This is a genomic window from Streptomyces sp. NPDC040432, from assembly GCF_055595445.1.
In genome coordinates this window covers 281,541-394,358 of record NZ_JBVIVP010000001.1, presented here as the reverse complement: position 1 = coordinate 394,358, position 112,818 = coordinate 281,541, and the positions used below count along the sequence as shown (strand labels likewise).

The 112,818-nt window shown below is 74.0% G+C and carries 102 protein-coding genes and 2 pseudogenes (2 of these 104 running past the window's edge); 48 read left to right on the top strand and 56 right to left on the bottom strand.

The genetic code is table 11. From position 1 onward, the window contains the following. Both ACZ58N_RS01830 and ACZ58N_RS01825 read left to right on the top strand, forming a co-directional pair. On the top strand, window positions 1-2,641 hold the 3' portion of the coding sequence (locus ACZ58N_RS01830; RefSeq protein WP_471154352.1) for a bifunctional glycosyltransferase/CDP-glycerol:glycerophosphate glycerophosphotransferase. The gene continues 935 nt to the left of window position 1, outside the view; only the last 2,641 of its 3,576 coding nucleotides appear in the window; its start codon lies off the left edge, out of view; it ends in the stop codon at window positions 2,639-2,641. 114 nt (window positions 2,642-2,755) lie between these two features. Then, a complete protein-coding gene (locus ACZ58N_RS01825) occupies window positions 2,756-3,238 on the top strand; it encodes a VOC family protein (RefSeq protein WP_471154351.1) in 483 nt (160 codons plus the stop codon). Between the two features lie 94 nt (window positions 3,239-3,332). Here the strand turns inward: ACZ58N_RS01825 and ACZ58N_RS01820 are convergent, their stop codons facing one another. Further along, window positions 3,333-4,067, bottom strand: coding sequence for an SIR2 family NAD-dependent protein deacylase (locus tag ACZ58N_RS01820; protein ID WP_471154349.1), 735 nt, complete (start codon window positions 4,065-4,067; stop codon window positions 3,333-3,335). A gap of 119 nt (window positions 4,068-4,186) precedes the next feature. On the opposite strand from ACZ58N_RS01820, the gene ACZ58N_RS01815 reads away from it, so the two are divergent. After that, entirely contained in the window at window positions 4,187-5,041 is an 855-nt protein-coding gene (locus ACZ58N_RS01815; RefSeq protein WP_471154348.1) for a GNAT family N-acetyltransferase, read from the top strand. A gap of 44 nt (window positions 5,042-5,085) precedes the next feature. Here ACZ58N_RS01815 and ACZ58N_RS01810 read toward each other — a convergent pair whose 3' ends face one another. From ACZ58N_RS01810 to ACZ58N_RS01800, 3 genes are all read right to left on the bottom strand, one after another. After that, window positions 5,086-5,529 (bottom strand): subtilase-type protease inhibitor, encoded by a 444-nt coding sequence (locus ACZ58N_RS01810; protein WP_471154345.1) that lies wholly within the window; start codon window positions 5,527-5,529, stop codon window positions 5,086-5,088. A 214-nt stretch (window positions 5,530-5,743) separates the two neighbouring features. Next, window positions 5,744-6,205: a Crp/Fnr family transcriptional regulator gene (locus ACZ58N_RS01805; RefSeq protein WP_471154343.1), complete on the bottom strand. Its 462-nt coding sequence runs from the start codon at window positions 6,203-6,205 to the stop codon at window positions 5,744-5,746. Window positions 6,206-6,367: 162 nt separating this feature from the next. Beyond that, entirely contained in the window at window positions 6,368-6,670 is a 303-nt protein-coding gene (locus ACZ58N_RS01800) for a hypothetical protein (RefSeq protein ID WP_281211262.1), read from the bottom strand. A gap of 435 nt (window positions 6,671-7,105) precedes the next feature. Between ACZ58N_RS01800 and ACZ58N_RS01795 the strand changes: the two genes are divergently transcribed. Beyond that, window positions 7,106-9,838, top strand: coding sequence for a LamG-like jellyroll fold domain-containing protein (locus ACZ58N_RS01795; protein ID WP_471154340.1), 2,733 nt, complete (start codon window positions 7,106-7,108; stop codon window positions 9,836-9,838). A 90-nt stretch (window positions 9,839-9,928) separates the two neighbouring features. Here the strand turns inward: ACZ58N_RS01795 and ACZ58N_RS01790 are convergent, their stop codons facing one another. Continuing rightward, the gene (locus ACZ58N_RS01790) at window positions 9,929-10,261 is read right to left on the bottom strand and encodes an ArsR/SmtB family transcription factor (RefSeq protein ID WP_471154337.1); all 333 of its coding nucleotides are present in this window, start codon (window positions 10,259-10,261) and stop codon (window positions 9,929-9,931) included. Between the two features lie 73 nt (window positions 10,262-10,334). Here ACZ58N_RS01790 and ACZ58N_RS01785 point away from each other — a divergent pair, with 73 nt between their 5' ends. Next, window positions 10,335-12,323, top strand: coding sequence for a heavy metal translocating P-type ATPase (locus tag ACZ58N_RS01785; RefSeq protein ID WP_471154334.1), 1,989 nt, complete (start codon window positions 10,335-10,337; stop codon window positions 12,321-12,323). A 69-nt stretch (window positions 12,324-12,392) separates the two neighbouring features. Here the strand turns inward: ACZ58N_RS01785 and ACZ58N_RS01780 are convergent, their stop codons facing one another. Further along, on the bottom strand, window positions 12,393-12,881 hold the full coding sequence (locus ACZ58N_RS01780) for a hypothetical protein (RefSeq protein WP_471154331.1): 489 nt from the start codon (window positions 12,879-12,881) through the stop codon (window positions 12,393-12,395). A gap of 101 nt (window positions 12,882-12,982) precedes the next feature. Between ACZ58N_RS01780 and ACZ58N_RS01775 the strand changes: the two genes are divergently transcribed. Next, window positions 12,983-13,321: a hypothetical protein gene (locus tag ACZ58N_RS01775; protein ID WP_471154329.1), complete on the top strand. Its 339-nt coding sequence runs from the start codon at window positions 12,983-12,985 to the stop codon at window positions 13,319-13,321. On the opposite strand, the pseudogene ACZ58N_RS01770 reads toward ACZ58N_RS01775, so the two are convergent. Both ACZ58N_RS01770 and ACZ58N_RS01765 read right to left on the bottom strand, forming a co-directional pair. After that, window positions 13,290-14,122, bottom strand: a pseudogene (locus ACZ58N_RS01770) (MerR family transcriptional regulator). The gene ACZ58N_RS01775 and the pseudogene ACZ58N_RS01770 overlap by 32 nt on opposite strands. A gap of 145 nt (window positions 14,123-14,267) precedes the next feature. Further along, entirely contained in the window at window positions 14,268-14,780 is a 513-nt protein-coding gene (locus ACZ58N_RS01765; protein WP_471154326.1) for a hypothetical protein, read from the bottom strand. Window positions 14,781-15,044: 264 nt separating this feature from the next. Between ACZ58N_RS01765 and ACZ58N_RS01760 the strand changes: the two genes are divergently transcribed. The 3 genes from ACZ58N_RS01760 (at window position 15,045) to ACZ58N_RS01750 (ending at window position 17,894) form a co-directional block, all read left to right on the top strand. Continuing rightward, a complete protein-coding gene (locus ACZ58N_RS01760) occupies window positions 15,045-16,562 on the top strand; it encodes an MFS transporter (protein ID WP_471154324.1) in 1,518 nt (505 codons plus the stop codon). Between the two features lie 112 nt (window positions 16,563-16,674). Continuing rightward, entirely contained in the window at window positions 16,675-16,995 is a 321-nt protein-coding gene (locus ACZ58N_RS01755; RefSeq protein ID WP_471154321.1) for a hypothetical protein, read from the top strand. A 161-nt stretch (window positions 16,996-17,156) separates the two neighbouring features. Beyond that, on the top strand, window positions 17,157-17,894 hold the full coding sequence (locus tag ACZ58N_RS01750) for a peptidoglycan-binding domain-containing protein (protein ID WP_471154319.1): 738 nt from the start codon (window positions 17,157-17,159) through the stop codon (window positions 17,892-17,894). Between the two features lie 25 nt (window positions 17,895-17,919). Here the strand turns inward: ACZ58N_RS01750 and ACZ58N_RS01745 are convergent, their stop codons facing one another. From ACZ58N_RS01745 to ACZ58N_RS01730, 4 genes are all read right to left on the bottom strand, one after another. After that, entirely contained in the window at window positions 17,920-19,152 is a 1,233-nt protein-coding gene (locus tag ACZ58N_RS01745) for a serine hydrolase domain-containing protein (protein WP_471154316.1), read from the bottom strand. Window positions 19,153-19,339: 187 nt separating this feature from the next. After that, window positions 19,340-20,236 (bottom strand): alpha/beta hydrolase, encoded by an 897-nt coding sequence (locus tag ACZ58N_RS01740; protein ID WP_471154314.1) that lies wholly within the window; start codon window positions 20,234-20,236, stop codon window positions 19,340-19,342. A gap of 157 nt (window positions 20,237-20,393) precedes the next feature. After that, window positions 20,394-21,044, bottom strand: coding sequence for an HAD family hydrolase (locus ACZ58N_RS01735; protein WP_471154312.1), 651 nt, complete (start codon window positions 21,042-21,044; stop codon window positions 20,394-20,396). Window positions 21,045-21,281: 237 nt separating this feature from the next. Next, window positions 21,282-22,025 (bottom strand): SDR family NAD(P)-dependent oxidoreductase, encoded by a 744-nt coding sequence (locus tag ACZ58N_RS01730; protein ID WP_471154310.1) that lies wholly within the window; start codon window positions 22,023-22,025, stop codon window positions 21,282-21,284. A 256-nt stretch (window positions 22,026-22,281) separates the two neighbouring features. Between ACZ58N_RS01730 and ACZ58N_RS01725 the strand changes: the two genes are divergently transcribed. Then, entirely contained in the window at window positions 22,282-23,358 is a 1,077-nt protein-coding gene (locus ACZ58N_RS01725) for an RNA ligase (ATP) (RefSeq protein ID WP_471154308.1), read from the top strand. Window positions 23,359-23,515: 157 nt separating this feature from the next. On the opposite strand, the gene ACZ58N_RS01720 is transcribed toward ACZ58N_RS01725, so the two are convergent. Then, entirely contained in the window at window positions 23,516-24,376 is an 861-nt protein-coding gene (locus ACZ58N_RS01720; protein WP_471154306.1) for an SDR family oxidoreductase, read from the bottom strand. Window positions 24,377-24,763: 387 nt separating this feature from the next. On the opposite strand from ACZ58N_RS01720, the gene ACZ58N_RS01715 reads away from it, so the two are divergent. Beyond that, window positions 24,764-26,701, top strand: a complete 1,938-nt coding sequence (locus tag ACZ58N_RS01715; RefSeq protein WP_471154303.1) for an ATP-binding cassette domain-containing protein — start codon at window positions 24,764-24,766, stop codon at window positions 26,699-26,701. Window positions 26,702-26,787: 86 nt separating this feature from the next. Here the strand turns inward: ACZ58N_RS01715 and ACZ58N_RS01710 are convergent, their stop codons facing one another. Beyond that, complete coding sequence (locus ACZ58N_RS01710) at window positions 26,788-27,576, bottom strand: SDR family NAD(P)-dependent oxidoreductase (protein WP_471154300.1); 789 nt, start codon at window positions 27,574-27,576, stop codon at window positions 26,788-26,790. A gap of 147 nt (window positions 27,577-27,723) precedes the next feature. Next, complete coding sequence (locus ACZ58N_RS01705; protein WP_471154297.1) at window positions 27,724-28,326, bottom strand: TetR/AcrR family transcriptional regulator; 603 nt, start codon at window positions 28,324-28,326, stop codon at window positions 27,724-27,726. A gap of 110 nt (window positions 28,327-28,436) precedes the next feature. Between ACZ58N_RS01705 and ACZ58N_RS01700 the strand changes: the two genes are divergently transcribed. After that, entirely contained in the window at window positions 28,437-29,225 is a 789-nt protein-coding gene (locus tag ACZ58N_RS01700; protein WP_471154295.1) for an SDR family NAD(P)-dependent oxidoreductase, read from the top strand. Between the two features lie 161 nt (window positions 29,226-29,386). Further along, complete coding sequence (locus ACZ58N_RS01695; RefSeq protein ID WP_471154292.1) at window positions 29,387-31,627, top strand: SpoIIE family protein phosphatase; 2,241 nt, start codon at window positions 29,387-29,389, stop codon at window positions 31,625-31,627. Between the two features lie 72 nt (window positions 31,628-31,699). Here the strand turns inward: ACZ58N_RS01695 and ACZ58N_RS01690 are convergent, their stop codons facing one another. Beyond that, on the bottom strand, window positions 31,700-32,191 hold the full coding sequence (locus ACZ58N_RS01690; protein WP_471154290.1) for an RrF2 family transcriptional regulator: 492 nt from the start codon (window positions 32,189-32,191) through the stop codon (window positions 31,700-31,702). Window positions 32,192-32,314: 123 nt separating this feature from the next. Between ACZ58N_RS01690 and ACZ58N_RS01685 the strand changes: the two genes are divergently transcribed. Next, window positions 32,315-33,052, top strand: coding sequence for an SDR family oxidoreductase (locus ACZ58N_RS01685; RefSeq protein ID WP_471155193.1), 738 nt, complete (start codon window positions 32,315-32,317; stop codon window positions 33,050-33,052). Window positions 33,053-33,069: 17 nt separating this feature from the next. On the opposite strand, the gene ACZ58N_RS01680 is transcribed toward ACZ58N_RS01685, so the two are convergent. Next, on the bottom strand, window positions 33,070-34,416 hold the full coding sequence (locus tag ACZ58N_RS01680) for an ROK family transcriptional regulator (protein WP_471154288.1): 1,347 nt from the start codon (window positions 34,414-34,416) through the stop codon (window positions 33,070-33,072). Between the two features lie 418 nt (window positions 34,417-34,834). On the opposite strand from ACZ58N_RS01680, the gene ACZ58N_RS01675 reads away from it, so the two are divergent. Then, a complete protein-coding gene (locus ACZ58N_RS01675; RefSeq protein ID WP_471155191.1) occupies window positions 34,835-35,752 on the top strand; it encodes an NADP-dependent oxidoreductase in 918 nt (305 codons plus the stop codon). 159 nt (window positions 35,753-35,911) lie between these two features. Here ACZ58N_RS01675 and ACZ58N_RS01670 read toward each other — a convergent pair whose 3' ends face one another. The 4 genes from ACZ58N_RS01670 to ACZ58N_RS01655 form a co-directional block, all read right to left on the bottom strand. Continuing rightward, entirely contained in the window at window positions 35,912-38,068 is a 2,157-nt protein-coding gene (locus tag ACZ58N_RS01670) for a discoidin domain-containing protein (RefSeq protein WP_471154286.1), read from the bottom strand. Window positions 38,069-38,417: 349 nt separating this feature from the next. Beyond that, the gene (locus ACZ58N_RS01665; protein WP_471154284.1) at window positions 38,418-41,504 is read right to left on the bottom strand and encodes a poly(A) polymerase; all 3,087 of its coding nucleotides are present in this window, start codon (window positions 41,502-41,504) and stop codon (window positions 38,418-38,420) included. Further along, entirely contained in the window at window positions 41,504-43,351 is a 1,848-nt protein-coding gene (locus ACZ58N_RS01660; RefSeq protein WP_471155189.1) for an RNA ligase family protein, read from the bottom strand. Before ACZ58N_RS01660 ends, ACZ58N_RS01665 begins: the two co-directional genes overlap by 1 nt. Before the next feature lie 534 nt (window positions 43,352-43,885). After that, window positions 43,886-44,152, bottom strand: coding sequence for a hypothetical protein (locus tag ACZ58N_RS01655; RefSeq protein ID WP_471154282.1), 267 nt, complete (start codon window positions 44,150-44,152; stop codon window positions 43,886-43,888). Window positions 44,153-44,376: 224 nt separating this feature from the next. Between ACZ58N_RS01655 and ACZ58N_RS01650 the strand changes: the two genes are divergently transcribed. Next, entirely contained in the window at window positions 44,377-44,670 is a 294-nt protein-coding gene (locus tag ACZ58N_RS01650) for a hypothetical protein (RefSeq protein ID WP_471154280.1), read from the top strand. A gap of 15 nt (window positions 44,671-44,685) precedes the next feature. Here ACZ58N_RS01650 and ACZ58N_RS01645 read toward each other — a convergent pair whose 3' ends face one another. Then, window positions 44,686-45,270, bottom strand: coding sequence for a hypothetical protein (locus tag ACZ58N_RS01645; protein ID WP_471154277.1), 585 nt, complete (start codon window positions 45,268-45,270; stop codon window positions 44,686-44,688). Window positions 45,271-45,348: 78 nt separating this feature from the next. Then, window positions 45,349-47,100 carry a VanW family protein gene (locus ACZ58N_RS01640; RefSeq protein ID WP_471154274.1) on the bottom strand — a complete coding sequence of 584 codons (1,752 nt, stop codon included), beginning with the start codon at window positions 47,098-47,100 and terminating at the stop codon, window positions 45,349-45,351. A gap of 220 nt (window positions 47,101-47,320) precedes the next feature. Here ACZ58N_RS01640 and ACZ58N_RS01635 point away from each other — a divergent pair, with 220 nt between their 5' ends. The 5 genes from ACZ58N_RS01635 (at window position 47,321) to ACZ58N_RS01615 (ending at window position 51,937) form a co-directional block, all read left to right on the top strand. Beyond that, entirely contained in the window at window positions 47,321-48,328 is a 1,008-nt protein-coding gene (locus ACZ58N_RS01635; RefSeq protein ID WP_471154272.1) for an NUDIX domain-containing protein, read from the top strand. 61 nt (window positions 48,329-48,389) lie between these two features. Next, the gene (locus ACZ58N_RS01630) at window positions 48,390-48,920 is read left to right on the top strand and encodes an SRPBCC domain-containing protein (RefSeq protein ID WP_471154269.1); all 531 of its coding nucleotides are present in this window, start codon (window positions 48,390-48,392) and stop codon (window positions 48,918-48,920) included. Window positions 48,921-49,105: 185 nt separating this feature from the next. Next, a complete protein-coding gene (locus ACZ58N_RS01625; protein ID WP_471154266.1) occupies window positions 49,106-49,678 on the top strand; it encodes a hypothetical protein in 573 nt (190 codons plus the stop codon). A gap of 160 nt (window positions 49,679-49,838) precedes the next feature. Beyond that, a complete protein-coding gene (locus ACZ58N_RS01620; RefSeq protein ID WP_471154263.1) occupies window positions 49,839-50,834 on the top strand; it encodes a TIGR04222 domain-containing membrane protein in 996 nt (331 codons plus the stop codon). A gap of 158 nt (window positions 50,835-50,992) precedes the next feature. Beyond that, on the top strand, window positions 50,993-51,937 hold the full coding sequence (locus ACZ58N_RS01615) for a class I SAM-dependent methyltransferase (protein ID WP_471154260.1): 945 nt from the start codon (window positions 50,993-50,995) through the stop codon (window positions 51,935-51,937). A gap of 67 nt (window positions 51,938-52,004) precedes the next feature. On the opposite strand, the gene ACZ58N_RS01610 is transcribed toward ACZ58N_RS01615, so the two are convergent. Continuing rightward, a complete protein-coding gene (locus ACZ58N_RS01610; protein WP_471154259.1) occupies window positions 52,005-53,504 on the bottom strand; it encodes a DEAD/DEAH box helicase in 1,500 nt (499 codons plus the stop codon). A gap of 165 nt (window positions 53,505-53,669) precedes the next feature. Then, complete coding sequence (locus ACZ58N_RS01605; protein WP_471154257.1) at window positions 53,670-54,167, bottom strand: MarR family winged helix-turn-helix transcriptional regulator; 498 nt, start codon at window positions 54,165-54,167, stop codon at window positions 53,670-53,672. Window positions 54,168-54,257: 90 nt separating this feature from the next. On the opposite strand from ACZ58N_RS01605, the gene ACZ58N_RS01600 reads away from it, so the two are divergent. Both ACZ58N_RS01600 and ACZ58N_RS01595 read left to right on the top strand, forming a co-directional pair. Beyond that, the gene (locus ACZ58N_RS01600) at window positions 54,258-54,623 is read left to right on the top strand and encodes an HGxxPAAW family protein (protein ID WP_471154255.1); all 366 of its coding nucleotides are present in this window, start codon (window positions 54,258-54,260) and stop codon (window positions 54,621-54,623) included. A 134-nt stretch (window positions 54,624-54,757) separates the two neighbouring features. Then, window positions 54,758-54,961 carry a cold-shock protein gene (locus tag ACZ58N_RS01595; protein WP_383996267.1) on the top strand — a complete coding sequence of 68 codons (204 nt, stop codon included), beginning with the start codon at window positions 54,758-54,760 and terminating at the stop codon, window positions 54,959-54,961. Between the two features lie 88 nt (window positions 54,962-55,049). On the opposite strand, the gene ACZ58N_RS01590 is transcribed toward ACZ58N_RS01595, so the two are convergent. The 5 genes from ACZ58N_RS01590 to ACZ58N_RS01570 form a co-directional block, all read right to left on the bottom strand. Further along, entirely contained in the window at window positions 55,050-55,661 is a 612-nt protein-coding gene (locus ACZ58N_RS01590; RefSeq protein WP_471154252.1) for a TetR/AcrR family transcriptional regulator, read from the bottom strand. Beyond that, window positions 55,658-56,011, bottom strand: coding sequence for a DUF1304 domain-containing protein (locus ACZ58N_RS01585; RefSeq protein ID WP_471154250.1), 354 nt, complete (start codon window positions 56,009-56,011; stop codon window positions 55,658-55,660). The genes ACZ58N_RS01590 and ACZ58N_RS01585 overlap by 4 nt, the downstream gene beginning before the upstream one ends. 110 nt (window positions 56,012-56,121) lie before the next feature. Further along, window positions 56,122-56,325: a ferredoxin gene (locus tag ACZ58N_RS01580; protein ID WP_471154249.1), complete on the bottom strand. Its 204-nt coding sequence runs from the start codon at window positions 56,323-56,325 to the stop codon at window positions 56,122-56,124. A 5-nt stretch (window positions 56,326-56,330) separates the two neighbouring features. Then, window positions 56,331-57,566, bottom strand: a complete 1,236-nt coding sequence (locus tag ACZ58N_RS01575; RefSeq protein ID WP_471154247.1) for a cytochrome P450 — start codon at window positions 57,564-57,566, stop codon at window positions 56,331-56,333. Window positions 57,567-57,718: 152 nt separating this feature from the next. Further along, a complete protein-coding gene (locus ACZ58N_RS01570) occupies window positions 57,719-58,057 on the bottom strand; it encodes a thioredoxin family protein (RefSeq protein WP_471154246.1) in 339 nt (112 codons plus the stop codon). 102 nt (window positions 58,058-58,159) lie between these two features. Between ACZ58N_RS01570 and ACZ58N_RS01565 the strand changes: the two genes are divergently transcribed. Then, window positions 58,160-58,429 carry a hypothetical protein gene (locus ACZ58N_RS01565; RefSeq protein WP_469377807.1) on the top strand — a complete coding sequence of 90 codons (270 nt, stop codon included), beginning with the start codon at window positions 58,160-58,162 and terminating at the stop codon, window positions 58,427-58,429. A gap of 42 nt (window positions 58,430-58,471) precedes the next feature. Continuing rightward, window positions 58,472-58,609 (top strand): hypothetical protein, encoded by a 138-nt coding sequence (locus ACZ58N_RS01560; RefSeq protein WP_471154243.1) that lies wholly within the window; start codon window positions 58,472-58,474, stop codon window positions 58,607-58,609. A 160-nt stretch (window positions 58,610-58,769) separates the two neighbouring features. Here the strand turns inward: ACZ58N_RS01560 and ACZ58N_RS01555 are convergent, their stop codons facing one another. Further along, complete coding sequence (locus tag ACZ58N_RS01555; protein ID WP_471154240.1) at window positions 58,770-59,147, bottom strand: DoxX family protein; 378 nt, start codon at window positions 59,145-59,147, stop codon at window positions 58,770-58,772. Window positions 59,148-59,360: 213 nt separating this feature from the next. On the opposite strand from ACZ58N_RS01555, the gene ACZ58N_RS01550 reads away from it, so the two are divergent. Continuing rightward, window positions 59,361-59,717 (top strand): YciI family protein, encoded by a 357-nt coding sequence (locus ACZ58N_RS01550; RefSeq protein ID WP_362877831.1) that lies wholly within the window; start codon window positions 59,361-59,363, stop codon window positions 59,715-59,717. Window positions 59,718-59,770: 53 nt separating this feature from the next. After that, on the top strand, window positions 59,771-61,006 hold the full coding sequence (locus ACZ58N_RS01545) for an RNA polymerase sigma factor (protein WP_471154238.1): 1,236 nt from the start codon (window positions 59,771-59,773) through the stop codon (window positions 61,004-61,006). 94 nt (window positions 61,007-61,100) lie between these two features. Here ACZ58N_RS01545 and ACZ58N_RS01540 read toward each other — a convergent pair whose 3' ends face one another. From ACZ58N_RS01540 to ACZ58N_RS01525, 4 genes are all read right to left on the bottom strand, one after another. Continuing rightward, complete coding sequence (locus ACZ58N_RS01540; protein ID WP_471154235.1) at window positions 61,101-62,558, bottom strand: condensation domain-containing protein; 1,458 nt, start codon at window positions 62,556-62,558, stop codon at window positions 61,101-61,103. Window positions 62,559-62,666: 108 nt separating this feature from the next. Then, on the bottom strand, window positions 62,667-63,701 hold the full coding sequence (locus tag ACZ58N_RS01535; RefSeq protein WP_471154233.1) for an ABC transporter ATP-binding protein: 1,035 nt from the start codon (window positions 63,699-63,701) through the stop codon (window positions 62,667-62,669). Beyond that, the gene (locus ACZ58N_RS01530; RefSeq protein ID WP_471154231.1) at window positions 63,698-66,475 is read right to left on the bottom strand and encodes a hypothetical protein; all 2,778 of its coding nucleotides are present in this window, start codon (window positions 66,473-66,475) and stop codon (window positions 63,698-63,700) included. Before ACZ58N_RS01530 ends, ACZ58N_RS01535 begins: the two co-directional genes overlap by 4 nt. Continuing rightward, window positions 66,472-69,717, bottom strand: a complete 3,246-nt coding sequence (locus ACZ58N_RS01525) for an FtsX-like permease family protein (protein ID WP_471154228.1) — start codon at window positions 69,715-69,717, stop codon at window positions 66,472-66,474. The genes ACZ58N_RS01530 and ACZ58N_RS01525 overlap by 4 nt, the downstream gene beginning before the upstream one ends. Window positions 69,718-69,875: 158 nt before the next feature. On the opposite strand from ACZ58N_RS01525, the gene ACZ58N_RS01520 reads away from it, so the two are divergent. Further along, window positions 69,876-70,589 carry an ABC transporter ATP-binding protein gene (locus ACZ58N_RS01520; RefSeq protein WP_471155187.1) on the top strand — a complete coding sequence of 238 codons (714 nt, stop codon included), beginning with the start codon at window positions 69,876-69,878 and terminating at the stop codon, window positions 70,587-70,589. A 117-nt stretch (window positions 70,590-70,706) separates the two neighbouring features. On the opposite strand, the gene ACZ58N_RS01515 is transcribed toward ACZ58N_RS01520, so the two are convergent. Continuing rightward, a complete protein-coding gene (locus ACZ58N_RS01515; protein ID WP_471154226.1) occupies window positions 70,707-71,198 on the bottom strand; it encodes an STAS domain-containing protein in 492 nt (163 codons plus the stop codon). A 187-nt stretch (window positions 71,199-71,385) separates the two neighbouring features. On the opposite strand from ACZ58N_RS01515, the gene ACZ58N_RS01510 reads away from it, so the two are divergent. Next, window positions 71,386-72,294 carry a hypothetical protein gene (locus ACZ58N_RS01510; protein ID WP_471154223.1) on the top strand — a complete coding sequence of 303 codons (909 nt, stop codon included), beginning with the start codon at window positions 71,386-71,388 and terminating at the stop codon, window positions 72,292-72,294. A gap of 26 nt (window positions 72,295-72,320) precedes the next feature. Here the strand turns inward: ACZ58N_RS01510 and ACZ58N_RS01505 are convergent, their stop codons facing one another. Both ACZ58N_RS01505 and ACZ58N_RS01500 read right to left on the bottom strand, forming a co-directional pair. After that, window positions 72,321-74,627, bottom strand: coding sequence for an FtsX-like permease family protein (locus ACZ58N_RS01505; protein WP_471154221.1), 2,307 nt, complete (start codon window positions 74,625-74,627; stop codon window positions 72,321-72,323). After that, window positions 74,624-75,379, bottom strand: coding sequence for an ABC transporter ATP-binding protein (locus tag ACZ58N_RS01500; RefSeq protein ID WP_471154218.1), 756 nt, complete (start codon window positions 75,377-75,379; stop codon window positions 74,624-74,626). The genes ACZ58N_RS01505 and ACZ58N_RS01500 overlap by 4 nt, the downstream gene beginning before the upstream one ends. A gap of 313 nt (window positions 75,380-75,692) precedes the next feature. On the opposite strand from ACZ58N_RS01500, the gene ACZ58N_RS01495 reads away from it, so the two are divergent. Continuing rightward, entirely contained in the window at window positions 75,693-76,583 is an 891-nt protein-coding gene (locus ACZ58N_RS01495; protein WP_471154215.1) for a sensor histidine kinase, read from the top strand. 200 nt (window positions 76,584-76,783) lie between these two features. Then, window positions 76,784-77,491, top strand: coding sequence for a response regulator (locus ACZ58N_RS01490; protein ID WP_471154212.1), 708 nt, complete (start codon window positions 76,784-76,786; stop codon window positions 77,489-77,491). A gap of 292 nt (window positions 77,492-77,783) precedes the next feature. On the opposite strand, the gene ACZ58N_RS01485 is transcribed toward ACZ58N_RS01490, so the two are convergent. Then, on the bottom strand, window positions 77,784-78,761 hold the full coding sequence (locus ACZ58N_RS01485) for a LysR family transcriptional regulator (RefSeq protein WP_471154210.1): 978 nt from the start codon (window positions 78,759-78,761) through the stop codon (window positions 77,784-77,786). Between the two features lie 71 nt (window positions 78,762-78,832). On the opposite strand from ACZ58N_RS01485, the gene ACZ58N_RS01480 reads away from it, so the two are divergent. Further along, window positions 78,833-79,858: an NAD-dependent epimerase/dehydratase family protein gene (locus ACZ58N_RS01480; protein WP_471154209.1), complete on the top strand. Its 1,026-nt coding sequence runs from the start codon at window positions 78,833-78,835 to the stop codon at window positions 79,856-79,858. A gap of 55 nt (window positions 79,859-79,913) precedes the next feature. On the opposite strand, the gene ACZ58N_RS01475 is transcribed toward ACZ58N_RS01480, so the two are convergent. Further along, window positions 79,914-80,723 carry a GntR family transcriptional regulator gene (locus tag ACZ58N_RS01475; RefSeq protein WP_471154206.1) on the bottom strand — a complete coding sequence of 270 codons (810 nt, stop codon included), beginning with the start codon at window positions 80,721-80,723 and terminating at the stop codon, window positions 79,914-79,916. 229 nt (window positions 80,724-80,952) lie between these two features. On the opposite strand from ACZ58N_RS01475, the gene ACZ58N_RS01470 reads away from it, so the two are divergent. Genes ACZ58N_RS01470 through ACZ58N_RS01450 form a run of 5 tightly spaced genes read left to right on the top strand, consistent with a single transcriptional unit; the run spans window position 80,953 to window position 85,858 of the window. Next, window positions 80,953-82,125: an ABC transporter substrate-binding protein gene (locus tag ACZ58N_RS01470; protein ID WP_471154204.1), complete on the top strand. Its 1,173-nt coding sequence runs from the start codon at window positions 80,953-80,955 to the stop codon at window positions 82,123-82,125. Continuing rightward, a complete protein-coding gene (locus ACZ58N_RS01465; protein ID WP_471154201.1) occupies window positions 82,125-83,033 on the top strand; it encodes an ABC transporter permease in 909 nt (302 codons plus the stop codon). The genes ACZ58N_RS01470 and ACZ58N_RS01465 overlap by 1 nt, the downstream gene beginning before the upstream one ends. Beyond that, window positions 83,021-83,938 carry an ABC transporter permease gene (locus tag ACZ58N_RS01460; protein ID WP_471154199.1) on the top strand — a complete coding sequence of 306 codons (918 nt, stop codon included), beginning with the start codon at window positions 83,021-83,023 and terminating at the stop codon, window positions 83,936-83,938. Before ACZ58N_RS01465 ends, ACZ58N_RS01460 begins: the two co-directional genes overlap by 13 nt. A gap of 4 nt (window positions 83,939-83,942) precedes the next feature. Beyond that, on the top strand, window positions 83,943-85,037 hold the full coding sequence (locus ACZ58N_RS01455; protein WP_471154198.1) for an ABC transporter ATP-binding protein: 1,095 nt from the start codon (window positions 83,943-83,945) through the stop codon (window positions 85,035-85,037). A gap of 44 nt (window positions 85,038-85,081) precedes the next feature. Then, window positions 85,082-85,858 (top strand): HAD family hydrolase, encoded by a 777-nt coding sequence (locus tag ACZ58N_RS01450; protein WP_471154195.1) that lies wholly within the window; start codon window positions 85,082-85,084, stop codon window positions 85,856-85,858. On the opposite strand, the gene ACZ58N_RS01445 is transcribed toward ACZ58N_RS01450, so the two are convergent. Beyond that, complete coding sequence (locus tag ACZ58N_RS01445; protein ID WP_471154191.1) at window positions 85,816-86,295, bottom strand: hypothetical protein; 480 nt, start codon at window positions 86,293-86,295, stop codon at window positions 85,816-85,818. The genes ACZ58N_RS01450 and ACZ58N_RS01445 overlap by 43 nt on opposite strands. 423 nt (window positions 86,296-86,718) lie before the next feature. Here ACZ58N_RS01445 and ACZ58N_RS01440 point away from each other — a divergent pair, with 423 nt between their 5' ends. Then, window positions 86,719-87,225, top strand: coding sequence for a GNAT family N-acetyltransferase (locus ACZ58N_RS01440; protein WP_471154189.1), 507 nt, complete (start codon window positions 86,719-86,721; stop codon window positions 87,223-87,225). 42 nt (window positions 87,226-87,267) lie between these two features. Here the strand turns inward: ACZ58N_RS01440 and ACZ58N_RS01435 are convergent, their stop codons facing one another. The 6 genes and pseudogenes from ACZ58N_RS01435 to ACZ58N_RS01410 form a co-directional block, all read right to left on the bottom strand. Next, entirely contained in the window at window positions 87,268-88,347 is a 1,080-nt protein-coding gene (locus ACZ58N_RS01435) for a LacI family DNA-binding transcriptional regulator (protein ID WP_471154186.1), read from the bottom strand. A gap of 97 nt (window positions 88,348-88,444) precedes the next feature. Continuing rightward, a complete protein-coding gene (locus ACZ58N_RS01430) occupies window positions 88,445-88,642 on the bottom strand; it encodes a hypothetical protein (protein WP_471154184.1) in 198 nt (65 codons plus the stop codon). After that, window positions 88,639-89,001: pseudogene (locus tag ACZ58N_RS01425) on the bottom strand (carbohydrate-binding protein); the annotation flags it as partial. The gene ACZ58N_RS01430 and the pseudogene ACZ58N_RS01425, both read right to left, overlap by 4 nt. A gap of 400 nt (window positions 89,002-89,401) precedes the next feature. Next, on the bottom strand, window positions 89,402-90,454 hold the full coding sequence (locus tag ACZ58N_RS01420; RefSeq protein ID WP_471154181.1) for a zinc-dependent alcohol dehydrogenase family protein: 1,053 nt from the start codon (window positions 90,452-90,454) through the stop codon (window positions 89,402-89,404). 255 nt (window positions 90,455-90,709) lie between these two features. Then, complete coding sequence (locus ACZ58N_RS01415; protein WP_471154179.1) at window positions 90,710-91,510, bottom strand: ATP-grasp domain-containing protein; 801 nt, start codon at window positions 91,508-91,510, stop codon at window positions 90,710-90,712. After that, a complete protein-coding gene (locus ACZ58N_RS01410; protein WP_471154176.1) occupies window positions 91,507-92,562 on the bottom strand; it encodes an ATP-grasp domain-containing protein in 1,056 nt (351 codons plus the stop codon). Before ACZ58N_RS01410 ends, ACZ58N_RS01415 begins: the two co-directional genes overlap by 4 nt. Window positions 92,563-92,794: 232 nt before the next feature. Here ACZ58N_RS01410 and ACZ58N_RS01405 point away from each other — a divergent pair, with 232 nt between their 5' ends. The 7 genes from ACZ58N_RS01405 to ACZ58N_RS01375 all read left to right on the top strand — a co-directional run bounded on the left by ACZ58N_RS01405 (window position 92,795) and on the right by ACZ58N_RS01375 (window position 99,072). Then, window positions 92,795-94,390, top strand: a complete 1,596-nt coding sequence (locus ACZ58N_RS01405; RefSeq protein ID WP_471154173.1) for a sensor histidine kinase — start codon at window positions 92,795-92,797, stop codon at window positions 94,388-94,390. Next, on the top strand, window positions 94,387-94,788 hold the full coding sequence (locus ACZ58N_RS01400; protein WP_281210250.1) for a roadblock/LC7 domain-containing protein: 402 nt from the start codon (window positions 94,387-94,389) through the stop codon (window positions 94,786-94,788). The genes ACZ58N_RS01405 and ACZ58N_RS01400 overlap by 4 nt, the downstream gene beginning before the upstream one ends. Next, the gene (locus ACZ58N_RS01395) at window positions 94,785-95,138 is read left to right on the top strand and encodes a DUF742 domain-containing protein (protein ID WP_471154169.1); all 354 of its coding nucleotides are present in this window, start codon (window positions 94,785-94,787) and stop codon (window positions 95,136-95,138) included. Before ACZ58N_RS01400 ends, ACZ58N_RS01395 begins: the two co-directional genes overlap by 4 nt. After that, window positions 95,119-95,754: a GTP-binding protein gene (locus ACZ58N_RS01390; protein ID WP_471154168.1), complete on the top strand. Its 636-nt coding sequence runs from the start codon at window positions 95,119-95,121 to the stop codon at window positions 95,752-95,754. The genes ACZ58N_RS01395 and ACZ58N_RS01390 overlap by 20 nt, the downstream gene beginning before the upstream one ends. Then, window positions 95,751-96,980: a cytochrome P450 gene (locus ACZ58N_RS01385; RefSeq protein WP_471154165.1), complete on the top strand. Its 1,230-nt coding sequence runs from the start codon at window positions 95,751-95,753 to the stop codon at window positions 96,978-96,980. The genes ACZ58N_RS01390 and ACZ58N_RS01385 overlap by 4 nt, the downstream gene beginning before the upstream one ends. Then, window positions 96,977-98,215, top strand: coding sequence for a cytochrome P450 family protein (locus ACZ58N_RS01380; RefSeq protein WP_471154162.1), 1,239 nt, complete (start codon window positions 96,977-96,979; stop codon window positions 98,213-98,215). The genes ACZ58N_RS01385 and ACZ58N_RS01380 overlap by 4 nt, the downstream gene beginning before the upstream one ends. A 125-nt stretch (window positions 98,216-98,340) precedes the next feature. Beyond that, complete coding sequence (locus ACZ58N_RS01375) at window positions 98,341-99,072, top strand: DUF7873 family protein (RefSeq protein WP_471154159.1); 732 nt, start codon at window positions 98,341-98,343, stop codon at window positions 99,070-99,072. Between the two features lie 426 nt (window positions 99,073-99,498). Here the strand turns inward: ACZ58N_RS01375 and ACZ58N_RS01370 are convergent, their stop codons facing one another. From ACZ58N_RS01370 to ACZ58N_RS01360, 3 genes are all read right to left on the bottom strand, one after another. Further along, window positions 99,499-100,236 (bottom strand): anti-sigma factor, encoded by a 738-nt coding sequence (locus tag ACZ58N_RS01370; protein WP_471154157.1) that lies wholly within the window; start codon window positions 100,234-100,236, stop codon window positions 99,499-99,501. After that, complete coding sequence (locus tag ACZ58N_RS01365; protein ID WP_471154155.1) at window positions 100,233-100,835, bottom strand: sigma-70 family RNA polymerase sigma factor; 603 nt, start codon at window positions 100,833-100,835, stop codon at window positions 100,233-100,235. Before ACZ58N_RS01365 ends, ACZ58N_RS01370 begins: the two co-directional genes overlap by 4 nt. A gap of 109 nt (window positions 100,836-100,944) precedes the next feature. Continuing rightward, window positions 100,945-101,928, bottom strand: coding sequence for a DUF1996 domain-containing protein (locus ACZ58N_RS01360; protein ID WP_471154153.1), 984 nt, complete (start codon window positions 101,926-101,928; stop codon window positions 100,945-100,947). A 279-nt stretch (window positions 101,929-102,207) separates the two neighbouring features. Between ACZ58N_RS01360 and ACZ58N_RS01355 the strand changes: the two genes are divergently transcribed. From ACZ58N_RS01355 to ACZ58N_RS01345, 3 genes are all read left to right on the top strand, one after another. Further along, complete coding sequence (locus ACZ58N_RS01355; protein WP_471154150.1) at window positions 102,208-102,957, top strand: DUF1838 family protein; 750 nt, start codon at window positions 102,208-102,210, stop codon at window positions 102,955-102,957. Window positions 102,958-103,396: 439 nt separating this feature from the next. Further along, the gene (locus ACZ58N_RS01350) at window positions 103,397-105,178 is read left to right on the top strand and encodes a S8 family peptidase (RefSeq protein ID WP_471155184.1); all 1,782 of its coding nucleotides are present in this window, start codon (window positions 103,397-103,399) and stop codon (window positions 105,176-105,178) included. A 241-nt stretch (window positions 105,179-105,419) separates the two neighbouring features. Then, window positions 105,420-108,179 carry a helix-turn-helix transcriptional regulator gene (locus tag ACZ58N_RS01345; protein WP_471154148.1) on the top strand — a complete coding sequence of 920 codons (2,760 nt, stop codon included), beginning with the start codon at window positions 105,420-105,422 and terminating at the stop codon, window positions 108,177-108,179. A gap of 27 nt (window positions 108,180-108,206) precedes the next feature. Here ACZ58N_RS01345 and ACZ58N_RS01340 read toward each other — a convergent pair whose 3' ends face one another. The 6 genes from ACZ58N_RS01340 to ACZ58N_RS01315 form a co-directional block, all read right to left on the bottom strand. Further along, the gene (locus ACZ58N_RS01340) at window positions 108,207-109,115 is read right to left on the bottom strand and encodes a glycoside hydrolase family 19 protein (RefSeq protein WP_471154145.1); all 909 of its coding nucleotides are present in this window, start codon (window positions 109,113-109,115) and stop codon (window positions 108,207-108,209) included. Between the two features lie 205 nt (window positions 109,116-109,320). Then, complete coding sequence (locus ACZ58N_RS01335; protein ID WP_388892623.1) at window positions 109,321-109,734, bottom strand: rodlin; 414 nt, start codon at window positions 109,732-109,734, stop codon at window positions 109,321-109,323. Window positions 109,735-109,841: 107 nt separating this feature from the next. Further along, window positions 109,842-110,063 carry a DUF5302 domain-containing protein gene (locus tag ACZ58N_RS01330; protein ID WP_389701927.1) on the bottom strand — a complete coding sequence of 74 codons (222 nt, stop codon included), beginning with the start codon at window positions 110,061-110,063 and terminating at the stop codon, window positions 109,842-109,844. Window positions 110,064-110,114: 51 nt separating this feature from the next. After that, complete coding sequence (locus tag ACZ58N_RS01325; RefSeq protein WP_471154143.1) at window positions 110,115-110,459, bottom strand: hypothetical protein; 345 nt, start codon at window positions 110,457-110,459, stop codon at window positions 110,115-110,117. Then, complete coding sequence (locus ACZ58N_RS01320; RefSeq protein WP_471154142.1) at window positions 110,456-111,226, bottom strand: GmrSD restriction endonuclease domain-containing protein; 771 nt, start codon at window positions 111,224-111,226, stop codon at window positions 110,456-110,458. Before ACZ58N_RS01320 ends, ACZ58N_RS01325 begins: the two co-directional genes overlap by 4 nt. A 183-nt stretch (window positions 111,227-111,409) precedes the next feature. Beyond that, on the bottom strand, window positions 111,410-112,818 hold the 3' portion of the coding sequence (locus tag ACZ58N_RS01315) for a hypothetical protein (RefSeq protein WP_471154138.1). Its footprint extends 571 nt past the window's final position; the window shows 1,409 of its 1,980 coding nt (coding positions 572-1,980); its start codon lies off the right edge, out of view; it ends in the stop codon at window positions 111,410-111,412.

The window sequence follows — 112,818 nt, the reverse complement described above, 5'->3', positions numbered from 1 at the left end:
CTACCTGGCCCGCGAAGGCCGCGTCGACGAGTTCATCGGACTCCTCCACCACCAGCGGGACTACAGCTACAGCGTGCCCGTGAAGGGACTGGCCCGCCCGCAGGCCGACTACCCCTTCCTCAAGGCTCCCGTCCCGCCCAAGCTGCTCACCCTCGGCCCGCGCGAGCGCCGCGTGGTCAGCCGGCTGGAGCACGCCTCCTGGGCCGAGGGGAAGCTCCTGCTCCGGGGTTACGCCGTCCCCGGCCACCTGGGCGCCGAGAGCCGACTCGGCACCCGCAAGATGCTGATCTTCCGGGAGAGCGGCAAGCGCCGTCGAAGCGTCGTCAGCACCCGCACCGTCGCCTCCCCGATGGCCTCCGTCAACGCGCCGCACCTGGCCCTGCGTCACGCCGACTGGGCCGGCTTCACCGCCGTCGTCGACCCCTCGGTCTTCCAGTCGGGCGGTACGTGGCGCGAGGGCATATGGTCCACCTCCATCGCCGTCACCGGCGCCGGAGGCCTGCACCGGGCCCGCCTCAAGGGCGGCGAGCACGACAGCGGACACACCCCGCCCGCGCACTGGGTCACCCCCGACGTGCGCATCCTGCCGATCATCGCCGGCTCCCTGACCGTCCAGGTCGAGATCGTCCGCGCCCGCGCCCTGGACGTGCGCCTGCTCGACGACAAGACCCTGGAACTGACCGGCGAACTGGCCGCCGAGGTCGGCGCGGGTGCCACCCTGCACGCCGAGCACACCGTGAGCGGCACCGTCCTCACCGTCCCGCTGACCACCCCCGAGGGCACCGCCGCCCGTCCCGGCGGCCGGATCCCCTTCACCGCGGCCGTCCCGCTGGACGGACTGAGCGCCGTGCCGGCCCCCGACCGCCGGCCCGGCGAATGGACGCCCGAGCCCTGGAACCTGACCGTGGTCCGCGCCGACGGGACCCGCCACCCGCTGGCGCACGACGAGCGCGGCGGCTTCACCGCCCTGGTCGCCACGCTGCCGGGGGACTCCGAGGGTCGCGCCGTCCTCGCCAAGCGCGCGATCAACGGCAACCTCATCCTCTCCGTGCAGGTCCCGCCGCCGCTGGTCGAGTCCGTCAGCGCCAAGAACGGCACCCTGACGCTGCGCGGCACCTTCAAGCTGCCCGCGTCAGCCGCCGACGAGCCGTACGAACTCGTCCTGCACAACCACAACGGCGTCGAGTTCAGCTACCCCGTCACCCGCGACGGCGACCGCTTCGAGGCCTCCTTCGAACCGGTGCTGCCGACCGCCTACGCGGGCCGCACCACCATCCCCCACGGCCGCTGGTGGCCCACCCTGCGTCCGGTGAGCGAGGGCGGAACCACCGCCGGCCTCCTCGGAGTCGAGCGCGGCGCTCCCGTACAGCTGGCGCCGCCCGCGCTGCTCTCCGGACCGCACCCGATCACCGTCGACGGCCGCCGGATGCGCGTCGAGGCCCGCTTCCACGACCGCATGGTGCTCGTCGCCGACCAACTGCTCAGCCCGCACGACCGCTCCCGGTACGCCCACCGGGTCGCCCGCGACGTGACCTACCCCGCGCAGCGGAACCTGCCGGTCAAGGACATGGTCGTCTACGACGTCTTCCAGGGGAACGGCGCCGGCGACGCGCCGCGCGCCATCCACGAGGAACTGCTGCGCCGCGGCGAGAAGCTGGAGCACGTCTGGCTGGTCCGCGACGGCCGCGTCGAGGTCCCCTCGACCGCGCGCGCCGTCCAGTACGACAGCCTGGAGTCCTGGGACGTCCTGGCCCGCGCCCGCTACTACGTCACCAACGACAGCGTTCCGAAGAGCTTCCGGCGCCGTCCCGGCCAGACCGTCGTCCAGACGTGGCACGGAACCCCGCTGAAGAAGATCGGCTACGACTTCACGCACGACTACTACACCAGCCCCGACGTGCTGGAGGGCCTGCGGCACGACAGCGCCCAGTGGTCGCTGCTCGCCTCGCCGAGTTCCTACGCCACCCCCGTCCTCAAGCGGGCCCTCGGCTTCGACGGTGAGGTCATCGAGACCGGTAGCCCCCGCACGGACGCCCTCGTGCGGCCCGACGCGGAGCGGGCGGCCGCGGTCCGGCGCCGGCTCGGCCTGCCCGAGGACAAGAAGGTCGTCCTCTACCTCCCCACCTGGCGTGAGAACCAGGAGGGGTGGAGCGGCGGCTACAAGCTCGACCTGCGGATCGACCTCGAAGCGGCCCGGCGCGAACTCGGCGAGGACCACGTCCTGCTCGTCCGCAGCCACTACCGGGTGACGGAGCAGGTCCGCGACGGCGTCCGCGACGGGTTCGTCGTCGACGTGTCCAACTGGCCCGACACCACGGACCTGCTGCTCATCGCCGACGTGCTGATCTCGGACTACTCCTCCGCGATCTGCGACTTCGCGCTCACGGACCGGCCGATCCTGATGTTCGCCTACGACCTGGAGCACTACCGCACCACGCTCCGCGGCTTCACCTTCGACCTGGAGAAGAAGGCGCCGGGCCCGCTGCTCCGGGACTCCGCGAGCCTGATCGAGGCCGTGCGGAACGCCGACGCGCTGGGCGTCGAGTACGCCCCGGCGCGGCAGGCCTTCCGCGAGGAGTTCTGCGACCTCGACGAGGGCCGTGCGGCCGAGCGGGTCGTCGACCGCATGCTGGAGATGTAGCCCGCAGGAGTGGTCCTGTGGACCGGCCCCGCGCCCACCGATGACTTTCGGGCGCGGGGCCGGTCTGTTGGTCGTGGGACGTGAGGTCCCGTCCACTTCCGACCGGAGGCAGTCATGGTCACCAAGGGTTTCACCACGTGTCTGTGGTTCGACGGCAGGGCCGAGGAGGCCGCCGACTTCTACCTGTCCGTCTTCAAGGACGGCAAGCGGGGTCGGATCGGCCGCTACACCGACGCGGGACCCGGCACGGCCGGCGAGGTGATGGTCGTCGAGTTCGAGATCAACGGGCAGCGGTTCATCGGCCTCAACGGAGGCCCGCAGTTCACCTTCAGCGAGGCCGTCTCCTTCCAGATCCACTGCGCGGACCAGGACGAGACGGACCACTACTGGGCGGAGCTGACCAGGGACGGCGGCGAGGAGGGCCCCTGCGGGTGGCTCAAGGACAAGTTCGGGGTGTCCTGGCAGGTCACGCCGATCGAGGCCCTCGACCTGGTCGCCGACCCGGATCCGGAGCGTGCCTCGCGGGCCATGAACGCCATGTACAAAATGAAGAAGCTCGACGTCGCCGTGATGCGCCGGGCCGCCGACGGCGCATGACCGGGGCACACTGACGCAGGGCGGCCGTCCGAGGGCGACGCGTCGACGGCCCGTGACCGACGACGCACGGGGGACGGCCCCGGCGCCCGCCGGCTCAGGCGCCCCGGGCGGCGATCCGGCTCAGCAGGGCCGGCAGCGCGGTCCCGATCGGCTCGTGGACGACCTCGTCGGCCAGCGCGTCGTACGGGGTCTCCTCCGCGTTCACGATGATCAGCCGGGCCCCGGCCTCGGCCGCCATCCCGGCCAGTGAGGCGGCGGGCTGGACCTGGAGGCTGGTGCCGACCGCGATGAAGACATGGCTTCCCTTGGCCACGGCCATCGCCCGACCCAGCACCTCAGGGTCGAGCCGCTGTCCGAACATCACGGTGGCCGTCTTCAGGATCCCGCCGCAGGCCGAACAGGGTGGGTCGGGCTCCCCGGCGGCCACCCGGGCCAGCACCTCGGCCGCCCCGAACCGGGCACCGCAGCCGGTGCACACCACCGACCGGGCCGTCCCGTGCAGTTCGAACACCTTGCGCGCGGGCATCCCCGCCAACTGGTGCAGCCCGTCGACGTTCTGCGTGATCACCCGCACCGGAGTGCCGCCGCGCTCCAGCTCCGCCACCGCGAGGTGCGCCGCGTTGGGCTGCGGTGCGGCGGCCCACAACTCGGCGCGCATCAGCCAGGACCGGCGGCGGATCTCCGGATCCGCCATGTAGTGCTCGTACGTCACGAGCTTCTCGGCGTCGGGGTCGCGCCGCCACAACCCCTGCGGCCCCCGATAGTCCGGAATACCGGAATCCGTGGACATTCCTGCCCCACTGAACACTGCGACGAGCGGCTTCCCCATGCCGCGACCCTACGCAGCCCACGCCCGCCGTCGCGACCCCATTAGCCGCGGCCCGTATCCGTCGGCCCCGGCCCGCCGGTTCGCGTTCCGGACCGGTCGGCTCTGGTACAACACCGGGCATGACGGGATTCGAGATCACCGGCGCGGGCGCCGCCGACATGGAACTGATGCGCTCCTGGGCCGCCGCGGAGGGCTGGGACCCGGGGGACTCCGACCGGTTCGCCTTCGCGGCGGCCGACCCGGAAGGCTTCCTGGTGGGTCGGCTCGACGGCGAACCGGCGGCCTGCGTCTCGGCCGTCCGCTACGGCACCGGCTTCGGCTTCATCGGCTTCTACATCACCCGCCCCGACCTGCGTGGACAGGGCTACGGGATCCAGGTGTGGCGGGCCGCGACGGCCCGGCTCGCCGGTCGGCTGGTCGGGCTGGACGGGGTCGTCGAGCAGCAGGACAACTACCGTGCGTCCGGGTTCCGTTCGGCCTGGACGAACATGCGCCACCAGGGGGTTCCCGGCGGCGACCCCGGGGAGGACGCCGCCGGCGTCGAGATCGTCGACGCGGCGGCCCTGCCCTTCGCCCGGCTCGCCGCCTACGACCGCCGTTTCTTCCCCGAAGCCCGCGACGCCTTCCTCTCCCTCTGGACGGCGCTTCCCGGTCACACCGCCCGCGCGGCCGTCCGCGACGGGCGGATCGAGGGCCTCGGCGTGATCCGCCCGTGCGGCTCCGGAGCCCCCCGGATCGGACCGCTCTACGCCGAGACCCCGGAGGTCGCCGCCACCCTGCTGCGGCGCCTCGCCGGGTACGCCCCGGGCGGGGAGGTCGTCCTGGACGTACCCGACGTGAACCCCGCGGCGACCGCCCTGGCCGCCGGCCTGGGTCTGGCCCCGGTCTTCGAGACCGCCCGCATGTACACGGGACCGGTGCCGGAACTGGACCTGGCCCGGCTGTACGGGATCACCAGCCTGGAACTGGGCTGACCGGAAGGCGGTGTTGCCGCCGGGCAGCCCGACCGTGCCCGGCCTCAGATCCCGAACAGCACGCCGTTGCTGGCGCGCAGGCCGCACGGGTTGCCGAAGGTGTAGGTGTAGCTGAGCTTGCGGCCCTCCCACACCCCGACCGCGGTGACCGTCATCGGGTCCCACTCCCGGGTGCACGCCGCGTCCGGGCGGGGTTCGGCGAGGGCGTCCAACACCGGTCCGTTCGCGCGCAGTTCGGCGCACGCGGCAGCCGGGTCGGGGTGCGTTCCGCCGGGCGTCGGAGAGCAGGTCAGCGTTGCCGCGCGCAGCACCGTGCCGCTGTCGACGTCCTCGCCCGCCGTCAGGCTGACCACGAGCGCGGACGGCGCGAACAGGCTCTGCGTCCCGGCCGGCGCCGCGCCGGCGGCGCCCGTTCCGGCGAGCGCGGTGACGGCGGTGAGCGCCATGGCGCCGGAGGCCAGCCCCAGATTCCTGGTGATGGACCGCATTTCGAACACTCCTCGGGTCGGCGTTTCGGATAACGGACGGGAGTCTTGCCCATCCGCGACCGGAAAGCCCGTTCGTACCCCCATTTCTCGTCACTGATCGTAAGCGCATGTGTGCAGTCCGCAGCGGTGGCGGCGCGCGTGACCTGTGGGGGAGCGGACCCGCGAATCGGCCGAACACCCACCCCGAAACCTTTCTTCAGCGGGTTCCGGGGGCTCAGCGGGTCGCACCGGTGCGCGGGGCGTAGAGGTCCATGAGCCGGGTGCGCGTCTGCTGGAGGCGGACGGCGAGGACCCGCCCGACCCAGTGCCCGACGGCGGACCCGAAGGCGGGATCGGCGTCCATGAGCAGGCGGACGGTCGGTCCGTCGAACTCGTACGCCCGCACCGGTGTCATCGCCTCGGCGCTCAACTGCCACACGTACGGCGGGAACAGCCAGGACCAGCCGACGAGTTCACCCGGTCCGAGGCTCTCCACGGGAGCGGACCGGTGGCCCGGCACGGGTATTTCGAGGGTCACCGTGCCCGAGCGCACGATCCAGAACGAATCGGCCCTGCCGCCCTCGTCGAAGATCCGCGAGCCCTCACGGAAATTGACCTCCCGGGCGTGGGACATCAATCGTCCCCGGTACTCGGTGGACAGGACGGCGGCGATCCGGATAGGGGAAGGTGTGCTCACGACGGCCTCCGATCACGACCCCCCACAGCCTGCTGCTCATCCCAGTGTCGCCGACGCGGGCCAGGATGGCTCCGACGCGTCGGCGCGGGTGTGCGCGGGCCCGCGGCGGCCCCCGCCACCAGGGGCTCGGGACGCCGCGGGCGGCGGGCCGCCGGACCCCGGCTACTCCTCCGCGGCGGCCTCCAGACAGGCCAGCTCCATGGCGTCGAGCACCGCCTCGTGGCTGCGCCGGCTCAGCTCGGCGACGTTCTCGATCTGTGCCGTCGCCCAGGCCGCCAGGGTCATCGCCAGCACCCGCAGGCCGTCGGTGCCGTGATCGGCGAGGATCCCGTCCGCGACGATCATGGCGTCCTCGGGCACCTGCTCCGGCGGCTCCAGCCCGGCGAGGCCGCGCAGCATCGTGAGGGTGCGCCGGGAGATCTCCGGAGTCATCCTCGCCAGCCGCATGTCTTCTTCTTCGTCCATCCGCCCCGCCCTTCGGTGCCATGGCCCGTCCCCCGCCTTGAGGGCACCGTAGAGGGGCACGGCGCCGGGCGGGGCTGTTTTCGGCGGGTGACCCTGTGCGAAGGGGTGGCCCGGGATCCGCGCGGTTGACGTGCCTCGGCGCCCACGCCCGGCCGTGCCCGGTGGTGGCCCGGCCGGGTCCGTCGCCGTGGCGTGGCCGTTCCGCGGCGCGATCGTTCCGGCGCGCCGAGGCCGTCCGAGACGGGTCGCGGATGCGAATTTTCGACCGGTTCTGCGCCTGACAGGTCAATTTTGCTGACCGGGCCGCCGATTCGCCCTAGGGTGCGCCCGTACGTATGTCCGTTCACCCGTTCACGGCCACGCGGACGTACGGTCGTGCGCCGTGCGCCCGGCGCGGCGCACGCGCAGTACCACGCACAACGAACTGGGGGGTTCATGCGCAGATCCAGAGGGCCGGCGGCCGCTCTCGCCCTGTCCCTGGCCGGTACCGGGGCGCTCGTCGGCCTCGGGTTCGCCCCGCAGGCCGCGGCCGTCACCCCACCCGTGGCCTTCACCGCCGACGCACTGCCGACCTGGCAGCCCAACGGCGTGGTCTGGGCCCTCGCGGAAGCGGGCGGCACGGTCTTCGTCGGAGGCACCTTCTCCGCCGTACGCCCGCCCGCGGGCACCGGCGGCAGCGAGAAGCCGGTGGTGAACTTCGCGGCGCTCGACGCCGCGACCGGCGCCCCGACGGCCTGCAACCTGTCCTTCACGGTCGGATCGGGGACGGCCACCGTCCGCGCGCTCACCGTCTCGCCCGACAAGAAGACCTTGTACGCGGGCGGCTACTTCGGCGCCGTCAACGGCACGCCGGTCTCCAGCATGGCCGCGATCGACGTGGCGACCTGCACCGTGAAGCAGTCCTTCCGACCCGCGTTCGCGGCCACCGTACGGGCCGTCGCCGTCACCGGCGACACGGTCTACGCGGGCGGCGACTTCCTCACCGTCGCCGGCCAGTCGCGGCAGCGCTTCGCGGCCGTCGCCACCGCCGACGGCTCACTGCGTCCCTTCACGGCCAACGCCGACGACCCGGGGCGCGCCGTCGAGGTCACCCCGGACGGCGAGAACGTCCTGCTGGGCGGGGACTTCTTCACCGTGAACGGAACGAACACGCACGCCCTGGCCGTCGTCGACGCCACGACCGGCGCCCTCACCAAGTCCTACGCGGGCTTCATCGAGACGAACTCGGTCGTCAAGGACATCGCCACCGACGCGACGGGCTTCTACACCGCCAACGAGGGCACCGGCGGAGGGGTCTTCGACGGCCGCATCGCCCTCGACCTCGCGGGCTTCGGCCAGCGCTGGCGCGACACCTGCCTGGGTGCCACCCAGGCCGTACTGCCGTACCAGAGCGTGCTCTACAGCGCCTCGCACGCCCACGACTGCGCGAGCGTCGGCGAGTTCCCCGACGGGCAGCGGCACCACCTGCTGGCCCAGCCGACCACCGGTGTCGGCAAATTGGGTTGGGCCCCGGACACCAACGACGGCATCGGCGAGGGCATCGGTCCGCGCGTGATGACGGTCGGTTCCAAGGGCGGGGCGCAGTACCTGTGGGTCGGAGGTGAGTTCACCACCGTCAACGGGGCGGCGCAGCAGGGCCTGACGCGCTTCTCGTCCACCGGTGACACCGGCGCGCCGACCGTGCCCGTCGCGAGCGCCTCCGCGTTCGGGCCGGGGGGTGTCCAGGTGCGCTGGCGCACCAGCCTCGACCTCGACGACAGCGCCCTGAGCTACCGGATCTTCCGCAACGGTGCGGCCTCGCCCATCGCGACGGTGACCGCCGACTCGCTGTTCTTCCGTCGGCCGCAGGCCTCCTGGACGGACACCACCGCCCAGGCCGGGCAGTCGTACACCTACCGGGTGACGGCCACCGACGCGGCGGGCAACACCAGTGCCCCGTCGGCGACGGCGGCCGTGACCGTCCCGACGTCGGCGGAGGCGTACCCGAGCAGGGTCCGCGCGGACGGCGCCCAGTTGTTCTGGCGCTACGACGAATCCGCCGCGCCCTACGTCGCGGACTCCTCGGACGGCGGCAACCAGGCGGGCGTGCACCTGAACGGGCCGGCCCTGCGCCAGACGCCCGCCGCGGTGACCGGCGCGAGCACGGCGATCGGTTTCAACGGGACGAACGCCCACGTCTACGGCGACCAGCGGCAGTCGGTCGGCGGCGCCTACAGCGTCGAGACCTGGTTCCGGACGAACACCACCCGGGGCGGCAAGCTCGTCGGCTTCGGCAACCAGCAGATCAACTCCAGCAGCCAGTACGACAAGCACGTCTACATGACCAACGACGGCCGGCTGGTCTTCGGCGTGTACACGGGCGCCACCCGCACCATCACCACTCCCGGCGCCTACAACGACAACCAGTGGCACCACGTCGTCGCCACCCAGGGGCCGGGCGGCATGACCCTGTACGTCGACGGCGTCCAGCGGGGCACCCTCGGCGTCACCACGCACGAGAACTTCTCGGGTTTCTGGCGCGTCGGCGGAGACGGGCTCGGCGGCTGGCCGGACCGTCCCACCAGCGAGCACTGGGCGGGCCAACTGGACGAGACCGCCGTGTACCCGACCGTTCTGAGCGCGGCGCAGGTGCAGAACCACCACGCCCTCGCCTCCGCCCCGGCCGACTCCGTCGTCCGGGTCACCGCCGCCGAGGACACGTACTCCAACGCGGGCGCCCCGGGCACCAACTACGGGGCCTCGGGCTCCCTGGCCGTCCGCGGTACCTCGGCGTACACGAGCCACCTGCGGTTCAACCTGCCCGCCGCACCTGCGGGCACGGTGCTCAAGTCGGCCACGCTCGGCGTGAAGACCAGCACGATGGCCGGCGCGGGCACCGTCGACACCGTCTCGGTCGTCCCGATCACCGGGGCGTGGACGGAGGACGGGACCACGCACAACAACCGTCCGGCGCTCGGTTCGCCGGCGCTCGGCTCCTTCGCCGGGATCCCGGACGGCTCCGCCGTGCACACCACGGGGCTGAACACGGCCGCCGTCGCGGGCGCGCTGGGCGGCGGCTACGGTCTGGCGCTGACCGGCGCGGGCACCGACGCCCTGTGGCTGTGGTCCTCGGAGGCGGCGGCCAACGAGGGGACGCCACAGCTGACGCTGACCTTCGTCGCTCCGTAGTCGGAGGGCGGTGAGGGGAGGGGCGCGGACCGGACGGCCGGTCCGCGCCCCTTCGCGTACGCCCGGCCCCCCTGTGTCCGGCCTCCGCGGCTATGCCCCGGGGGCGTGGTGGACGTGTGCCAGAACCTGCCGGAGCAGGTCTCCGACGTGCGCGTCGTGCAGTTCGTAGACCACGCTGCGGCCGTCGCGCCGGCCCGTGACGAGGTCGAGGTGGCGCAGCAGGCGCAGGTGGTTGGAGACGGTGGGCTGGCCGAGGCCGAGGTCGTCGGCGAGTTCCCCCACGGAACACGGCGCGTGCAGGAGGCGGGCCAGGATGCGGATCCTGGCGGGCGAGGCGAGGCCCTGCATGACCTCCGCGGCCGCTGAGGCGGCCGGCTCGGTGAGCAGGTGGGGCGCTGCGGCGGGGTCCATGGCCGGTTCCATGGCCGTCACCCTAGATCAGAAGATCAGGACGTGCACAGGTTCACATATTTAGAAGTGTTGATATATTGATGTCATGAAGACCGAGATGCGGAACGCCATGCGGAACGTCGCGCGGAACGCGATGCGGGAGGCCGGCGAGCGCGCCGAGCTGATCAGCGCCCTGCTCGCCCTCACCGTCTACCTCACCGGACTGACCCTCCAGCTGACCGGCAACGGAGGCCCCGCGTCCCGGGCCCTCTTCGTCGCCGCCTACGTCTTCGGCGGGTTCTTCACCCTCCGCGAAGCCATCGGCACCCTGCGCCGCGGCAGGTTCCAGGTCGACTTCCTCATGCTCGTCGCCGCCGCCGGCGCCGCCGTCATCGGCCGCTGGGAGGAGGGCGCCGTCCTCCTCGTGCTCTTCAGCCTCGGCCACGCCCTGGAGGAGTACGCGATGGGCCGTGCCCGGCGCTCCATCGAAGCCCTCGCCGAACTCGTCCCCCGCACCGCCCTCGTCCGCCGCACCGGGGGCGAGCCCGCCGAGGTGTCCGTCGAGGAACTCGCCGTCGGCGACACCGTCCTGGTCCGCCCGCACACCCGGGTGCCCGCCGACGGGTTCGTCGCCGCGGGCCGCAGCAGCGTCGACCAGTCACCCATCACCGGCGAGAGCGTGCCCGTCGACAAGGAGCCCGTCCCCGACCCCGCCGCCGCCCTCGCCGACCCGACCGCAGTCGACCCCGCAGCCCGCGTCCACGCGGGCACCGTCAACGGCTCCGGCACCCTCGACGTGATCGTCACCCACCTCAACCGCGACAACACCCTGGCCCGGGTCGTACGGATGGTCCAGGACGCCGAGGAGCGCACCTCACCCACCCAACGCTTCACCGACCGCTTCCAGAAGGTGTTCGTCCCGGTCGTCCTCGCACTCGTCTCGGCCCTGCTGGCCTACGGGGCCCTCAGCGGCGAGCCCTTCGCCGACAGCCTCTACCGGGCGATGGCCGTACTGGTCGCCGCCAGCCCCTGCGCGCTCGCCATCGCCACTCCCGCCGCCGTTCTCAGCGCCGTCGGCCGCGCCGCCCGTGGGGGAGTCCTCGTCAAGGGCGGCGCACCCCTGGAGGAGTTCGGCCGGCTGCGCACCATCGCCTTCGACAAGACCGGCACCCTCACCGAGGGCCGCCCCCACCTCACCGAGGTGGAGACCGCCGACGGCGCGGCCCGCGAGGACCTCCTGCGCACCGCCATCGCCGCCCAGCGGCTCAGCGACCACCCGCTCGCCCAAGCCGTCGTCCGCGACGCACCCGCTCTCCTGACCGGCACCGCCCCGGCCGCCGAGGCCGGCAACCTGCGCGCCGTCATCGGTCGCGGCGTCTTCGCCGAGGTCGACGGCGAGAGCGTCCACATCGGCAGCCTCTCCTACGCCGACACCCTCACCGGCGCCCCCGTCCCCGCCGCCCTGCGCGAGCGTACGGAGGCCCTCGCCCGCACCGGCCGCACCACGATGGTCGTGCGCCGCGGGGACCGCTGGCTCGGCACCCTCGGCCTGATGGACGCGCCCCGCGCCGAGGCCGCCGAGACGGTGGCCGCCCTACGGGCCCTCGGCATCACCCGCACCGTGATGCTCTCCGGCGACGACCAGCGGGTCGCCGACGCCGTCGGTCGGGACCTCGGCCTGGACGAGGTCCGCGGCGGCCTGATGCCGCAGGACAAGGTCACCGAGGTGACCCGGCTGCGCCGCACCGCCCGTACGGCCATGATCGGCGACGGGGTGAACGACGCCCCGGCCATGGCCGGAGCAACCGTGGGGGTCGCCATGGGCGCCGCCGGCTCCGCGGTGGCCCTGGAGACCGCGGACATCGCCCTGATGTCCGACGACCTGCGGCGACTGCCGTTCATCACCGGACTCAGCCGCCGCGCCGCCCGGGTCATCCGGCAGAACCTGTGGCTGAGCCTCGGTATCGTCGCCGTCCTCGTACCGGCCACGGCCCTGGGCATGGGCATCGGACCCGCCGTCCTCGTCCACGAGGGCTCCACGCTCGTCGTCGTCGCCAACGCCCTGCGGCTCCTGCGCCACCGCGACGACGCCTGAGGTCGGGGACGACCGAGGGCACCGCCCGGGGTGGGCGCGGGTGGCGGGACGAGGACGGAGGGAGCCCGGTCAGCGGGGCGGTTCGACCTCAAGGAAGCGCCGCCCCCGCGGCCCCCGGTACAGCAGGCACTCCCATCCGTGCCGCTCCAGTTCCGCGGCGCAGGCCGACAACCGCTCCCGTTCCTCCTCGGCGGCGCCCGAACCGGGGGGACCGGGCCAGGTCACCGTCACCGGGGCGGGGGTCCGCCCGACGGTGGCGCCGCCGTCCGTGCCGCTGACGTCCGCGCCGCCGGTCACCCGGTAGCCGGTCCGGCTGCGCCGGCCCCCGGCGTCCAGCGCCGACGGGGGGAAGCCCGCCGCCTCCAGGACCAGGGCCACCGCCCGCGGCACGGCCCGCAGCTCCCACGGGGCGGGGGCGTCCGTACCGTCGCCCAGGAGCCGGCGGATCTGCAACAGCCCCTCGTACGCGGTCCGCAACTCGCCCGCCCGCGCCTGCGGATCCGTCGGCGGACCGTCGCCGTCCGCCGGTTCGAAGCCCTCCCCGTGCCCACCGGCCATCGCGCACCCCTCTCCACCCGCGTCCGACTGAGTACCTCACCGGCAACGGCCTGAGTATCCGCCCCGATTCCCCGGAGCGCCGCCGTTGATGGAATGACGTCATGACCTCAGCACCCCCTTCGTACGCCGCGACCGCCGCGCGGGGTCCCCGCATGCGGTACGTGACCACCGCCGGCTCGGCCCTGGCCGTGGCGTTGGTGCCGCTCGTGGTGGGCGTGCTCGTCGCCAAGGGGGTGGCCGCCGATCCGCACGCCCCGGTCAATGCCCTGATCAGCGGCGGCGGCCAGCGCGCCGGACTGCCGGGTGTCGAATGGCGGCGGCGCGGGCACGGGGCGCTGCGCCGGCTGCGGACCGCCCGTGCGGGCACGGCCCGGCGCTGCGCGTCCGTTCGCGACCGCCGCCGTCCGGTCAGGAGGCCAGCGGTTCCTGAAGCTCGGTGACCCACTGCTCCGGGTCGTCGGGGCAGGCCAGGGTCAGCTCGCGGGCGTACCCGGCGGAGCGGTGGCCGTGCGCGTCGATCCACCGGGCGAGGGCCTGCGCGGTCGGTAGGACGCCGTCCATCGAGCCCCGGTGCACCACCGTCGCCGCCCGCTCCACCCCGGGCAACTCAACGATCCGTACCCCGGACCCGAGGTCCTCGACGCGCACGCCCGTCGCCACGGGCAGTCCGGCGCGCACCAGGACGGAGCCGGGCTCGGTGTCCGGAGCATCCTCGTAGCGGGCGAGGCCCGGCCCCGTCGGGGAGAGCCCGGCGGCCTCCAGGCGGCGGCACAGTTCTTCGAAGAGGGGGCCGATGACCGGCCCGATGTCCTGGGGGCGTAGCTCGCCGAGACGCCGCTCAGTTCGGCCAGCCGGACGGCCGGGAGGCTCTTGACGACGATTTCGTCCGTGGGCATGGTTCCCTCGTTCTCGATGGTCCGGAGCCTCGTCCCGACCCGGTTGAGGCGGGCGGTCGCCTCGGCCACGGCGCTCTCCAGTTCCGCCCGGCGCAGCCGCAGCATGCCGCGGAGTTGCTCCGGGGTCACCTTCTCGTCGAGGACCGCCCCCACCTGTTCCAGGGTGAAGCCGAGGTCCTTGAGCGCGATGACGCGGTTGAGGCGGGCCAGTTGGGCCGCCTCGTAGAAGCGGTAGCCGCTGGACGGGTCGACACGCGCCGGGCGCAGCAGTCCGAGGGCGTCGTAGTGACGCAGCATGCGGACCGACACCCGGCCGTGCTTGGCGAAGTCTCCGATGGTGAACATGACGTCTCCCAGTGCACGGCCTGACACGGTGTGAGGGTCAAGTCTGTCGGGTGCGGCGCACAGGTGTCGGAGTGGGGGCGGGGCCGCGACGGTCGGGCGGGCGACCGGCGAATGTCCGAGGAAGCCCGGGCGTCGCGACGGTCGGTCAGCGGCCGTACTGGCGCACGCACAGGTCGACGACCGACGGTGGGACGGTGCCCTCGGCGGCGGCGCACAGTTCCTCGCCCCGGGGCAGCCGCGGGGCTGCCGGGCGGGGAACACGCGGCGGCGTGGGCTGCGCCGGCCGAGCGCGCCGGGGCGCCGTCGGCTTCGCGTGCCGGCGGGCGGGTGGGTCCGCCTTGCGGGTGCGCGGAGCGGCGGCCGGGGCGTCGCGGGCGTCCTCCCGTACGTCGTCCCGCACTTCCCCTCGCGGCCGGTCGTCCGGCCCGGCTCCGGGGTCCGGGGCGGCGGGCTCCGGGTCGGGCAGCGGGCTCAGGGGCAGCGATGCGGGCGGGCCGTCATCGGGGCGACGCCCCTCGGGAGCGTCCTGCCGGCCGAGCGGCGGCGTGGAACCGCGTACCGGGCCGGCGGCGCCGGACTCCTGGCCGACGGAGACGCAGCCGGCGCTCGCGAGGAGAGCCAGCAGGGAGAGGGGCAGGGTGGCCCGGCGTAACTGCATCCGACCACCATGCCGCAGTCCGGGGCCCGCCGAGGGCGAACCTCACGCGTCCGGGTGACGGTGGGTCGGGTACGGGGTGGGCCCGCAGGGGGTGCCGGTCGGGTCCCGGGGGACCGGGGTGTCCGATGCGGGCCGTTGCTGAATCGACTCCGCACGGCGGGACCGAACCGGTGGCCACCGCCGCAGAATGGGCCCGACCGCCGGCGGCACCACACGGCGGCGCTGGTGACGGGGGAGGCGCGACCCCCGGAGCCCGGCGCCACCGTGCCGCGTGCACTCCGCCGGACCGCCCACCCGTACGGAGCCCCGCACATGCCCTTCGCCGCCGCGCCCAACACCCCCGATCCCGAGCCCCGTTCCGTGGCCGATCCCGAAACGGGGCCCGAGCCCGAAACGGGGCCCGAGCCCGAAACCGGTTCTGATCCCGGCGCCGGCTCCGCTTCCGGCTCGGGCATCGGCTCCGACGTCGGAACCGACGGCGGCGCGGACGGAGGCCCCGGCCGCGCCACCGGCCCGGACCGTGAATCCGCCGGGGGGTCGGCCGCCGGGGCGGGGGCCGTGAAGGGGTGGGCGGCCGTGGCGGCCGTGTCGCTGGGAATCTTCGGCCTGATCACCTCAGAACTGCTGCCCGTCGGGCTCCTGACGCCCGTCGGGGCCGCGCTCGGGGTGTCCGACGGGACCGCCGGGCTGATGGTCACCGTCCCCGGACTCGTCGCCGGCTTCTGCGCCCCGCTCGTCACCGTCGGCGCCGCCCGCGTCGACCGGCGTCACGTCCTGTGCTTGCTGATCGCGCTGATGGCCGTCGCCAACCTGGTCGCCGCCGTCGCGCCGTCCTTCGCCGTCGTGTTGGCCGCCCGGCTGCTGGTCGGCATCAGCGTCGGCGGGTTCTGGGCCGTGGCGGGCGGGCTCGCCGTCCGGCTGGTCCCCGCCCGACACGTCGGACGGGCCACCGCCGTGATCTTCGGCGGCGTTCCCACCGCCTCCGTGCTCGGCGTGCCCGCGGGAACGCTGCTCGGAGAATTCGGCGGCTGGCGAGCGGCGTTCGGTGCCGTCGGCGCCCTCGGCGTCGTCACCCTGGCCGCCCTGCTCCTCCTGCTGCCCGCGCTCCCCCCGACCAGGCCCGTCGCCCTCGCCGAACTGCCCGCCCTGCTGCGCCACAACCGCGGCGTCCGCGCCGGGGTCGTCGTCACGTTCCTGGTGGTGACGGGGCAGTTCGCCGCCTACACCTTCGTCACCCCGGTCCTGCGGGAGGTCTCCGGGGTCGCGCCGGGCTCGATCAGCACTCTCCTCCTCGGCTACGGGGTCGCCGGTGTCGCCGGGAACTTCGTGGCCGGGCCGCGCGACCCGCGTCGTACGCTGCTCGCGGTCGGCGCCACCCTGGCCGTAGTCCTCACGCTGATCGCCGTGTTGCCCGGAGCCCCCGTCGGAACCGCCCTGTTGCTCGTCTGGGGGCTCGTGTACGGCGGGGTCTCCGTCAGCCTGCAGAGCTGGATGATCAAGGCTGCACCGCAGGCGACCGAAGCGGCCTCCTCCCTGATGGTGGCCATGTTCAACCTCGCCATCGCGGCGGGCGCGCTCACCGGCGGCCTCGTGGTGGACCGGGTCTCCGTGGCCGCCGCCCCGCTGACGGGCGCCGCCCTCATGCTGCTCGCGGCGCTCACGGTGGCCGCCGCCCGCCGGTACCCGGCGACGCCCGTCACCGAAGTCCCCGACCACCGGCACGGCGGGCAGGTCGAGCCGGTGCGCGAGCGCCCCGGAAACGCGTCCCCGGCCGACCACTGACGCACCCGGGGATGAATGGGGCGGATCGGGCATCCGGCTTGACCGGAGTGGTCCCGGAGGGAAAGAGTCCGATCAAGAACCGCCGTAAGGGCTGCCCTCGGAGATACCCCACATGTCGATGTCCGTCCGTCCCCTGCCCGCCCCCGCCCTGAGGCTCCTCGGTACCGGCCGTTCCCGCGGGGATGTCGTCGAGGGCGACGCCCGGCGGGCCCGGGGCTCGAACGGCGTCGTCGCGGTCGGTGGGAACGCGGACTTCGGTGGCGGGCCCCGGGCCGCCGGCACCCACCGCGGGGTCCCCGGTGGTGGACGGGCCGCGGGGCGCTCGCCGGCGCCGACCGGCCGGGACGCGGCGGCCCCGCTCCCCGGCGGCGGGACCCCGGTGCCGTCCGGCGGATCGGACACGGTCCCGGTCGCCCGGCGGCGCGGGGCCTGACCGGCCGGCCGGGGGTCGGTACCGCACCGCCGGCTGATCCCGTCCTCTCTTCCTCCGCTGCCGGGCAGCCGCCCGCCAGTGCCCCCGACCGGCCCCCGGGCGGCTCCCTCCCGGCGCCCCCGTCGGCCCGTCCGCATGACGCCCCCAGTCCGGAGACCAGCGTGTCGCACCACACCGAGCAGCGCGGAACCGTTCCCGACGACCGCCTGCTCGTCCGCCCGTACGTCACCCCGCCCGCGGACCCGGCCCCCGCCACGACCCCCGCCTGGCCGCTCGGCCCGTCGACGGCACCGGTACGGGTACCCGCCCCGGTGGGTGCCCCGGAGGGTCAGGCGTCCACCGCCGAGGGGCGGCGCGGCAACCGGCGGCCCCTGATGGTGCTCGCGCTGCTCGCGCTCGCCGCCGCGGGCACCCTCGTGGTGCTGCTCCGTTCCCCCGAACCGGAGCCCGCCCGGGCCGTCCCGCCGCCGGACCTGTCCGTTCCCGTCCTGCCCGCCCGCAGCCCGGGCGCCGACGGCACCACCGACCCGCACACCCCGGTCGGGACCACACCCTCCCGATCCGCGTCCGGCACCCCCGCCACCACCCCGGCCGGTCCCGCGGCGGGGGCGCTCCCCACGTCGCCGCCCACCCCCACCCCGGCACCGCCCCGGACGCCGCCCCCGACCGCCGCGAAGCCGTCGCCCGCGACCCCCGGCACCCTCCGCCCCGGAGACCGGGGCGCCCAGGTGCGCGATCTTCAGGAACGGCTCCACGGACAGGGGTTCACCTACGTTTCGACGACCGGGGTCTACGACGCGCAGACCGAGCGCGGCGTGGCCCAGTTGCAGCGGGACCGCAGCATCAAGGGCGATCCGCACGGTGTCTACGGACCGGCGACCCGCGCCGCCTTCGGGTGATCCCCGTGGCCCGGCCGAGCAGGCCCTACGGCGCCGGTGTCGAAGCCGCGGTGCCGCACAGCGCCCGTCGGCGCAAGGTCGACAGGGCGTCGTCGATGGGGTGGGGCTGGGGGACCCCCGCTGAGTCACGTTCGTTCCAGCGCTCCAGGTTGACCGCGACCGACAGCTGACGTGCGCCGTCGGACCGGGTCAGCGACACGGTCCTCGCTCCCCAGACCGAGCCGTCGTGCCCCCAGAACGTGCCGCAACCCTCGATGTCGACCTTGTGCAGGCCGAGGCCGTACTCGATCGTCGAACCGTCCAGGGCGCGCACCGGAACCGTGCGCTGCATCTGCTCCAACGATGACCGGCTGACGATCCTGCCGTCGAGCAGCTTGCCGTAGAAACGGTTGAGGTCCTCCATGGTGGAGACGAGGGCGGCGCCCGTTCCCAACCAGGACGCGTCGTAGACGCTGTAGTCGCGGGGCGGGTCGATCAGGCCGTACATGGCCTCGTACATGCGCGGGTGGGGCCCGTCGAGGCGCGGCCCGGTCGGGAAACCGGTGTGCCGAAGGCCGGCGCGTTCGATGACGTTGCGGGTGATGTACCGCTCGGCGGTGGTGCCGGTCACCCGTTCCAGGAGCTCGCCGAGGAGCAGGTAGTTGGTGTTGGAGTACACGCCGACGCGGTCCCCGGGCTCACCCGAGGGCGGCGCAGCCAAGCCCATCGCGATCAGTTCGGCCGGTCGGAACTGCCGGAACCGGTTGTCGTCCAGGCTCGTGGGCGCGTTCTGTTGGAGGGACGGGAACGCGTGGACGATGTAGTCGGGGAGGCCGCTGGTGTGGTTGAGCAGCATCCGGACCGTGATCTTCCTGCCGCGTTCCCCCGGTACCAGTTCGGGCAGGTGGTCGCCGATGGGAGCGTCGAGCCGGATCCGCCCCCGCTCGACCTGCTGCATGATCGCGGCGGCGGTGAACGTCTTGGTGATGCTGCCGACGCGCTGGCGCATCTCGACGGCGACGGGGCGCCCGGTGGTGAGATCCGCGACCCCGGAGGCGCCCCGCCAGGTCCGGGCGGCGTCGCGCACCTCGCCGAACACCCCCGGTACGCCCGCGCGGTGGACGCCGTCGAGGGCGGACCGCAGCTGCGCGGGGTCGATACGGGTGGTGCCGGTGGTCGCGGTATGCGGGGAGGGCGCCGCCGCCACCGTACCGGCGCAGGCGGTGATCGTGGCCACGCCGGCGCAGAGCGCCAGTCGGATCTTCGAGCGGAGCTGCATGGGTCCGTCCTTCGGTCGATGTCCGGGTGTTCGGGTGTCCGGGTGCGTGAGGGCGTGCGTGCGGATGCGAGCGCATGGGTGCGCGGGCGCGCGGGTGTGCCTGCGGGAAAAGGGTGTTCGGGCGGATCGGGGCGTCGTCGGTGGGCCTCCCGGGCCGGCCGGTGGCCACGGAACCGGCCGGCCGGGCTCAGTCGGCCAGGGCCCGGCGCAGGGCGGCGCCGAGTTCGGCGTTCTGCCGCTGGGAGATCTCCGCGGACAGGATCGCCTGCGAACCGTGGAAGGTGCCGGGCCACTGGTGGACCTCGACCGACACCCCCGCCCGGAGCAGGCGCAGCGCGTGCGTCAGGCCCTCGTCACGGTTCGGGTCGAACTCGGCGGTGGCGATGTAGGCCGGAGGCAGCCCCGACAGGTCCTCGGCGCGGGCCGGGGCGGCGTACGGGGTCGCGGGCCGGCCGCCGAGGTAGTGCCGCCACCCGGCGGCTGCCTTGTCCCGGTGGAACCAGGGCGTATCGGTGAAGTTGCGCGCCGACCACGTGTCCTGCCGGTCGTCGAGCCCCGGCTGGTTGAGGAGTTGGAAGCGGACCGCGGGCCCCTCCTCGTCGCGTGCCCGCAGCGCCGCGGCGGACGCCAGGTTGGCGCCCGCGCTGTGGCCGCCCACCGCGATGCGGTCCGGGTCGACGCCGAGTTCGGCCGCGTTCTCGACGGCCCAGCCCAGGACGGCGTAGGTGTCGTCCAGGGCGGCGGGGAAGGGGTGTTCGGGGGCGAGCCGGTAGTCGACCGAGATCACCACGGCGCCGGATCCGGCGGCTATCCGGCCGGCCCACGGATGCTCGGTGTCCAGGTCGCCCAGGAGGAATCCGCCGCCGTGCATCCAGACGACGGCGCCCCGAGCCCGGCGCGGGCGGTAGACGCGCACCCGGACCGGAGGATCGGCGGGCACCGTCAGGTCCTCGACGTCGATGTCGGTGAGGTCCGGGGCGGGTACGGCGGCGGCCAGTTCAGCGAAGCTCTTGCGGGCCGTCACCGGATCGGTGAGGTCGGTGCGGGGGAACAGCGCGACGAACGCTTCGAGTTCGGGGTCCATGGCGACCATCCTCACGGTCCCGCCCGCCCCGGGTCGCCCGCCACCCGTCGGGCATTGCCCGCCGATCACGCGCCGAACGGCGCCCGCGCCCGCACGGCGCCGCGAGACCGGCGTCGACGTCGACGCGGGGACCCGCGCCCGCACGGCGGCCCGGTGGTCACCCCCCGGCGATGAGAGCGGGCAGTTCGCGCATGTCGTCGAAGACGACGGTGCCGGGGCCTTCGAGCTGCTCGGGGCGGGTGAGCCCGCCGGCGTAGCCGAAGGACCGCATGCCCGCGGCACGCGCCGCCAGAACGCCCGGCCGGCTGTCCTCGACGACCACGCACGCGGCGGGGTCGACCCCCATCCGCTGCGCCGCGTAGAGGAACAGGTCCGGTGCCGGCTTGCCCCGGGACACCTCGGAGGCGCTGTGGATGCGACCCGCGAAGCGCTCGTGGAGGCCGGTGCGGCCGAGGGTGTGGCGCATCTTCTCGTGGGAGCCGCTGGAGGCGACGCACATCGGCAGGGTGATCGCGTCGAGCGCCTCGGGCAGCCCCTCGACGGGGGACAACGCCGTTTCCACGGCCTCCCGGTGAAGCTGCTCGAACCTCTCCCACCACAGGACGGAAGTCTCCTCGCCGAGCCGCGCGGCGACCTGCTCGCGGATGGACACACCGGAACGCCCGATGAACCGGTCGATGACCTCGGCCTCGGTCAAGGACCAGCCGAGCTCCGCTCCCAGAGCGACCTGGACGCGCACGGCGATGCGTTCGCTGTCGACCAGCACTCCGTCGCAGTCGAATATGACGAGTTCAATCGGCTTGATCATCTCCGCAGCATAGGCGGGCCGCCCGGTGCTCCCGGCCACCCCGTCGTGGGTCCGCCCCTAGGACCTGTCGTCGAACTCCCGTCTGCCTCGCGGTGTCCGGCACGCACTCCCGCCGCACCGGGCGAAAGCCCGAGTACGTCCGGTACGCGGGCTTCCGCCCGGCACGCCGGGAGCACGCACCGGACACCGCGAGGCCGCCCTCCGGGCGACGACGGGACTTTGACGACAGGCCCTGGGTCATCGGCCGCCGGCCACCCGCAACACGGCGCCGGTGGTGTACGAGGCGTCCTCGGACAGCAGCCAGGCGACGGCTCCGGCTATCTCCTCGGGCCGACCGGCCCGGCCCAGCGGGATCCCGGCGGCGGCGCGGGCGGGCCGGTCGGGGTCGCCCATGGCCGCGTGCATGTCGGTCTCGATGATGCCCGGCGATACCCCGTTCACCCGGATCCGGTCCGGACCGAGCTCTTTGGACAGGCCGATGGTCAGCGTGTCGACGGCGGCCTTGGTGGCCGCGTAGTGGACGTAGTCGCCGGGGCTGCCGAGGGTCGCGGCGGCCGAGGACACGTTCACGATCGCCCCGCCCTCGCCGGCCGCCATGTCCCGGGCGGCCCGGCGGCAGCAGAGCAGGTACCCGAGGAGGTTCACCTCCACCACGCGCCGGAGGTCGTCCGTCCGGGCGTCCACGAGACGGCCCAGCGGGCCGGTCACACCGGCGTTGTTCACCAGGCCGGTGACCGAGCCCAGTTCCGCGCCCGCGATGTCGAAGAGCCGTTCCACGGCGCATTCCTCGGACACATCTCCGCGCACCGTCACGCAGCGCGCCCCCACCGCCCGTACGCGCTCGGCCGTGGCTTCCGCCGCGGCCTCGTCCCGGGCGTATCCCAGCACCAGATCGTGGCCTTCACCCGCGAGCCGAAGGCAGGTCGCCGCGCCGATGCCGCGGCTGCCCCCGGTGATGATCGTGACGGGCCGACGTGCCATACGAACCTCCTGTGCGAGCCGCGTGGAACCACCCCCCGGGCGCGGCGCAGGCTAACACCCGGATATCCGCTGGACCAGCGGAAATGCCGGCGTGGAGAGTGGGGTCGCAGCGGGGGAGGGGCGGGGTCCCGCCGGCGCGCCGGCTCGATTCGTGCTCATCCGGGCCTACTTCACCCGCACCACGACCATGCCCTTTTCCCCGCGCCCGACCACACCGGACCGGACCGAACCGGAACCGGAACCGAGGAGCCGTCCCATGTCCACTCTGCGCGTCACCGTCGAAGAGCTGACCGTCCACGACCACCCGAACGCCGATGCGCTGGAACTGGCCCAAGTGGGCCTCTACCGAGCCGTCGTTGCCAAGGACTCCTACCGCACCGGCGATTTCGCCCTCTACATCCCGGAGCAGGCCGTACTGCCCGCCGGGTTGATCGAGGAGCTGGGGCTGACGGGCCGGCTCGCCGGCGGTTCCGCCGACCGGGTCAAGGCGGTCCGGCTGCGCGGAGAACTGTCGCAGGGGTTGGTGTGCCGTCCCCGGGCGCTCGACGGGGTGGACCTCGCGTCCGCCGCCGAGGAGGGCACCGACTTCGCCGAGCTGCTGGGCATCGTCAAGTGGTCGCCACCCGTTCCCACGACGATGGACGGTGACGTCGAATCGGCACCCGAACTGCTGCCCTGGGTGGACATCGAGAACCTTCAGCGCTATCCGCAGATCTTCGAGCCGGGCGAGACCGTGGTCCTGACCGAGAAGCTCCACGGCACGGCCTGCCTCATGACGTACGTGGTCGAGACCGAGCGGGTCATCGTGTCCTCCAAGGGCTTCGGTTCCAAGGGGCTGGCGCTCAAGGAGGACGAGCGGAACCTGTACTGGCGTGCCGTACGCGGTCACGGAGTGCCGGAGGTCGCGGCGCGGCTGGCCCGGCGGCTCGGCGCCACCCGGATCGGCGTCTTCGCGGAGGTCTACGGCACCGGCGTGCAGGACCTCCCGTACGGGGCCAGGGGGAACGCCGCCGATGCGCCGCCCGGATACGCCGTCTTCGACGTGTCGGCGGAGATCGACGGGCAGGTCCGTTGGCTGGACCCCGGCCAGGTCCTGGAGGAGGGCGAACTGCCGCTGGTGCCGCGGCTCTTCGAGGGACCCTACGCCCTGGAGACCGTGCTGGAACTGGCCTCCGGCCGGGAGACGGTCTCGGGCGGTGACCTGCACCTGCGGGAGGGCGTCGTCATCCGCCCGGTCCCGGAGCGCTACAGCCCGGTGGTCGGTGGCCGCGCCATCGCGAAGGCGATCAGCCCGGCCTACCTGACCCGCAAGGGCGGCACCGAGTTCGAGTGACGGCCGGGCCGGATCGCGGTGCGGCCGGGTCGCTCCGACCGCCCCCGGCCGGCCCGGAGCGACCCGGCCGCGAGCCCGCGCGATCCGCCGGCGGGGTCGGCGGGCCGCGACCGTTCGGACGGGACCGCTCGGATCCGCGGGGGCGTGCCGAGTTCCGTCAGGTCACCGAGGCCGACGCCCGGTGCCCGGCGTTCCCCTCTCCGAGCAGGAAGGTGCGGGCCCCGCGGACGCGGGTGCGCAGACGGGCCCGGGTCGCGCGGCTGTCGAGGCGTACGTCGAGGGCGCCCGGCAGGGAGGTGTCCGTCCGTCGACCGAAGGGCAGCCGCGCGCCGTCGAGGCCGTCCCTCCGGGCGATCAGCAGACCCAGTTCGTGACGGCTCAGGGCGTCCGGCCCGGCGATGTGGAACGTGCCGGCCAGTTCGGACAGTGCGATCTCCCACAAGGCCGCGGCCAGGTCCTCCACGTGAACCGGGCAGCGGACGTCGTCGGTGAAGAGGACCCCGTCGCGGGTGCCGGCGATCAAGGCGTGGACGGTGCGTTCGTGGCCCGACCGGCCGTGTCCGACGATCAGCGACGTGCGGACGACCGCGGCCCCCGGCAGCAGGATCCGGACCGCCGTTTCGGCGGCTGCCTTCGCCGCGCCGTAGGGGGTCAGCGGCGAAGGGGCGCACGTCTCGTCGTAGTGGACGCGCGCGCCGGAGAACACCGCGTCGCTGGAGACGTGCACCAGACGGCACCCCGCCGCGGCGGCGGCGAGCGCCACCCGGAGGGCGCCGTCCGCGGTGATCGCCCAATCGGCCTGGCCGCTGGACGCGTTGACCACGACGGTGGGGGCCACCTCGGTGATGACCGAGGCGACCCGCACCGGGTCGCGCACGTCCAGGTGATGCCACGCGACCCCTGCCGTCGTGCCCGGTCGGGACGCGAACGTCGCGGCCGTCCCGTGCCCGGCCGCGAGGGATTGGCGGACGAGTTCGGTGCCCAGGAATCCGCTGCCGCCGATGATCAGAACCGTCATACGCCGACACGGTAGCGAACGAGGCACCCCTCCGTGGGCCGGACAGCTGCCCGGCCCGCCGTCAAGGAGCCGCGGCCAACTCCCTGCAGTCGCAAGTGGTTTCCGGGCGCGGAACCCCCGTAGCGGTCGGTTCCGGCCAACCTCGGGGTCGGGGCGGCCCGGCAGCCCGGCGGCTCCCGAACACGATCAGCGGCGGCGCCAAGGGGGGCGTCGTGGCGAGGTCGGCCAGATCCCGCTGCTCCGGCCGGCGCCCTGCGCTGTACTCACTCCTCCAGTTCCCGCGACCGCGCAGCCGCCCCTCCACACCATCGTGGACCCGGGCTTCCCCGGCATGCGTGCGGTCACCGGAACAGGGCTCCACTGCAAGCCAGTTGAAGGAGATCGGGCATGTCCGAGCAGCAGGCCGCGAAAGAGAAGTCCGCCGTACCACCCCAGTCGGGTCCCCCCACCCCCGTGCTCCCCGCACCGCCGGCACCCGTCGCCCCCGCACCGCCGGAGTTCACGTACACCTGGGGCCGGCACAACGACACCATGGAGGCCCTGTCGCTCGGGCGGATGGCCCGCCGCGTGCCGTCCGCCCTCCGGCAGACCGCGCGGCTCGCACTCGCCGTCAACCGCACCGCGTTCCACGTCCTGGTCGCCGCCCAGATCCTCGGCGGGATCTGCACGGCGGCGGCCCTCGCCGCGATCTCCCGGGCGATGATCCCGCTGCTGGCAGGCGACGGCGTCCACGAACGGATCTCGGCCGCGGCCTGGCCGCTGGTCATCGCCGCCGCGATGACCGCGCTCGGGGCCCTGGCCTCCATCACGGCGAGCAGTGCCGCCCGCCGCCTCAACCCGGGCATGGCCACCCTCGCCGACCTCGCCATGGTCGACGCCCACATGGACGTCGAACTCGCCGCCTACGACGCCCCCGACTTCACCGAACGCTCCGAGGCCGCCGAGACCGGATCCGCCCGCTCCGCCATGCTGCTCCAGGACGCGCTCGGCTTCACCGGTGGGCTGATCGACATGTTCGCCGTCGCGTCCGTCCTCGCCGTCGTCCACCCCGTCCTGCTGCCCCTGCTCCTGCTGTCGGTGGTGCCCCGCGGCCTCGGCTCCGTCCACGCCGCACGCCTCGACTACAGCCTCCACAACCAGACCATCGCCTCGCGCAACATCAAGCACATGATGCGCTGGCACCTGACCACCCCGAAGCTCGCCGACGAGCTGCGCGGCAACGGCATGCGGCCGTACGCCCACCACTGGTACGAGGCCGTCTGCGAACGCATCGACTCCCGGATGGTCAGCTCCGCGCCCCGCTACCTCACCGTGTACCTGGTCGCCGCCGCCGCGTCGGGGATCTTCGTCGTCGCGACGTACGGGGCCCTCGCCGGGCTCGTCGTCGGCGGATACATGGCCATCGCCGCCGCCGGCACCGCGATCGTCGCCATGCGGACCTCCACCGCGGCCCTCTCCCAGCTCGTCGTCCACGGCGCGGCCATGTTCCAACACGCCCTCTACCTCGGGGACTACACCGCCTTCGTGGAGGAGGCGGCCGAGAAGTCCGGTCCGCGCGGCCCGCAGGTGATGGAGAACGCCCCGCAGGAGATCCGGCTCGAAGGGGCCACCTACACCTACCCGGGCAAGGACGCGCCCGCACTCGGTCCGATCACCCTCACGCTGTCGCGGGGCGAGGTCGTCGCCGTCATCGGGGAGAACGGCGCCGGGAAGTCCACCCTGATCAGGCTGCTGACCTCGCTGACGGCCCCGACGTCCGGCAACGTCTCCTGGGACGGCGTCCCGACGTCCGACGCCGACCAGCGCACCGCCTGGCAGCACGTCGGCCTCGTGACCCAGTCGTACGGGCACTGGCCCTTCTCCGCCCGGGAGAACATCACCCTCGGACGGCCCGACCCGCGCGGTGAGGAAGCCGTGTGGGACGCCCTGGACGCCGTCGGCATGCGCGCCAACGTCGAGGAGTTCCCCGACGGCCTGGACACGCTCCTGGCCCGCTCGTTCTGGGGCGGCCACGAGCCCTCCGGCGGCCAGTGGCAGCGCCTCGCCTGCGGCCGGGCGTTCCACCGCAGGCCCGGCCTGCTGGTCATGGACGAGCCGACCTCGGCCATGGACCCGCGCGGCGAGCACATGGTCTTCTCCGGCCTGCGCGACATGAAGGACGACCGGATCACCGTGATCGTCACGCACCGGATGGAGAACTGCCGACTCGCCGACCGGATCATCGTCCTGGACGCCGGCCGGATCGCGGAACAGGGCACCTACGAGGAACTCGTACGCCTGGACGGCTCCTTCGCGGAACTCGTCCGGCTCTCCCAGGACCGGTAGCCCGACCGGCCCCGGCCCGGGGCGGTGCGAGGACCCGGGTCCTCACACCGCCCCGGTGGCCCGTCGCGCTCCGCGCGCCGCCTCCGCTACGGGAGGACCGAGTCCACGTACCCGCCGTCCACGCGCAGCGCGCCCCCCGTCGTGGCCGACGCGTAAGGGGAGGCCAGATAGACCACCATGTGCGCGATCTCCTCCGGTTCGATCAGCCGCTGGATCAACGATTGCGGCCGGTGCAGTCGCATGAACTCGCGCTGCGCCTCGTCCCAGGGGAGGTTCCGGTCGACCAGCTCGTACACGAAGTCCTCGACGCCCCCGGTGTGCGTGGGACCGGCGATGACGGAGTTCACGGTCACCCCCGTACCGGCGGCCTCCTTGGCGAACCCGCGCGCCACGGCGAGCAGGGCCGTCTTGGACATCCCGTAGTGGATCATCTCGGCCGGGATGACCACGGCCGAGTCGCTGGCGATGTTCTGCACGCGCCCCCAGCCGCGCTCGATCATGCCGGGCAGGTAGTGGCGGATCATGCGGACGGCCGTGAGGACGTTCACGTCGAAGTAGCGCCGCCACTCGTCGTCGGGGATCTCCAGTGCGGCCCGCGCGCCGAAGATCCCGAGGTTGTTGACGAGGACGTCGGCGTCCGGGACGGCGTCGAAGACGGCGCGGGCCCCTTCCTCCGTCGAGATGTCGCCCGGGGCGGCGACGAACTCGCCGCCCCCGGCGGAGAGTCGTGCCACCGCCTCGTCCACGGACTTCCGGCTGCGACCGTTGACGGCCACCCGGGCACCCGCGCCCGCCAGCCCCGACGCGATGGCCGCGCCGATTCCCTGAGTGGATCCGGTGACCAGCGCGGTCCTGCCGGAGAGGTCGATGAGCACGCCTGTACCTGCCTTGCCTGCGGTTGCCTGCGGTTGCCTGTCGGGGGGTGCGGTTCCGTCGCCGCCGTCCCCTTCCGACTTCCCCGCGCTGCCGGATTCATCACCTCTGTGCGGATCCGTCGTCCTGCCGATGGGCCGGCCGGCCCATCAGTCGCCCGGGCGCAGCCCGGCCAGCAGGACGTCCAGGGCAAGATCCGTGGCCTCGGACAGCGGGGTGTCGTCGAGGAGCGAGGCCACGGCGAGCGTCGCGAGGCCGTGCACGGTCGAGAACGCGACCTGGGCGAGGCGTTCGGGGTCACCCGCGCGGACGGCGCCCGACCGCTGTCCCTCCTCCAGCAACCGGGCGACGATCAGCAGGCTCTCCCGGCCGAGCTCGCGGAGTTCCTCGCTGGAGCCGTCGGCGTGCTTGACGGTGAACATCAGGTCCAGCAGCGCCGTGTGCGCGACGGCGAAGTCCACGTAGGCACGGCCCAGTTCCGTCATGCGTGCCCCGATCGGGCGGGGGTCCGCGGAGTCGGCCGCCGCGCGCATCCGGGTGTTGAGGGTGGTGAAGCCGCTGACGGCGAGGGCGTCCATGAGGGCCTGCCGGTCGCGGAAGTGCCGGGAGGGCGCCGCGTGGCTCACGCCCAGGTCGCGGGCCAGACCGCGCAGACTGAGGCCCTCCGCCCCGGTCTCGGCGAGGACGACCTCCGCCCGCGTCAGCAGGGCGGCCCTGAGATTGCCGTGGTGGTACGACCCGTCGGCGGCCAAGACGGTTTCCCCTCTCTCGATCCTGCAATGTTGTCATTGACTACAATGATGTCGATGCCTACATTGATTATGGCGCAACCCTTCCACGGACCGGAACTGGAGCAACCGACATGTCGATGACGTACAGGGGTACGGTGACCCTCGTCACCGGGGCGAGCGCGGGACTCGGTGTCGAGTTCGCCCGCCAATGGGCCGAGCGCGGCGCCGACCTGGTGCTGGTGGCCCGCCGCCTGGACCGGCTCGAAGAACTCGCCCGGGACCTGGAGAAGCGGTACGGCATCCGGGCCACGGCCCTGGCCGCCGACCTGTCCCTCCCCGGCGCGGGCGCGGCCCTGCACGCGGAGCTCGAAGCCCGCGGCATCCGGGTGCAGACGCTGATCAACAACGCCGGCTTCGGCAGCCACGGGGCCTTCCTGGACCAGGACCCGGAGCAGGTCGACCGGATGATCCAGCTGAACGTCGCCGCGGTGGCGGGCCTGACCCGGGCCTTCCTGCCCGACCTGGTGGCCGACGGCCGGGGTGCGCTGATCACCCTCGCCAGTACCGCCGCCTACCAGCCCACCCCGGCGATGGCGGTCTACGGAGCGACCAAGGCGTTCGTGCTCAGCTTCACCGAGGCCATCGCGTACGAGACCCGGCGGTCCCGGTTGCGGGTTCTCGCCGTGTCCCCGGGGCCGACGAGCACCGAGTTCTTCGACGTGGTCGGCAGCCGGGACGCCGTGGTCGGCAAGGTCGCCACGGCCGAGCAGGTCGTCACCACCGCCCGCCGCGCCCTGGAGCGGGGTTCGACCCCGCCGAGCGTCGTAGCGGGCCTCGGCAACCGACTGTCCGCCCTGGCTTCCGGGCTCGCCCCGCGCCGCCTCGCCCTGGCCGTGGCGGGCCGGGCCCTGAAGGCCTGAGCCGAGCGCCGCAGGCGTGAGCCCTGCGGTGGAATGCGTGAGGCGGCCTCGAAGCGCGAGTCGGACGTTGCAGCTCCGGGTCCGGCCTCGCAGGCGGGATCCGGGGGCCGCCGGGGACGCTCCGGCGCCCCGACCCGGAGGGCATGGGGGACCATGGGAGGGTGCCGGAAGAACCTGCCGGCCCCGACGATCCGGCGGCCGGACGACCCCTGGAAACGGCTCTGCAGGCCGTGGTCCGCGCCACGGGCGCGTCCACCGGCATGCTCTACCTCGCCGAGCCCGCCGGACGAGTTCTCCACCTGGCCCTGACCTGCGGAGTCGCCCGGGACCTCGCGGCGCCCTGGTCGCGGGTCTGGCTCGACGACCGGATCCCCGTCGCCGACGCCGCCCGCGACGGCCGCCTCGTCTGGCTCGGGGGACGCGAGGAGACGGCCCGTCGCTACCCCCGGCTCGCCCTGGTCCTTCCCTACGCCTTCGCCCTCGCGGCGGCCCCGATCGCAACGACCCCGACGCCGGCCCCGTCGGGCGAGGTTCCGACCCCCACGACCGCCACCTCCACGGCCCCCACCGCGCCGCCCCCCGCCGGCCCCCCGACCCCTTCCCGGCCCGGGGGCGCGATCGCGGCGGCCGGTCTCGTACTGCTGTGGCCCGGCTCGCACGCGCCCCGGCTCGCGCCCGCCGAACGGGATGCGATCGACGCCGGATGCCGGCGCCTCGCCCAGGTCCTGCGGGAGGCGGAGGAGACCGGGCGTCCGATCACCGCGGCCGCCCAGCCCGTGATCATGAAGCCGCCGCCCCCGCCGACACCCGGTCCCGTGGAGGCGGCGGCCGGACTGGCCTTCGTACGCCGCCTCCCCGGCGGCAGCTGCGCCCTCGACCTCAACGGGAGGATCACCTTCCTCACCACCGAGGCCGCCGAACTGCTCGGCGCCCCGGCGGCCGACCTCATCGGGGCCCTCCCCTGGGAGGCGCTGCCCTGGATGGACACCCCGGTGATCGAGGACCACTACCGGGCCGCCGCCATCAGCCGGATGTCCCGCACCTTCGTCGCCGTACGACCGCCCGACCGGAACCTGCGCTTCGAGCTGCACCCGGACGGCTCGGGCATCAGCGTCCGGATCACCGCCGCGGACGCGGAAACGAGCGATGCCCGGGACACCGACCCCGACGAGGGGCCGCAGCTGCCGAGCCGCGCCACGGCCCTCTACCAACTCATGCACCTGGCGGCGACCCTCACCGAGGCGGCGCACGCCCAGGACGTCGTCGACCAAGCCGCGGACCAGCTCGTTCCCGCCCTCGGCGCGCAGGCGATGGCGCTGCTCGTCGTCGACGAACAACGGTTGCGCATCGTGGGTTTCCGCGGCTACACCGCCGAACTGATGGCCCGCTTCGACGGCGAACCCATGGCCTCCGGCACGGCGACCACGCGGGTCCTTCGGACCGGCAGCGCCCTCTTCTACGCCACTCCCGACGAACTGCTGGCCGCTTACCCCACCGCGGTCATCCAGGACGGCATGTCGGCCTGGGCCTTCCTCCCGCTGATCGCCTCGGGTCGCCCGGTGGGATCCCTGGTCCTCGCCTACCGGCACCCGCACCCGTTCGTCCCCGGCGAGCGAGCCGTCCTCACCGCGCTCGCCGGGCTGATCGCCCAGGCACTGGACCGGGCGCGGCTGTACGACTCCACGCACCGGCTCGCGCGCAGCCTGCAGACCAGCCTGCTGCCGCACGTCCTGCCCCGCGTCCCCGGCCTGGACGTGGCCGCCCGCTACCTGCCCGCCGCCCACGGCCTCGATGTCGGCGGCGACTTCTACGACCTGATCCGCATCGACGGCACCACCGTGGCCGCCACCATCGGCGACGTCCAAGGACACAACGTGAACGCCGCCGCGCTGATGGGGCAGGTCCGCACCGCCGTCCACGCGACCGCCGGGGCCCCGCCCGGGGAGGTCCTCGCCCGAACCAACCGGCTCCTCACCGACCTGGATCCGGGACTCTTCACGAGCTGCCTGTACGTCCAGATCGACCTCGCCCGCCACACGGCGTGCCTGGCCACCGCGGGCCACCCGCCGCCCCTGCTCCAGCACCCCACCGGGCCCGCCCGGACCCTGGACCTGCGCCCGGGGATCCTCCTCGGCATCGATCCCGACGCCGTCTACGAAAGCACCGAGATCCCGTTCCCGCCCGGCATGCTCCTCGCGCTCTACACGGACGGACTCGTCGAAACGCCGGGGCGCGATCTCGACAGCTGCATCCGCGAAGCCGCGGCCCACCTGTCCCAGGGGCAGCCGGTCGGCGCCCTCGCCGACGCCCTCGTCGCCCACGCCCAACACGTGGCCCCCCGCGCGGACGACATCGCCCTGCTCCTGCTCCGGCGTGCGGAGACGGCGGCACGGACGCCGTAGGGAGAGGGAGGCGCGGGGGCCTCCCGGGGAGGCGTCCGCACCCGCTGCGGCGGGCAGCCGGTTCCCGGGCCCTCAGCCCCGGGAGCCGCCCGCCGAGTCCAACCACGCGCCGATGCCGGGCAGGGCTTCGGGGCCACTGTCCCGCTCCACCGAACCGACGAGATCGGCGACGGAAACCTCCCGCAGCGACGCCCGCCAGGCCTCGTCGGCGGCGGCCATCGCACGGGCGATCGGGCACGGCTTCGTGCAGTCCCGGGGCGGCGTGCCGAACGGACCCCGCTGCCGGATCTCGGTGCACACGAACGCAGGTCCCGCACCGTCGACGGCCTGCACCACGTCGAGAACGCTGATCTCGGAAGCGGCCCTGGTCAGGACGTATCCGCCGGTCTTGCCCTGGATGGATTCCACCAGGCCGGCCCGGGACAGGGCCTGCATCTGCTTGGCCAGGTAGCTGGGCGAGACGTCGTGCAGCAGGGCGAGGCGGGCGGCCGGTACCGGCTCCTTCGCCGCGGTCAGCACGACACAGCAGTGGAGCGCCCACTCCACGCCTCCGGACAGTTTCACGCGCCCTCCCGGTCGCCCCTCCGTTTGACTCGGACACAGACTATCCGAGTATCATCTCGGACATGAGTTGTCCGAGTTTGCGGCCGGCAGGGAGTCGCGCTCGGTTCACGGAAGGACACGATGATGAAGATCACGGTCATCGGCGGCACCGGACTGATCGGCTCCCAGCTCGTCACCGGCCTCCGCGCCGCCGGACACGACGTGGTGCCGTCCTCCCCGTCGACCGGCGTCGACCTGCTCACCGGCGCCGGCCTCGACGAGGCGCTCGCGGGTGCGGACACGGTGGTGAACGTGAGCAACTCCCCGACGTTCGACGAGGCCTCCCCGGCCTTCTTCCGCACCACGATGGGGAACCTGCTGGCGGCAGGGGAGCGCGCGGGCGTCCGGCACCAGGTGATCCTCTCCATCGTGGGGGTCGACCGGGTGCCGCAGCTGGACTACTACCGCGCGAAGACCCTCCAGGAGGAGCTGCTGAAGGGCGGCCCCACCCCCTGCTCGATCGTGCGGGCGACCCAGTTCTTCGAGTTCGTGGACGCCGTCATGTCCTGGACCGCCGACGACCGGACCGTACGGTTGCCCGCCACCCCGGTCCAGCCCATCGCGACGGCCGACGTGGTCGCGGCCCTCGCCGACGTCGCCACCGCCGCACCGCTGAACGACACGCTCGACGTCGCGGGTCCGGACGTCTTCCCGCTCGACGAACTCGGCCGCCTCACGCTCGCTCTCCGACACGACGACCGCACGGTCGTCACCGACGAGCGGGCCGGCATGTTCGCCGTCGTCGAGGGTGACGTCCTCACGGCCGGTCCCGGAGCCCGCCTCGCCCCGACCCGCTACGAGGACTGGCTGCGCTCCCGCTGAGGCCGGACGCGTCCGGCTCAGCCCCGGCCGGTGCCGCCGCGGACCTCCATGGCGGTCTGCCAGCCCGGCTGTTCGACGGGGGGTTCCGGCAGGGCCCGGCGCCCGCCCACCGCGAAGAACGCCGACAGCGGGAGCGTCGCCGCGCCCACCGTGACGGCGTCCGGTCCCAGGGAGCCGAGGTCGATGGACACCCGGGCCGCGGGGTGCCGCAGCGAGTAGCGCGTCGCGTGCTCCCGGACGGCGGGCAGGATGTGCGGGCCCAGCAGCAGGCCGGCCCAGCCGCCGATCAGGATCCGCTCCGGCCGGAACAGGTTGATCACGTCCGACAGGCCGGCGCCGAGGTACTCCGCGGTCTCCTCCAGCACCGCCAGCGCGAGCGCGTCCCCCGCGCCCGCCGCGCCGAGCAGCGCCGACAGCGCCTCCTCCTCGTCGGGCTCGACGCACCCGCCGGCCCCGACCGTCCGGCCGTCGCCGTCGCCGTACGCCGCGCCGCCCTCCGGACGAGGCGGTCCGCCGCCCCGTTCCGCCCAGCGGGCGAGGACCGACTCGGCCCCGGCGTACGCCTCCAGGCAGCCCCGCGCCCCGCACCGGCAGCGCCGGCCGCCCACCGACACCGTCAGGTGTCCCCACTCCAGGGCGGTGCCCGAACCGTCGGTGATCAGGCTCGCGCCCACTCCCGACCCGAAGAGGACCACGACGGCCTCCCGCGCGCCCCGACCCGCCCCGAACCACATCTCGGCCTGGCCGAGGGTCCGCGCACCGTTGTCGATGAGGTACGGGACCTCCTCCGGGACCGCCTTCGTCGCGCGCAGCAGCGCCTCCAGCGGCACGGCGTCCCAACCGATGGTCTGCCCGTGCACCACCGTCCCGCCGGGAGCCTCGTGGTCGACGATCCCGGGGACGCCGACGCCGACACCCAGCAGCCGCTCGGTGCCGACCCCCGCATCGGCGAGGACGGTGGCGATGCCCGTCCGTACGTGGTCGACGATCGGGCCGACGTCGTAGCAGCCGCGCGGCAGCAACGGCAGCTCCGCCCGGGCCAGTTCGGTGAGGGCGAGGTCGAACAGTTCGACCCGCACCCGGGTCTCGCCGACGTCCACGCCGATCATGTGTGCGCTGCCGGGGGCCACCCGCAGCAGGGTGCGCGGCCGGCCGCCGTCGGAATCGACGATCCCGGCCTCCTCCAGCAGCCCGTCGGCGACGAGCTCGCCGACGACGTTGCTGACCGATCCGGAACTCAGTCCGGTCGCGGGCCCCAGTTCCTGCCGGCTCATCGGCCCGCCGAAGTACAACCGTCGCAGTACGGCGCTGCGGTTGCCTCGCCGCAGGTCCCGCACCGTACGTCCGCCACGCCCCGTGGTCATCTGGCCCCTTCCGCCGTGACTTCGTTCGCAACATACTCCTGCGCGACCCCTTGGCGCGACCCTGTCCCGAGGCTTAACTCATGTCCTGAATTAACGGGGCGGTCCCAGTCCGTCCGCTGCCACCGGGGCAGCGCCCTGCACCTGCCGGCCGCCACGCGCGGCCGACTGTGCCGGCGGGGGAGCCCCCCTGGCCCGGCACCCGCACGCCGGCCATTGCCGCAGCCCGCTCGGCCGCCCTGCCTCGATCCGCGTCGATCCGCGTCGCCCGAGGCGCCGTGCCGCGCCGCGGGCGGCACCCCGCCCCGCCTGCCGGGGCGGGGTGCCGCCTTTCGTGGTGGGATGAGGAAGGCACGCGGAAGGGATGCTTCCACCAGGTCACGGAGAGGCGAGGCGCATGTCCGAGGACACCCAGGCCACCATGCGGGCGATGACGTACGAGACGTACGGCGGGACGGAGGTGCTCTCCGAGACCCGGTTGCCCGTCCCCAAGGTCGGCCCCGGCGAGGTCCTCGTGCGGGTCCGGTGCGCGTCCGTCAACCCGGTCGACTGGAAGATCATGTCGGGCGGCCTCGACGGCCTGATGGACGTCGTGTACCCGGTGGTCCCCGGCTGGGACGTGGCCGGCACCGTCGAACGCGTCGGCATCGACACCCCCGAGTTCGCGGCGGGCGACGAGGTCATGGCCTACGCCCGCAAGGACTGGGTGCACGGCGGCACCTTCGCCGAGTTCGTCACCGTGCCCGTACGGGCCCTGGCGCCGAAGCCCGCGTCACTGTCCTGGCAGCAGGCCGCCGGCCTGCCGCTGGCCGGGCTCACCGCCTTCCAACTGCTGACCCGTCTGCGCACCCGGGAGGGCGACACCGTCCTCATCCACGGGGCGGCCGGCGGCGTCGGATCCCTCGGTGTGCAGATCGCCCGCGCCCTCGGCGCCCGCGTCATCGGCACCGCCTCCCCCCGCAACCACGACCGGTTGCGGGAGCTGGGCTGTGAGCCGGTCGCGTACGGGGACGGCCTCGCGGACCGGGTCCGCGGTCTCGCCCCCGACGGGGTCGACGTCGTCGCCGACTTCGTCGGCGGGGTGCTCGACGTCACCCGCGCCGTCCTCGCCGACGACGGCCGGCACGCCTCCATCGCCGACCAGACGGTCCTCGGCGCGGGCGGCCAGTGGATGTGGGTTCGGCCCGTCGGCTCCGACCTCGCCGCCCTGGGCCGCCTCGCCGACGAGGGGCGACTCACGGTCACCGTCGCCCGGACCTTCCCGCTCTCCGAGCTGGCCGCCGCCTTCACCCTCAACCAGGACGGCCACACCGCCGGGAAGATCGTCATCGACGTCTGAAATCCCCGCGTCCCCTCGCCCGCCTTTCCCCGGACGCGCGACCGCGCACCGCCCGGCAGGGTGCGGGCGGCGCGCGGTGTGGCGGGGGCGGCCGCCGGGCCGCCCCCGCGCCTGCCGGGCTCGGGGGACGGGGCGGAGGTCAGGGGCGGTGCGGGTGGATCAGGGGAAGGACACCACCGTCGACGGGACGGTCGAGGTGCCGGATGTGGGGGCGCCGATGCCGTTGATGACGTGCTCGTACTGGCCGTTGCCGCCGAGCGAGACCACCAGCAGGTCGTGGAACCGGACCCCTGGCTTCACCGGCGCCTGGAAACCGTGCTCCTGACGGATCGTCTGATCCACGTTGTAGTAGCAGTAGCTGCCCAGTCCCCACCCTTCGTGGGTGTTCACCGAGTCGGCCACCTTGTAGGCCGCGTAGCCCTTGATCGCGCCGTTCTGGATGGCGGCCTGGTTGGGCGCGTCGTACGCCTTCTCGTTCTGGAAGAAGATCGTGCGGCCGCGCTCGCCGTTCCACTCCACGTCGTACTTGTTGAAGTGCTCGACGAAGAGCCCGGTGGCCAGGACGTCGTCACCGTTGACGCGGAACCCGTAGTCGGAGCGGTTGGTCTCCCAGCCCACCCCGTCCCCATGGTCGGCCCGCCAGATCCAGGTGTGGTCGACGATGGTGTCGTGGCTGTTGACCGCCATGCCCAGGGTGGCCCTGCCGGCACCGGCGCCGCCGACCCGGATGAAGACGTCCTGCACGGTGGTCGGGTTCGCGGCGTGGTCGGTGGCGGAGCCCGCCGGTCCGACCTCCAGCAGGGTCGGCGAGTTGACCGGACCCGCGTCGATGAGGAAGCCCGCGAGCCGCACCCCGTCCACGTCGGCGACCTTCATCGCGGTCACCCCGTTGTCCGGGATGATCGTGGCCAGGCCGAGGCCGAGGACCACCGTGTCCGGACGGTTCACCTGGATCGTCCGGTCGACGTGGTGGACGCCGGGCGTGAACAGCAGGTGCAGGCCCTGGGCCAGTGCCTGGTTGATCGTCGCGGCGCTCGCACCCGGCTTGACCACGTAGAACCGGTTCAGCGGGATCGAGGTGCCCTGCGGAGCTCCGTTGCCCCACGAGGTGCCGCGGGCGTTGGTCCGCTTCGCGGGGGCGAAGACCTTGTACTCGCTGCCGTCCAGGTACAGGAACGGCTTCTCGCGGGAGACGGGCGTGGTGTCGAGGGTGGTGTAGGGCGGGTTCGGGTACGACTGCGCCGGCGCGCCCTGGGTCCCCGAGAACACCTGGTTCCACACCGCGTTGGACCAGCCGCCGATGGAACTGTCCCGGGTGTACCACTGCTGCTGGGAGTAGTTGCCGACCTGACCGTCGATCTTCGAGTCGGCGATGTAGCCGCCGGAGGCCCAACCGTAGCCGTTGGGGGCCAGGTTGAGGCCGCCCCTCACATGCATCCGGCGGAACGGCGCCGCCTGCGAGACCGCCCAGCGGTTGGTGCCGTTCACCGGGTTCAGCGCGAGGTTCTCGGCCGACCGCCAGAAGTTCTGGGTGGCGTTGCCGCCGAACCAGCCCGCGTCGACGGTGACGTCCCCGTTGATGGTGGTGTCGTCGGGGCTCAGGCCGAGACCGGAGATCGAGGTGTAGAAGCCGATCTGCGCGTTGAGGCCGTTGTAGGTACCGGGCTTGAAGAGGAACTGGTAGCGCCCGGAGCCGAACTGGGCGGACTCCTGCTGGGCGAAGACCTGGTCCAGCCTGGCCTGGATGTTCGGCGTCGACGGGTCGAAGACGATCACGTTGGGTCCGAGGTCGCCGCCGCCGGGGATGACGGGCCCGGTGCCGTCGGTTCCGTAGACCTGGAACTCCCAGAGCGAGTAGCCGTAGCCGGTGGTGCGCTCGGTGCCGTGCACGCGCACGTACCGGGCCGTGCCGGTGATCTGGTGGGTGGTGGTCCCGCCGATGCCGGCGGTGGTCGAGTATGCGGTGGACCAGGAGCTGCCGTCGGTGGACAGCTCGATCCGGTAGGCCTTGGCGGCGGCGGTCTCCCAACGCAGCACCACGTGGTCGAGTTGGGCGGGCGAGCCGAGGTCGACCTGTATCCACTGGGGGTCGGCGAACCGGCTGGACCAGCGGGTTCCGTTGTCGCCGTCCACGGCCGCGGCGGCCGGGGTCCCGGCGTTCTCGATCGAGGAGGCGGTGGTGGTCTTGCCCTGGGAGAGGAGCGTGGGCGCCGCGGTGGCGGCGGTGCCGGGGAGCAGCACGAGCAGGGCGGCGACCAGGGCGGCGGCGAGGGTCGCGACCATCGGGCGGGGTGGATGATCGGAGAGGCGCGGCATGGGGGCACTCCTGACGTCTTGGATCCGGGGGGATCGAAGCGTGAGTGAACTGCCCGTCACGGAGGCCGTCAAGGGGTGCAGCGTTCATGAATCGAAGGCCGGATGATGTGTCAAGTGCTCATCAGGCCTGTGAACTTGGAGTTTCTTCAATCCTTGTGAAAAGTGTTGACGAAAAATCGTCACAAGGCTCTACTGGGGCTCCTGAACGCTCCGTTCCGCCGCGCCCGCCGAGGCGGGACGGAGCTTCGGGCCGGCCCTGCCCGCGGTGCGCCGGACTTCGGGAAGTGTCCGTACGAAGGAGGCGGATGGCGTCGTGCGTTCGTTACTCGTCGCCACCCGCCGGTCCTCGTCAGACCAGGTCCGGCACCTCGCCGCAAGCGGCCCGGTCGACCTCGACACCGGGCAGCCCGGCGCACCAGGCCCCGGCGAGCTCCGCCAGCCGGGCCCCGTCGGGCGGAGCGGCCCCCAGGCCGACCGCGTAGCGGGCCAGGGTCCCGGTCAGCTCGAAGGGGCGGGGCCAGGCGTGCGCGTCGCCCACCCCGGCCTCCTCCAGTGCGCCGAGCAGGGCCCGCAGCCGGCCCCTGGCGCGGCCCAGGTTGTCCTCGAACTCCCGCGGCCCGTCACCCCGTACGGTCACCACGGCCCACGCCGCGTGCCGACGGTGCATCGGCGGTGCGGACAGCAGCCGCCCGAAGCCGCCCGGATCCGCGTCGAGGACCTCCCACGCCCGGTACAGCTCCCGCACGAGCAGATCCCGCAGACCGGCACCCACCTGGGCCGTGCAGCTGCGCACCGGTTCGGACGGGGTCAACACGGTGACCGGCGCGGGTTCCTGCCCACGCCGGCCGGTGGGCAGCAGTTCCACGGGCTCGTTCCAGTCCCAGGCGGCCCACGTCCCGAAGAACTCCCGCAGCAACGCCGCCGGCTCCAGGTCCGATGCCGTACGGACGGTCCTGGCCGCCAGCACCGCCCAGGCCAGCCCCGGCAGACCCCCGAAGGGGGCCGAGTCCAGACCGCGGGCCCGCGCCCAGGACTTCACCTCCAACGCCAGCCGGGAGAAGGCCGCCCGCTCGGCGCCCACGGACTCCCGTACGGCGTCCGCGTCGCTCAGCGCGCTGAGCGCCATCGCGGCGGCCCCGCCGAGCTCCGCCCGCCGTTCGACGGCCGCGGCGGGGTCCGTCCCGCCGGTGGCGACCACCACCAGATCCACGTCACGCTCCCCGAGGCGCATCCGCAGTCCCGGCACCCGCGCACCCGTGACCTCCCGGACCCTCTCGGCTTCCGGAAACACGGCCGTCACCCGCTCCCGCAGCCCGCCGGCGCCCGGGTCGCCCGGCACCGCGGCCACCAGATCCAGATCGGCCCACGCGGGGGCGCACGCCATCCGTCGCGATCCGGCCACCCGTACCACCGCACCGTCCCCGAGGGCGGCCGTGACCCGCTCCACGACCGCCGCGACGGAGTACTGCCGTTCGTCCTGCGGGGGCCGCCTGGGCAACGGCGGCGCGGCCCGCTCGGCCGACGCCGCGTTCCACCCGGCCGATGCCGCGTGCCGGCGGGGCGGCGCCACGTCCTGTCCCGGCAACGGCTTCGACGCCCCACCCCGCTCGGGCCATGCCCCGCCCCGCCCCTTCGGCGCTCCCTCCCGGCCCGCCGGAGCCCCGTCCCGGGGATCCGTCGGGCACGCGGCCGGCGGCGACGGCTCGCTCGGCGGGCACACCTCGCCCGTCCCGAGTTCCACGGTCGCCCGGACCTCCATCGGCCCGTCGCCGCGCCGCGACAGCACCGCGAGACGCCCGACCGTCGCACTGCTCCCACCGGCCAACCGGGCCCCGAACTCCCGCTCCGCGCGCCGCGGATCACGGCTGTGGCCCAAGGTCAGGTGCGGGGTGTACCCGGCGCGCCGATCCCGCCCCGCACACCCCGGGAACCGTTCCACCAGCGCCCGCCGCAACTCCTGCCACGGACCCTCGCCCGCCGCCGCCGGGTCCAGCCACAGCGTGGCCCCCTCCCGTTGCCCGAAGGAGTGCACGCCCTCCAGCCGCGCGGTGAACGGCTCCGTCGCCGCAGCCACCTCCGCCAGCAGCGGTAGCGCCTCGTCGAAGGAGGACTCCGGCACGAAGCCGAAGAGCAGGTTCACGTGCGCCGGCCAACGCCCGTACGCCGGGTCGTGTCGCTGCCGCACCTCCGCCACCGCCGGGTCCGCGGGAGGCAGCCAGGCGACCGCCGTCCGCGCGGTCGCCGCCACGTCGAGCCGCGCCGGCCCCGTGCCCGTGGTGGCGTACTCCAGGGTGGCCTCCACCCCGTAGTGGTCCGAGATGAACAGTCCCTCCGGTGCGGGGGCGTCACCGCGCAGGCCCGCCACCCGCACCCGCGCGGTCGACGAGCGGAGCAGGATCCGGTCCAGCCGTCCCGGCCGGCCCGTCAGGGAACCCACCGCGGCCAGGGGATTGGTCACCGGATCGAACGTCGGGGTGTCGTCGTCCGGGCCGTGCGCCTCGGTCCACGCGTCCCGCAGCCCCAGCGCGGCCGCCGGGCCCCGCGTCCCGGACCGGCCGTCGTTGAAGTCCCCGAGCAGCGCCAGGTCCGCGTCGAGGCCGGCCGTTCCCTCGGAGATCCGCGCCAGCTCCTCCTCCCGCCGTGCCGCACCGTTCTCGGTGTGGTCGCTGGTCAGGTGGGTCGCGGCGACGACGAGCGGGCCCGCCGCGGTGTCCACGGTGACGGCGGCGACCCCCTTGTGCCTGCGCAGCATGTGCAGCGCGGCTTCCCGGACCGGAAGCCGGCTCAGCAGGAGCAGCCCGCAACCGGACACGTCCCCGCCGTACGGATCGGTGCCGAGGACGTACCCGTCCCGGACCCAGGGCGCCGCCAGCACCAGCTTCAGCAGGGCGGGTTCGACCTCCTGGAGCGCGATCACGTCGGCGTCGGCCGCCGCCAGGTCGGCCAGCAGCAGGGGCCTGCGCAGCGCGGTCGAGATGAGCGGGGCGTCGTAGCGGTCCCACAGGGTGTTCCAGGTCAACAGCCGTACCCGCTCCGGGGCCACGGCTCCGGGACCCGCGGTGGCGGGACGTGCCGGGCCGGTACCCGCCGCACCGGGACCGCCCGGTACCGGCCGCCAGGCACCGCCGTCCGCCGGGTCCCACGCGTGCGGGGTCCGGACGTCGAAGAAGGGGGCGTCCAGCAGCCGCCGTTCGCGGACCCGCCCGGCAGGGGTCGTGTCGATCAGGTCCACGCCGGTCGCCCGGTCCCACACCAGCACGCCGTCGGCCTCCACGAACAGGACCCGGTGCCACGGAATGTCGCCCCCCGGCACGAACGACGGCAACGGCACCCGTTCGGGAGCGGCCCCGCGCTGGAGCAGCCCGAGCGTGAACCGCGCGGGATCGAACCGGGGGTCCCAGCGGACCTGGTGGTAGAGCTGTTCACTGGTCCGCATCAGACGTACTCTCCCGTGCCGTTGCCCGCCCTGCCGCCGCCGATGGTGCCGCCGCCCCGGCTGCCCGGGCCGGCGCCCGTGGCGCCACTCCCGCCGGGCGACCCACCCGGCGCGGGCGCCGGACCCAGCCCGCCCGCCGTGTCCTCGACGGAGCCGCCCTCGCCGACGTACCAGGTCCGATGCGCCTGCCCCGGGTACGGCGGACCGAACCGGCGCAACTGCCCGACGAGCACGGCCTCCGGTACGGGATGGGCCCGTACGCGGTTGCGCCGCAGCAGTTCCGCCTCCCCGACGAGCACCACCGCGTGCGTGACCAGCGCGTCCCGGCGCCGCGCCACGCCGCCGGCCAGGCCGCGCTGCTGCTCGGTCAGCGAGGTGGCGTCCCACACCACCGTCCCGCCGGCGGCCAGGGCCCGGTCCAGCCGGTCCAGGCCCTCGCGCAACACCTCCGGATTGGCCCGCTGGTCCGCGCGCGCCCCCCGGGCGGCGCGCAGGTCGTCGAGGCTCACGTACGCGTCCACCCCCGGCAGGGTCCGCGCGAACGTGCTCTTGCCGCTGCCCGAAGGCCCGCACAACTGCACCAGTCGCGGCCGGGACGCCGCGTCCCGCCAGCGCCAGGTCGCCGCGACCGCCTCCTGCGCGGTGGAGATCCCGCCCCGCCCGAAGGCCTCGCGGGCCTCCGCCCAGCACCGGTCCGCCGCGTCCCCGTCCAGGCCGGCCAGCGCCCGGCGCAGACCGTCCCGGAGCTCGCCCAGCGGGTCCGCGCCGAGCAGACCGGCCTCCTCGGCACACAACGCGGACCACTCCGCGCACTCCCGTGCGGCGGCCCCCTCCGCGCCCCCGGGCACCGAGAGCGCCAGGGCGTGCAGCACCCCGAGGTCGACGGCTGCCGCCATGCGCACCAACCCGGCCCGCCGGCGCTCGTCCGGGAACGGCCGCCGCACCGCCGGGTACAGCCCCACCAGGTCGGCGACCCGGCGCGCGACGGCCATGCCGAGCGGCCCGGCGGCCAGCCGCGCCGCGAGGGTCCCGCGCGGTTCCCGGTGCAGGGCGGCTGCCAGGATCCCGGCCAGCCGGGCCTCCCCGGTCCGGCCCGCCCCGTCGAGCCGGGCAGCCACCTCGGCGGCGGCCTCCCGGGCCCCGGGCGCCGGCTCCGGATCCATTCCCAGCGCGGTCAACAGCCCCGGCACGTCCGGCTCGGACCCCGAGGCCGCCGACCAGAGCGGAGCCGCCGGGCCGAGCCCGTTCGGCACCACGGGCGCGTACATCCAGTGGGTGTCGGTGCTCACATGTCCGCCGCGGACCCACTTGGCCACGTACCGCCCGAAGTCCTCGCGAGCGAAGCCCGCGACCGTGCGGACGACGTAGCCCTCCTGGCGGGTGGTGTCGATCCGGAGCCTGCGCAGGGCGCGCTCGTCGTAGACGCCGCGCCACAGGACGCGCGGCGAGGGGACGCCGAGGCGGCGCAGGAAACGTACGGTCCGGTCCCAGTCCAGGCAGTGGTCCCCGTCCCACACCGAGAAGCCGTAGAACCAGCTGTCGAGGTCTTCGTAGGCCAGCGAGTGCCGGGCGTACACGTTCTCGCCGCACACCCGCCGCCCCGGCGGTATCCCCGCGCCGATCCGGCTCTGGAGGCCCTTGACCCAGGCCCGCGACGGATGGTGCGCCGAGTCGAGGGAGCGGGCGTGCAGGCCGTCCGGGTACAGGGTGGTGTTCTCGCCGTCGAGCTTCTCGGTGACCACCACCTCGCGCCCGTCGAGTGCCGAGGGCCCTGAGACCCGTACGTCGTCCGAGGTCGCACCGGGGGACCAGGGCAGGTGTGCCGTACGGGGGTAGTGGGTGCGCATGATCGGCTCCTGCTCGACGACTTCCTGCCCGGTCACTCTAGGTTTCCGGATCGGGTGAATCCATCCGATTGATCACCCGCCGGCGCACCGGGGCCGTGGGGACGACCGTCGGGGCGGTCCCGGGGACGGCGGCCACCGGCCGGCCGGCCGCCAGGAACAACAGCCGGGCCGGCGGGCCTTGCCCGGCCATGCCCCCCACACAGGTCCACTGCGTCCGCGTCGACCGGCAGTTGCATCGGGGGCGCAGCGCGCGGCGGACCGGCGTCCCCGGCCCGGTCCGCGGCGGACGCGGCCACGCTGCCCGGCGCCGGGCAGCGGTCGCGTGGGGTCCGGCGCACCCGCCCGGTGAGGCCCGGTCCGGCCAACGCCCGTCGGGTCGACCGCAGGTATGCCAGGAGCGGCCCGCGCGACGACCCGGCGACCGGAGCCGCCTCGGGCGACGCCCGCCACCGATCCGGACAGGCGGCACGGAGATCCACGGGCCGCCGGCCCCGTTCCCCGACGCACCGTACCGATCGTGCCTCCACGCGACGATCAGCGTGTTTCCGCGCCGCCGCCGTGAAAGCGACGGCGGCGGCCGCTCCGGAGTCCGCATCGGGTGGCCCAGCCACCCGCCGGCGCCGACACGGCTCCGTCGGCGGCCCGTACGACGACGAGCCCGTCGCCCTCGAAGCGGATCCGGTCGCCGACCGCGAGGAACAGCGGCTCGGCGAGCTCGTAGGCGTATCCGTCGTCGGTCACCAGGGCGTTCACCACCACCAACCGCGTGATCGAGGTGGTTCCGTCGGCCATCACTAGCATCCCGTGATGATGCCATTCCGTGGACCCCGCCCCCGGAGGATTTCTCCGCGGCCGATGGGCGCCCGCCCGCACCCCGACGGTACGCGCGACGAGAAGACCTACGTCTTCCACGGCGCCGTCGCCGCGGCCCGGCGCCGCCCGTGGGATGCGCCCAGCCGCCCAGCACCTGGTCACGCCCGACTTCCTCAGCCGCCGGCGTCGTCGTCCCCTACAGTGCGGAAGTCATGACGGCACTCTCATGCTTCACCTTCGTGCGCCACCTCGACGGTCTCCGCCACTTCTTCGAACGCGACGGCGAGCGCCATGGCCGCCCCGCCTATCGCCGAACGGACGGGAACGTGTGGTGTGTCTGGTCGCCGACCGTCGGCTGGCACTGCGAGATCGCCGACGGCCTGGTGACCGCCCATCCCGTCGACAGCCACGCCGACGCCCCCGAACCCCCCGCCACGGTCTGGCGCAGCTTCAAGAACGACCGCTCCTACCTCTACGACCTCCGGAAACCCGACCCCGAAGCGTGATCCGCCGGACAGTGCCTAACGGCACAGCGCGACGATGGCCGGGTCCACCCGGCCCCGGGCCGCCGCGCACAGCGGGGCCATGTCGAACGTGCGCCGCGGGGCGGGTCGCTGCTGCGGCGCCTCCTGCCGCCGGCGCGGTTTCGGCGCGAGTGCGGGGGCAGGGGCCGGTGCGCGGCGTACGGCCTTGGGCGGACGGACGGGCCGTGCGGGAGCGGTCCGGCGCGGCGGCCGGTCCCCGGCCCGGCCCGGCGCGGGCCGCTCGGGCGCGGCGGTGGCGGGGACCGCGCGCTTCGCGGGCGCCGCCGCGCCCGTCGTCCCGTCGGAGGTCGCCGGCGCCACCGTCCCCGCTTCGGGCAGCGGCCCCAACGGCCATGCCCGGGACTCCGGTTGCCGCGGTGAGGGGCTGCCGGTCACCGCTCCCGAAACCGACGCCCCGACGGGAGCCGGCGGACGTACGGTCACGCATCCGGCGGCCAGCAGCACCACGGCCGGCATGACCACGGCGAGCAGCAGCGGCAGCAGGGGTCGGGGCGGTGGCGGGGACGCGGGCGACGGCCGGGGCGGGATCACGGACGGGGACGGAGCTCGGCGCGGCTGCATTCGCCCAGCCTGCCGCACCACCGTGCCCCGGGACGTCCACCATCACACTGATGGGTGAGAACCGGAACGGACGACGGCTCAGGTCGTGCAGGTGACGGTGTCGCGCGGCGTGTAACGGGTCTTCATCGTCTCGCGCTTCACCTCCGCACCGCCCTTGACGAAGATCCGGTCGACGGCGACGTCGAAGCCCTCCAGCGGGGACTGCGGCTCGCACTTGGGGCCCGTGCCGGTCCGGGTGGCGGGCGGCTTGACGTTGGTGCGGGGGCCCTTCTCCGCCTTCACCTCGTCGTACTTCTTCGTGCCGAAGAAGGTGATGGTGACCGACGAGTCGGTGGCTTCCGCCTGGATGTACAGCGCCTTGCCCGAGTCGTTGGTGAACCGCAGGTCGAGGCTGCCCCAGGCGACGGTGGCCTCGCGGCCCTCCGGGTAGCGCTCGATGTAGAAGGAATGCGCCCCGTATTCCACGGGCTTGACGCCCGCGAAGAACATGGCGTTGAAGACGGTCGTCGCGACGGCGGAGACGCCACCGCCCGCGGCCTTCTCGTACACCCCGTTGTTGATCATGATGCCGTCGACGAAGCCGTTCTCCTTGGTGCGTTCGCCGACCCGCTGGTTGAAGCTCCACGTCTCGTCCGGCATGACCACCGAGCCGTTTATCAGCTCGGCGGCCCGGCCTATGTTCGTCGTCCGGTACGGGGCCCGCTCGAACGGCACGGTGAACGAGGACACCTGCTCCTTGAGCCCCAGCCGCGCCACGCTCTCCCGCGTCAGCCGGGGCTGGACCTCCTCGGTGGCCACCTCGCCCGAACGGGCCGCCGCTCCGCTGCGCGTGAGTAGCGGCAGTACGGCCTTGCCCAGGGTCGCGGCGGTGACCTGGCGGCCCGTGCGGCCCTCCTCGGCGACGTCGACCTGCCCGGCGGCATCGACCCGCAGCTTCGCCTCGACCGCTCCGGGGGAGGCCTGGCGCAGCGGCCCGCCGACGGCGGGATCGGCCAGCAGCGCCTTCTCGTCCAGTACGGGCACCAGGCGGCCCGTGCCGTCGTCCTTCATCGACAGGTGCTTGCCGAGAGCCGCCGCGGGGACGGGGACGCGCTTGCCGGCGACGGTGAGGGTGATGGGTGCCGACATGGCGGGTTCGCCGAACTCCTTCAGAGCCCGATCCGTCTCCTGCTGTCCTATGCGGGGCTCCGTGCGCCGCACGGGCAACTCCAACGGGTCCGCCGAACCGGCGGGTCGCGGGTAGGCGGCGTGCAGCGCGTCGAGCGAGCGGTCGACGTCGAGGGCGATCCCCGCGGCGGGCGCCGTGGCCTTCGCCCTGCCCTTCTCGAAGCTCACCGAGCCCTCGCGGGCCCCCTGACCGGTCTTCTTGCCGATGCCGTCGAGTGCCGCGCGGGCCGCCTTCTCGTCGAACCTGACCACCGGGCGCACGTCCGGGTCGCCGGAGGCGAAGAGCCGCCCGATCACCGTGAACGGGTCGGAGCCGGAGCGCGCGGCGCGGTCGACGGTTCCGGCGGTGTCGAGCGACAGGCCGAGCGTGGCCGGGGTCGCCTGCTCGGTGCGCCCGCCGATCCGCAGGCCGAGCGGGGCCGTCGCGGACGGTCCGAGGTCCCGGGCGAGGGCCTGGCGGGCCTCCGGGCGGCTCATCCCGCCTATGTCGACGCCGCGCACCTTGGTGCCCGGCGCGACCTCCTCCCCGGCGAGGAGCAGCCCGGCCGCGTACAGCCCGCCGAAGGCGAGCACCGCGGCGCCTCCCGCGACCCCGACGACCATCGGCGCGGTCCACCGCTTTCCGGTGGCCGTGCCGGTCTCCGTACGGGGTGCGCGTCGCATGGCTGGGCTGTCTCCTGGGTCCGGGTACGTGGTCGGACCGGCGGTTTTCACGCCGCCAGCCCGCATCGCGGACGGTATCAAGATCGACATAACCAGGTCATAAGGAGGTATAGCGAGGGTAAAGCCGATCCGGGCGTTCCGCCCGATGTCCGCCGTAACCCGGGGACCGCGCCCGCTGTTGCACAGCCCGGCGGGTCCACCCACGGTGAACGGAGTTCCGATGCCGCAGCTGACCGACGATCCCGGACGGCCGGGCACCTGGATGACCCCGCAGGAGTACGGCGCCTCGCGCGCCACGCTCTGGACCGCGGCGGTCGTCCTCGTCACCGACCCCGACGGACGGGTCCTCGTCCAGAGTGTCGACTACCGCCCCGACCGGCTGCTGCCGGGCGGCGCCGTGGACGCGGGGGAGTCGCCCGCCACCGCGGCGGCCCGCGAGATGCGCGAGGAACTCGGTGTCGAGGGCCACTACCCGCACGGTCTCGCCGTCGACTGGATCCCGGCGGACACCCCCGGCTTCCCGCCCGAGATGGGCTTTCCCGGCGAGATCCTCCACGTGTACGACGGAGGCACGTGGGACCCGGACCGGATCCGGTCCGTGCGGCTCCCCGCCCAGGAGGTCACCGGCATCGACTTCGCCGAGCCCGCCGACCTGACCACCCTGATGGAGCCCGCCGACGCCCGCCGCGCCCTGTCCGCCCTGCGCGCCCGGATCGCCGGGGGCGGCCCAGCCCTCCTGGAGGCGGGACGGCCCACCACCCCCACCGCCCTGGACCGGCTCGGTGTCCTACGCACCCGTCGGACCGCGCAGCACGGCGCCTGGACCCCCGGCCCCGTCCCCGCCCACCTCCCGGTACGGGAGCGCTCCGGCTGGCTCTTCGCCCCCGACGGCCGCGTCCTGCTGCTCGTCGCCCGCGCGACCGGCGCCGTACACCTGCCATCGCCCACCGCCGAACCGGCCGTCGCCGCCACCGCGCTGGGCTACCGCTACGCCGAACGGGGCGCCCTCGCCCGCACCGCGGCCCGGCTCACCGCCGTGACCCCGGCCGCCGATCCCGCGTACGCGCGTCTGCTGGCCACACCGGAACAGGTGCGGGAGCTCAGCGACTGGGGTCCTGCGGGCCACCACGAACTCGCGGCCGTACACACCGCCCGAGCCCGGCTCTCCCTGCCCGCGCCGCCCCGCACCCCGCCGACGGAACTCCCCGAGCAGGGCCTCCGCTGGTGACGGCTCCGCCGCGACCCGACCAATCCGGTACCGGGGGCCGCCGGTCCCGCAGCATGGGCCCATGACCGACAGTGACATCACCTACACCCTGTACGTCCAGGCCGACCCGGCCCGGGTCTGGCAGGCCCTCACGGAGCCAGCCCTCACCCGTCGCTACTGGGGCCTGAGCTTCGAGACGGACTGGGCCGTGGGATCAGCCATGGCCTGGGTCGAACGCGGGGCCCGCACCAGCGACCCCGAGCAGGTGGTCCTGGACTGCGTACCGGACCGCAGACTCTCCTACACCTGGCACACCTTCACGCCGCAGTGGGCCGCCGCCGTCGGCATCGACGAGGAGCTGCGCGCCGAGCTGGCCGGCCAACCGCGCACCCGGGTGACGTACGAGATCGAGCCCGTCGGCGACACCCTGGCACGGCTCACCGTCCACCACGAGGGGTTCGTGCCGGGCGGCACCCTCGTCGGCATGTGCGGTCGCGCCTGGCCCCTGCTGGCCTCCAGCCTCAAGACCCTGCTGGAGACGGGCGCCCCACTGCCGGAACCCGGGCACGACCAGGAGCAGGGCTCCGGCGGCCACGAGGCCCACGGCCGCTGAATCCGGCGGCCCGCGGATCCGGGGTTCCTACCGGCCCCGGGTTCCGGGCTCGCCGGCCGCGGATCCCGGCACACCCTGTCGGCCCCGGACGCGCGGCCCCGGTCCGCCCTGATCGACCGCCCCCGGCACCGGCCCTACGGGACCCTGCGCGCCCTTCGTTCACCCCGGTCGTGTGGAATGGACACATGGGGATACGCGAGCACCAGACGATCCGGGAGCAGGGCGACGACCCGGCGGACCAGAGCGGGCAGCCGCTCCCGGGTCCGGTTCCGCCGGCCGTTCCGCCGCGGCCCGCCCCCGGCCGCTCGGGCTACGCCGGGCACCTCGACCGCCTCGCCGCAGCCGCGGGCACGGCGGCCGAGGCCGAGGCGGTCGCCGCGGTCCTGGGCGACCCCGACCCCGTCATGGCCGACAGCGCCGTCGTCACCCACCTCGACCGGCGGGCCGTGCGGCTCCCGGCGGCCGGGGCGTTCCCCCTTTGGGCGAGCGCCCTGCGGCCCGCCGTCGACGGACGGGCCTTCCCGGCCCGCCGGCTGCGCGAGTGGACCCTGCTGAAGGCGATGGAGGCCGGTGGCGCGTGGTCGGCCGCGGAACTCACCGCCGCGTCCGACTGGTGCCAGCACACCGCCGCCCTGTCCCCGGCGCCGTACGAGGCGCTGGCCGTCCTCGCGGCCTCCGCCCGGACCGGCCGCGCACGCGACGCCGCCGCCCAGCGCCTGCGGCGCCTGGCCCTGTCCAAGGATCCCTGCCCGCGGTAGCACCGGTCGTCGGACCCCACCGCCACCCGACGGGAGGCCGACGGGAAATCGACCACGAACTCGGCCGCGGACGCCCCGAGCCGGCACCCGTTCCGGGTGTTGCCGGGGGCACCGGGCGGCCCCACACTCATCCCCAAGAGCCGTACACCGGGGGGTAGTCGTGTGGCTTGCGTACGTTTTCGTTCCCGCCGCCGTCCTGCTGGCGGCGGTCGACCTCCTGCGGATCCTGGCCCACCGCCGCCTGACCCGGCCCAGGGCGCACACACCCCGGCCGGACGGGGACGCACTGACGATGTACGAGGTCGCCTACCTGCGCAACGGCAACACGGCGGTCGCCGAGACCGCGATGGCGGCGCTCCACCTCGCGGGGCGGCTGCCCATCACCGCGGACCACCGGCTCGACCTGACCGGACGCCGTCCGCGCGATCCGGTGCAGGCCGCCGTGCTCGCCCGCAGGAGCGGGGGCGACGTCCGACCGGCCGCCGCCGTGCGCGACGAGGCGGCCGATTCGACCGCCGTGGCCGAGATCGGCGCCGGTCTCGTCGCACAGGGGCTGGCCGTGGACCGGGCCCGCGAGCCCGGTGTCACCGCCGTCACCGACCTCGAAGCCGGGGTGGCGTCCCTGGTGGGCGTCCTGGGGATCGCGGCGGCCGTCTGGTCGGCCACCACGGACGGCCCCTGGCACTGGCTCCGGCCGCTCGGGGCCTTCGCCCTGCTCCTGGCCGTCCGGGCGGGGTGGTACGCGCGCCGCGACGTGTGGCCCTGTGCGAGGCCCGCGAGCCCCGCCGGCCGGGCCCGGTACGAGCGGGCCCTCGCGGACGAGAGCTGGGAACCCAGGCCCGGCCGCGGCACCCTCCTGCCGGTCGGGAGCCGCAGGACCGTCGCGGAGGTCAGCCGGAACGGACTGAACGCCCTGACGCTCCCCGCCCTCGCCCTGGCCGTGGTCGGCGGGCCGGGCCCCGAGGAACCCGACGATGCCGACCATGACGACGATGACGACGATGACATCGACACGGACGATCACTCCTGCTCATCGTCGTCGAGCCCGTCGAGCCCGTCGGTTTCCTCGACCGGCGATCGTGACCGGAGCGTCTCGGACCCGCCGTCCCTCGGCGCGGGCTGTGCGGGCTGTGGTGGCTGCGGGGGCGGTTTCTGAGGCACGCGAACGGTGTTCGCGACGCGGATCCACCGCCGAAGTGGAAGCAGTCCCTTCAGCGAAGTCTCGTCAGACGCCAGTACGAGGGCTTATGGTCCTCAATACCTGGCCAGGTATCAGCGTTGAACCGATGCCACTCCACTGGAGGATGACTCTCCGTGTCGCACGTTTCACAGGCTCCCGTCACCACCCCCGACGATGAGCCTGCACCGCCCGTCCCCCGTTCATACGGCGAGGTCAAGGGCTGGTTCTCGGCGCATGACCAGGTGCTGTTCGACTGGTTCCTCACCCGCCAGAACCAGGACGCCGCAACCCCGGGTGACATCCTCGAACTGGGCGCCTTCATGGGCAAGAGCGCCATCTTCCTGGGCGGATACCTGCGCGACGGTGAGGAGTTCACCGTCTGCGACCTCTTCGATTCCCCCGCGCCCGACGACTTCAACCTCGCCGAGACGCGTGACTCCTACCCGACGCTCACCCGGCGCGGGTTCGAGACGAACTACCTGGCCTTCCACGAGGAACTGCCCACGGTCATCCAGGCGCCGACCTCCGTGGTCTCCGACCGTGTACGGCACGGGAGTTGCCGCTTCGTCCACATCGACGCCTCGCACCTCCACGAGCACGTCGTCCAGGACATCGACTCCTCACGGCTGGTCGCCGGCGAGGACGCGGTGGTCGTCTTCGACGACTACCGCTCCGAGCACTGCCCGGGCGTCGCTGCCGCGGTCTGGGCCGCGGTCGCGGCCGGTGAGTTGCGGGTGATCGCCGTGTCGCCGCTGAAGCTGTACGCGACCTGGGGCGACCCCGCGCCCCACCAGGCGGCCATGCTGTCCTGGCTGGAGGAGGGCGACACCGGCCTGTGGCACGGCGTGGACGTCGTCCACGGCCGCCCGCTGGTGCGGATCGGCGGTGATACCGCGACGGCGCCGCCCGCGCCGAAGCCGCTGAAGGAGCCCGAGCCCGAGCCGGTGGAGCCCGTCACGCCCGCGCCGGTCGCCGCGCGGCCCGCGCCGCGGCCGGGCGCCCGATGGCGCAAGCTGGCCAAGGACCTGCTCCCGCCGCTCGTCACCCGGGCGATCGTCCGCCGGCGCCGCCGGGCCTGACCGGCGTGTACGACGCCGGCCCCCGCCTCGGGGGCCGGCGCCCGCCTCGGGGGCCGGCGCCCGCACGTCACAGGCCCTTGCGGACCCGGGCGGCACGGCGGGCCTCGGCGGCCTGCCGCGCCTCGATGGTCTTGCGGGACTCCTTGCCCTTGCCGGGGCGGCCGGGGCGGGTGCCGATCCCGCGGAACCCGAGGTCGGAGCCGCTGGGCCGGCCCTTGGCGTCGGTCGGCGCGGACCCGGAGAGCGGCACCCCTGACGGGGCCTTCGCGCCGGTGATCCGGCTCAGCGCCGCCTCCCCGGAACGCACCTGGGTGATCGTCGGCCGGATCCTGGCGTCGGCCATCAGGCGGACGATGTCCCGCCGCTGGTTGGGTGTGACCAGGGTGACGACCTTGCCGGACTCGCCCGCGCGGGCGGTCCGCCCGCCCCGGTGCAGGTAGTCCTTGCTGTCGGCCGGCGGGTCCACGTTGACCACCAGGTCGAGGTCGTCGATGTGGATGCCCCGGGCGGCCACGTTCGTCGCGACCAGGACGGTGATCATGCTGTCCTTGAACTGCCCGAGGGTGCGGGTGCGCTGCGGCTGGGACTTCCCGCTGTGCAGTCCCTCGGCCCGGACGCCCATGGCCCGCAGGTGCTTCACGAACTGGTCGACGCCGTGCTTGGTGTCGAGGAACATCAGCACCCGGCCCTCGCGCGCGGCGATCTCGGTCGCCGCCGAGATCTTGTCGGCCGCGTGGATGTGCAGCACGTGGTGGTCCATCGTGCCCACGGACGCCGACTGCGGGTCCACGGAGTGCGAGACGGGATCCTTCAGGTACCTGCGCACCAACTGGTCGACGTTGCGGTCCAGGGTGGCCGAGAACAGCATCCGCTGCCCGGCGTGGTGGCACTGGTCCAGGATCTCGGTGACCTGCGGCATGAACCCCAGGTCACACATCTGGTCGGCCTCGTCGAGCACCGTGATCCGTACGCGCTCCAGGTGCACGTCCCGTCGCCCGACCAGGTCGCTCAGCCGTCCGGGCGTGGCCACGACGACCTCCGCGCCGGTGCGCAGCGCGCCCGACTGGCGGCCGATCGACAGCCCGCCGACGACCGTGGCCATCCGCAGCTTCAGGGCCTGCGCGTACGGCGTCAGGGCCTCCGTGACCTGCTGCGCCAGCTCGCGCGTGGGGACGAGGATCAGGGCCAGCGGCCGCTTCGGGTCGGCCTGCTGCCCCGCGGTGCGGGCCAGCAGGGACAGGCCGAAGGCCAGCGTCTTGCCCGAGCCGGTGCGGCCCCGGCCGAGGATGTCGCGGCCCGCGAGGGAGTTCGGCAGCGTCGCCGCCTGGATCGGGAACGGCTCCCGCACCTGCTGCTCGGCCAGGGTCCTCACCAGCTCGGCGGGCAGGTCGAGCTCCTCGAACGAGGTCACCGCGGGCAGCGCCGGGGTGGCCGTCCGGGGCATCGTGAACTCGCCCTGGGGGCCGAGGGTGCGGGGCGTCTTGCCGCCGCCCTTGGCGCCGGGCCTGGAGCCTGCCTTCGTTCCGGCCTTGATGCCGAAACGCCCGTGAGCTGACGGGTTCTTCATGCAGAACCTTCCGTGAGGAGAGCGAGCGCGGGGGATGGACGGGACGGTGAACGGCGACGAGCCGGGGTCCGTACCCCTTCGGTACGGGCCCCGGCTCGTCGTACGCGTCCGCGACGGGTGCAAGCGCCCCGCGCCTCAAAGTTTCCCGCCCATTTTACCAGTCGGTCACTCCGCGGGCGGGGGGCCGATCTCCCCGGCCCGGACGCGGGTCAGGTGGGCCTGCATCTCGGCCGTGGCCCGTCCGAACCAGTCGGCGATGACGGCGATCTCGTCGGGGGAGTAGTCGGCGAACAGTGCCCCGAGCCGGGCGTAGAAGGGTTCGTAGACGGCGACGACCCGCAGGGCGGCGGCCGGGTCGGCCACCACCCGTACCCGGCGCCGGTCGGTGGGGTCCGGGCGGCGGTGCGCGTATCCGGCGCGTTCCAGCCGGTTGATCACCCCGGTGACGGCGCCGGTCGTCAGCTGGGTCAGTTCGGCGAGGTCGCCCGCGGAGAGCGGGGCGTCCCCGGCGCCCAGGACGTGGCCCAGGCAGGTGAGGTCGGTGACGTTCAGTCCGAGCAGCTGCGCCACTTCCTGTTGGCCGATGAGGCCGAGGGCCACGTACTGGTCCATGCGCGCGATGGCCTCCCCGGCCGTGGCCGGGGGGCGGGACTTGCCGTGCACCCACACACTCCTTAGTATCTAAGTTACTTAGCTCGTGAGATAAAAGATCCTGCTCCGAGCGTACTGGCGCCCCCACCCACAGGGAGAATCATGAGCGCGCACGGCGACGTCGACCTCGGCCACACCGTGGCCGGTTGGACCGGAACCATCCTGGCCCTGCTGGGCTGCACCGGGGCGGGCGTCGCCCTCTGCGCGGCCTGGACGCCCGGCATCTGGCTCGGCCTCGGCCTGGTCCTCGTGGCGGCCGTCGTCACGTGGTTGCTCCACCTCGCGGGTTGGGGCAAGCCGAGCGGCCCCCGGCCGCGCGCCGAGTGGGACTGGCGCGTCCGGGACGCCACCGCCCGCGCGGGACACGCCGACTGCCTGGGTTGCCGCGCCGGCGGCCCCCGTCGGGCCGCCGCTGCCCGCGCCCCCCGACCGGCCGCGTCGCTGCCCGTCGGGGAGGGGGTGGCGTGACCCGCGGGTGATGCGGTCGTGTGTTCGAAGTGCCACGGTTGGCCGCGTCCGGAGTGTGCCGCGAGTGGCGGGTGGGCACTATCGAAACGGCTGCACGCGCGGCCCGCGTGGAACGTTGAGAAGGATCAGTACTGATGGCAACTGGCACCGTGAAGTGGTTCAACTCGGAGAAGGGGTTCGGTTTCATCCAGCAGGACGACGGCGGCCCCGACGTGTTCGTGCACTTCTCCGCGATCCAGACGACCGGCTTCAAGGAGCTGGCCGAGGGCGCGAAGGTCGAGTACGACGTCACGCAGGGCCCCAAGGGACCCCAGGCCGAGCAAGTGGTGACGCTGTAGCACCACTTCGCGAGCCCGACCTGCGACGAGGAGCCCCCGCCGGCCACCGGCGGGGGCTCCCGTGCGCGGTGGGCCGGGGCGTTCCGGGTCAGTCGGTCGGGGGCAGGGCGCGGTGGAGGGCCTTGAGCAGGGTCCAGACCCGGTCCGCGAGTGCGGACGGGGCGGTGTCCGGAACCAGTCCGTGCAGCCAGTCCGCGAGGACGCCGGTGAAGGCCGCCGCGACCGCCGACGCGACGAGGTCCGCGTGCGGGGCCCCGACGGCCAGCCGTTCGCCGCGCGCGCGGTCCCGCAGTTCCCGGTGCAGGCGCTCGCCGAGCGGACCGCCGCCGCCCGGCAGGAGCAGGCTCCGGTACAGGGCCGCGTGCCCGGCGACGCCGGACAGGTACTCGGCCAGCGCGGCCGGCGGCCGGAGCGGGGCGACCGAGCCCGGGCCGGTCTGCCAGGCGTGCAGGGCGTCGACCGCCGCGTGCACCACCTCCGCGCAGGCGTCCACGGCGAGGGCGGGGAGGTCCTCGTAGTGCAGGTAGAAGGTGGCGCGGCCGACGCCGGCCCGCCGTACCACCGCCGAGACGCTGACCTCGGCCAGTTCGCGGCCCGACCCGCATTCGGCGAGCAGGCTCCCGCGCAGCCGCGCCTTGGTCCGCGCGGTCCGGGGATCCTCGGACCGCGGCCCTTCCGGGCGGGGATCCGGCGTCGTCACGCGGCGAGCAGCGCGGCGCCCAGGGCGAGCGCGCCGGGCAGGGCCTGGGCGAGGAGGATGCGCCGGTTGGCGGTCGCGGCCCCGTAGACCCCCGCGACGATCACGCACACCAGGAAGAAGACCTGCGTGGCGAGGGAGTCGATGACCAGGCCCCAGATCAGCCCGGCGGCGAGGAAGCCGTTGTAGAGCCCCTGGTTGGCGGCGAGCGGGGCCGTCAGCCGGGCGGTGTCCGCGTCGAATCCGGACAGCGCGCGGCCCGGTGGCCGCTGCCACAGGAACATCTCCAGGACCAGGAAGTACGCGTGCAGTGCGGCGACGACGCCGATGAGAACCTGAGCGACCGTGTGCACGGCCACCTCCACTCCGTCCGGACGGACCCCGGCGTCCCCGGCGGCCTCGACTTCCTGGACAACTGTACAGGAAGTCGAGGCCGTGGACAGGGGCGATCGGAGTCCGTCCGCTACCCCTCCCCAGCCGGCAGCACGGAGATCGCGGACACCGGGCAGGCCCGTGCGGCCTCGCGCACGAGCGGGCTGCCGTGGCCGTCCTCGCGGCCGGTCAACACCTCCCCGAAGCCGTCGTCGTCCTGGGTGAACACCTCGGGCGCGGTGAGCGCGCACTGCCCGGCACCGACGCAGACGTCGTGGTCCACGGAGATCAACATGCCGCTCACCAGGTCACGGGCAGTTCGACCATGCCCTGGATGGTGTCCCCGGGCTTGAACGGGATCCGTTCCGGATCGGCGGCCAGCCGCAGCCGGGGCAGCCGCTCGAACAGCGCGCCGAGGGCGATCTCCATCTCGGCGCGGGCCAGGTTCTGCCCGAGGCACTGGTGGATGCCGAAACCGAAGGCCAGGTGGTGTCGGGTCGGCCGGTGCCAGTCGAGGGCGTCGGGCTCCTCGAACACCGTCCCGTCCCGGTTGATGACCGAGGTGGCGAAGACCACCCCGTCGTCCGGACGGATCGTGACCCCGCCCACCTCGATCTCCGAGGTCGCCACCCGCAGCATGCCGTCCGCGATGGACAGGAACCGCATCAGCTCCTCCACCGCCTCCGACATCAGGGACGGGTCGGCGCGCAGCTCGGCCAGTTGCTCCGGATGCCGCAGCAGGGTGAAGGTGCCGAGGGAGATCATGTTCGCGGTCGTCTCGTGCCCCGCGACCAGCAGGATCACCGCCAGGGCGACGAGTTCCTCCACGTCCGTCCCGCCGGTCTCCAGGTGCGTCGCGATCAGCTCGTCCAGCAGGCCGTCGCCGGGATCGGCGCGCTTGCGCAGGATCAGCGCCTCCAGATAGGAGTCGAGCCGCCGCCGGGCGTCCTCGACATCGGCCGGTTCGGGGCCGCGCAGCAGCCGCCGCGACTGTCCCTCGAAGAACTCGTGGTCCTCGTACGGAACTCCCAGCAGGGCGCAGATGACCGTCGACGGGACCGGTAGGGCGAAGGCGGAGACGAGTTCGGCCCCCGGGCCGCGGGCCACCATGGCGTCGATCAGCCGGTCCACGGTCTCCCGGATGCGGGGACGAAGGGCCGCCGTCCGCTTCAGGCTGAAGCTCGGGATCAGCATCCGGCGCTGCGCGTTGTGCTCCGGGTCGTCGACCCCGAGGAGGGCGGTGCGGCGGTTCCGCAGTCCTTTGAACCGCGCGGTGGGGGTGGGGAAGGCGTCGTTGGTGCGGTCGGTGGACAGCCGGCCGTCCGCGAGCAGTGCACGGGCCTCGGCGTGGCCGGTGACCACCCATACGGGACGCCCGTCGAAGAGGGTCACCCGGGACAGCGGGCGTGCCCCGCGGAGGGGCTCGTACGCGGTGGGCGGGTGGTAGGGGCAGGTTCGGTCCTGTGGGAAGGCGATGGCTCCGGACGTGCCTCCGGAAGCGGTTTCGTACGTGACCTCGGACGTGGCTTCGAACATGGGACAACACCTCGCAAGCGATGGTTCCGTCGCGCCGGACTCCATTACATGCCTCAGGCACCTATCCGATCCATGTCACTTTCGGCCAGACTGCCCGGGTTCACCCGCGGGGAGTCACCCCGACCCCGAACGGGCCGCCCGGGGTGACAGGCCTACAGGTGGGCGTCCAGGAACGCGCGGAACCCCTCGCGGCCCAGCGGCCCCGCGTGGGAGGCCACCGCCTCTCCCGCCTCGACGAGCACAACGGTCGGGGCGCCGGTCACGCCGAAGCGCCGGGTGGGCCCGGGGCAGCGGGTGATGTCGGTGCGGACGGCGGTCAGCCGGGTCCCGTACTCCTCGGCCAACTCCGCGACGAGGACGTCCATCGCCCTGCAGGCCTCGACGGCCTTGGGCCAGGTGCCGATGAAGTAGGCGAGGACCGGGCCCTGTGTCATGCCGACGATGAAGTCGAATTCCTGGTCCTCCAGTGGCCGGTGTACCCGACGGGCCATGGGCGGTGCTCCTCAGTTCGCGTGGCGGTGATCGACAGCGTAGGCGGTTCCGGCGGCCCCTTGCCCGGCTCCGTTGTCAGTGGGGCCTGTGAAGCTGGGCCCATGGACGACAGGATGCTGCGGCGCCGGGTCTACGGCGCCGACCACGACGATCCCGACCCGGGCCCGCGCCCCGGGCACGCCTACGGCGAACTCGTGGGAGGCCCCCTCGACGGCCTCCTCCTCGACGTCACCGGTTGGAGCGCTCCACAGCTGGCCGAGGAGGCCCGGCTGCCGACCGAGATAGGACGCTACGGAGCGGGCGGCCGCGCCCACTACCGCCGCCGCCCGGACGACCCCTCCCGCTGGGACTGGACCGGGGACAGCCCCTGACGATCCGGCCGGGCGGCCGAGTTCGTCGCGGCCCACGAGGCCGTGTGCGAGCCGGCGGAGCCGGAAGTCCGGGAAACCGCCGAGTACTTCGTCAAGGCCATGCGCTTCGAGGTCGAGGAACGGGAAGCGGCCGAGGAGGGCGATCGCGTCGACGACACCCTGTTCTGCCGGCGCTCCTGACCCTCCCCGGGTGTCCCCGACGGAGCGCCGGACCCCGTGCGCCACGATCCGGGCGCGGCCGAGCCCCCGGTCCGCCGACGTGCGACCGGGGGCTCTGTGCGGCTCTTCCCTCGCTCCCGCCCGATCGGATGCGGGGCGCGGGGTCCGAACTCCGGACGGCTCAGCCGGAGGTCGCCGAGCGGCTCACCTTGCGGGCCCACAGCACCAGCGGGACCTGGAGCGGAAGCCGCCCGACCGCCGCGGCGAGCCGGGCGGGGGAGCCGTCGCGGGCGTCGACGGCCATCTTCACGTTCGCGGGGAGGACGCCCACGAAGAAGGCCGCCGTGGCCATCGCCGCCCACCGGCGGGTCCGCGGGTGCGCGACGCCGACGGCGAGCGCGAGTTCCACCGCGCCGCTCGCGTACGTCCACCCGCGCGGGGTGCCGGGGAGCGAGGCCGGGACCATCGCGTCGAACGGCCGGGGGGCGGCCGCGTGCGCCACCGCGGACCCGGCCAGGAGACCGGCGAGCAGCAGCGGCGAGGAGGGGGTGCGGGGCATGGGGAGTCCTCTCGGAGTGGCCTGGGGCCGCGATCCTACTCGCGGGTAGGGGCGGTGTGCGGCGGGTACGGAGACGGGTCGCAGCGCGTCGGGTGGCCGCCCCGGAAAAATCTCCGAAGAATTTCCTCCGGAGCTGTCGATCCGGGCGCCTCCCGTTCGACGCACAGGTGAGAGGCGGGAAAAGGCCCCGCCCCCCACGACCGAGGAGACACCATGCCGCGCTTCCTGACGATGATCCGCATCAACGAGCAGGCCCTTCCGCCGGAGGAGTTCCCCGCCGACTTCCAGGAGCGCATGGGCGCCCTCCTGGAGGAGATCACCAAGGCGGGCGTCATGCTCGACACCGCCGGCCTGCTCCCCACCTCCGAGGGCACCCGCGTCAGCTGGGCCGACGGGAAGATCAGCTACACCGACGGACCCTTCACCGAGACCAAGGAGGTCGTCGGCGGCTACTCCCTCAGCCAGTGCAAGGACAAGGCCGAGGCCGTCGAATGGACCCGGCGCTTCCTGGAGATCCACCCCGCCCACTGGAACGTGAGCGCCGAAGTCCGGCAGATCGACGAGATGTGATCCAGGCGGCCCCGCGCCGCGTTTGCCCTGCCTCGTCACGGCTGCTCTGATGGGTGGCCGTGACGGCAGTGAGTACGACCCGAGCGGTCGAAGCGGTGTTCAGGATCGAGTCCGCACGGATCATCGCGGGAGTCGCCCGCATCGTGAACGACGTCGGCATCGCCGAGGAACTCGCGCAGGACGCCCTCGTCGCGGCGCTCGAACAGTGGCCGGTTTGCGGCATCCCCGACCGGCCGGGGGCCTGGCTCACGGCCACCGCGAAACACCGCGCGATCGACCTCGTCCGCCGCAAGGACACCTACGCCCGCAAACTCGCGGAGGTCGGCCGCACCCTGGAGGACGTACCGGCCCCGGACGAACCCGCCGACCCCGAGGACATCGACGACGACCTGCTGCGCCTGGTCTTCACGGCCTGCCACCCGGTCCTCGCCACCGACGCCCGCATCGCCCTGACCCTGCGCCTCGTGGGCGGCCTGACCACGCAGGAGATCGCCCGCGCCCACCTGGCCTCCGAACCGACCGTCGCCCAGCGCATCGTCCGCGCCAAACGGACCCTCGCCAAGGCGGCCGTGCCCTTCGAGGTGCCCTACGGCGCCGACCGCGAACAGCGCCTCGCCTCGGTCCTGGAGGTCATCTACCTCATCTTCAACGAGGGCTACTCGGCCACTGCCGGGGACGACCTCGTCCGTCCGGCCCTGTGCGAGGACGCCCTGCGCCTGGCCCGGGTGCTCACCGGGCTGATGCCGAGCGAACCCGAGGTGCACGGCCTGTGCGCCCTCCTGGAGTTCCAGGCCTCCCGCATCCCCACCAGGACCGGCCCCGACGGAGAGCCGGTCCTGCTCGCCGACCAGAACCGGGCCCGCTGGAACCGGCTCCTGATCCGACGCGGCGTCGAGGCCCTGCACCGCGCCGGCGTCGGCCCGTACTCCCTCCAGGCCGCCATCGCCGGCTGCCACGCGGCAGCCGTCCGCTACGAGGACACCGACTGGGCGGCCATCGCCGCGCTCTACGGGCGGCTCGTCCTGCTGATCCCCTCACCGGTGATCGAGCTGAACCGGGCCGTCGCCGTCTCGATGGCCGAGGGCCCCGAGGCCGCCCTGCCCCTCGTCGACGCCCTCACCGAGGAGCCCGCCCTGCGCTCCTACCACCTGCTGCCGAGCGTGCGGGGCGACCTGCTGGAGCGGCTCGGACGCGGGCCGGAAGCCCGCGCCGAGTTCCTGAGGGCGGCGTCCCTGACGCGCAACGCGCGCGAACGCGACCTGTTGCGGCGCCGCGCCGACGCCCTCTGAACCGATCCGCCGAGACCCGGTGCCCGACGGGCCCGTGACGAACCGGCGACGCCGGACGGGCGACGCCGGACGGGCGACGCCGGACCAACCCGAGTCAGACCCTGACGCGCCCCGGCTCCGGCCGGCGGGGAGCCGTCAGCGCCACCGGCCTGCCGAAGCCCCCGGAACGGGCCACGGTCTGCACCGTGCGGCGCAACGCCTCCTGGAAGTCGCCCATCGTGCGCCGCGCGGCCGGGGTGTCCACGTACAGGGAGTTCATGTGCAGCCCGTCCGCGTCACGCTGGAACCACGAACAGGCGCCGTTGGCCCGGGCCGACCACACGTGCGTCGTGGGCCGCCACTCGTCGTGGCGTTCCGCACCCCGGCACCTGCGCATGTCGATGTACGAGAAGAAGTTCACCGGGTACGGCCACGCCCGGGCGGCGAACTCCTGCGGCGCCAGCAGCTCCCAGGCCCTGACGAACGGCACGTCGATGTGCCCGATCATCTCGCCGAACCCGGCCCGGACGGAAGCCATGACCTGGGTGAAGTCCAATCCGGGCGAGGCGTCGAACTCGATCGGCATCGTGTTCACGAACCATCCCACCGAGTCGCTCCAGGCCTCGCGCCCGCGTTCGCTGACGGGCATGAACCCCCGGTAGACGCCCGGGCCCCCGGCCTCCCGCAGACACACGCCGACGGACCCGAGCACCCCCATGAACGGCTTAGCACCGGCCTCCAGACAGACCTTCTCGAAGACCTCGGCCTCCGCCGCGTCGAGCAACGAGGAGGCCTCGTTGACGATCGGGTACATGCGGTCGGGCTCCACGCCCAGATCGAGGGGGAACCGGGGGAAGAACTCCCCGTTGCGTTCGATGAAGGACTTCCAGTAGCCGAGGCGCTCGTCACCCGCGTCGATCGAGAGGTAGCGGCGGCGCTGCTCCTCCGCGAAGTCGAGGTAGCTGGGCGCGGGCGGCAGCACGGCCTCCTCACCGACGACCAGGGCCTCGTAGGCGGTCAGCACCTCGTTGACGACGATAGGCATCGACATGCCGTCGCACACGATGTGGTCGAAGGCGAGGTAGACGGTCGCGGAGTCCGGACGCAGAACGGCGCCCATGGTGAACAGTGGCCACGACAGGGTGTCGATGCTTCGCTTGAACCGCTCGACGAGGAAGTCCCGCACCAGGGCCGCGTCGTCGAACGTCGCGATGTGCTCCGCCTCCAGGGCCAGTTCGTCAGGCGCGATGGGCTCGCACGCCAGCTCGCCGGCCAGCCGCCGGAACTCGCACCGCAACACCTCGTGCCGTTGGACGAATCCCAACAGGGCCTGTGCGAGCAGTGGTTCGTCGAGCACTCCGTCGATCTCGAAGGTCACGGCGACCCACGACGCGACCGGGTCGTCGGCCGCCCGGCTGGCCTCCGCGACGGTGAAGTGTTTGTCCTGGTTGAAGGATGCCCTCCTGCCCGCCGCGTCGCTGCGGTCCCCGGCCGGCGCCGCCGTGGACCGCAACCGCCACTCGACCACCCGCCCCGGTGCCACGTGGTGCATGTCCAGAGGAAATTGCCGCATTCCGTCATCCCTTCGCCCCCGAGTCAACCCCGTGCGCCTAACGACACCCGGACCGAGGAAGTGACGCCCGTGCCGTCTCCGCAGGTCGGCGGGGGCGGTCGGGGGCGGTCAGAGGCGGGAAGGGGGCTCGCCGGAACGCCGATGATGGTCCCGCGTCCCGGCAACGGCGCCGGACTCGCCGACCGTCGCCCCCTCCGCGTCGTGGCGCCGGACCTCGATGTGGTCGGCGGCCAGGTCCACCGCGACCCGGTCCTCCATGCCCAGCGCCTCCAGGAACTTGGGCGGCAGCTGGACCCGCCCGCTGCGGTCGAGCATGACGTACTCCCGTTCGCTGATCGACTCCGCGCCGTGCTCGTCGGTGACCGTGCGGCGCAGGACCTCGCTGCTGGTGCGGCCGTCGCGGATCGCCACCGTGCGACGGACCTCGCCCGCCACCATCGGGTCGTGCGTCACGATGACCACGGTCGCGCCCAGGTCCCGGTTGACCGAGCGGAACGCCTCGAAGACCGTGGCGCCGGTCTCCGAGTCCAGCTCACCGGTCGGCTCGTCGGCGAGGAGCACCGCCGGGTCGTTGGCCATGGCCACGGCGATCGCGACGCGCTGCTGCTGCCCGCCGGAGAGCTCGGCCGGGCGGCGGTCCCCGAGCCCACCGATCTCCAGGGCCTCCAGCAGCAGCCCGACCCGCCGCGCCCGTCGGGCTGCGGCTCCGCGCCCGCCACCTTTCAACTGCATCGGCAGCGCAATGTTCTGAGCAGCCGTCAGGAACGGCAGCAGGTTGCGGGCCGTCTGCTGCCAAACGAAGCCCACCGCCTCGCGGCGGTAGCGCAGCCGGTCGCGGCCCGACATCTCCAGCAGGTCGTACCCACCGACGCTCGCCTTCCCGGCGGTCGGGACGTCCAGTCCCGCCAGGATGTTCAGCAGTGTGGACTTGCCGCTGCCGGATGCCCCGACGAGAGCGACCAGGTCACCCCGGTCCACCGTCAACTCCAGTCCCTGGAGCGCCTGGACCTCCACGCCGTCCGAGCTGAAGATGCGTACGAGACGGTCGCAGACGATGGCGGTGCCGGCATCCCGCGCGCGGGGTTCGGCGGCGGCCAGCGCCTGCCGGCGCAGCTCCTCGAACGTGGGCGCTTCGCTGTTCAACGTTGGTCTCCCGCTCTCAACTCGGTGATGATCTGGCGTCGCCCGGACACCGCGGCCTCGGCGAGCACGGCCACTGTCGCCAGGGCGGCCATGCCCAGGGCCGGGACCAGTACCGGCGGGACGGCCGGCCGCAGGCCGGCCGGCACGTCCGCGCCCACCAGCGCCGACAGGTCCACGGAGGACCCGAGGACGGCCACCGAGGCCGCCGCGGTCAGGAACCCGCCGAGCGTCGCCGCCAGCAGTTGCGGCAGCGACTCCGTCAGGACCAGGGCGACGCCCTGCCGCGGCCTCAGCCCCATCGTGCGCAACCGGGCCAGCAGCGCACCCCGTTCGGGGGCGGCCCGCACCAGTCCGAGCAGGACCGCCAGCAGCGCGAACCCCGCGGCGCCGGCGAGGGAGGCCAGGAACAGCCGCCCCGCCGCGTGCTGGAGGGGACCCGAGTCGAGGCGGGCTGCGACCTCCGTGCTCGTGATGACGAGGAACCTGTCGGCCGAGGCGGGGGCGTTCTCCCGGACCAACGCGCGCACCCGGTCCGGATCGGCCCGCCCCACGGCGAACCAGTGGGTGGCGTCGGCCCCGTGCGGTACCCGGGCGGCCACCTGGCCGGCGGGCAGCACGATGGTGGCCGATGCCGTGCCCGGCCGGGCGGGAGTGCCGTCGACCACCGCGGCCTGCCTCACCCGGACGTCCGCACCGTTCCCCAGCCGCACCCGGTACGCGCGGTCGGGGGCGCTCCCGGACAGGTCCTTGCTGAACAGCGCGGGGACCGGCGCACCGCCGTCCGCGCCGCCCAGCACCGCGGGGTCGAACCCGCCGCGACCCGCCGTCCGCGCCAGTTCGGCGTAGGCCGCGGGCTCGGCGACGATCACCGTGGCCGGTACGGAGCCCCGGTCGGTGTCGAAGACGTGGGCCTCGGTGTCCACCCGGACGCCCAGGGCGGTCCGTACGCCGGGTAGCGCGCCCGCCGCCCGGGCGAACTCCTTCGGCACCGTCTCCCCGGGAGGCGCCACCACCTGGACGTCACCGCCGGCCTCGGACCGCGCCACCCGGAGGCGGGACTCGTCGACGCCGGCCAGCACGGCGGCCCCGAACCCGCCCGTGGTGACGGCCAACAGCAGGGCGATCAGCGGCAGTACGGAAGGTCGTGCCGTCCGGCCTCCGGAGCCGCGGGCGGCCCGCGCCAGACCGAGGAAGCCGACCACCCCGGCCCGCCGCGCCCCGGCCCATGCCAGCGCCCGCACGGCCGACGGCTGGATCCGGGCCAGCACGAGCCCCCCGGACAGGGCGATGAGCAGTGGCGCGGCCACCAGGAGCGGATCCGGCCCGGCTCCGGCCGGGGCGACCCCGCGGCGCCGGACCTCCATCACGGCGGCGACGGTCGCGGCGACGACGAGCAACTCGGCCACCAGCCGGCGCCGGGGCGCGGGCTCGCGCGGAGGCGACAGCAGCACGAAGGCCCGTACGGGGAAGGCCAGCAGGGCCACGAGGGTGACGGCACCGGCGGCCAGCAGAGAGGGCGCCAGGCGCGGGGTCGGCAACAGCAACAGCGCGGGCACGGCCGCGAGGACGGAGGCCGGCAGCACGGTCACGGCGCCCTCGGCGAGCAGCCGGCGCAGGATCCCGGTGCGCGACCCGCCCCGGGCCCGCAGCAGCAGCAGTTCGTCCCGACGCCGGTCGCCGGTGAGACCGGCGGCCAGCAGGAAGACCACGAGGGCCACCCCACCCAGCCCGGCCGGTCCGATGGCCGCGAGCGGCGCGGCGGCCTGCTGTTCGGCCCGTACGTCCCCGAACAGGCGCAGGACCTCGGAAGTGATCCGCAGATCGGGGCGGCCCGTCCGCGACGCCAGCTCGGAGGCGGTGGGTCCGGCGACGAGCGCCGAGATCTCGTCCGTGACGCGGGGCAGGGTGTCGACGCGCAGCCGGTCCGTGTCCACGGGCAGCCGCCAGAAGTCCCTGGAGCCGTGGCCCCACGGGGCGATCCGCTCCAGGGCGTCGGGACCGACCAGGGCGGAGACGAGCCAGCCGCCGCTCGGGGGCACGCAGGGCTTGGTGGCGCAGGACTTCGCGGGCACGCAAGCCTTGGTGGCGCAGGCCAGGTCGGTCCAGTACGCGCCGGAGGGGTCCTGCGCGGTGTAGAGGCCGACGACCTCGGCGGTGACCGGCAGGGAGAGCCCGTCCAGGGGCTTCAGGACCGTGCCGACCTTGGCCTTGAGGGTGTCGGCCGCGCTCCGGGACAGGGCGACGGGAATCGGACCGCCCCCGGCGCCGCCCCCGGGCCAGCGGCCCTCCACGAGCCGCGCGTGCTCGGCGGCCCGGGGCAGGAACAGCAGATTGGCCTGGGGCGGCTGTTCGTCGAGGACCGCGAGCTCGGGATTGGCCAGGGTGCGGGGCTTGTCCCCGATCGCACCGTGCACCGGGCCGGAGGCGGCCAGGCCGAAGGAGGGGCCGGTACGGGCGACCAGGGTGGCCAGCAGGTCGTCCAGGTCCTTCGGGGACGGATCGTCCGGCCGGGACTCGGCGGTCGCGTACAGGCTGGTCCGGGCCGGGCCGCCGGCGCGCAGGGAATCGCGCAGCGCCTCGTCGGCGCCCCGGTCGAGGGCGCGCGGCAGGGCGGTGGCCAGCAGCACGGCGACGAACGCCAGGACGGCCGTCAACAGCGTGGCGGACGGAGTGGCCCGCAGCCGGGTCCACACCCACGGCGTCCGCCGGGCGGCGGTCCCACGGCCCTCGGGGGCCGGCCGTGCCTCCCGGCCACCGGGGAACGGGCTGGTCACATCTCCTCCACGTGGCGCAGTCGGGCGGCCACTCCTCGGTCGCGGCGACCACCGAGCACGGCCGCCAGCAGCGGCACGGCGGCGATGACGGCGGCCAACGACACCATCGCGAACCCCGGCAGGTCCACCCGGACCTCCGGGACGGGCCGGCGCGCCCCGGAGGTCAGGATCATCAGCGGCACCGTCGTGTGCACGATGGCGGCGCCGAGGACGAGGCCCACGGCCGTACCGAGCCCGACCAGGACGCAACCCTCGGCCGCGGCCGCCCGGGCCAGGGCCCGCCGTCGTGCGCCCAGCGCCAGCAGGATCGCGGACTCCCGGGCCCTGCGGCGCGCGGCTGCGGCCGCCGAGGCGCCGAAGCCGATGGCCGCCAGCACCGCACAGGCCGCGGCGAGGGCCGCGAGGGCGGTCTGCGGGCCGGCGCTGAGCGGGTCGTCCAGCAGTTCGGCGGCCACGTCCTCGCGCAGCAGCACCCCCTGCGATCCGGTGGCCGACCGCAGTTCGGCGGCGGCACGGCCGGGTGCGGGGTCGTCGCCGGAGACGGCGGGCAGCCACCACTCGTCGGGTGCGGGCAGGGCGTGCCCGTCCATGGCGCCGAGCAGCCGGCCGGCGGCGCCGACGTCGACGGCCACGGCACGGTCTCCGACGACCGGGAGGGAGTCCACGGCGCCGGTGATCCGCACGGGGACGACGTCCATGCCCAGCCGGACCCGGATCACGTCTCCCACCGCGGCTCCCACCGCGCCGAGGTAGGCGCGGGTGGCGAGGCCGGGCAGCGCCGGCGGAGCGCTGCCCGCCGGGGTGGCGGTGAGCACCAGGCTGCCGGTCGCGCCGCCCCGGTAACGCAGCCGCAGCAGGCTCGGGGAGGCGTCGTCGGTGGGCAGCAACCGGCCCGCGAGCACGCCGTTGCCCAGGGGCGGGGCGGTCAGGTCCCAGGCGGGCGCGGGCACCTGGACGGGCACCGCGGGGCCGTCGGGTGCGCCGGCCACCGAGAGCCGACGCACCGTCAGTTCGCCGCCGGGTGGGTCGAATTCGTCCGACGGGGCGAAGAATCCGGGTTCGGCGCCGTAGGCCAGTGCGAACCCGGTGATGGTCAGGGGCGGGGCGGCGGCGCCGAGCGGGGCGCCGGCCAACGCCGCGACGTCCACGGACACGGTGCCGTCACCGTCCTCCGGCAGCGCCGCCACCGGTGTCCGGTGGGTCAGGCCGAACCGGTCCCGCAGCAGGACGGCCAGCCGGGGGCCGCCGCTCGCCCGCTCCGCGCGCAGCGTCACGTCGACGTCGATCCGCCGGGGCACGCCGGGCAGTTCTATCCCGGTGCCGCTCCCCGGTTCCACGGAAAGGGGGCCGAACAGCTCGCTCATGGGCCGCCCGTCCCGCAGGTCGGCCCGCAGCGGCACCGACCGGGCGACGGCGGCGGAGTCCAGCGCGAGGAGTTCGCCGGTGCTGGTGTCGGGCAGGGCGTGCGGTACGCGCAGTACCGGAGTGACCCGGTCGCCGCCGGGCAGGGCCGCGTACCGGCCGCCCTGGCCCAGGGGCGCCAGGTCGCTCCCGGTGATCCGCAGCCCTCCGGCCGTGCTGAAGGAGGCCTGGTCGCGCTGCGAATCGGACCAGGCCGAGTGCTGGCCCACGGCCAGGACACCGCTGGACACCGCGAGGACCAGCAACAGGACGGGCCCGGTGGCCGCCGCGGGACGGCGCGCGAGCTGCCAGCCCACGAGCGCCTGTCCGAGGCCCCGGCCCCGGGCGGCGAACCGGCCGCCCAGCCGGGCGGCGAACGGCAGCACCCGCAGGACGAGGAGGGTGCCCGCGCACAGGGCGAGGGTGGGGGCGGCGACCAGGACGGGGTCCACGCCGAACCCCCCGGGGTCCCCGTCCGGCGCGGCGGACTCGGCGCCGCTGTAGCGGTCGAGCTGCCGGTAGGCCAGGAAGGCGAACGCGGCCACCGCCAGGTCGAGTCCGGAGCGGGCGGCGGCCGACACCCGGGCCCCGCGCCGTCCCGCGAGGAGCCCGGCCGACGCCCCGCGCAGGACGGACGGCAGCACGGCGGGCAGGACGCACAGCAGCGCGCAGCCGGCCGCGACCGGCCACAGCACCCAGGTCCCCCCGGTCTCCATCGGCACCCCGGCCGGCGGGCCGTGGCCGGCGGCGACGCGCAGCAGGGGCGGGGTGAGCAGCGGGGCGAGGACGGCGGCCGGCAGGGCGAGCAGCAGCGACTCGGCGGCCGTGAGCAGCCCGAGGCGGCGGCGGGAGGCGCCGCGCGCGGTGAGCAGGATTCGTTCCGGTTCCTGCCGTTCCGTCATCAGTCGGGCGACCAGGAGCAAGGTGGCCGCGGCCAGTACGGTCAGCTGGAGCGCGCCGACGGCCAGGGTGGAGCGGGCGACCCGCTGGGCGGTGTCGAGCCCCCGCAGGTAGGTCGGGAGTTCGGTGGCGATCGCCGGCCCGGACGGCTTGGCGCCGGACCCCTCGGCGCGCTCGCGGACCCCTGCCACCTGCGCGGTCGTCGCGTCCGAGAAGTCGGGGGTCAGGAGCGTGGCGCGGCTGTTCTGCACCAGACCGCCGACGGTGAACACGGAGTCGTGGACGAGCATCGGGCCGTAGGTGGCGAAGCTGCCGACCTGGAGTTCCCGGCCGCCGACCGGGTCGAGCCGCCAGTACGGTGCGTCCCGGTCGGCCGCCCGGTAGACCCCGGTGACGAGCACGCTCAGCTGCGGGCCGCCGTACCGGTCGTCGAGGCGCACCTCGGCGGGCAGGGCCGCCGCGTCCAGACCGAGTCGGGTCAGCGCCGCCTGTGGCACGGCCACCGGGACGCGGGTCGGGCCGGGCGCCACCGGCTCGGGCCAGTCGCCGGCGAGGAGTCGTGCGCGGCCGCGGTCGAGGGTGGCGAGCACCGTCAGATCGGCGTCCTTGCCCGCGGTGGTGCCGGCGCCCGGCAGTCCGTACGAGCGGCTGCGGGCCACGCTCTCGACGCCGAAGGGCAGGGGGCCGAACAGCCCGGTGCCGAAGGCGTGCGCGCTCTCGTCGTCGGCGGCGCGGGTGCCGGTGCCGTGCTCGGCGGAGAGGAGGACGGAGGTGTGCGCGCGTCCCGGGCCGGTCAGAGCCTGCCGCATCGCCGCGTCGCCCACGTTCCGTGTGAAGGCGAGGAGCGCGGTCAGCGTGGTCGTGGTGATGAGCGCGGTGAGCAGCGCGGCGGCCGCGAGCGGCAGTCGCCCGCGCATCCGGCGCACGACGAAGCCGACCATGTGCCTTCCTTCCCCCCATCCGGACCATAGGCCCCGGATAGCGGACGATGCTGTCAGATTCGATCAGACAGCGGAAGGGACTTGCGTGTTTCATGTGACAGATGAGCATATTCGGAATCGAAGGTGCGGAAACGAGCCGGTCCGAGGGGAACTTCGCCATGAGCCAGCAGGAGAACGGGGCCACCGTGACGTCCATGATGGTGGTGCGCGACCTGCACAAGAGCTTCGGTACGGGCGAACGCGCCGTACACGCCCTGCGGGGAGTCACGTTCGAGGCCCGACGTGGTGAACTCACCGCGCTCAAGGGCCGATCGGGCTCCGGAAAGACCACTCTGCTGAACCTCGTCGGGGGACTCGACACCCCGACCGGCGGCACCGTCGAAATCGACGGAACCGACCTGGCCGGGCTGGACGAGGACGGACTGCTCGCCCTGCGCCGCGACCGGATCGGCTTCGTCTTCCAGTCCTTCGGTCTGATACCGGTGCTGACCGCCGCCGAGAACATCGGCGTACCGATGCGTATGCGCAAGGTCCCGGCGAAGCGCCGCGAGGAACGCGTCCGGACGTTGCTGGCACTGGTCGGCCTCGCCGACCACGCCGAACAGCGCCCCGGTGAACTCTCCGGAGGTCAGCAGCAGCGCGTCGCCGTGGCCCGCGCGCTGGCCAATGAGCCCGCCCTGATCATCGCGGACGAACCCACCGGCCAACTGGACTCCGAAACCGGCCGCTCCATCATGCGGCTGCTGCGCGCCGTGGTGCGCAGCGAGGGAGTCACCGCACTGGTGGCCACCCACGATCCGGCGATGATCGAGCTCGCCGACCGCGTGGTCGAGTTGCGCGATGGACGGATCGTCGAGGAACCGACGGACTGACGGATCGTGGAGGAGCCGACGGACGAACGGCGGGCTCCCGTCGCTCCGGGCCCGGCGGTAGCCGGCGGGCCAGTGCCAGGGCCGCCAGGAGCGGGATCAACGTGAGCGCCGCGAACGTCACGGGCCCACCCCGTGTCGGACGCCGTGCCCCGGCCGGATCCGTGCCTCCAGGGAGAACAGGAGCCGGACGGAACGGGAGGCACCGGCCGGTTCCCAGGAACGGCCGCTCAGCACCCACCGGTCCAGCACGTCCAGCAGGGCGGAGTCGCAGAAGGAGACCCGGGTCGTGTCGAGGACGAGGTGGCGTGCGCCGCGCACGGCCCCTTCGTCGAGGAGCCCGCGCAGGGGTGCGCAGGTGAAGTGGTCGAACTCGCCCGCCAGAGTGATGCCGAGGACACCGTCGTGGAGCGTCGACCGTATGCGGGGGAGCGGGTCCGGACCGGCGTCCGGCCCCGTGTCCGTGGACCGGGCCGGTGCGTGCGGATCGTTGGGCTCCGACGGACCTGGCGGCACGGCTGAGGCGGCTGAGGCGGCTGAGACGGACGGGGTGGGCGGGGCGGTCAGAGCGCGGGCCGCGGGCAGTATCGGGGCGTTTATGGGGGCGGTCATGCCCCCTCCAACGGGCCCCGCCCCGGTCGGGGAAGCGGCCCGGGCGCACACTTCACCCGCGCGGGGCGGCCCACTGACCCGTTCCGGCGATCTTCCTCACCCGGCCGGGGCACCCGTACGTCCGCCCGGCGGCGCGGGACGGAGGGGGTACCGCGCGGCCGGCGCGTCATGACGGACAGTGGGGCGCGTGGACGTGGACGAGGTCATCGACGCGCTGTACGCGGCGCACCCATCGGGCTTCACGGCGGCGCGGACGGAGGCCGCGGCCCGCGCGAAGGAGGAGGACGGACCGGAGGCCGCCCGGCGGATCAAGGCGGTGCGCCGGCCCACCCTCGCCGCTTGGGCCTCGAACCTGCTCGTACGGTCCCAACCGGAGGAGGCCGAGCAGTTCCTGCAACTCGCGCAGGCACTGCGCACCGCGCACCACGCGCTGGACGGCGAGCGGTTGCGGGCCCTGTCCCACCGACAGCACGTGGTGATCGGCGCCCTGGCCCGGGAGGCCGGCCGGCTGGCCGCGGAGGAGGGCTCGCCGATCTCGGAGCCGGTGGTGCGGGAGGTGGAGCGGATCCTGTACGCGGTGCTGGCCGGACCGGAGGCGTCCGCGGAGTGGGCGTCGGGCCGCCTGGTGCGGACCCCCGAGCCCGAGCCGGCGTTTCCCGCGGCCGACCCGGACGCCGTACGGGCGGCGGCCGGACGGGGCCGGGACGCGGCCGGCGCGGACACCGGTGCCGGATCCGGCACCGGGGCCGGCGCGACCCCCGACGCCGGGCGTGACGGGCCACTGGAGGCGGCGCGGACCGCCGTCGCGGAGGCCGAACGGGAAGCCGCCGCCCGCGAGGAGGAACTGCGGGAGGCAGACGGGGCCCGCCGGCGCGCGGTGGAATCGGCGGCGGACGCCGACGCCGAGGCGGCCCGTCTGGGACGGGAGGCCGAGCGCGCGAGGGACGAACGCGACCGGGCCTACACGGCGGTCACCAGGGCGGAGGCCCGCCACCGCGAGGCCGGCCGGGCCGCGAAGGAGGCCCGGGACGCGGCCACCGCCGCACAGGACCGGCTCCGCGCCCTGGGGGCACCCGGGCGGGGCGATGCCCCCTGACGGCCCGGCCCGACCGGTCGACCCGATCACTCGGTGTGCAGCGCGGCCGCGATCGTGGTCCGCGCGGCCGTCCGGGCCGGTACGAGGGCGCCCAGCACCGCGATGACCACCCCTGCCAGCAGCAGGCCCACCAACTGCGGTGCGTGCCAGACGTTCTTCATGGCCCTGGTGAAGGACACGATCCCCACGTTGTCGACGACCAACCGGTGCGCCACCATCCCCAACGGGATCCCGATCAGGCCGGCGACCGCCCCCACACCCGTCACGGAGGTCACGGTCATCACCACCACCTGACGCGGGGTCATCCCGATCGACTTCAGCATCCCGAGGTCGCGGCGCCGCTCCCGGACGTTGAGCAGGACCGTGTTGAAGACCCCGAGCGCCGTGACCACCGACAGCAGCACGGTGAACACCGAGGAGAAGCCGACGACGACGGTGGTCGCGGAGCTACCGGCCTCGTTCACCTCGCCGCGCAGTCCGGGGTCGATGGCGTCGACGGCGTCCGCGTACGCGCGGGCGTCCGATCCGGGCGCGAGCGCCACCTGGTACTGCCGGGCCCGCACCTCCGGCGCGAGTGTCTCCAGGGTCTTCCAGGAGGCGCTGAACGCCCGGGCATCACCGTCGACGAGCTCGCCGACGATGCTTCCCGGCACCCGCCTGCCGTCCAGCTCAAGGGTGATCGCGCTGCCCACCCCGAGCCCCCGTTCGGTCAGGAACCCGGGCCCGGCCACGACCTCGCCCGCCGCCCGGGGCATCCGGCCGTCCACGATCCGTGAGGCGTGGGAGGCGAGGTCGCCCCGGTGGAAGTCGGCGAACGCGGGCTGCGTGTACCCGACCAGGCTCACCTGTGACAGGGCACTGGCCCGGACCTCGCGTGCGCCCGGCAGCGAGCGCAACCTCGCCTCGATCTCCGCGTCGCCGACCCGCAGCGACGGCAGCCCGTTGAGCGGAGCGCCCGTCTGGACGGTGACCGTGGGGCCGCCGTCCGTGCCCGTCCTCGCGTACGCCAGCATGGTCCCGGTCAGACCCGTGGACAGGGTGACCGTGGTGACGCCGAGGACGATCGCCGCCATGGTCATGACCGTGCGCGCCGGGCGGGCGAACGGCTGCCCGAGACCCAGGCCGACGGGGGTCGGCAGTCCGGAAGCGGCGAGCAGGCGCTGGACGCGCAGTCCGCGCCCGGCCCGCGACACCCCCGTCGAGCCGATCGCCCGCGCCGCCGGCAGCCGGTGCGCCCGCAGCGCGGGGACCAGGGCCGTGACCAGGACGAGGGCGGGAAATCCCAGCAGGCACACGGCGAAGACCCACGGGTCGACGGTGTCGACCACGGCGTTTCCGGTCTCCGTTCCGGAGAAGGCAACCTGGAGGAACGGCCCGGCCAGCGCACCGCCGGCCAGGGTGCCGAGCAGGCACCCGACGAGGGCGGGCACCCCGGTCATCGTCAGGTAGACGGCCACGACCTGGTTCGGGGTGAAGCCCATGGCCTTGAGCACACCGATGTGCCGGTACCCCGCGACGACGGCACCGCTGACCACGTTGGCGACGATCAGCGTGGAGACGAGCAGGCCCAGCACGCCGAAGAGCCCCATGAACGGCAGGTAGGCGTCGGCCCGGGAGGAGAAGGCCTTCTTCAGGGTGAAGTAGGACTGGGAGGCCGTCAGGGAACCCGCCGGAAGCCCGGCGGTGGCACCGGCCAGCCCCTCCCGCACGGCGGCGGGGGAGGAGGCGTCAGTGAACCGGTAGAGCATCTGGACCGAGGTGGGCCGGAGCTCCGCGACCTGTTCCGGTGTGACCCAGGCCCCGGCCGAACCGCTCATGCTGGTGGCGAAGCCCACCACGGTCAGCGCGGGGAGCCCCGGGGACTCCAACTTCGTGCCCAGCAGGTCGTCGTACGGCGTACCGCCGATGTCCCAATTGACGACGATCTCCCCGGGCGCGGAGGCCCAACGGCCCCGCAACAGGTCGATCCTGTCCACCGGCCCGTCCGGGCCCGCCCGGCCGACCACGGTGAGGGGACCGGGCGGCATCCAGAGCCAGTCCCCGGGCACCGTGACGACGGCCCGCCGGAACGGCCCCGAGGCGGCCTCCACCCCGGGGCGCCGGGCGGTCGCGGCCAGTTGGGCGTCCGAGAGCCCGGTGGGGTCGTACGTCGCCGACACGTGTGCGCCGCGCTGCGCGGCATAGGCCCTGTCGAAGGGCGCGGAGGCGGCCGAGAGGAGGGCGAGGGTGAGCAGTACCGTCGTGGTCGCGCACAGGACGACGAGCCCGATGACGATCGTCTGGACCCTGCGCCGCCTGACGGCGGCCCGCGCGGCCCGCCACACGGCGCTCACGCGCTCACCCCCAACGGGTCCCCGCCCAGGGGGCCGTGGCCCGCGGCACTCTCGTGCAGGGCCGTCTCACGGGCCACCCGGCCGTCGGCGACCTCGACCAGCCGGCTCGCGCAGCGTGTGGCCAGGTGCGGGTCGTGGGTGACGATCAGGAGGGTCTGACCTATCTGGTTGAGGTCGATCAACAGGTCCATCACCTGTTCGCCGGCCCGGCTGTCGAGGGCGCCGGTGGGCTCGTCGGCCAGCAGCAGGGCCGGACGGTTCATCAGGGCGCGCGCCACCGCCACCCGCTGCCGCTCGCCGCCGCTGAGCGTGGCCGGGTAGTGGTCGCGGCGGTCGGCGATGCCGAGCTCGTCGAGCAGCTCCAGGGCGCGCCGGCGGGCCTGACGGGCGGACACGCCGGTCAACTGGGCCGCCAGGGCGACGTTGTCGAGGGCCGGGAGGTCGTCGATGAGGTTGAAGAACTGGAAGATCATTCCGACGTCGCGGCGACGGAACAGGGCCAGGCCCGTCTCGGTCAGGTCCCCCAGGTCGTGGCCCTGGACCTCGACCCGGCCGGCGGTCGGCCGGTCCAGGCCCGCCACCATGTTGAGGAGCGTGGACTTGCCGCACCCCGAGGGCCCCATCACGGCGACGGCGTCGCCCTTGCGGATCTCCAACGAGAGGCCGTCCAGGGCCTTCGCGTCGCCGTACTCCTTGTGCACGCCGTCCAGCCGGACGACGACCGGCCGCACACTGTCGTGATCAGTTGTCATGCTCCGAACTTAGAAGGGGTACTGAGGCGCGGACGTCACCCCCGGGATGCAAACGCCCTGCGGGGTCATCCCGTGGATGTACGGAAGTGGGCTCGGGGGAGGGATGCGGACTACGGCTCGGGCTGAGACGCTTGAGGCACAACGATCTTCGGTCGGAGGTCGGAGGTCGGAGGTCGGTCCGCGGGGGACGGGGGTGGGGCCGGGGTGGGTGGACGGTGCGCGGTTCTACGTGGGTGCGGGTGCGGGTGCGGGTGCGGGTGCGGGTGCGAGCTCGGGAGCGGGCTCGTGTGCGGATGACTGATGGCGGATGGGGGTGGACGGAGTGGAATGGCTGCCGGGTGGCGTGCTGGGCTTCCTGTGCCTGGTGTTGACGCTCGCATGGTGTGCGGCGGGCGGTCTGTCGGTCGCGCTGGCGCGGGAGCGGCGCGCCCATCGAGCGGCCCTGGGAGAGCGCGGGTGGCTCCTGGAGCGTGAGCGCGCGAGCGCGAGCCGCAGCGCGGTCGACGCGGAGCGGGCCCGGATAGCCGCCGAGTTGCACGACATCGTCAGCCACAACGTGAGCCTGATGATCGTGCAGGCCGGAGCCGCCCGCGAGGTGCTCGCGACCATGCCACAGGAGGCGGCGACGGCCATGGGGGCGGTCGAGGACGCCGGGCGCACCACGATGACCGAACTCCGCAACCTGCTCGGCCTGCTGGCACCCGCACAGGACGGCGAGGACGAGCCGTACGCGGGCACCGGGGAGCTGACGCCGCAGCCGGGCTTGAGCCGGCTGAGCCACCTGATCGACCGGATCGCGTTCGCGGGGCTGCCGGTGGAGGTGCGGATATCGGGGGAACCGCGCAGCCTGCCGGCCGGGATCGACGTGACGGCCTACCGCATCATCCAGGAGGCACTGACCAATGCGCTCAAGCACGGGAACGGGGGGAGGGCCGAGGTGACGGTGCGGTACGCCGACCACGCGCTACGGGTGGAGGTGCTCAACAGCGGTCCGAGCGTGCTGTCGGACGGTGCATCGGCGGCGGGCGTGGGCGGGGGAGCGGTACTCCCGGCGCCAGTAGGGGCGCAGAAGGCCGACGGAACGGGCCGGGGGCTGCTCGGACTGCGCGAGCGGGTGGCCGTCTACGGCGGTGACCTCGATGCCCGCCGCCGCCTCGGCGGGGGATACCGGGTCCGCGCCCGCCTGCCCCTGGACCGGCCGTGACCGCGCCCGATCCGGTGCCCGCACCGGTGGACGGGTCAGTGGCGGGACGCGACACCGAATTCGGTGCGGAGTTCGGTGCGGGGTTCGGGCCCGGTGCCGACACCGGGGTCGGGGCGGAGGCCGGATTTGGTTCCGGTCCCGGTCCCGGGCCGGTGCCGGGGTCGGGCTTCGTGGAGGCGGGGTCCGCGAGGCCCCGGGTGGTGATCGCCGACGATCAGGAACTCGTCCGGACCGGCTTCCGGATGATTCTGACGGCCCGGGGGATCGATGTGGTGGGTGTGGCCGCCGACGGTGCCGAGGCGGTGTCCACGGCCCGCCGGGTGCGCCCCGACGTCGTCCTGCTCGACATCCGGATGCCCCACATGGACGGTCTGGAGGCGGCCCGCAGGATCCTCGCGGAGCTCCCGGCGACCAAGGTGATCATGCTGACCACTTTCGACCTCGATCAATACGTCTATGCCGCCCTCGCCGCCGGGGCCAGCGGGTTCCTGCTCAAGGACGTCACGCCCGCCCATCTGGCCGCCGCCGTGCGGCTGGTGGGCACGGGAGACGCGTTGCTCTCGCCTTCGATCACGCGCCGCCTGGTGGAGCGGTGCGCCCCGGCCGCCGCACCACGGGCGGAGCCTGCCCCGCACCGGGACCTCGCCGCGTTGACCCCGCGCGAACGCGAGGTGCTGACCCTGATGGGCCACGGTCTGTCCAACGCCGAACTCGCCCGGGAGCTGACACTCAGCGAAGCCACCGTGAAAACGCACGTGGCGCGGATCTTCGCCAAACTGGCACTCCGGGACCGGGCGCAGGCCGTCGTCCTCGCCTACGAGACCGGGCTGGTCACCCCGGGCGCCGTCATCCCATCGACGCGCCCGGTCCCGACGTCCGGAGGAGGTCCCCCGGGCACCCGAGGGTGACCGGCCCCGCGGCGGGCCCCAAGGGGTGGGCGGCCCTGATCCGGGACGACCTGCCACCCGAGCGGGCACGCCCGGCGTCATCCCGAACCAGGTGATGCGTGTCCGGGTACCGCTCCGCAGGCGCGCCCGCCCGCGGGGCGTGCCCGACGGGTCGACGCCTCTCGGTTGCCGACAGAGGTCGGGTCGTCCGGCTACCGGATCGTGTCGGTGTGACCGTCCTCGGTGAGCTCGTCCCGCAGGAGCGGCCGACCGTTCCGCCGTCGGACCGCGGGGCGGGACAGCACGCCGGAGGTCACCTCGGGCTGCCCAGCAGGCCCTGTCCGGCGGCCCGCAGAGGGACCGGCCGGTCCGTCACCGTGCCCGAGGACAGGGCGTCGGTCAGGGCCGCCGCGTACGGCTCGGGGTGGGGGCGACGGGCGGTGACCACGCCGATGTGCCGGGCGGGGCGCGGAGGTTCGAGGGGGACGACGGTGGACCCGGCGGCCGGGGCCAGGCCGATGTGCGGAATCAGGGCGACCCCGACGCCCGCCCCGACCAGGGTCTGCGCGAAGAAGTAGTCGGTGGTGGAGGCCGCGACGCGCAGCTCGAAGCCGGCCCGTTCGGCGTACCGGCGCAGGTAGGCCTCCGTCTTGAGGCAGCCGAGCACCCAGCGGTCGGCGGCGAGTTCGGCCGGTTCCAGTTCGTCGCGGTCGGCGAGGTGATGACCGGGCGGGAGGACCGCGTACAGCGGATCCTCGACCAGCGGAATCCACGCCACCTCGCCCGCGCCCGCCGCGCCCGCCGAACCCGGAGTACCCGGAGCACCCGAAGGCAGCGGGCCGTCGAAGCGGTAGGTCAGCGCGAGGTCCGCCGCGCCTTTGCGCACCATGGGCACCGCCTCCTCCGGTTCCGCCTCCAGGACGGTCAGTTCCACCTCGGGGTGCGCGGCCACGAAGGTGGTGAGAGCCCGCGGCAGCAGGTGGCGGCCTCCGCTGGTGAAGGTGGCCACCGTCAGCCGTGGCCGAGGCGCGTGAAGACGGTCGATGCGGTGGCGGACCCGGTCCAGTTCGGCGTCGATCGTCCGTGCCGTCTCCGTCAGCAGCCGACCGGCCTCGGTCAGGGTGACCCCGCGCGTGCTGCGCACGGCGACCGGCCGGCCGAGCCCGCGTTCGAGCGAGGCGATGTGCTGGGACACGGCCGAAGGCGTCAGGCCCAGGGTGGCGGCGGCCCGGTTGAAGCTGCCGTGCTCGGCGACGGCCAGCAGGACGCGCAGCCGGTGCACATCGATCAACAGTTTTCCTAACGACGTGTTCAGCGACTGGTCGGTTCCGCCGGGGACGATACCCGGGCAGGGTCGATGCCATGGAACGCATTCTGGTCATCGGCGGTAGCCGCTATTTCGGCAAGCACCTGGTCACGCTCCTGCGCGACGCCGGGAACGAGGTCACGGTCCTCAACCGGGGCTCCGTCCTCCCGCCCGACGGGGTCGGCAGGCTGGTGGCCGACCGCGACGACGAACGACAACTGCGCGAGGCGCTGCGGTCCCGCACCTTCGACGCCGTCGTGGACCAGGTCTGCTACACCCCGCACCAGGCCGCCGTCGCCCGCCGGGTCCTCGGCGGAGGGCGCATCGGCCGCTACGTGATGACTTCGACGATGGAGGTGTACGACCCGGCGACGTTTCCGGCATCCGTGCCGGGTCGCGGCCCGGCACGGACGCCGGCGCACCCGCACCCGGTCGCCGAGGACGGCATTGACCTCCTGGGCTTCCCGGCGAGCCTCCGGGCGGCCGGCGCGAAGCTGCCGGACGGCCCCGCTGCCGCCTACGCCGAGGGCAAGCGGCGGGCCGAGGCGGTGTTCCTGCGCGATCCGGCGTTCCCGTACGTCAGCGTCCGCTCCGCGCACGTTCTGGGCGGCGGCCGGGCGGAGTTCACCGGGCGCCTCGCGCACTACGTCGGGAGGATCGCGGCCGGGTCGCCCGTCGACGTGCACGAGGACCCGTACCCGACCTCCTTCATCCACCATTGGGAGATCGCGGAGTTCCTGGCCTGGACGGTGGCCGGAACCTTCACCGGCCCGGTCAACGCGGCCTCCGACGGCGCGATGACGGTCACCCGGCTGTGCGAGCTGATCGCCGCCCGGGTCGGGCGCCCACCTCGGTACCGGACGGTGGCGCGGGGGCAGGAGGCCTCACCGTTCTCCTTCGACCGGTCCTACGCGCTGGACAACGGCCGCGCCGCGCGGCTCGGCTTCGCCTTCACCCGGACCGAGGACTGGCTGCCGGGGGCGGTGGGCGAAGTGATCGACGAGGTGATCGATGAGGCGACCCCCGAGGCGATCGAGGAGGTGGTGTCCGGCGGCACCGACGGACCCGTGCCCTCGCATTGACAATCCGTCGCACGAAGGCCCCGCCCCCCGTCCACCCGGCCCCCGCCGGTCGCGTTCAACGTTCGGTGCCCGGGTGTCGCTCCAGGGGCGTTGCTACTGCCGAGTTGCTCACACTGAAGGTGACGCTGCCGGCCAGGTAGCGGTCGTCGGACCACTCGATCGGGCGCCCGGTGCGGGTGGCCGAGACGTGCCGCTGGCGCAACAGCGGGCTACCGCGCCGGATTCCGAGCAGTCGGGCGTCCTCGCTGCCCGCCGGCAGTGCGTCGATGAGGTGTTCGCCGTACTGGGCCACGACCCCGGAGTCCGCCTCCAGGCTGTCCATCACGGAGCGGCAGTCCTGCGGCAGCGCCTCCACGGCCTCGGCGACCCAGTCGGCGTAGGCGGTCCGCTCCACCATCGTGGGCTCGCCGTCGAGCAGCCGCAGCCGCAGCGCGGCGAGGACCTCCGTACCCGGCGGCAGCGCCAGCCGCTCCGCCTCCTCGGCCGTCGCGGCCCGGCGGGTACGGGACAGGAAGCGGCTGCGGACCTCGTGGCCGATCCCCTCGGCCCACTGGGCGAAGCTGTTCAGCTCGCCGAAACTGTGCCGTCGTTCCTGGCGCAGGACGATCCGTCGCGCACCCTGGCTGGAGCCCACCAATCCCTCGGCGGCCAGGGTGGCGACGGCCTGGCGGACCGTGCCCCGCGAGGCGGACCAGTTGGCGGCCAGGTCGCTCTCCGACGGCAGCCGGGCACCGACCGGGTAGGCGCCGGAGAGGATCTGCCGACGCAACGCCTCCGCGATCTCCAGGTACCTGGCCGTCCCGGAACCGGGCCCCGTGGCGCCGCCCGCAGGGTCTCCCGTACCGCTGCCCGCGCTGTTCCCCATGCCGTTCCCCTGTCGCCGACGTCCTCGACCCCCCTGGGCCACGGTCATCATCGATGATCATCCGGCCCGGTCTGTCACGACCTCTTTCGGTCATTCTCCGCTCTTCCTCGAAGCGTGCTCCGGCGGACGGCCGCCGTTCACCGTCCGTACAGCGCGCCCGGGCGAACTGGAGCCAACTTGTTCAGACAAGTGAACGACCCCCCTTTTGGATCTGTCTCCGGGAGAGACCGTGCTCAGTTCCTCCGCCCGTCGCGGCGCGGCCGTACTGCTCAGTGCCGCCGTCCTCACCACGCTCAGCGCGTGCGGCGCAGCGCCCGATCCGCAGCAGCCCGCCGGCGCGACCGGCAACGCGAAGGGCAACGCCCAGCCGGGCGCCGCGACCTCGCTCGCCGACCTCGGCGGCATGGAGGCCCTCGTCGCGGCCGCCGAGAAGGAGGGGAAGCTGAACGTGATCGCGCTCCCGCCGGACTGGGCGAACTACGGCGAGATGCTGAAGGCCTTCCAGGCCAAGTACCCCGGGATCAAGGTGAACAGCGAGAACCCGGACGCCTCCAGCTCCGACGAGATCGCGGCCGTCAAGTCCCGCAAGGGCCAGGACCGCGCCCCCGACGTCCTCGACCTGGGCATCGCCTTCGCCCGGAGCGGCGCCGCCGAGAACCTCTTCGCCCCGTACAAGGTCACCGCCTGGGACAAGATCCCCGGCTCCCAGAAGGACGCGGACGGCCGCTGGTACAACGACTACGGCGGCTACGTCTCCATCGGCTGCGACGCGGCCCGCGTCCCCACCTGCCCGCAGACCTTCGCGGACCTCCTCAAGCCCGAGTACAAGGGCAAGGTCGCCCTCAACGGCAACCCCACCAAGTCGGGCTCCGCGTTCGGCGGCGTGTACGCGGCCGCGCTCGCCAACAAGGGTTCCTTCGGGGACATCCAGCCCGGCATCGACTTCTTCGGACAGCTCCGCAAGAGCGGCAACTTCATCCCCGTCGAGTCCACCCCGGCCACCGTCGAGAAGGGCGAGACGCCCATCTCCATCGACTGGGACTACCTGAACGCCGGCTACGCCGAGCAGTTCAAGGGCAAGGGCGTCGACTGGAAGGTCGCCGTCCCCACCGACGGCGTCTACGCCCAGTACTACTCGCAGGCCATCAACAAGGACGCCCCCCACCCGGCGGCCGCCCGCCTGTGGATGGAGTTCCTGTACAGCGTCGAGGGCCAGAACATCTGGCTGCGCGGCCACGCCCGCCCCGTCCTGCTCCCCGGCATGACCCAGGACGGCACCGCCGACAAGACCGCGATCGGCGCGCTCCCGCAGGTCCAGGGCACCCCGACCTTCCCCGCCTCGGAGGAGCTCGACAAGGCCAAGGCCGCCCTCGCCGAGAAGTGGGACAAGGCCCTCAGCTGATGTCCACCCCCACCACCTCCCCCCTCACGGAGGGGACCGCCGGCGGCGCCACCACCCGCCGCCAGCGGCGCGGCCCGCGCACCTGGCTCGCGGTCCTCCCCCTCCTCGCCTTCACCGGGCTCTGCTTCGGCGTCCCGCTCGCCGCGATCGCCTTCGGCGCGGTCACCGCCACCGACCCGGCGACCGGAGCCACCCGACCCACCGGCGAGCACCTCGCACGCTCCCTCCAGGGCCCCTACCTCGGCTCGCTCGTCGGCAGCGTCCAACTTTCCGCCCTCACGGCCCTCCTCGCCGCGGTCCTCGGCGTCCTCATCGCCCAGGCCCTGGTCACCTCACGATCCACCGCGCTGCGCTCGGCGGCCCTGACCGCTTCGGGGGTGCTCGCGAACTTCGGCGGAGTACCGCTCGCCTTCGCGTTCATCGCCACCGTCGGGATATCCGGGGTCGTCACCCGCCTCGCCGACCTCACCGGCCTCGGCTGGAACCTGTACTCCTTCACCGGCCTCACCGTGGTCTACCTGTACTTCCTGACCCCGCTCATGGTGCTGGTGACCGTCCCCGCACTCGACGGACTGCGCCCCCAATGGCGCGAGGCCGCCCGGAACAGCGGGGCCACCGCCGGCCAGTACTGGCGTCACATCGGCCTCCCGGTGCTCGCGCCCTCCCTCCTCGGCGGGTTCGTCCTGCTCTTCGGGACCGCCTTCGCCGCCCACGCGACGGCCGCGGCCCTCGTCGGCGGCTCGGTCCCCCTGGTTACCCTCAAGATCGCGGACGCGCTCTCCGGCAACGTCCTCACCGGCCAGGAGAACGTGGCGCTCGCCCTCGGCCTCGACATGATCCTGATCGCCGGCCTGGTCATGGCCCTCTACCTGCCCCTCCAGCGACGGAGCGCCCGATGGCTGCGATGACCCCGACCCTGCCGCGGACCGACGAAGGCCCCGTGACCGCCCCCGGAGCCCGGGCCAAGGCACGCCGGCCACGTCCCCGGATCTGGCGCGGAGCCGTACTCGGCCTCGCCGCCGCGTACTTCCTCGTACCGCTCGTCGCCTCCTTCGTCTTCACCGTGCACGTCCCCGGGCAGGGCATCACCTTCGAGGCGTACACCGAACTGCTCGCCGCCGAGGGGTTCACCGAGAGCCTGCTGCTCTCCCTCGGCCTGGCCGCCGCCACCATCGCCCTGTCCCTGCTGTTGGCCGTGCCCGCGCTGGTCGCCGTCCGCATCGGCTCGCCCCGACTGCGACCGGTCGTCGAGGTCGTGTGCATGCTGCCGCTGGTGGTGCCGCCCATCGCCCTGGTCACCGGAATCACCACGGTGCTGCGTTGGGGGCCCGAGCACCTGTCGCGGACCCCGCTCTACCAGACGTTCATCGCCGTGCAGAACGAGAAGTTCCCGTTCGTCCTGGTCCTGGCCTACACGGTGCTGGCCCTGCCCTTCGTGTACCGCTCCCTGGACGCCGGCCTGCGCGCCGTCGACGTACCGACCCTGACCGAGGCCGCCCGCAGCTGCGGCGCGAGCTGGCCGTACGTCGTCCTGCGCGTGCTGCTCCCGAACCTGAGGGCCTCCCTCGCCGGGGCGGCCTTCCTCACCCTCGCGCTGGTCCTCGGCGAATTCACCATCGCCTCACTGCTCGGCTTCCGGCCCTTCGCGGTGTGGATCGTGACGATCTCCGGAGCCCAGGCCCGGATGTCGGTGGCGGTCTCCGTCCTCAGCCTGCTCATCACCTGGCTGCTGCTGCTCCTCCTCTCACGGGCCGGGGCGAACGCCTCCGGAGCGTCATCGCCCGCCCCCACCACCTCCCGCAAGGAGTCCTGACCCCATGTCCACCACACCTGCCGCGGCCGGGACGCCGGCGGACCGCGGCACCCCCGCGGGCGCCCTCGTCGAATTCCGCGGCCTGCGCCGGGCGTTCGGCTCCACCGTGGCCCTCGACGGCCTCGATCTGACCGCGCGCCCCGGCGAGCTCCTCGCCCTCCTCGGCCCCTCCGGCTGCGGCAAGACCACCGCGCTGCGCGTCCTCGCCGGCTTCGAGCAGCCCGACGCCGGCGAGGTCCTGGTCGACGGCGAGGACATCACCCGCGTGCCGGCCAACCGACGCGACGCCGGGATGGTCTTCCAGTCGTACAGCCTCTTCCCGAACCTCACCGCCCGCGAGAACGTCGCCTTCGGCCTGCGCGTGCGCAAGGTCCCGTCCGCCCGGCGCACCGAGCGCGCGGCCGAACTCCTCGACCTGGTCGGCCTCCCCGAGCACGGCGACCGCTACCCGCACCAGATGTCCGGCGGCCAGCAGCAGCGCGTCGCGCTCGCCCGCGCCCTGGCCCTGCGCCCCCGCGTGCTCCTCCTCGACGAACCCCTGTCGGCCCTGGACGCCAAGGTGCGGGCCAACCTGCGCGACGAGATCCGGCGCCTCCAGCTCTCCCTCGGGATCACCACCGTGTTCGTCACCCACGACCAGGAGGAGGCGCTCTCCATGGCCGACCGGGTCGCCGTGCTGAACGCCGGCCGACTGGAGCAGTGCGCGGCCCCCGCCGAACTGTACGAACGGCCCGCGACTGCCTTCGTCGCCGAGTTCGTCGGCACCATGAACCGCCTCCCGGGCCGGATCGGCGACGGCGGCCTGGTGGAGGTCGCGGGCGTCCGGCTGCCCGTGGACGGACCGGTCCCGACCACCCGCGACGTCGAGGTCCTCGTCCGGCCCGAGAACGTCACCGTGTCCGCCGACGCGGAGGGCCCGGCCGCCGTCGTCTCGGCCTCCTTCTTCGGGGCCGTCACCCGGCTCCACCTCGACCTGCCGGGCGGCGGCAGGGTCAAGGCCGACCTGCCCTCGCGGGACGCCGGAGCCCTCGTGCCCGGCGCACGGGCCACCGTCGGCCTGACCGAACGGCCCGTCCTCGTCGTGGCGAGGACGGCGTGAACGGGCGGGCCGAGGGCCGCGTGAACGGGCCGGCCGATGATCGCGTGGACGGGCCGGCCGAGGGCCGTGCCGACGGATCAGCCGCGGGCCCGGGGAACGGACTCGCCGAGGACCGGGGTGACGGGCCCGCCGCCGTCCTCCTCGACATGGACGGCACCCTCGTCGACACCGAAGTGCTGTGGTGGCGGACCACCGAGGAGGTCGCGGGCCTGCTCGGTCACCGGCTCGGCCCCGCCGACGCCCCCGAGGTGGTGGGCCGCGCCGTCCAGGACACCGCGGACCACCTCGTACGCCTCACCGACGGCGCGGACCGCGTGACGGTCGCCGCCGACCTCACCGACGGCTTCTTCCGTCGGGTCGCGGCCGGCGCCCCTCTGCGTCCGGGAGCCCAGCGGCTGCTGGCCGCGCTCGCCGCGCGGAACGTACCCTTCGCCCTGGTCAGCGCCTCACCGAGGGTCGTGGTCGACGAGGTCGTCGGGGGCGCGCTCGCCCACGTCCCCTTCGCCTTCACCCTCTCCGCCGACGACACCGCACGCACGAAGCCGCACCCCGATCCGTACCGCGAGGCCGCCGCGCGGCTCGGCCGGACCCCGGGCGAGTGCGTCGCCGTGGAGGACTCCCCGGACGGGGCGGCGTCCGCCGAAGCGGCGGGCTGCGCGGTCCTGGTGGTGCCCTCACTGCTCGACGTGCCGCGCTCGCCGGCCCGGACCTTCGCCGACTCCCTGGAGGAGGTCACCCCGGCCGTGCTGCGCGCCTGCCTGCGCGCCGCCACCGGGGATCAGACGGAGAGGTCCAGGAGTGCGAGGACCCCGTCGGCGTAGGCGGCGGCCACCGAGCCCGGGGCGGCCGTCCGCTCACGGCGCAGCCCCGGCAGACCCGTACGGATGAACGCGGCGCACTGCCCGTAGAGGCCGGCCTCGTGCGAGGAGCCGTCGTCCTCCGTGTTCAGGAAGGCCAGCAGCGCCCACAGCAGCGCCTCGCGGGTCGCGAGCCGGGGCGGCCCGGCCGCCCACACCGCCATCAGCACCCCGCACGCGGCCGGGGCCGGGGCCCGCAGCCGCGACCCGGCGAACACATGGCCCTCCAAGGCGTGGAACGCGGCCGGATGCCCCTCGGCGGCATTCCACAGGGTCTCCTCCAGGTGCTCCGCCGAGCGGCCGCAACCGCACTCGATGGACCCCCAGTCGTGCCGGAGGATCTCGGCGCTCACGGCGTCGGGCACCAAGGGGCTGCTGCGCGGCTTGTCCATCCCTCTCATGAGCCACAAGTATGGGATCAGCCGGACGCCCGACGCCCCCGTAGCGGCCACTCCCGGGGCACGGAACGGCCGCAGTTTGATGACGGAGCGCCGACGTCCTGCCCCGCCATCCGCGATGGCGGCGGTCACCGGGCGGGCCGGCCGGCCCACGGAACCGGACGCGACACGACTTTTCTCGTCACCCGTGCGGACGAAGCGAGGAATCCCGACCCTCCGGTTCACCCCCTCGTGCCCCGGGCCACCGTACGACTCGGCGCAGCCGACCTCCTTCCCCCATCGCGCCGCCCGCCCCGCCCCGTACCGGACACCGGACCCGTACCAGTACTGCGCGCTCCACCCGCGCGGGCCCCGCGCACGGATCCGCCGCTCCTCGCACGGGCGAAGGCCTGGCACACCCGGCCCCGCCCCGGGGACACTGACCGGATGCGCATACGAGCAGCGGTCCTCGCGGACCTTCCCGTCTGTCAGGACATCGAACGGGCCGCCGGGGAATGCTTCCGCGACATCGGAATGCCCGCCGTCGCCGACGACGACCCGCTCCCTCTGGACGAGCTCGCCCGCTACGTCGACAGCGGGCTGGCCTGGGTGGCCACCGGCCGGGACGACCGCCCGCTGGCCTACCTCATCGCCGAGCCGGTCGACGGCGCGCTCCACGTCGAGCAGGTCTCGGTGCACCCGGACGGCGCCCGCAGGGGAGTGGGTCGGGCCCTGCTGGAGCACGCCGCGCTCCGCGCGGCCGACCGGCGCGACGGCGCGCTCACCCTGACCACCTTCGCGGCCGTGCCCTGGAACGCCCCCTACTACCTGCGCTGCGGCTTCCGGATCCTGGCCGACGGGGAACTCACCCCGGGCCTGCGGGAGATCCGGCGGCAGGAGGCCCTGCACGGGCTGGACCGCTGGCCGCGCGTCTGCATGGGCCGGGCCCTGTGAGCCCGGCCGCCGCGCGCCGGAGTCCGGCGGATCCAAAGCCTTTCAGGCCGACGCCCGCCGCACCAGCGCCGTCGGCGTGATGACCGGGCGGGGCGCCCTCCCCGCGCCCCGCCGGTCCTCCAGCGACCGCAGCAGCAGCCGGGCCATCAGCCGGCCCATGCCCTCGATGTCCTGACGCACCGTCGTCAACGGTGGATCCGTCGCCTCCGCCACCGACTCGGCGTCGTCGAAACCCACCAGCGCCACGTCCTCGGGGACCCTGCGGCCCCGCGCCCGCAGGGCCTCCAGCGCACCCGTCGCCATCAGGTCGTTCGCGGCGAACACGGCGTCGAGGTCGGGCCTGCGCTCCAGCAGCGCGGCCATCGCCCGGGCCCCGCCGGCCGCCGTGAAGTCCCCCTCGGCCAACAACCCCGGATCGGCTCCCGGCAGCACGTCGAGGTACCCGTCCAGCCGGTCGGTGGCCGAGGTCTGGTCGCGGGGTCCGGCGATGTGCGCGATCCGCCGACGCCCTTGGTCGAGCAGGTGCCGTACGGCCTGGCGCGCGCCCCCGCGGTTGTCCGCGTCCACGTAAGCGACCCCGCCGGGTGAGCCCTCCGCGTCCGGTGCGGCCGTCCAGCCCGGGCGACCCCCGTAGACCGTCGGCAGGCCTATGCGGCGGGTGATCGCGGGGAGCGGATCGTCGGTGTGCAGGGAGAAGGCCAGCGCCCCGTCGACGTGCCCGCCGGCCAGATAGCGTTCGATCCGCTCGTAGTCCCGGTGGTCCTCCACCAGCAGCAGCACCAACTGCGTGTCGCTCGCCGTCAGTTCCCTGCTGATGCCGCGGACCTGCCGGGAGAAGAACGGATCGGAGAAGATCCGCACCTCCGGTTCCGCGATGATGACGGCGACGGCCCCGGTCCGCCGGGTGACGAGGGTGCGGGCGGCCGGATTGGGCACGTAGCCCAGTTCGCGGACGGCCTCCTTGACCTTGTCCACCAGATGCGGACGCACCCCCTCGCCGCCGTTGACCACGCGGGACGCGGTCGCCCGGGAGACCCCGGCTGCCGCCGCGACGGCCTCCAGGGTGGGGCGGCCGGCGGGCGCCGCGGCCGTCCGGGGCGTCACGGAAAGCTGATCGGGCACGGATGGTCCTCCTGCCTCTGCGGGGGCGCTCGCCTCGCCGGGCAGCAGGGTAACCCGTACCGCCGGGCCCCGAGGGGGCTCCGGCGGTACGGGGCCGTCACCAGCGGGTGCCCTGGGCCGGTCCGGTCGGCGGGGCCGGGCTGCCGAGGATCCGCACGGACGACCGGTCGACGACGCCGTCGTACACCGCGTACGAGGTGGGTTCGCGCGGGAGGAAGGGGCCCGCTCCGTTCCTGGCGGAGGCCGGCGGGGCGAGCGGCGAACACCTCCGGAGGTATCGGGCGGCGGCCGTCATCGGGCGAAGTGGAACCGGTTGAGGTTCACGAAGTCGGCCGGCCGGCCGCTGGTGAACGTCAGGTACACGTCGTGGACGCCGCCGACCGCCGTCATGTTCGCCGGTACGGTCCGCCAGCTCTGCCAGCCCCCGGTCCCGGCGATGGCGAAGCTGCCGACGGGCGGGCCGGTGCGGCTGTCGAGTCGGACCTCCACGAGGCCGCTCACCCCACCGGTCGCCCCGCTCGCGACCCGGGCCAGGAACTGCCCGGCCGTCCCGGAGCCGAAGTCGACGCCCGTGAACCGGGCCCAGTCGCCGTTCCCGATCGAAGTGACGTCCTGACCGCCGCCGGTGTCGGTGGTGGTCTCGACGGCGAGCCCGCCGGCCCGTCGAACTCGTCGAGGAACACCTGGGACCAGCCGGGCGGGACGGGAGGGGCGGCCCAGGCCGCCGGGGCGGACGCCCCGGCGGGCAGGACGGAGGCCGTGACGGCGGCCGCGAGCACGCCGAGGGTGCTCAGAGCCGCGATGACGGTGCGACGTAAGGACGGCCGATCTGTGCCGGATGGCTCACGCATGGATGTCCTCTCCGAGACGTCCGAAGGCGTGGTACAGGGGAGGTGAGGGGGAGCGGAGTCCGTGGCGGGATCCTCTTGAGAGCGCTCTCAAAGCCGCGCCGCCGGCCACTGTGCTCCCCCGCCCCCGGTGTCGTCAAGAGTTGTAACGGAGAAGGGAGTTGAGGGCGGAGTGGATTGCTCCGCCGGACGCGGGCGACTCCGGATCAGGGGGACGGCGGCAGGATGACGGTGACCCCGGCCCCCACCGCCGAACCCATCGCGGTGAGCGCCGCCGGGGCGGCGTCCAGACCGATGCGCGAGGTGACGAGCAGGTCCGGCCGCAGCGTTCCCGAGCGGACCAGTTCCAGCATCGGCGGGTAGGCGTGAGCGGCCATCCCGTGGCTGCCCAGGACCTCCAACTCCCAGCCGATCACCCGGTCCATGGGCAGGACGGCGGGGCCGGCCGCCGCCGGCAACAGCCCGACCTGCACGTGCCGGCCCCGTCGGCGCAGCCCGGCCACCGAGGCGGCCGCGGTCGCGGGGGAGCCCAGGGCGTCCAGCGAGAGGTGCGCGCCACCACCGGAGAGCTCCCGCACCGCCTCCGCCGTGCCCCCGGGGCCGGCATCCGCGGGGTTCACGCAGGAGGCCGCCCCGAAGGCGCGGGCCAGTTCCAGTGCGCCCGGCGCGGTGTCCACGGCGATCACCCGGGCTCCGGCCGCGACCGCGACCATCACGGCGGACAGGCCGACCCCGCCGCAGCCGTGGACGGCGACCCACTCGCCCGGGGCCGCCCTGCCCCGGGCGGTCACCGCCCGGAACGCCGTCGCGAAGCGGCACCCCAGGCCGGCGGCCGTGGCGAAGGACACCCCTTCGGGGACGGCCACCAGGTTCACGTCGGCGTGGTCCAGGGCCACGTACTCGGCGAAGGAACCCCAGTGGGTGAACCCGGGCTGTGTCTGGCGCGCGCACACCTGGTGGTGGCCCGCGACGCAGTCCGCGCAGCTCCCGCAGGCGCAGACGAACGGTACGGTCACCCGGTCCCCGGGCCGCCATGCGGTGACCGCGGGCCCGACCGCCTCGACCACTCCGGCCAGTTCGTGGCCGGGCACGTGCGGCAGCACGATGTCAGGGTCGTGGCCCATCCAGCCGTGCCAGTCGCTCCGGCACAGTCCCGTCGCCTCGACGCGCACGACGGCGCCGTCCGGGGCCGGATCCGGATCGGGTACCTCCCGTACCTCGGGCAACTCCCCGTACCGCTCGAACACCACAGCGCGCATGACATCTCCCTTTCGTCGCACGCCGGGCCGGGGCCCGGACGCATCGGTCACGAGAATGTTCGGGCCTTGTCGCCGGACGGGCCGGTGAGAGGCTACGCGGGCGCGGGCCGTCGTGGGCCGCGGACCGTCACCGCCCGGGAGGAACCGTGGACCGCGAGGGGAAGGCCGCTGTCGCCGCCGTGCTGATCGCCGTCGCCGCCGTGCTCGGCGCCACCTCGCAGGCCGTCGCCTCCGCCGGGGAGAAGCAGGCCGAGGTCATCCGGTGGATCCGGCCCTGCGCAGGGCCAGGTCCGCCAGGGACCGCGGCGCGTCGGCCTGGCCGCGGATCCCCGGGAAGGCGTTGACGTCGACGATCAGGGGCGCGCCGTCGAGGGTCTCGATGAAGTCCACGCCGTAGACGTCCAGTCCGAAGACCCCGCCCACCCGCAGCGCGGATTCCGCCCACTGCGCGGGGAGTCGGTGGTGGGAGGTGGCCGGTTCCTCGGCCCCGGGCGCCAGTTCGGAGCGCCGCAGGGCCGTGAAGACCCGGCCCCCCACGACCCACACCTTGTGGTCCCAGCCGTTGTTGGGGGCGAAGTCCTGCACCACGACGGGCTCCCGGGCCCAGGTCGGCACCAGGGCCCGCAGCCCGTCCGATCCGTCGACCCGGGCGACCAGGTCGTGCTTGCGGCTGCGCCGGCTCTTGACCACGAGCGGTCGGTCCGCCCGGCCGTCCGTCGAGGAAACCAACTCCGCGAGGGTGTCGTACGCACGGGTGGTGGCAAAGGGAAGCCCTGCGGCGCGGGCCGATTCCGCCATCGTGATCCGGTCCTGGCAGCGTTCGGTGGCCGTCGCGGAGTTGAGCACCACGGAGCCCCGTCCCTCCAACTCCCGGGCCAGTTCCAGCGCCGCCGGGGTCCGGGCCTTGAGCAGGCACACGTCGGGCGTCGCCCCGCGCGCGGCCGCGGCGCCCGCCGCCGGGTCCAGTACCAGCACCGTGTGTCGCGCGGCGAGCAGCGCCGCGGTCGCCGCGAGCAGCGGATGCCCCGGGTCGGGGCAGATCAGGGCGATCCTCACTTGCCGTCCCCCGCCCGGGCCACGGCCTGCGCGGGGATCGACAGGGGGAGCGCGGAGTACGCCGCCACGGAAGCCCCGGGCGCGGACCGCGGCGGCACCGAAGGGCCGGGGACGACCTGAGCGGCCACGGACACCCCGGGCCCGGGCGTCAGGGCCATGCCGGGCGCGGGCGTCCGGGGTGCGGGTGTTCCGGGCACGGCGGGCCCCGCCGCCGGCACCCCCGCCGCCGGCCTTGCGGTGCCGCCCGCGCCGGCCAGCGCGAGGACGGCCCGCGCCACCCTGGCGGCGGCATCGGGGACCTGACGGAAGCTCGGGAAGTCGTTCACGTCGACCACCACCGGCCCGTCGGGACCGAGCAGCACGTCCACCCCGTAGAGGTCGAGCCCGTAGACCGCACCCACCCGGGCGGCGATCGACGCGACCTCGGCCGGCAGCGGCACCCGCCGCTCGCGCACGGCCGGGTCGGGGTGCAGGGGGGAGCAGCGCTCGGTGGCGAACAGTTCGCCGTCGACGCAGTACACCTTGATGTCGGTGCCCGGGTTGGGCACGTACGGCTGAGCGATGAGCATGCCCTCGCCCGCGAGCACGGGGAGGAGTTCCGCCAGCCGGTCCGGGGACGGTACGAGGTGCACGGCGCGGCCGGAGCTGCCGTCGGCGGGCTTGACCACGAGGGGGTACTCCGAGTCCGGTACCTCCGCCAGCAGTTCGGGTCGGGCCACCGCGTAGGTCGGCGGCATCGGCAGACCGTGCGCACTGCCGAGGGCGGCGGCGAGGGCCTTGTCGCGTACACCGCGGATCGAGCGGGCGTCGTTGATCGTCGTCGTGCCGGTGGCCGCCGCGGCCTCCAGGAGGGTGAGCCCCGGGCCTCCGGAGACGGTCTTGAGGACCCAGGCGTCGTGCGCGCCGGCCCGTACGACCTCGGCCATGCGCAGCAGCGAGCCGCCCGGCCGGACGACGTCGACCCGGTGCCCCCAGGAGGTCAGTTGCCGGATCACCTCGTTCGGCATGCCGTCGTGGCGGTAGTGCTCCTCCACCAGGAAGCAGAGCCTCATGGACCTTCCCCATATTCCCCGGACGTCCGCCGCCGATCCCGTCCGGCGAGTTGTGACGTCACAGGATGCCATGTCATAGCCCCGAAACCGCTCCAGACCTGTCCTTAGTGGGCGCTACATAGCGTGACTTCCGTCAAGACCTTTCCTAAACGATCAGCAATCCTCTTATAGTTGTCCCTCGTTGCCACAGGAACCCTCTCTTCCATATACGCCCGGTTTGAGGCTTTGATTGATGACGGCGTCGCCTTCCCCCCTTCGCCCCGCTGCGCTCGCCCTGCTGATCACCGCAGTGGCCACCGGCGCCCTCTCCATGGCGGCGGTGGCCGCGGCCCCGTCGTCGGTCCGCGAACCGCTCGGCTGGTTCTCCGCGTCGGGCTCCCTGGTGCTCTCGGTCGCGGCCTGCGCCCTCACCTGGACCGCGCGCGGATCCCGTCTGCTGCGGGGTCGGCTCACCGCCCTCACCCGTGAACTCGCCGACCGCGACGCCCATCTCGCCCGCCTCACCGCCGAGGCGACCCGGGAGACGGCCGCCCGGACGGCCGAGCGCACCCGCCTCGTCGCCGAGCACACCGCCGAGGTGGAGCGGCTGACCGCGGCGCGGGCCGCGGACCGCGAACACCTGACGGCCTCCCACGCCGCCGAACTCGACCGCATGACCTCCGCCCAGCTGGCCTCCCGCGAGCGCCTCGGCGAGGAGCTCAGACGCGCCCGCTCCGGCCGCGCCGCCGCGATGGCCGCCGCCGCCAACGCCGCCGGCCGGATGCAGGCGCTCGCCACCGGAATGCTCGCCGACCTGCGGGACATGGAGCACCGGCACGCCGACGAGGACGTCCTCGGCGACCTGCTCCACCTCGATCACCGCACCGCCCAGGCGGGCCGCCTCGCCGACTCCATCGCCGTCCTCACCGGAGCCCGCTCGGGCCGCCGCTGGGCGAAGCCGATCGTCATGGAGTCCATCCTGCGCGGCGCCATGGGCCGCATCGGCGGCTACCAGCGCGTACGCCTGCACTCCACGAGCGAGGCCGCCGTCGCCGGCCACGCCGCCGAGGGCGTCATGCACGCCCTCGCGGAGCTCCTCGACAACGCCGCGAACTTCTCACCGCCGAACGCCGAGGTCCACGTCTACGTGGAAGAGGTCCCGGCCGGCGTCATCATCACCGTCGAGGACAGCGGACTCGTCATGAGCGAGGTCCAGCTGCGGCGCGCCGAACAGGCCGTGACCGCCGAGTCGCTGGACCTGGCCGGGCTCTCCGGCACCCGCCTCGGACTGGCCGTCGTGGGTCGCCTGGCCCGCAAGCACGGGCTGACCGTCTCCTTCCGGCCCTCCGCGCGCGGCGGTACCGGCGCGCTCATGATGCTGCCGCAGGAACTGATCAGCCGCACCGCGGCCGAGACCCTGCCCGCCCCGGCCCTCGTGGCCGCACCGGCCGCTCCGGCGCTCGCGGCCGTACCCGTACCCCCGGCCGTCCCGGAGGCGGAGCCCGCCCACCAGGGCCCCGTCGAACCCGACGGCGCGGCGCCGGTACGGCAGTACGCCCCCCGGACGGAAGGCCCGGCCGACGCCGCCGCCGGCACAGAGGACTCCGAATCCACCGGCCCGAACCCGGTGATCGGCGAGAGCGGACTGCCCCGGAGGCGGCGCGGCCGGACCATGGCCGCCGCCCACCCCGAGGGCCCCGACGCCGCGGGAGCGGCGGCCCGCAACCCGGCCGCCCCCACCGGCGCGTCCCAGTCCGCCGCCCGTTTCGGCAGCTTCCGCCAGGCCGTGCGCGGCAACTCGGCGCAGCAGCCCCCGAACCCCCCGCACCCGGAAGGCAACACGCGATGACCGGCACCACCACCGACGAGACGCTCAGCTGGCTCCTGGAAGGACTCCTGGAGCGCACCCCCGGCGCCCGGCACGCCCTCGTGCTGTCCCGTGACGGCCTGAAGCTGTGCCGCACCCCCGAGCTCTCCGTCGACCAGGCCGACCAGCTCGCCGCCATCGCCGCCGGCATCCAGAGCCTTTCCCACGGCGCGTCCATCGAGTTCGGCGACGGAACCGGCGGAGTCCGTTCGGCGATGGCCGAGTTCTACGGCGGGATCCTCTTCATCGTCGAGGCCGGCGAGGGCGCACACCTCGCGCTGGTCGCCGACGAGGAGGCCGACGCCGGCTTCGTCGGCCACAACATGTCCGAACTGGTCGAGCAGCTGAGCGAACATCTGATCGCCAGGCCCCGGGGTTGAGCCGCGGCAGGCCGGGCCGGGACGACTCCCCGGACCGGCTCTACACCCTCACCGGCGGCCGTAGCCGCTCCGGTTCGGACGCGTTCGACCTCGTGACCCTGGTGGTCACGGAGTGCGACCCGGTCCCCGGCATGCAGTCCGAACACGTGGCGATCCTGCGGATGTGCCGGTTCCCGACGGCCGTCGTGGAGATCGCGGCCGAGCTCGGCCTGCCGGTGTCCATCGTGCGGATCCTCCTCGCCGATCTGCTCGGGACCGGGCGCATCAGCGCCCGGCACCCGCGTTCGACGTACCTCCTTCCCGACCTCGACATCCTGGAGCAGGTGCTCGTTGGACTCCGCAACCTCTGACCGGGGCACGCCCCGGCAGGCGCTCAGCAGCACCGCCGACAACGGCCTGAAGATCGTCATCGTGGGCGGCTTCGGCGTCGGCAAGACCACCATGGTCCGCTCGGTCAGCGAGATCCGTCCGCTGAACACCGAGGAGACGATGACCAAGGCGGGCGAGGCCGTCGACGACACCTCCGGGGTCGGCGCCAAGACCGCCACCACGGTGGCCTTCGACTTCGGACGCATCACCCTCGACGCCCACAACGTGCTCTACCTGTTCGGCGCCCCCGGACAGGAACGGTTCTGGTTCCTCTGGGACAGGCTGTTCTCCGGCACCCTCGGCGCCGTCGTCCTGGTGGACACCCGCCGGCTCGCCGACTCCTGGTACGCCATCGACCGCCTCGAACACCACGGCACCCCCTTCGTGGTCGCCTGCAACGACTTCGGCGGTCCCTCCCACACCCCCGAGCAGATCCGGGAGGCGCTCGACCTGCCCCCCGAGGTGCCCCTGCTGTTCTGCGACGCCCGCTCGCGCGCCTCCAGCAAGCAGGTGCTCATCTCCCTCGTCGAGCACCTCCAGCACCTCCAGCGCCACCAGACGGCCGTCCTGCACACGATCCCGGAGCCCACCCCGTGACCACCCCCGAGCCCCAGCCCGTCTACCTCGGCGGCCCCCGCTTCCAGACCGACCCCATCGAGCTGTACCGGGAGATGCGCCGCGACCACGGCGCGGTGGCCCCCGTCGTGCTCGACGGGGACGTGCCGGCCTGGCTGGTCCTCGGCTACCGCGAACTGCACCAGGTCACCAGCGATCCGCAGCTCTTCTCCCGCGACTCCGACCTGTGGAACCAGTGGGACGCCATCCCCGCCGACTGGCCGCTCCTGCCGATGATCGGCCGCAAGCAGCCGTCGATCCTCTACACCGTGGGCGAACGCCACCGCGAACGCGCCGCCGTCATCTCCGGCGCCCTCGAAGCCGTCGACCCCTTCGAACTCAAGGGCCACGCCGAACGCTTCGCCGACGAACTGATCGACGGCCTGTGCGGCCGGGGAACCTGCGACCTCGTCGGCGAGTACGCCATGCTCCTGCCGCTGCGCGTCCTCGCACGCCTCTACGGCTTCTCGGACGAGCAGGGCCCCGGCCTCGTCACCGCCATGAACGACATGATCAACGGTCGGGCGGGCGCCTTGGAGGGCCAACGCCACCTCGGCGAGTCCATGTACGGCCTGCTCACCGCGAAGCAGGCCGTCCCCGGCCCGGACGTCGCCTCCCGCATGCTCGCGAACACCGCGGGCTTCACCCTGGACGAGGTCGCGCAGGACCTCATGGTGATGATGGCCGCCGGCCACCAACCGACGGCCGACTGGATCGGCAACACCCTGCGCCTGATGCTCACCGACGACCGGTTCGCCGCCTCCCTCGCCGGCGGCCGGCACAGCGTCGGCGAGGCCATGAACGAAGTCCTCTGGGAGGACACCCCCACCCAGAACGTCGCCGGACGCTGGACCTCCCGCGACACCAAGCTCGGCGGACAGCACATCGGCCGCGGCGACCTGGTCCTGCTGGGCCTGGCCGCCGCCAACGGGGACCCGCACGTACGCACCGACGCGGGGTCCCTCACGGGCGGGAACAACGCCTTCTTCTCCTTCGGTCACGGCGAACACCGGTGCCCGTTCCCCGCCCAGGAGGTCGCCGAGGTCATCGCGCGGACCGGCATCGAGGTCCTCCTCGACCGACTCCCGGACGTCGACCTGGCCGGCCCGGCCGACGGACTCACCCGGCGGCCGTCGCCCTGGCTGCGCGGACTCTCGGAACTCCCCGTGACCTTCACCCCGACCCCCGCCCTTGGAGCCACCCGATGACCTGCCCGATCGACCACACCGGCCCCGCCCCCCTCGTCCTCGACCCCTTCGTCACCGACCTCGACGCCGAGAGCGCCGCGCTGCGCGCCGCCGGCCCGCTGGTACCCGTGGTCCTGCCGGGCGGTGTCGAGGTGTACGCCGTCACGCACCACGCCGAGGCCAGAAGACTCCTGACCGACCCAAGAGTGGTCAAGGACATCAACGTCTGGGGGGCCTGGCAGCGCGACGAGATACCCGCGGACTGGCCGCTGATCGGCCTCGCCAACCCCGGCCGTTCCATGCTCACCGTCGACGGCGACGAGCACCGCCGGCTGCGCACCCTGGTCGCCCAGGCCCTGACCGTCCGCCGGGTGGAGAAGCTGCGGGCCGGCATCGAGGCACTGACCACGCGGATGCTCGACGCACTGGCCGAGCTCCCCGCCGGCGGGAGCGTCGACCTGAAGGCCGGCTTCGCGTACCCGTTGCCCATGAACGTCATCAGCGAACTCATGGGCGTGGACGCGGCCGAACACCCGCGTCTGAAGGCCCTCTTCGAGAAGTTCTTCTCCACCCAGACCCGGCCCGAGGAGGTCCCGCAGATGATGGCGGACCTCGGAGCGCTGTTCTCCCGGATCGTGGAGTCCAAGCGGGAGAACCCCGGCGACGACCTGACCAGCGCCCTCATCGCGGCCTCCGAGGACGGCGACCACCTCAGCACCGAGGAGATCACCAACACCCTCCAACTGATGGTCGCGGCGGGCCACGAGACGACGATCAGCCTCATCGTCAACGCCGTCGTCGCCCTGGAGACCCACCCGGAGCAGCGGGCCCTCGTCCTGAAGGGCGAGGTCCCGTGGGAGAACGTCATCGAGGAGACCCTGCGCTGGGCCACCCCGACCTCGCACGTCCTGATCCGCTTCGCCGCCGAGGACATCGAGGTCGGCGACCGGATCCTGCCCCGCGGCGCGGGCCTGATCGTCTCCTTCGGAGCCCTCGGCCGCGACGAGGCACAGCACGGTGGGACGGCGGGAGCGTTCGACGTCACCCGCACCCCGAACCGGCACATCTCCTTCGGCCACGGCCCCCACGTCTGCCCCGGCGCGGCCCTGTCCCGGCTGGAGGCCCTGGTGGCCCTGCCCGCGCTCTACGCCCGGTTCCCCGACCTGCGCCTGGCCGTGTCCCGCGAGGAACTGCGCAACAAGCCGATCCTCACCCAGAACGACCTCTTCGACCTGCCGGTCCACCTGACCGCGTAGCGGACCGGAGGGTCCCGGCCCCGCCCCGTCCGGCGGGGCCGGCGGCGCCGCACCGGCGGTGCGCCCGGCCGCGAGCCGCGGAAATCGAATGGCCATCGTACGAACGGCGTTGCTAGGTTGATCACGTGCCGAAGCTGAATCAGATCATCGCAGTCGAAAAGGGCGTCAAGTCCAAGTCCCTCCAGGAGCTCACCCAGGCTCACCACGACGTGCAGAAGCCCGCGCTGCTGGCCGGCATCTCGCGTACGTACCAGCCCAAGGACGAGGAGGGCGAGCAACTGCCCCCCGAGTCCACCCGGGTGCAGGTCAAGGCGGAGGACGTGCTGCGGTCGACGGCTGCCACGCTGACGCGCCTCTTCGACGTCACGGCCACCAAGGACTGGGCGAACCGCACCGCGGCGGCGGACATCGTCGTCGACGGGAACGTGCTGCTCGCCCAGGTGCCGGTGCCCTACCTGCTCTTCCTGGAGAAGCAGTTGACCGACCTGCACACCTTCGTGCGGAAGCTGCCGGTCCTCGACGCCTCCGAATCCTGGAACCTCGACCCGTCGACGGACTCCTGGAAGACGGAGGCCGTGCGCACGATCCGCACCAAGAAGGTGCCGCGCAACCACGTCAAGGCCGAGGCGACCGAGAAGCACCCGGCCCAGGTCGAGGTGTACTACGAGGACGTCGCCGTCGGCTACTGGACCACCGTGAAGTTCTCCGGTGCCCTGCCCGCCCGCCGTGTCAACGAACTCCTCGACAAGGTGGAGCGCCTCCAGCAGGCCGTGAAGTTCGCCCGCGAGGAGGCCAACAACGCCGAGGTCACCGACCAGCGGGTCGGCGACGCGGTGTTCGGCTACCTCTTCAGGTAGCCCCGAGATCGCCCCCTGTGTCGCAGGGGGTGCGCGAGAGCGCAAGCTGAAACTGATGTTGAAGCTGAAACAGGGGTGTCATTTGGGGGTTCGAATCCCTCCCCCGGCACCACATGCCGGGGTGGCCCAAGCTGGTACAGGCGGCCCCTATCAAATTCAGACTATCGCTCCAGTCTCAGTATTCGCCGCCGAACACCGGATCGACCGGACCGGGACGATCACCGACGGATGGGGGTTCAAGTCCCCCCTGCGCCTCTCTCGTGGCGCGGTAGTTCAACGGTAGAACACGTCGGCCTCAGCATGATCCCGGTTCTTGAACGCAGCCGGTGTGCGCAATTGGGTGGCAAACAGGAGCCCGGGAGCTGGACATGCTCCCGGGCTCCGTCACGCCCCCGGCCCGGAGGCCGGGGCGCGCTCCCCGCCCCGCTACGCGGGCGCGGGCACCGGCACGGACACGAAGGTCCGCCCCGCCTCGTTCTCGACGAGGACCTCCTTCACCTGTGCGGGATCCACCGCCGCCGTACCGTCCAGCGAGGCACCCTTGCCCTCGCCGTGCTCGGCCGTGCCCACGACCCAGCCCCCCGCGGTCGTCCTCGTACCGTCCCGGGCGACCACGACCAGCCGGCAGCGCTCGCCCGGCGGCAGACCCGTCACCGCCACGTGCACCCGCACCCACTTCGGGGCCGGCGTCACCTGCACGGTCATCCGCGCGCCCGTGCCCCGGTCCGTCGCCGAGGCGACCCGAGTACCGGCCACCGGGGGAGAGGGTGCCGCGGAAACGGTCGGCGACGGCGGCGGAGGCAACGCGAGGCCCGGACCGGCGTCCCCTCCGAGCCGGGTACCGGCCCAGAAGACCGCCGCCATCGAAGCGGCCGCCGCCACTCCCACGAACGCGATGCGCCGCCGAGAGGCGGCGGCCCGCTCACCGCGGACCTGCCGCAGCGTCCGCTGGAGCAGCAGGTCGCCGCCCTGCGGGGGACCGTCGAGGAACGCCTCCTCGGGGACCTCGCCCAGCACGCTCTCCAACTCGCGCAAAGCCGTCACCTCCTCACGGCACCCCGAGCAGGTGCCGAGGTGCTCCTCGACCCGCCGCACGTCATCCTCGTCCAGGACACCGAGCACGTACGGTCCGAGCAGTTCCTCCTCGTGCCGCTGCCGGTTCATGCCACCACCTCCCGCAGTCCGCCGGGCTGCTGGGGCGGCCGGGCTGATCGTCTGTCCTTGCTGTCGTCCCTGCCGCTGTCCGAGAACACCTCGCGCAGTGCCTTGAGGGCGTAGTGCGCGCGTGACTTCACCGTCCCCGCCGGTATCCCGAGGCGGTCCGCCGCCTCGGACACGCTGCGCTGGCGGTAGTACAACTCCGTCAGTACGTCCCTGTGTTCCGGGGTGAGCCGGTCAAGGGCGCCGAGGACGGTCATCGCGTCCACCACCGAGTCCGCGTGGTCGACCTCCACCGGCGGCGCCGCCGACGAGCCGGACACCTCCGCCGGCCGGGCGGCCTTGGCCCGGTACCGGTCGGTGATGATGTTGCGGGCCACCGTGAGCAGCCAGCCGCGCACCGAGCCCTTCCCGTTGACGAGGACCTCGGAATGCCGCCACGCCCGGATCAGCGTCTCCTGGACGATGTCCTCGGCGGCGGCCCGGTCCCCGGTCAGCCGCGTCGCGTACGCGAGCAGGGCGTGGCCGTGCTCCTCGTAGACCGTCCTGATCAGTGCTTCGTCGGTCGAGCCCCGCCGAGTGCGGGGCCACAGTGGTCCGGCCATCTCACCCTCTCCGTCCTCCTCGTGTTACGTGGTGCGGTCGGAACACGCCGGGGGCGGACCGATGGTTCACGTGAGGTGCGTCACTCGCGCGGGGCGGGCGGGGTGCTCGTCAGGTCCGGCAGGCGCGGCCCTCGTTGAGGCAGCCGACGACCTCCCGCATCCGCTCGTCGGTCATCACGTTGACGAACATGGCGTGGTCCGTGCGCGGGCTGTGCCGCTGCTCCGGGAAGGAGTCGAGGGCGATCGGGACCCCCGACGCCACCGCGTAGGACAGCGAGACGCGCAGCTCGGGCACGGGGAAGGTGTTCTGCGGGCACACGCCCTGCGCGGAGGGGAAGCGCAGGTGCGAGCGGTGTCCCGGCGCGCTGGTGTCGAGCCCGTTCCAGCAACTTGGGAAGACCAGCGTCCGGGTCACCAGGCTCCCGGCCGGGCAGCGCGGGTAGTCGGTCGTCGAGCGGTCGGGGAGACCGGAACAGCCCCAGCGGGCCCGGACGTCCGCGTCCGTGCCCGCCGTGTACGCGACGGCGTCGCCGGTGATCGCCCGCAGGAAACGGGGCATCGGCACCACCTTGCTCACCGGGCTGCCGCGGAACTCGACGCTCACCGCCGCCTCGGGGAGGATCTCTCCGGTGTTGCCGTGCCCGGCCGAGCTCTCGTGGGCCCGGTCCCCGGGCCGGTCGAGGCGGCGCAACACGGGCCAGTAGTACGTGGACCGGTCACCGCCGACACAGCTCGTGGCGGCCGCGGCCAGCGACGCGTCGTCCGACATGGCGTCGGTGGACAGGTTCCCGACGTACGCGTGGGTGTGGTGGGCGCCGGCCCGCAGACCGGGGGACACCACCAGGTTGTCCTCGTTCCAGTGGCCCTCCGCGTTGCGGCCGCAGTCCACGGTCACCGTGCCCGCGGAGCCCTCGCGGCCCGCGGGGGCGGGGGGCTCGGCGTCCCGCGCCACCTCGCGTATGTCCACGTACGCGCCCGCCACCCCACCGTGGTGCGGGCCGGCGGCCCGTGAGGCGCCCAGGACGGCGGCGACCAGCCCGGTGCCGAGCACCAGGCTGACGACGAGCCACAGCAGTCGGTGTTCATTGCCCATGGCGGTCACGGTTGCGGCTGCTCCGTACGGTCGTCAACGGGGGCTCCGCACGACGGGAACCCCGTGTGATTGTAGGTGTCGCCCGGGGAGCTCCCGAAGCCGCCGGGACCCTTCCCCGGGGCGGCGGTCGGCACCCGGGAGCAACCTCCACCGGCCGGGCCCCGCGCACCCGCCCCGGAGCCCCGTACGCCGCTTCCGGCACCCGGGCCCGGCCCCGCGCACCCGGACGGCCGGAGAGCGCCTTGCAGGGCCGCAGGGCGCCCGCGCAGAGTTCTCCGTATGACACCGGCTGAACTCCTCCACGACTTCGCCCGCACCCGTGCCTCCCTCGACGGGGCCGAGGTCACCTTCTGGTGGACGGGCGACGTCCACACCTGGTCCCCCGACGGTCCCTACGAGAGGACCTTCGGCTTCGAGGGCCTCAACGTCGCCCGGCTGGAGGCCGACGAGGAGACGGGCGGCTACCGGATGCTCTCCCGCGAGGCCGCCTTCTACCTCGACCCGTCCGGTCGAGAGATCCTGGAGACCTGGCAGGACAAACCCGTGGTCCACGTGTGGAACGATCCCGCGAACCTGAGGCTGCGGCCCTTCCCGGTCCCGCGCACCGAGCTCGGCGACCAGGTCTGCTTCAGCCTGGAGATCCCCCTCGCGTACCCCTCCCCGCTGCCCGTCGCCGACTACCCGCTGAACTCCGCCTCCGACACCTACCGGGCCCTGGAGCTCTTCCAGTTCTTCGCCCCCGCGGCGGACCTCGCCGGCGACGCGCCGAGCGTCCCCGCGACGATGTCCTGGATGCGGATGTCCCCCTGGCTCCCCTGGATGGAGCAGGGACAACGCCCCGGCGGCCTCGCTTTTCACTGCCGCGGGACGAAGCTCGGATCGTACGAGGAGGTCCCCGACCGCACCCGCGCGTACATCGCCGCCCACCACCCCGAGTTCGCCTCCGCGCCGTCGAAGTGGACCGAACCGAACGAGTCGAGCTGGACCTACTTCCGCCGGCTCAACCCGGTGGTGACCGACCCGCGGTAACCCCGGTCGCCCCTCTCCCGCACCGGCCCCGCCCCCGCCCCCGCCCCCGCCCCCGTTCCCCGACGCACCGGGGGCGGGGGCGGGGGCGTGGGGGTCCGGACAAGGGTTTTCCCCGTATCGGGTTCATCTCCGCGTTGCCTACTGTCTGCCCACCGGCGATCCACCGGCCCCGAACCGCCCCGCACCAACCCCACATGGTGTGACCGGAACGGGAACGCGGATCGCCGGGATCGCCGTTGCCCTGCCCCGCCGTCGCGGCCGGGCAACGCGGCGCGCGGCGGTGGCCGGGGCGGGGACTGACCAGTCCGCCCGGGCCCCGTAGCCGCCGGTTCACCTCCCACACTGCACCGACCGGCCGCTCCGGCCTGCCCGGAAACGGCCCTCGAAAGGGAACACCGTGCACGCATCCAGACGCAGCAGGCTCATATCCGTGGTGGCCATGTCCGTCACCCTCCTCGCCGGCTCCGCGACCGCCTCGGTCGCCGTGACCGCCGAGAACGACCCGGCCACCACCCTCCCGGCCGCCGCGGCCCCCGCCGCCCCCGCCGGCGCGCCGGTCGAGAACCTCATCGTCGGATACAAGTCCTCGGCGTCCGAGGCCAGTTCCAACACCGCGGCCGCCGACGACGCCGCCGCGAAGGGCAAGAAGGCCGGCAAGAAGGCGAAGTTCGACCGCCGCCTCGGGACCGGCGCCGCCCTCGTCAACCTGGGCGGATCGGTCGCCCCGGCCGACGCCGCCGGCGTGATGGCCCAGTTCCGCGCCGACCCGGACGTCGCCTACGTCGAGCCGGACACCCGCGCCTACGCCATGGCCGTCACCCCGAACGACACCGAGTACGCCAAGCAGTGGGACCTCTTCGAGCCCACCGCCGGCATGAACGTGCCGGCCGCCTGGGACAAGACCACCGGTTCCGGCGTCACCGTCGCCGTCATCGACACCGGCTACGTGGCCCACTCGGACGTCGCCCCGAACATCGTCGCCGGCTACGACTTCATCTCGACCTCCTCCGAGGCCCGCGACGGCAACGGCCGTGACAACAACCCGGCCGACGAGGGCGACTGGAACGCCACCGACGGCGAGTGCGGCGTCGGCTCGAAGGCCAGCACCTCCTCCTGGCACGGCACCCACGTCGCGGGCACCATCGCCGCGGCCACCAACAACTCCAAGGGCGTCGCCGGCATCGCCTACGGTGCGAAGATCCAGCCCGTCCGCGTGCTCGGCAAGTGCGGCGGTGCCACCTCGGACATCGTCGACGCCATCACCTGGGCCTCCGGCGGCACCGTCGCGGGCGTCCCGGCCAACGCCACCCCGGCCAAGGTCATCAACATGAGCCTCGGCGGCTCGGGCACCTGCGGCACCAGCTACCAGAACGCGATCAACGCGGCCGTCGGCCGCGGCACGACCGTCGTCGTCGCCGCCGGCAACAGCAACGCGAACGCGTCCGGCTTCTCCCCGGCCAGCTGCAACAACGTCATCAACGTGGCGTCGACCAACCGCGCCGGTGACCGTTCGTACTACTCCAACTTCGGCACCATCATCGACATCGCCGCCCCGGGCGGTGAGACCCGCCGCGCCACCGACACGCCCGGCACCGTCACCACCCCCGAGAACGCGATCCTCTCGACCCTGAACGCCGGCACCACCACCCCCGGCGCGGAGTCCTACAAGCCCTACCAGGGCACCAGCATGGCCGCCCCGCACATCGCGGGCCTCGCCGCCCTCATGAAGTCGGCGAAGACCTCCCTGACCCCGGCCCAGATCGAGGCCGCGATCAAGGCCAACGCCCGCCCGCTGGCCGGGACCTGCACCGGCGGCTGCGGCGCCGGCCTCGCGGACGCCACCGCGACGGTGAACGCCGTGACCTCCACGACGCCCACCACCCCGTCCTTCGAGAACACCGCGGACGTCGCCATCGGTGACAACGCCACGGTCGAGAGCTCCATCGCGGTCAGCGGTGTCACGGGCAACGCCCCGGCCGCCCTCAAGGTCGGCGTGAACATCGCCCACACCTACATCGGTGACCTGAAGGTCGACCTCGTCGCCCCCGACGGCTCCGTCTACACGCTCCACAACCGCGCCGGCGGCAGCACCGACAACATCAACCAGACCTACACCGTCAACGCCTCCTCCGAGGTCGCGAACGGCACCTGGAAGCTGCGCGTCAACGACAACGCCGGCGGCGACACCGGCAAGATCGACTCCTGGAGCCTCGGCTTCTGACCCGCACCGAACCCCGGTCCCCCCGGCCCCCGTGGAGCCCCCCAACTCCGTTCTGACGGGCCGATGGTACGGACCATCCCAGCGCGCGGACCTGCCGGTACCTCCCGTACCGGCAGGTCCGTCGTGCTTTCCTGCCGCCCGACTGAATTCTGCGTCACAATCCGGGTCCGTCCGGCGGTCGACCTCGTATTGTCGCGTCTCACAGGAAAGGCACAGAACCGGGGACCGAAAGGCTGGTGGCGTGGCGGCGACGGGGAACGCTGACGCGAACGTCGGACACGGCGAGCTGATCGAGGCGGTCGACCATGCGCTGACCACGCACGGCCGCGCCGTCCTCATCGGACCGGCCGGCGCGGGGAAGACCGAGGTGGCACGAGCCGTCGCGGCCGCCGCCGAGGGCCGGCGCGAAACCGTGCTCCGGCTCGCCCCCGAAGCCGCGGACCGGTGGATACCGGAGGCCTCCGCCGCCGCCCTCCTCGCCACCGTGCCCCGCGCCGCGCTCGACCGGCTCGCCGGACCCCAGCGCACCGCCATCGCCCTCCTGCGCCGCGAGACCGACGCGCCGGGAGCGGGCCGCGACCACGTCGCGCTGCGGCTCGCCCTCGTTGAGGTGCTCCGCACCCTGGCCGCCTCCGGCCCGGTCCTCCTCGTCCTCGACAACGCCCAATGGCTCGACGCGGAATCCACCGATCTGCTCCGCTTCGCCCTGCGCCTCACCCCGCCGCGCGTACGGGTCCTCGCAGCCGAGTGCGTCCACGCCGGAACCCCCGTCGCCGAACCGCTCTGCGGGCCCGGGACCCCGGCCGTCCGCGTCCCGCCGCTCGGCGCCGACGAGGTCGCCGAACTGCTGCTGCGCCACGACCTGCCCGCCCGGCTCGCCGGCCGCATCCACCAGGCCAGCGGCGGGAACCCGCGGCTCGCCCTCGCCCTCGGGCACTCCCTCGCCGAAGCCGCCGGCGCCCGCGACGGCGGCGCCCACCACGCCGACACCCTGCCGCTCACCGGCCAGGCCCGCGACGTCGCCCGGCGCCTCCTGGCCGAAGCGCCCGCCCGGGCCCGCCGCACCCTGCTCCTCGCGGCCCTCACCGCCCGCCCCACCACCGCCCTGCTGCGCCGCGCCGGTAGACCCGACGCGGAGGCCGAACTCGCCGAGGCCGAACGCGCCGGGCTGGTCACCGTGGGGGAGGACGGGGCGGTCACCTTCACCGCGGGCGCCGTCGCGACGGCCCTCGCCGCCGACGCCGGCTGGCCCGAACGCTCCGCGGGGCACGCCGCCCTCGCGGGCGCCGTCGACGATCCGGTGCAGGCCGTCCGCCACCGCGCGCTCGCCGTGGACCTCCCCGATGCCCGGCTCGCGGCCGAGATCACCGCCGCCGCGGACTCCTGTCGCCGCCGCGGCCAGCGCGCCCTCGCCGCGGAACTCGGGCTGCTCGCGGCCGAACGCACCCCCGCCGCCCTGCCCCAGGAGGAGCTCGCCCGCCTCGTCGGCGCCGCCGAGGACGCGGGCTGGGCCGGCCGTGCCGACCTCGCCCGCCGGGCCACGCGCGCCGTCCTCGCCCGCGACGCCTCGCCCGCCCAGCGGGTACGGTCCCGTCTCGCCGTGATCGACGCCGCCGGCCAGGCACTCGCCGACCTGGACGAGACCTTCGCCTACGCCGTGGCCGACGCCGCCGGGGACCCCTCGCTGCGGGCCGCCGTCCAGCTCCGCATCGCCTGGAAGCTCAACCTCAGCGACGGGGACCCCGTCCGCTCCCGCGACGCCGCCGCCGAGGCGGGTGCGCTCGCCAAGGCCGGCGGCGACCAGGTCGCCGAAGCCATGGCCCTGACCGTACGGGCCCGGATGGGCCGCATCCTCGGGGACCACGACGCCGAGGACATCCTCGCCGAGGCCTTGGCCCTGCCCGCCCCCGAGGTCCCCCTCGGCATGCGCAACGCGCCCCAGTACCTCGCGGTGCGGCACGCCCTCTTCGACGACCGGCTCGGCGACGCGCACGGCCAGCTCCTCGCGCTGCTGCCGGCCGTACAACGGACCGGATCCGCCGAGGACGTCTTCGAGGTGCTGCGCAGCCTCACCGAGGTCGAACTGCGCCGCGGTCGGTGCGCCTCCGGCGCCGCGCACGCGCGCCGGGCCGTGGAACTGACCATCGAGGCGGGCCTGTCACCCGGCCCCGCCTGGTACGTCGCGGCCACCGCCGAGGCCGCGAGCGGCAGTTTCGCCCGGGCTGCCGGCTATGCCCGCCGCGGCATCCGGGCCTCCGAGGAGGAGCAGGACCAGGTCTTCCTGTCCCGGGGCCTGTACGCGCTCGGCACCGTCGAACTGGCCACCGGGGAGGCCGCGAAGGCGGTGGCCACCCTGTGCCGGGTGGCCGAGCTGGAAGGCGCCCAGCAGGTGGTGGACCCGTCGATCCTGCGCTGGCACGGGGAGCTCGCCGAGGCCCTGGTGGCGGCCGACGCCCCCGGCCGGGCGGCGGAACTGCTGGACGGGGTCGCCCCGGTGGCCCGCTCCCTGGGGCGGACGTCCGTGCTGGCCGCGCTGGACCGGGCCCGGGGGCTGTGCCTGTCGGCGCGCGGGGACGCCGAGCCGGCCGTGGTCCTGCTGGAGGAGACGGCCCGGCGCTTCGAGACCCTCGGACTGCCTCTGGAGCACGGCCGGACCCTGCTGGCCCTGGCCCGGGTCGAACGCAGACGCCGCCGCCGGGCACCGGCGCGGGCGGCGCTGCTGGCGGCGGCGGAGGTGTTCGAGCGGGGCGGGGCGAAGCCCTGGCTCGGCCTGGCCCGGGACACCACGCCGGAGGCCGCCGCCCCGCATCCGGGGGTGGCGGCCCTGACCGATGCGGAGGCCCGGCTGGCGCTGCTCGTCGGCGCGGGGGCCAGCAATCAGGAAGCGGCCGCGAAGCTGTTCCTGAGCGTGAAGACCGTCGAGTCCCGGCTCACCCGGATCTACCAGAAGCTCGACGTCCGCTCCCGCGCGCAGCTGGCCACCGCGCTGCGCGGGCACTGAGCCCGGCGGCGCGGCGGCCGGCACGGATCAGCAGGTGAGGTTGTTGCCCGGGGTGACGCCCAGCAGCTGGGTGAAGTTCTGGTACTTGCTCACCCGGCTCTGCACCTGGGCGGGGTTGCCGCCGTTGCACTCCAGCGCCCCGTTGATGGAGCGGATGGTCTCGCCGAAGCCGGCGCCGTTGACCATCGCGGCGTGGGCGGTCATGGTGCCCGGGCCGTTCTGGGTGTTCCAGTACCAGAGCGCCGTCTTCATGGCGACGGCCGGGTCCTGCTCGACGAGGTACGGGTTGGCGAGCAGGTTGATGCCGAGGGCGTCACCCGCGGCCTTGTAGTTGAAGTTCCAGCTCAGCTGGATCGGGCCGCGGCCGTAGTAGGCGGCCTGCCCCGCCGGACAGCCGTAGGGCTGGGTGGCGTCACAGTAGTGGGGGTAGTTCGCGGTGTTCTGCTCCACTATGTGCACCAGCCCGCCCGTCTCGTGGGAGACGTTCGCGAGGAAGGCCGCGGCTTCGCGCCGCTTCATGGTGGCGTCGCCGGTGTTGGCGAAGGCGGGGTAGGCGGACAGTGCCGCGACCAGGCCGTTGTAGGTGTAGAAGGGGTTCCGGTTCGGGAACATCTGGTTGAACTGGGACTCGCTGACGACGAAGCCGGACGGGTCGGGGTCCTGCCCGCCGCCACCGCCGCAGGCGCCCTGGTCCGACCAGACGCCCCACTGGCCGGTGGTGCCGGGCGTCTCGCCCTGGGTCCACCACTTCGCCTGCCAGTTGCGACCGTTGTGCGAGACGGTCCCGCCGCCCGTGTAGACGGCGGAGGAGGCCCACGCCGTGGCGCAGGCGGGGGCGGCCGAGGCGGAGGAGGCGGGCAGGGCGACGGCGAGGCCGAGGGTGACTGCGGCGGTGGCGACGAGCGAGAGGGCGCGGCGGCGGACGGCACGTATCACGTAACTGCTCCTGTGGTGGGGGGAGTTGTCGCGAGGAGTGGGGGCGACGACTACCGCCACTGAACCGAAGTGGTCTGGACCTGTCAAGGTCTAGACCAAATATTGTGCGCAGGTGCCAAACCGGGGTGTGAGGGCCGGCGCGGGCCGGAAACGCCGAACCGGCGTGACGACCAGGGTCGTCACGCCGGTTCGGATGCCGACCGGATCAGCTGCCGGCCGAGAGGTTCCCGGACAGGACCGGGATGTTGTCCACGATGTGGGACAGCGACTCGTCACCCTTGGCCTGGGTGGAGTTCTCGGCGCACTGCTGGTTCTGCGGGTTGGACAGGACGTTGACGTCCTGGACGCCGACGTTGGCGAGGACCGCGACCAGCGACTGCGCGTTGACCTTCGCGGGCAGGCCGACGCAGAGCTTGTTCAGCGAACCCTGGATGGCGCCGAGCTGCGGGCTCATCGCACCCTCGGTCGACTGGTTGCCGTAGACCTGCGAAGCGCCGTTGCCGTTGACGGTGTTCACGCCGTTGTCGTTGCCGATCGCCATCGCCGGGGAGGCCATGACGGCACCCGTGCCGATGACGGAGGCGGTGACCGCAGCGGTGGCCATGAACTTCTTGAGCATCGTTGATCCTTCTGTCGCATGAGCTGTCCCGGCGGGACGTCCTGATCAACTGCGTCCGGCGCCGGTGGTTATCGCGCGTCACCCATGCGGCCCAACGATCGGTTCGCTCAGCCGGTCTTGCGACGGACCTTCTTGTTCTTGCCGCCCGCCCCGCTGCTGGACCCCTGCACCTTCGCCCGGCTCTGGTGGGCCTGCTGGGACTGGGCATTGGAGGCGTTGCGCGCCAAGGCCTCGCGGAACTTCCGCTTCGCCTCCTCGGCCGGGGTCTCGTCCTGCGGAGCGTCGTTCTGCGCCGCGTCGGCCTGCGGGGTGGCGTTCTCGTCTGACATGGCTGCCTCCTGGAGTGATCAAGTCGCCCCAGTCTGTCAGTCGGCCGGCGCTCAGGCCATCGAGATGGGCCCCGCCCCGGCCGGCGGCCCGCCCGGACCGCCGTTCCGGTCGGCTCGGACCCCCGGTCGCGGCGCCTCCGCCCCGTGGCCGGCGCGCACCGCGGCCAGCGCGGCGGCGTGCAGCGCGGCCGGATCGCCGTGCGCGACCGGACTGCCGGTCAGCGTGTACCACTCGTCCGCTTCCTCGTACTGGATCGCGAACCGGACCTCGCCGTCCGACCCGGCCGTGGTCCTCAGGGTGAGCGGACCGGTGATGACCCCCACCTCGTCGGTCATCGCGCCGCCGGGACCGGCCAGGACTCCGTCCTGCCGGCACCAGGCCTCCGGGGCCGTCATGAGGCGCAGGTGTCGATCATGGTGGTGAGGGTGGCCCGCTCGGCCTCGGTGACGGTCAGACCGTAGTGGGACTTGACGGTGGTCCAGGCGCGCCCGTACTGGCACCAGCTCGACCGGTCCGTCGGCTGCCACTGATCGGGGCTCTGGTCGCCCTTGGAGCGGTTGGACGACGCGGACACCGCCAGCAGCTGGGGCCGGGTCAGGTCGTTGGCGAACGCCTTGCGCTTCGCCGCGTCCCAGCCCGCTGCCCCCGAACGCCAACCCTCGGCCAGCGGAACCATGTGGTCGATGTCCAGCTTCGCGGCCTCGGTGACGGATTCCCCGTCGTACAGGCTCTTCCAGTTGCCCGACACGGCACGGCACTCGGAATCCTGAGCGATGTTCGTGCCGTCCCGCTTCAGGACGGTCTCGCGGGTGTCGCACTTGTTGCCCTGCTCGGCCCAGTGGGTGAACTTGGCACGGCTGTAACCGGCCATCGTGCCCGGCTTGCCGACCGTGAGCGCGGCCAGCTGCGTCCGGGCGACGGCCGCGCTGACCATCCCGGGCAGTACGTCACCGGCGACCGGCTTCGCGTCCTCACCCGATGCCGATGCCTGCGGGGAGGACGACGCCTGCGGGGAGGACGGCGGGCCGGCGCTCGGGGTCGCCGTCGCGCCCGGCCGGTCCCCGCCCTTCCCGTCCCCGGGACCCTGCCCACCGCATCCGACGCTGCCGAGCAGCAGCGCCACGGTCACCACCGCGACACCCGGACCTGTCTGACGCACCATGAAACCCCGCCCCGAGCAGACTCCGCACACTGTCCGGGGCAGCCTACCCATAACCGGACATCCAACCCCCGCCGGGCCCGCCGGAGTAGCCCCGGAACGCCGCCCGCGCGCACCAAGCGGCCCGGGCGGCAGCCCCGTTGCGGCCCCGAGGCACGGCGGCCGGGGCTCGTGCGGTCTCCGCGGTCAGCTCCAGGAGGCGGCCACCAGGGACCGTCCGGCCGCCTCCAGATGGGTGGCGGAGGCGAGCCAGGCACGGGCATAGGCGTCGGCCGAGGGCTCGGTCAGGCGGCCGAACGCGTCCCGGGGCCGCCGGTCCGCCTCCAGGACGAGCGCCCCCGCCAGGTCGGCCGCCGCGGCGAACCCCGCGCGGCGCAGCGGCCCGTACGCGGTCAGCGGCTCCGGACCCCGGCCGGACCCGGCCACCGTGCGGCGGCCGCCCGCGACCCCCGCCTCCAGCAGCTTGCGCACCCGCCACAGCGGCGAGTCGGCCAACGGGTCCGGCCCCGGATCGCAGGAGCCAGGCGAGGTCCCCGGTCCGCCGCCCTCCGGGAAGTGGCTGCCCTGGAGCCGGTCGTAGCCCAGGTCGGCGCGGTCCAGCCACTCCCGAGGCAGCCGCAGCGTGTACCGCGCCCCCGGTACGGGACCCACGGCCAGCGGGCGCAGCGTCGCCGCCCGGTCCAGGTCGGGGCGCCCGAGGATCCTCACCAACAGGCCGGGACGGCTCGCGAGGCGACGCAGGTTGGCGGCGTGCGCCAGCTCCGGATGGGGGTGCGCCGGCCGCAGCCGCAGCAGGGGCGCGTCCGGCCGTACGGTGCCGTCCGCGGACAGCTCCCGGACCAGGAGGCAGTCGCCCGCCGCGCCCTCCACCCGGACGTCGCAGCCCAGCAGCGCCACCTCGGACCCCTCGGTCCCGTCCGCCGGCCGCGCGGCCACGGCTTCGGCCGCCGGGCGCGCGAAGAGCCCGGCGAGGGGCTCCTCGGACCAGGACAGGCCCGGCACGGGCGTCGCCCGCACCCCGCGCCCGGCGCCGAGCCGTCCGTCCGCGGATACCGTCGCGCCGACCACGCGCAGACCGCCGCGGGCGAGACCCGCGTGGTCCAGGGCGCCACCGCCCAGGGCGACCGACGCGGCCCCGGCACCCCGCGCCCGAGCGAGCCCGCCCGGGCGGACGTCGGACACCGAGTAGGGGGCGCCGTCCGAGCCCAGCAGGTGGGTCACCACGCCGCCGTAGCCGGTCGCGCTGAGCACGGGCTCCCGACACAGACCCTGCACGCGCAGGCTGCCTCCGGCCGCGTACGCCCGGCGACCGCCGTCGCTCACGCCCGGACCGCCGGTCCCCGACGCCAACAGCGAGGCGACGCGCAGCAGTCCGGCGAACGCCGCCGTGAGGTCGGTGAGCCGCTGGGCGGCATGGCGCTCCCGCGCCGCGCGCAGGCCGCGTACGACGCGCAGAGCGGCCGCCTCGGCGGCCGGCAGCCCGGCCAGGCGCGCCGAGTGGGCCGCCCGCAACAGCTCGGCCTGGACCACCGCGCCCCCGGCCGCGACACCGGCGGCCAGGGCCTCGGCGGCGGCCGTCCACAGTGCGGCTCCGG

Bases quoted from the DNA above. Each gene is read 5' to 3' on its own strand.
- ACZ58N_RS01675 (WP_471155191.1), top strand. From the start codon at position 34,835: ATGCGGGCGATGACGTACGAGACGTACGGCGGGACGGAGGTGCTCTCC.
- ACZ58N_RS01655 (WP_471154282.1), bottom strand. From the start codon at position 44,152: ATGCTAGTGATGGCCGACGGAACCACCTCGATCACGCGGTTGGTGGTG.
- ACZ58N_RS01635 (WP_471154272.1), top strand. From the start codon at position 47,321: ATGCCGCAGCTGACCGACGATCCCGGACGGCCGGGCACCTGGATGACC.
- ACZ58N_RS01550 (WP_362877831.1), top strand. From the start codon at position 59,361: ATGCCGCGCTTCCTGACGATGATCCGCATCAACGAGCAGGCCCTTCCG.
- ACZ58N_RS01420 (WP_471154181.1), bottom strand. From the start codon at position 90,454: ATGCGCGCTGTGGTGTTCGAGCGGTACGGGGAGTTGCCCGAGGTACGG.
- ACZ58N_RS01355 (WP_471154150.1), top strand. From the start codon at position 102,208: ATGACACCGGCTGAACTCCTCCACGACTTCGCCCGCACCCGTGCCTCC.
- ACZ58N_RS01685 (WP_471155193.1), top strand. From the start codon at position 32,315: ATGAAGATCACGGTCATCGGCGGCACCGGACTGATCGGCTCCCAGCTC.
- ACZ58N_RS01335 (WP_388892623.1), bottom strand. From the start codon at position 109,734: ATGCTCAAGAAGTTCATGGCCACCGCTGCGGTCACCGCCTCCGTCATC.
- ACZ58N_RS01820 (WP_471154349.1), bottom strand. From the start codon at position 4,067: ATGGGGAAGCCGCTCGTCGCAGTGTTCAGTGGGGCAGGAATGTCCACG.
- ACZ58N_RS01640 (WP_471154274.1), bottom strand. From the start codon at position 47,100: ATGCGACGCGCACCCCGTACGGAGACCGGCACGGCCACCGGAAAGCGG.
- ACZ58N_RS01730 (WP_471154310.1), bottom strand. From the start codon at position 22,025: ATGGCACGTCGGCCCGTCACGATCATCACCGGGGGCAGCCGCGGCATC.
- ACZ58N_RS01680 (WP_471154288.1), bottom strand. From the start codon at position 34,416: ATGACCACGGGGCGTGGCGGACGTACGGTGCGGGACCTGCGGCGAGGC.
- ACZ58N_RS01380 (WP_471154162.1), top strand. From the start codon at position 96,977: ATGACCTGCCCGATCGACCACACCGGCCCCGCCCCCCTCGTCCTCGAC.
- ACZ58N_RS01500 (WP_471154218.1), bottom strand. From the start codon at position 75,379: ATGACAACTGATCACGACAGTGTGCGGCCGGTCGTCGTCCGGCTGGAC.
- ACZ58N_RS01595 (WP_383996267.1), top strand. From the start codon at position 54,758: ATGGCAACTGGCACCGTGAAGTGGTTCAACTCGGAGAAGGGGTTCGGT.
- ACZ58N_RS01825 (WP_471154351.1), top strand. From the start codon at position 2,756: ATGGTCACCAAGGGTTTCACCACGTGTCTGTGGTTCGACGGCAGGGCC.
- ACZ58N_RS01325 (WP_471154143.1), bottom strand. From the start codon at position 110,459: ATGACGGCCCCGGAGGCCTGGTGCCGGCAGGACGGAGTCCTGGCCGGT.
- ACZ58N_RS01810 (WP_471154345.1), bottom strand. From the start codon at position 5,529: ATGCGGTCCATCACCAGGAATCTGGGGCTGGCCTCCGGCGCCATGGCG.
- ACZ58N_RS01405 (WP_471154173.1), top strand. From the start codon at position 92,795: ATGACGGCGTCGCCTTCCCCCCTTCGCCCCGCTGCGCTCGCCCTGCTG.
- ACZ58N_RS01445 (WP_471154191.1), bottom strand. From the start codon at position 86,295: ATGAGAGGGATGGACAAGCCGCGCAGCAGCCCCTTGGTGCCCGACGCC.
- ACZ58N_RS01785 (WP_471154334.1), top strand. From the start codon at position 10,335: ATGAAGACCGAGATGCGGAACGCCATGCGGAACGTCGCGCGGAACGCG.
- ACZ58N_RS01740 (WP_471154314.1), bottom strand. From the start codon at position 20,236: ATGGACCCCGAACTCGAAGCGTTCGTCGCGCTGTTCCCCCGCACCGAC.
- ACZ58N_RS01715 (WP_471154303.1), top strand. From the start codon at position 24,764: ATGTCCGAGCAGCAGGCCGCGAAAGAGAAGTCCGCCGTACCACCCCAG.
- ACZ58N_RS01320 (WP_471154142.1), bottom strand. From the start codon at position 111,226: ATGGTGCGTCAGACAGGTCCGGGTGTCGCGGTGGTGACCGTGGCGCTG.
- ACZ58N_RS01600 (WP_471154255.1), top strand. From the start codon at position 54,258: ATGAGCGCGCACGGCGACGTCGACCTCGGCCACACCGTGGCCGGTTGG.
- ACZ58N_RS01580 (WP_471154249.1), bottom strand. From the start codon at position 56,325: ATGTTGATCTCCGTGGACCACGACGTCTGCGTCGGTGCCGGGCAGTGC.
- ACZ58N_RS01440 (WP_471154189.1), top strand. From the start codon at position 86,719: ATGCGCATACGAGCAGCGGTCCTCGCGGACCTTCCCGTCTGTCAGGAC.
- ACZ58N_RS01775 (WP_471154329.1), top strand. From the start codon at position 12,983: ATGACCTCAGCACCCCCTTCGTACGCCGCGACCGCCGCGCGGGGTCCC.
- ACZ58N_RS01630 (WP_471154269.1), top strand. From the start codon at position 48,390: ATGACCGACAGTGACATCACCTACACCCTGTACGTCCAGGCCGACCCG.
- ACZ58N_RS01350 (WP_471155184.1), top strand. From the start codon at position 103,397: ATGTCCGTCACCCTCCTCGCCGGCTCCGCGACCGCCTCGGTCGCCGTG.
- ACZ58N_RS01765 (WP_471154326.1), bottom strand. From the start codon at position 14,780: ATGCAGTTACGCCGGGCCACCCTGCCCCTCTCCCTGCTGGCTCTCCTC.
- ACZ58N_RS01460 (WP_471154199.1), top strand. From the start codon at position 83,021: ATGGCTGCGATGACCCCGACCCTGCCGCGGACCGACGAAGGCCCCGTG.
- ACZ58N_RS01365 (WP_471154155.1), bottom strand. From the start codon at position 100,835: ATGGCCGGACCACTGTGGCCCCGCACTCGGCGGGGCTCGACCGACGAA.
- ACZ58N_RS01665 (WP_471154284.1), bottom strand. From the start codon at position 41,504: ATGCGGACCAGTGAACAGCTCTACCACCAGGTCCGCTGGGACCCCCGG.
- ACZ58N_RS01475 (WP_471154206.1), bottom strand. From the start codon at position 80,723: ATGGGGAACAGCGCGGGCAGCGGTACGGGAGACCCTGCGGGCGGCGCC.
- ACZ58N_RS01525 (WP_471154228.1), bottom strand. From the start codon at position 69,717: ATGGTCGGCTTCGTCGTGCGCCGGATGCGCGGGCGACTGCCGCTCGCG.
- ACZ58N_RS01565 (WP_469377807.1), top strand. From the start codon at position 58,160: ATGGACGACAGGATGCTGCGGCGCCGGGTCTACGGCGCCGACCACGAC.
- ACZ58N_RS01480 (WP_471154209.1), top strand. From the start codon at position 78,833: ATGGAACGCATTCTGGTCATCGGCGGTAGCCGCTATTTCGGCAAGCAC.
- ACZ58N_RS01650 (WP_471154280.1), top strand. From the start codon at position 44,377: ATGACGGCACTCTCATGCTTCACCTTCGTGCGCCACCTCGACGGTCTC.
- ACZ58N_RS01555 (WP_471154240.1), bottom strand. From the start codon at position 59,147: ATGCCCCGCACCCCCTCCTCGCCGCTGCTGCTCGCCGGTCTCCTGGCC.
- ACZ58N_RS01575 (WP_471154247.1), bottom strand. From the start codon at position 57,566: ATGTTCGAAGCCACGTCCGAGGTCACGTACGAAACCGCTTCCGGAGGC.
- ACZ58N_RS01520 (WP_471155187.1), top strand. From the start codon at position 69,876: ATGAGCCAGCAGGAGAACGGGGCCACCGTGACGTCCATGATGGTGGTG.
- ACZ58N_RS01745 (WP_471154316.1), bottom strand. From the start codon at position 19,152: ATGCAGCTCCGCTCGAAGATCCGACTGGCGCTCTGCGCCGGCGTGGCC.
- ACZ58N_RS01780 (WP_471154331.1), bottom strand. From the start codon at position 12,881: ATGGCCGGTGGGCACGGGGAGGGCTTCGAACCGGCGGACGGCGACGGT.
- ACZ58N_RS01660 (WP_471155189.1), bottom strand. From the start codon at position 43,351: ATGCGCACCCACTACCCCCGTACGGCACACCTGCCCTGGTCCCCCGGT.
- ACZ58N_RS01700 (WP_471154295.1), top strand. From the start codon at position 28,437: ATGTCGATGACGTACAGGGGTACGGTGACCCTCGTCACCGGGGCGAGC.
- ACZ58N_RS01670 (WP_471154286.1), bottom strand. From the start codon at position 38,068: ATGCCGCGCCTCTCCGATCATCCACCCCGCCCGATGGTCGCGACCCTC.
- ACZ58N_RS01455 (WP_471154198.1), top strand. From the start codon at position 83,943: ATGTCCACCACACCTGCCGCGGCCGGGACGCCGGCGGACCGCGGCACC.
- ACZ58N_RS01725 (WP_471154308.1), top strand. From the start codon at position 22,282: ATGTCCACTCTGCGCGTCACCGTCGAAGAGCTGACCGTCCACGACCAC.
- ACZ58N_RS01410 (WP_471154176.1), bottom strand. From the start codon at position 92,562: ATGAGGCTCTGCTTCCTGGTGGAGGAGCACTACCGCCACGACGGCATG.
- ACZ58N_RS01645 (WP_471154277.1), bottom strand. From the start codon at position 45,270: ATGCAGCCGCGCCGAGCTCCGTCCCCGTCCGTGATCCCGCCCCGGCCG.
- ACZ58N_RS01400 (WP_281210250.1), top strand. From the start codon at position 94,387: ATGACCGGCACCACCACCGACGAGACGCTCAGCTGGCTCCTGGAAGGA.
- ACZ58N_RS01360 (WP_471154153.1), bottom strand. From the start codon at position 101,928: ATGGGCAATGAACACCGACTGCTGTGGCTCGTCGTCAGCCTGGTGCTC.
- ACZ58N_RS01720 (WP_471154306.1), bottom strand. From the start codon at position 24,376: ATGACGGTTCTGATCATCGGCGGCAGCGGATTCCTGGGCACCGAACTC.
- ACZ58N_RS01570 (WP_471154246.1), bottom strand. From the start codon at position 58,057: ATGGCCCGTCGGGTACACCGGCCACTGGAGGACCAGGAATTCGACTTC.
- ACZ58N_RS01515 (WP_471154226.1), bottom strand. From the start codon at position 71,198: ATGACCGCCCCCATAAACGCCCCGATACTGCCCGCGGCCCGCGCTCTG.
- ACZ58N_RS01795 (WP_471154340.1), top strand. From the start codon at position 7,106: ATGCGCAGATCCAGAGGGCCGGCGGCCGCTCTCGCCCTGTCCCTGGCC.
- ACZ58N_RS01815 (WP_471154348.1), top strand. From the start codon at position 4,187: ATGACGGGATTCGAGATCACCGGCGCGGGCGCCGCCGACATGGAACTG.
- ACZ58N_RS01430 (WP_471154184.1), bottom strand. From the start codon at position 88,642: ATGACGGCCGCCGCCCGATACCTCCGGAGGTGTTCGCCGCTCGCCCCG.
- ACZ58N_RS01540 (WP_471154235.1), bottom strand. From the start codon at position 62,558: ATGCGGCAATTTCCTCTGGACATGCACCACGTGGCACCGGGGCGGGTG.
- ACZ58N_RS01330 (WP_389701927.1), bottom strand. From the start codon at position 110,063: ATGTCAGACGAGAACGCCACCCCGCAGGCCGACGCGGCGCAGAACGAC.
- ACZ58N_RS01790 (WP_471154337.1), bottom strand. From the start codon at position 10,261: ATGGAACCGGCCATGGACCCCGCCGCAGCGCCCCACCTGCTCACCGAG.
- ACZ58N_RS01800 (WP_281211262.1), bottom strand. From the start codon at position 6,670: ATGGACGAAGAAGAAGACATGCGGCTGGCGAGGATGACTCCGGAGATC.
- ACZ58N_RS01370 (WP_471154157.1), bottom strand. From the start codon at position 100,236: ATGAACCGGCAGCGGCACGAGGAGGAACTGCTCGGACCGTACGTGCTC.
- ACZ58N_RS01610 (WP_471154259.1), bottom strand. From the start codon at position 53,504: ATGAAGAACCCGTCAGCTCACGGGCGTTTCGGCATCAAGGCCGGAACG.
- ACZ58N_RS01755 (WP_471154321.1), top strand. From the start codon at position 16,675: ATGTCGATGTCCGTCCGTCCCCTGCCCGCCCCCGCCCTGAGGCTCCTC.
- ACZ58N_RS01735 (WP_471154312.1), bottom strand. From the start codon at position 21,044: ATGATCAAGCCGATTGAACTCGTCATATTCGACTGCGACGGAGTGCTG.
- ACZ58N_RS01625 (WP_471154266.1), top strand. From the start codon at position 49,106: ATGGGGATACGCGAGCACCAGACGATCCGGGAGCAGGGCGACGACCCG.
- ACZ58N_RS01465 (WP_471154201.1), top strand. From the start codon at position 82,125: ATGTCCACCCCCACCACCTCCCCCCTCACGGAGGGGACCGCCGGCGGC.